The organism is Kitasatospora sp. NBC_01300, assembly GCF_041435235.1.
In the GTDB taxonomy this organism is placed as follows: domain Bacteria; phylum Actinomycetota; class Actinomycetes; order Streptomycetales; family Streptomycetaceae; genus Kitasatospora.
Window position 1 is genome coordinate 111,602 of sequence record NZ_CP108410.1, and the last position, 102,498, is coordinate 214,099.

Annotated in this window: 113 protein-coding genes (1 of these 113 running past the window's edge); 27 read left to right on the plus strand and 86 right to left on the minus strand. The window is 71.7% G+C overall.

Going from position 1 to position 102,498, the window contains the following annotated elements; translation table 11 throughout:
* Positions 1-432, plus strand: the end of a protein-coding gene (locus OG556_RS40475; protein WP_331731540.1) for an ATP-dependent RecD-like DNA helicase. It extends 1,836 nt beyond the left edge of the window; 432 of the gene's 2,268 nt are visible here — the last part of the coding sequence; the start codon falls outside the window, past its left edge; it ends in the stop codon at positions 430-432.
* A gap of 162 nt (positions 433-594) precedes the next feature.
* On the opposite strand, the gene OG556_RS40480 is transcribed toward OG556_RS40475, so the two are convergent.
* On the minus strand, positions 595-1,158 hold the full coding sequence (locus OG556_RS40480) for a hypothetical protein (RefSeq protein WP_331731543.1): 564 nt from the start codon (positions 1,156-1,158) through the stop codon (positions 595-597).
* Positions 1,159-1,475: 317 nt separating this feature from the next.
* On the opposite strand from OG556_RS40480, the gene OG556_RS40485 reads away from it, so the two are divergent.
* From OG556_RS40485 to OG556_RS40515, 7 genes are all read left to right on the plus strand, one after another.
* Positions 1,476-3,191 (plus strand): hypothetical protein, encoded by a 1,716-nt coding sequence (locus OG556_RS40485; RefSeq protein ID WP_371523289.1) that lies wholly within the window; start codon positions 1,476-1,478, stop codon positions 3,189-3,191.
* A gap of 1,218 nt (positions 3,192-4,409) precedes the next feature.
* Positions 4,410-5,630 carry a bifunctional DNA primase/polymerase gene (locus tag OG556_RS40490; RefSeq protein WP_331731549.1) on the plus strand — a complete coding sequence of 407 codons (1,221 nt, stop codon included), beginning with the start codon at positions 4,410-4,412 and terminating at the stop codon, positions 5,628-5,630.
* Entirely contained in the window at positions 5,627-7,177 is a 1,551-nt protein-coding gene (locus tag OG556_RS40495) for a phage/plasmid primase, P4 family (RefSeq protein ID WP_331731552.1), read from the plus strand. Before OG556_RS40490 ends, OG556_RS40495 begins: the two co-directional genes overlap by 4 nt.
* Before the next feature lie 150 nt (positions 7,178-7,327).
* Positions 7,328-7,696 (plus strand): DUF6009 family protein, encoded by a 369-nt coding sequence (locus OG556_RS40500; RefSeq protein WP_331731554.1) that lies wholly within the window; start codon positions 7,328-7,330, stop codon positions 7,694-7,696.
* 339 nt (positions 7,697-8,035) lie between these two features.
* Positions 8,036-8,167, plus strand: coding sequence for a hypothetical protein (locus tag OG556_RS40505; protein WP_371523292.1), 132 nt, complete (start codon positions 8,036-8,038; stop codon positions 8,165-8,167).
* A 398-nt stretch (positions 8,168-8,565) separates the two neighbouring features.
* On the plus strand, positions 8,566-9,906 hold the full coding sequence (locus OG556_RS40510) for a hypothetical protein (RefSeq protein WP_331731558.1): 1,341 nt from the start codon (positions 8,566-8,568) through the stop codon (positions 9,904-9,906).
* A 34-nt stretch (positions 9,907-9,940) separates the two neighbouring features.
* Positions 9,941-10,315 (plus strand): hypothetical protein, encoded by a 375-nt coding sequence (locus tag OG556_RS40515; RefSeq protein WP_331731560.1) that lies wholly within the window; start codon positions 9,941-9,943, stop codon positions 10,313-10,315.
* A 501-nt stretch (positions 10,316-10,816) separates the two neighbouring features.
* On the opposite strand, the gene OG556_RS40520 is transcribed toward OG556_RS40515, so the two are convergent.
* The 6 genes from OG556_RS40520 to OG556_RS40545 form a co-directional block, all read right to left on the minus strand.
* A complete protein-coding gene (locus OG556_RS40520; RefSeq protein ID WP_331731562.1) occupies positions 10,817-11,092 on the minus strand; it encodes a hypothetical protein in 276 nt (91 codons plus the stop codon).
* Positions 11,093-11,241: 149 nt separating this feature from the next.
* A complete protein-coding gene (locus tag OG556_RS40525; RefSeq protein ID WP_331731563.1) occupies positions 11,242-11,679 on the minus strand; it encodes a hypothetical protein in 438 nt (145 codons plus the stop codon).
* Between the two features lie 13 nt (positions 11,680-11,692).
* Positions 11,693-12,844: a hypothetical protein gene (locus OG556_RS40530; RefSeq protein WP_331731564.1), complete on the minus strand. Its 1,152-nt coding sequence runs from the start codon at positions 12,842-12,844 to the stop codon at positions 11,693-11,695.
* 159 nt (positions 12,845-13,003) lie between these two features.
* Complete coding sequence (locus OG556_RS40535) at positions 13,004-13,165, minus strand: hypothetical protein (RefSeq protein ID WP_371523295.1); 162 nt, start codon at positions 13,163-13,165, stop codon at positions 13,004-13,006.
* Between the two features lie 442 nt (positions 13,166-13,607).
* Positions 13,608-14,087: a hypothetical protein gene (locus OG556_RS40540; protein ID WP_331731566.1), complete on the minus strand. Its 480-nt coding sequence runs from the start codon at positions 14,085-14,087 to the stop codon at positions 13,608-13,610.
* Between the two features lie 182 nt (positions 14,088-14,269).
* On the minus strand, positions 14,270-15,073 hold the full coding sequence (locus OG556_RS40545) for a hypothetical protein (protein ID WP_331731567.1): 804 nt from the start codon (positions 15,071-15,073) through the stop codon (positions 14,270-14,272).
* Positions 15,074-15,217: 144 nt separating this feature from the next.
* On the opposite strand from OG556_RS40545, the gene OG556_RS40550 reads away from it, so the two are divergent.
* The 9 genes from OG556_RS40550 to OG556_RS40590 all read left to right on the plus strand — a co-directional run bounded on the left by OG556_RS40550 (position 15,218) and on the right by OG556_RS40590 (position 21,811).
* Entirely contained in the window at positions 15,218-15,757 is a 540-nt protein-coding gene (locus OG556_RS40550; RefSeq protein ID WP_331731569.1) for a hypothetical protein, read from the plus strand.
* Positions 15,754-16,716: a hypothetical protein gene (locus OG556_RS40555; protein ID WP_331731570.1), complete on the plus strand. Its 963-nt coding sequence runs from the start codon at positions 15,754-15,756 to the stop codon at positions 16,714-16,716. Before OG556_RS40550 ends, OG556_RS40555 begins: the two co-directional genes overlap by 4 nt.
* Entirely contained in the window at positions 16,713-17,504 is a 792-nt protein-coding gene (locus tag OG556_RS40560; protein WP_331731572.1) for a hypothetical protein, read from the plus strand. The genes OG556_RS40555 and OG556_RS40560 overlap by 4 nt, the downstream gene beginning before the upstream one ends.
* A 125-nt stretch (positions 17,505-17,629) precedes the next feature.
* On the plus strand, positions 17,630-18,400 hold the full coding sequence (locus OG556_RS40565; RefSeq protein WP_331731574.1) for a hypothetical protein: 771 nt from the start codon (positions 17,630-17,632) through the stop codon (positions 18,398-18,400).
* Between the two features lie 364 nt (positions 18,401-18,764).
* Positions 18,765-19,088, plus strand: coding sequence for a hypothetical protein (locus tag OG556_RS40570; protein ID WP_331731576.1), 324 nt, complete (start codon positions 18,765-18,767; stop codon positions 19,086-19,088).
* On the plus strand, positions 19,085-19,387 hold the full coding sequence (locus OG556_RS40575; RefSeq protein WP_331731578.1) for a hypothetical protein: 303 nt from the start codon (positions 19,085-19,087) through the stop codon (positions 19,385-19,387). The genes OG556_RS40570 and OG556_RS40575 overlap by 4 nt, the downstream gene beginning before the upstream one ends.
* A gap of 64 nt (positions 19,388-19,451) precedes the next feature.
* Positions 19,452-19,940: a hypothetical protein gene (locus tag OG556_RS40580; protein ID WP_331731580.1), complete on the plus strand. Its 489-nt coding sequence runs from the start codon at positions 19,452-19,454 to the stop codon at positions 19,938-19,940.
* A gap of 81 nt (positions 19,941-20,021) precedes the next feature.
* Entirely contained in the window at positions 20,022-20,675 is a 654-nt protein-coding gene (locus OG556_RS40585) for a plasmid partition protein (protein ID WP_331731581.1), read from the plus strand.
* Positions 20,672-21,811 carry a hypothetical protein gene (locus tag OG556_RS40590; RefSeq protein ID WP_331731583.1) on the plus strand — a complete coding sequence of 380 codons (1,140 nt, stop codon included), beginning with the start codon at positions 20,672-20,674 and terminating at the stop codon, positions 21,809-21,811. The genes OG556_RS40585 and OG556_RS40590 overlap by 4 nt, the downstream gene beginning before the upstream one ends.
* Before the next feature lie 110 nt (positions 21,812-21,921).
* Here OG556_RS40590 and OG556_RS40595 read toward each other — a convergent pair whose 3' ends face one another.
* Positions 21,922-23,391: a restriction endonuclease gene (locus OG556_RS40595; RefSeq protein WP_331731585.1), complete on the minus strand. Its 1,470-nt coding sequence runs from the start codon at positions 23,389-23,391 to the stop codon at positions 21,922-21,924.
* 271 nt (positions 23,392-23,662) lie between these two features.
* Here OG556_RS40595 and OG556_RS40600 point away from each other — a divergent pair, with 271 nt between their 5' ends.
* Positions 23,663-25,216 (plus strand): DUF2637 domain-containing protein, encoded by a 1,554-nt coding sequence (locus OG556_RS40600; RefSeq protein ID WP_331731587.1) that lies wholly within the window; start codon positions 23,663-23,665, stop codon positions 25,214-25,216.
* A 73-nt stretch (positions 25,217-25,289) separates the two neighbouring features.
* Here OG556_RS40600 and OG556_RS40605 read toward each other — a convergent pair whose 3' ends face one another.
* The 23 genes from OG556_RS40605 to OG556_RS40715 form a co-directional block, all read right to left on the minus strand.
* Positions 25,290-25,478, minus strand: coding sequence for a hypothetical protein (locus OG556_RS40605; RefSeq protein ID WP_371523301.1), 189 nt, complete (start codon positions 25,476-25,478; stop codon positions 25,290-25,292).
* A 98-nt stretch (positions 25,479-25,576) separates the two neighbouring features.
* Positions 25,577-25,747 (minus strand): hypothetical protein, encoded by a 171-nt coding sequence (locus OG556_RS40610; protein WP_331731591.1) that lies wholly within the window; start codon positions 25,745-25,747, stop codon positions 25,577-25,579.
* Between the two features lie 462 nt (positions 25,748-26,209).
* Positions 26,210-26,962, minus strand: a complete 753-nt coding sequence (locus OG556_RS40615; protein WP_331731594.1) for a hypothetical protein — start codon at positions 26,960-26,962, stop codon at positions 26,210-26,212.
* A 121-nt stretch (positions 26,963-27,083) separates the two neighbouring features.
* Positions 27,084-30,458 (minus strand): LysM peptidoglycan-binding domain-containing protein, encoded by a 3,375-nt coding sequence (locus OG556_RS40620; protein ID WP_331731597.1) that lies wholly within the window; start codon positions 30,456-30,458, stop codon positions 27,084-27,086.
* A 5-nt stretch (positions 30,459-30,463) separates the two neighbouring features.
* Positions 30,464-30,907, minus strand: coding sequence for a pilus assembly protein TadG-related protein (locus OG556_RS40625; protein ID WP_331731600.1), 444 nt, complete (start codon positions 30,905-30,907; stop codon positions 30,464-30,466).
* Positions 30,904-31,308, minus strand: coding sequence for a TadE family protein (locus tag OG556_RS40630; RefSeq protein ID WP_331731603.1), 405 nt, complete (start codon positions 31,306-31,308; stop codon positions 30,904-30,906). Before OG556_RS40630 ends, OG556_RS40625 begins: the two co-directional genes overlap by 4 nt.
* A gap of 89 nt (positions 31,309-31,397) precedes the next feature.
* On the minus strand, positions 31,398-31,817 hold the full coding sequence (locus OG556_RS40635) for a TadE family protein (RefSeq protein WP_331731606.1): 420 nt from the start codon (positions 31,815-31,817) through the stop codon (positions 31,398-31,400).
* Positions 31,818-31,859: 42 nt separating this feature from the next.
* Complete coding sequence (locus OG556_RS40640; RefSeq protein ID WP_331731609.1) at positions 31,860-32,069, minus strand: hypothetical protein; 210 nt, start codon at positions 32,067-32,069, stop codon at positions 31,860-31,862.
* A gap of 32 nt (positions 32,070-32,101) precedes the next feature.
* Positions 32,102-33,001 carry a type II secretion system F family protein gene (locus tag OG556_RS40645; protein WP_331731612.1) on the minus strand — a complete coding sequence of 300 codons (900 nt, stop codon included), beginning with the start codon at positions 32,999-33,001 and terminating at the stop codon, positions 32,102-32,104.
* On the minus strand, positions 32,998-33,891 hold the full coding sequence (locus tag OG556_RS40650; protein ID WP_331731615.1) for a type II secretion system F family protein: 894 nt from the start codon (positions 33,889-33,891) through the stop codon (positions 32,998-33,000). The genes OG556_RS40645 and OG556_RS40650 overlap by 4 nt, the downstream gene beginning before the upstream one ends.
* The gene (locus tag OG556_RS40655) at positions 33,888-35,468 is read right to left on the minus strand and encodes an ATPase, T2SS/T4P/T4SS family (protein ID WP_331731618.1); all 1,581 of its coding nucleotides are present in this window, start codon (positions 35,466-35,468) and stop codon (positions 33,888-33,890) included. Before OG556_RS40655 ends, OG556_RS40650 begins: the two co-directional genes overlap by 4 nt.
* The gene (locus OG556_RS40660; RefSeq protein WP_331731621.1) at positions 35,461-36,279 is read right to left on the minus strand and encodes a hypothetical protein; all 819 of its coding nucleotides are present in this window, start codon (positions 36,277-36,279) and stop codon (positions 35,461-35,463) included. The genes OG556_RS40655 and OG556_RS40660 overlap by 8 nt, the downstream gene beginning before the upstream one ends.
* Positions 36,279-36,971 (minus strand): SAF domain-containing protein, encoded by a 693-nt coding sequence (locus OG556_RS40665; RefSeq protein ID WP_331731624.1) that lies wholly within the window; start codon positions 36,969-36,971, stop codon positions 36,279-36,281. Before OG556_RS40665 ends, OG556_RS40660 begins: the two co-directional genes overlap by 1 nt.
* A 48-nt stretch (positions 36,972-37,019) precedes the next feature.
* Positions 37,020-37,964: a hypothetical protein gene (locus tag OG556_RS40670; protein WP_331731627.1), complete on the minus strand. Its 945-nt coding sequence runs from the start codon at positions 37,962-37,964 to the stop codon at positions 37,020-37,022.
* Positions 37,958-38,536 (minus strand): hypothetical protein, encoded by a 579-nt coding sequence (locus OG556_RS40675; RefSeq protein ID WP_371523307.1) that lies wholly within the window; start codon positions 38,534-38,536, stop codon positions 37,958-37,960. Before OG556_RS40675 ends, OG556_RS40670 begins: the two co-directional genes overlap by 7 nt.
* Before the next feature lie 592 nt (positions 38,537-39,128).
* Positions 39,129-41,969: an ATP/GTP-binding protein gene (locus tag OG556_RS40680; RefSeq protein WP_331731633.1), complete on the minus strand. Its 2,841-nt coding sequence runs from the start codon at positions 41,967-41,969 to the stop codon at positions 39,129-39,131.
* Between the two features lie 37 nt (positions 41,970-42,006).
* Entirely contained in the window at positions 42,007-42,654 is a 648-nt protein-coding gene (locus OG556_RS40685; RefSeq protein ID WP_331731637.1) for a hypothetical protein, read from the minus strand.
* Positions 42,655-43,183: 529 nt separating this feature from the next.
* On the minus strand, positions 43,184-44,314 hold the full coding sequence (locus OG556_RS40690) for a C40 family peptidase (RefSeq protein ID WP_331731639.1): 1,131 nt from the start codon (positions 44,312-44,314) through the stop codon (positions 43,184-43,186).
* Between the two features lie 130 nt (positions 44,315-44,444).
* The gene (locus tag OG556_RS40695) at positions 44,445-47,480 is read right to left on the minus strand and encodes a hypothetical protein (protein ID WP_331731641.1); all 3,036 of its coding nucleotides are present in this window, start codon (positions 47,478-47,480) and stop codon (positions 44,445-44,447) included.
* Complete coding sequence (locus tag OG556_RS40700; protein WP_331731644.1) at positions 47,477-50,068, minus strand: ATP-binding protein; 2,592 nt, start codon at positions 50,066-50,068, stop codon at positions 47,477-47,479. Before OG556_RS40700 ends, OG556_RS40695 begins: the two co-directional genes overlap by 4 nt.
* Complete coding sequence (locus tag OG556_RS40705) at positions 50,065-50,601, minus strand: hypothetical protein (protein ID WP_371523328.1); 537 nt, start codon at positions 50,599-50,601, stop codon at positions 50,065-50,067. The genes OG556_RS40700 and OG556_RS40705 overlap by 4 nt, the downstream gene beginning before the upstream one ends.
* A 62-nt stretch (positions 50,602-50,663) precedes the next feature.
* Complete coding sequence (locus OG556_RS40710) at positions 50,664-50,996, minus strand: hypothetical protein (protein ID WP_331731650.1); 333 nt, start codon at positions 50,994-50,996, stop codon at positions 50,664-50,666.
* Positions 50,993-52,096 carry a conjugal transfer protein gene (locus tag OG556_RS40715; protein WP_331731652.1) on the minus strand — a complete coding sequence of 368 codons (1,104 nt, stop codon included), beginning with the start codon at positions 52,094-52,096 and terminating at the stop codon, positions 50,993-50,995. The genes OG556_RS40710 and OG556_RS40715 overlap by 4 nt, the downstream gene beginning before the upstream one ends.
* A 903-nt stretch (positions 52,097-52,999) precedes the next feature.
* Between OG556_RS40715 and OG556_RS40720 the strand changes: the two genes are divergently transcribed.
* The 3 genes from OG556_RS40720 (at position 53,000) to OG556_RS40730 (ending at position 56,335) form a co-directional block, all read left to right on the plus strand.
* A complete protein-coding gene (locus tag OG556_RS40720; protein ID WP_331731655.1) occupies positions 53,000-53,689 on the plus strand; it encodes a hypothetical protein in 690 nt (229 codons plus the stop codon).
* Entirely contained in the window at positions 53,686-55,404 is a 1,719-nt protein-coding gene (locus OG556_RS40725) for a hypothetical protein (protein ID WP_331731657.1), read from the plus strand. The genes OG556_RS40720 and OG556_RS40725 overlap by 4 nt, the downstream gene beginning before the upstream one ends.
* A 115-nt stretch (positions 55,405-55,519) precedes the next feature.
* Positions 55,520-56,335 (plus strand): alpha/beta fold hydrolase, encoded by an 816-nt coding sequence (locus OG556_RS40730; RefSeq protein ID WP_331731659.1) that lies wholly within the window; start codon positions 55,520-55,522, stop codon positions 56,333-56,335.
* Between the two features lie 73 nt (positions 56,336-56,408).
* Here the strand turns inward: OG556_RS40730 and OG556_RS40735 are convergent, their stop codons facing one another.
* From OG556_RS40735 to OG556_RS40745, 3 genes are all read right to left on the minus strand, one after another.
* Complete coding sequence (locus OG556_RS40735; protein ID WP_331731662.1) at positions 56,409-57,629, minus strand: XRE family transcriptional regulator; 1,221 nt, start codon at positions 57,627-57,629, stop codon at positions 56,409-56,411.
* Positions 57,630-57,946: 317 nt separating this feature from the next.
* On the minus strand, positions 57,947-58,159 hold the full coding sequence (locus tag OG556_RS40740; protein WP_331731665.1) for a DUF397 domain-containing protein: 213 nt from the start codon (positions 58,157-58,159) through the stop codon (positions 57,947-57,949).
* 27 nt (positions 58,160-58,186) lie between these two features.
* Entirely contained in the window at positions 58,187-59,011 is an 825-nt protein-coding gene (locus OG556_RS40745) for a helix-turn-helix transcriptional regulator (RefSeq protein ID WP_331731668.1), read from the minus strand.
* Between the two features lie 275 nt (positions 59,012-59,286).
* Here OG556_RS40745 and OG556_RS40750 point away from each other — a divergent pair, with 275 nt between their 5' ends.
* Genes OG556_RS40750 through OG556_RS40770 form a run of 5 tightly spaced genes read left to right on the plus strand, consistent with a single transcriptional unit; the run spans position 59,287 to position 62,229 of the window.
* Positions 59,287-59,955 (plus strand): hypothetical protein, encoded by a 669-nt coding sequence (locus OG556_RS40750; protein WP_331731671.1) that lies wholly within the window; start codon positions 59,287-59,289, stop codon positions 59,953-59,955.
* Positions 59,952-60,488 (plus strand): ATP-binding protein, encoded by a 537-nt coding sequence (locus OG556_RS40755; RefSeq protein ID WP_331731675.1) that lies wholly within the window; start codon positions 59,952-59,954, stop codon positions 60,486-60,488. The genes OG556_RS40750 and OG556_RS40755 overlap by 4 nt, the downstream gene beginning before the upstream one ends.
* Positions 60,489-60,503: 15 nt before the next feature.
* Positions 60,504-61,205: a hypothetical protein gene (locus OG556_RS40760; RefSeq protein WP_331731678.1), complete on the plus strand. Its 702-nt coding sequence runs from the start codon at positions 60,504-60,506 to the stop codon at positions 61,203-61,205.
* A 44-nt stretch (positions 61,206-61,249) separates the two neighbouring features.
* Positions 61,250-61,747: a hypothetical protein gene (locus tag OG556_RS40765; RefSeq protein WP_331731681.1), complete on the plus strand. Its 498-nt coding sequence runs from the start codon at positions 61,250-61,252 to the stop codon at positions 61,745-61,747.
* A 41-nt stretch (positions 61,748-61,788) separates the two neighbouring features.
* Complete coding sequence (locus OG556_RS40770) at positions 61,789-62,229, plus strand: hypothetical protein (RefSeq protein WP_331731683.1); 441 nt, start codon at positions 61,789-61,791, stop codon at positions 62,227-62,229.
* A gap of 320 nt (positions 62,230-62,549) precedes the next feature.
* On the opposite strand, the gene OG556_RS40775 is transcribed toward OG556_RS40770, so the two are convergent.
* The 5 genes from OG556_RS40775 to OG556_RS40795 all read right to left on the minus strand — a co-directional run bounded on the left by OG556_RS40775 (position 62,550) and on the right by OG556_RS40795 (position 68,539).
* Positions 62,550-65,432, minus strand: a complete 2,883-nt coding sequence (locus tag OG556_RS40775) for an ATP/GTP-binding protein (RefSeq protein ID WP_331731686.1) — start codon at positions 65,430-65,432, stop codon at positions 62,550-62,552.
* A 325-nt stretch (positions 65,433-65,757) separates the two neighbouring features.
* The gene (locus OG556_RS40780) at positions 65,758-66,198 is read right to left on the minus strand and encodes a hypothetical protein (protein ID WP_331731689.1); all 441 of its coding nucleotides are present in this window, start codon (positions 66,196-66,198) and stop codon (positions 65,758-65,760) included.
* A complete protein-coding gene (locus OG556_RS40785; RefSeq protein ID WP_331731692.1) occupies positions 66,179-66,421 on the minus strand; it encodes a hypothetical protein in 243 nt (80 codons plus the stop codon). Before OG556_RS40785 ends, OG556_RS40780 begins: the two co-directional genes overlap by 20 nt.
* Before the next feature lie 21 nt (positions 66,422-66,442).
* Positions 66,443-67,357: a replication-relaxation family protein gene (locus tag OG556_RS40790; RefSeq protein ID WP_331731694.1), complete on the minus strand. Its 915-nt coding sequence runs from the start codon at positions 67,355-67,357 to the stop codon at positions 66,443-66,445.
* Between the two features lie 201 nt (positions 67,358-67,558).
* Positions 67,559-68,539 (minus strand): hypothetical protein, encoded by a 981-nt coding sequence (locus tag OG556_RS40795; protein WP_371523315.1) that lies wholly within the window; start codon positions 68,537-68,539, stop codon positions 67,559-67,561.
* Between the two features lie 245 nt (positions 68,540-68,784).
* Between OG556_RS40795 and OG556_RS40800 the strand changes: the two genes are divergently transcribed.
* Complete coding sequence (locus tag OG556_RS40800) at positions 68,785-69,759, plus strand: hypothetical protein (RefSeq protein ID WP_331731700.1); 975 nt, start codon at positions 68,785-68,787, stop codon at positions 69,757-69,759.
* A 51-nt stretch (positions 69,760-69,810) separates the two neighbouring features.
* On the opposite strand, the gene OG556_RS40805 is transcribed toward OG556_RS40800, so the two are convergent.
* From OG556_RS40805 to OG556_RS41035, 47 genes are all read right to left on the minus strand, one after another.
* On the minus strand, positions 69,811-71,226 hold the full coding sequence (locus OG556_RS40805) for a hypothetical protein (protein ID WP_331731702.1): 1,416 nt from the start codon (positions 71,224-71,226) through the stop codon (positions 69,811-69,813).
* Between the two features lie 222 nt (positions 71,227-71,448).
* The gene (locus OG556_RS40810) at positions 71,449-72,267 is read right to left on the minus strand and encodes a hypothetical protein (RefSeq protein ID WP_331731705.1); all 819 of its coding nucleotides are present in this window, start codon (positions 72,265-72,267) and stop codon (positions 71,449-71,451) included.
* An 86-nt stretch (positions 72,268-72,353) separates the two neighbouring features.
* Entirely contained in the window at positions 72,354-72,782 is a 429-nt protein-coding gene (locus tag OG556_RS40815) for a hypothetical protein (RefSeq protein ID WP_331731708.1), read from the minus strand.
* The gene (locus OG556_RS40820; protein WP_331731711.1) at positions 72,779-72,985 is read right to left on the minus strand and encodes a hypothetical protein; all 207 of its coding nucleotides are present in this window, start codon (positions 72,983-72,985) and stop codon (positions 72,779-72,781) included. The genes OG556_RS40815 and OG556_RS40820 overlap by 4 nt, the downstream gene beginning before the upstream one ends.
* 155 nt (positions 72,986-73,140) lie before the next feature.
* Complete coding sequence (locus tag OG556_RS40825; RefSeq protein WP_331731713.1) at positions 73,141-74,580, minus strand: DNA cytosine methyltransferase; 1,440 nt, start codon at positions 74,578-74,580, stop codon at positions 73,141-73,143.
* A 135-nt stretch (positions 74,581-74,715) separates the two neighbouring features.
* Positions 74,716-75,219 (minus strand): hypothetical protein, encoded by a 504-nt coding sequence (locus OG556_RS40830; protein ID WP_331731716.1) that lies wholly within the window; start codon positions 75,217-75,219, stop codon positions 74,716-74,718.
* Complete coding sequence (locus OG556_RS40835; RefSeq protein ID WP_331731719.1) at positions 75,216-75,749, minus strand: hypothetical protein; 534 nt, start codon at positions 75,747-75,749, stop codon at positions 75,216-75,218. Before OG556_RS40835 ends, OG556_RS40830 begins: the two co-directional genes overlap by 4 nt.
* Before the next feature lie 104 nt (positions 75,750-75,853).
* Positions 75,854-76,243: a hypothetical protein gene (locus OG556_RS40840; RefSeq protein ID WP_331731722.1), complete on the minus strand. Its 390-nt coding sequence runs from the start codon at positions 76,241-76,243 to the stop codon at positions 75,854-75,856.
* Between the two features lie 106 nt (positions 76,244-76,349).
* On the minus strand, positions 76,350-76,808 hold the full coding sequence (locus OG556_RS40845) for a hypothetical protein (protein ID WP_331731724.1): 459 nt from the start codon (positions 76,806-76,808) through the stop codon (positions 76,350-76,352).
* The gene (locus tag OG556_RS40850) at positions 76,805-76,981 is read right to left on the minus strand and encodes a hypothetical protein (RefSeq protein WP_331731727.1); all 177 of its coding nucleotides are present in this window, start codon (positions 76,979-76,981) and stop codon (positions 76,805-76,807) included. Before OG556_RS40850 ends, OG556_RS40845 begins: the two co-directional genes overlap by 4 nt.
* Before the next feature lie 349 nt (positions 76,982-77,330).
* Positions 77,331-77,498 carry a hypothetical protein gene (locus tag OG556_RS40855; protein WP_331731729.1) on the minus strand — a complete coding sequence of 56 codons (168 nt, stop codon included), beginning with the start codon at positions 77,496-77,498 and terminating at the stop codon, positions 77,331-77,333.
* Between the two features lie 191 nt (positions 77,499-77,689).
* Positions 77,690-78,745: a hypothetical protein gene (locus tag OG556_RS40860; RefSeq protein WP_331731732.1), complete on the minus strand. Its 1,056-nt coding sequence runs from the start codon at positions 78,743-78,745 to the stop codon at positions 77,690-77,692.
* A gap of 88 nt (positions 78,746-78,833) precedes the next feature.
* Positions 78,834-79,331: a hypothetical protein gene (locus tag OG556_RS40865; RefSeq protein WP_371523319.1), complete on the minus strand. Its 498-nt coding sequence runs from the start codon at positions 79,329-79,331 to the stop codon at positions 78,834-78,836.
* A gap of 57 nt (positions 79,332-79,388) precedes the next feature.
* Positions 79,389-79,523 (minus strand): hypothetical protein, encoded by a 135-nt coding sequence (locus OG556_RS40870; RefSeq protein ID WP_331731739.1) that lies wholly within the window; start codon positions 79,521-79,523, stop codon positions 79,389-79,391.
* A 162-nt stretch (positions 79,524-79,685) separates the two neighbouring features.
* Complete coding sequence (locus OG556_RS40875) at positions 79,686-80,099, minus strand: hypothetical protein (protein WP_331731742.1); 414 nt, start codon at positions 80,097-80,099, stop codon at positions 79,686-79,688.
* A gap of 127 nt (positions 80,100-80,226) precedes the next feature.
* The gene (locus tag OG556_RS40880) at positions 80,227-81,654 is read right to left on the minus strand and encodes a phosphoadenosine phosphosulfate reductase family protein (RefSeq protein ID WP_331731745.1); all 1,428 of its coding nucleotides are present in this window, start codon (positions 81,652-81,654) and stop codon (positions 80,227-80,229) included.
* Between the two features lie 158 nt (positions 81,655-81,812).
* A complete protein-coding gene (locus tag OG556_RS40885; protein WP_331731749.1) occupies positions 81,813-82,091 on the minus strand; it encodes a hypothetical protein in 279 nt (92 codons plus the stop codon).
* Positions 82,092-82,231: 140 nt separating this feature from the next.
* Positions 82,232-82,798 carry a hypothetical protein gene (locus OG556_RS40890; protein ID WP_331731752.1) on the minus strand — a complete coding sequence of 189 codons (567 nt, stop codon included), beginning with the start codon at positions 82,796-82,798 and terminating at the stop codon, positions 82,232-82,234.
* Positions 82,795-83,535 (minus strand): hypothetical protein, encoded by a 741-nt coding sequence (locus OG556_RS40895; protein ID WP_331731755.1) that lies wholly within the window; start codon positions 83,533-83,535, stop codon positions 82,795-82,797. The genes OG556_RS40890 and OG556_RS40895 overlap by 4 nt, the downstream gene beginning before the upstream one ends.
* A 204-nt stretch (positions 83,536-83,739) precedes the next feature.
* Positions 83,740-84,675, minus strand: a complete 936-nt coding sequence (locus OG556_RS40900; RefSeq protein WP_331731758.1) for a hypothetical protein — start codon at positions 84,673-84,675, stop codon at positions 83,740-83,742.
* 89 nt (positions 84,676-84,764) lie between these two features.
* Positions 84,765-85,379 (minus strand): hypothetical protein, encoded by a 615-nt coding sequence (locus OG556_RS40905; protein ID WP_331731761.1) that lies wholly within the window; start codon positions 85,377-85,379, stop codon positions 84,765-84,767.
* Between the two features lie 85 nt (positions 85,380-85,464).
* On the minus strand, positions 85,465-85,737 hold the full coding sequence (locus tag OG556_RS40910) for a hypothetical protein (RefSeq protein ID WP_331731764.1): 273 nt from the start codon (positions 85,735-85,737) through the stop codon (positions 85,465-85,467).
* 76 nt (positions 85,738-85,813) lie between these two features.
* The gene (locus OG556_RS40915) at positions 85,814-86,011 is read right to left on the minus strand and encodes a hypothetical protein (protein ID WP_331731767.1); all 198 of its coding nucleotides are present in this window, start codon (positions 86,009-86,011) and stop codon (positions 85,814-85,816) included.
* 73 nt (positions 86,012-86,084) lie between these two features.
* Positions 86,085-87,509: a hypothetical protein gene (locus tag OG556_RS40920; RefSeq protein ID WP_331731770.1), complete on the minus strand. Its 1,425-nt coding sequence runs from the start codon at positions 87,507-87,509 to the stop codon at positions 86,085-86,087.
* Entirely contained in the window at positions 87,506-87,811 is a 306-nt protein-coding gene (locus OG556_RS40925) for a hypothetical protein (RefSeq protein WP_331731773.1), read from the minus strand. The genes OG556_RS40920 and OG556_RS40925 overlap by 4 nt, the downstream gene beginning before the upstream one ends.
* Before the next feature lie 149 nt (positions 87,812-87,960).
* Positions 87,961-88,452 (minus strand): hypothetical protein, encoded by a 492-nt coding sequence (locus OG556_RS40930; RefSeq protein ID WP_331731776.1) that lies wholly within the window; start codon positions 88,450-88,452, stop codon positions 87,961-87,963.
* A 126-nt stretch (positions 88,453-88,578) separates the two neighbouring features.
* Positions 88,579-89,055 carry a hypothetical protein gene (locus tag OG556_RS40935; RefSeq protein WP_331731779.1) on the minus strand — a complete coding sequence of 159 codons (477 nt, stop codon included), beginning with the start codon at positions 89,053-89,055 and terminating at the stop codon, positions 88,579-88,581.
* Positions 89,056-89,137: 82 nt separating this feature from the next.
* Complete coding sequence (locus OG556_RS40940; protein WP_331731782.1) at positions 89,138-89,290, minus strand: hypothetical protein; 153 nt, start codon at positions 89,288-89,290, stop codon at positions 89,138-89,140.
* Between the two features lie 193 nt (positions 89,291-89,483).
* Positions 89,484-89,927, minus strand: a complete 444-nt coding sequence (locus OG556_RS40945; protein WP_331731785.1) for a hypothetical protein — start codon at positions 89,925-89,927, stop codon at positions 89,484-89,486.
* A gap of 94 nt (positions 89,928-90,021) precedes the next feature.
* Positions 90,022-90,702 carry a hypothetical protein gene (locus tag OG556_RS40950; RefSeq protein ID WP_331731788.1) on the minus strand — a complete coding sequence of 227 codons (681 nt, stop codon included), beginning with the start codon at positions 90,700-90,702 and terminating at the stop codon, positions 90,022-90,024.
* A gap of 114 nt (positions 90,703-90,816) precedes the next feature.
* The gene (locus tag OG556_RS40955) at positions 90,817-91,311 is read right to left on the minus strand and encodes a hypothetical protein (RefSeq protein WP_331731791.1); all 495 of its coding nucleotides are present in this window, start codon (positions 91,309-91,311) and stop codon (positions 90,817-90,819) included.
* A 100-nt stretch (positions 91,312-91,411) separates the two neighbouring features.
* Positions 91,412-91,636 (minus strand): hypothetical protein, encoded by a 225-nt coding sequence (locus OG556_RS40960; RefSeq protein WP_331731793.1) that lies wholly within the window; start codon positions 91,634-91,636, stop codon positions 91,412-91,414.
* 48 nt (positions 91,637-91,684) lie between these two features.
* On the minus strand, positions 91,685-92,539 hold the full coding sequence (locus OG556_RS40965; RefSeq protein WP_331731795.1) for a hypothetical protein: 855 nt from the start codon (positions 92,537-92,539) through the stop codon (positions 91,685-91,687).
* A gap of 187 nt (positions 92,540-92,726) precedes the next feature.
* A complete protein-coding gene (locus OG556_RS40970) occupies positions 92,727-92,957 on the minus strand; it encodes a hypothetical protein (protein ID WP_331731798.1) in 231 nt (76 codons plus the stop codon).
* Between the two features lie 107 nt (positions 92,958-93,064).
* On the minus strand, positions 93,065-93,250 hold the full coding sequence (locus OG556_RS40975) for a hypothetical protein (RefSeq protein ID WP_331731800.1): 186 nt from the start codon (positions 93,248-93,250) through the stop codon (positions 93,065-93,067).
* A gap of 298 nt (positions 93,251-93,548) precedes the next feature.
* A complete protein-coding gene (locus tag OG556_RS40980; protein ID WP_331731803.1) occupies positions 93,549-93,779 on the minus strand; it encodes a hypothetical protein in 231 nt (76 codons plus the stop codon).
* 67 nt (positions 93,780-93,846) lie between these two features.
* On the minus strand, positions 93,847-95,688 hold the full coding sequence (locus OG556_RS40985) for a ParB N-terminal domain-containing protein (protein WP_331731806.1): 1,842 nt from the start codon (positions 95,686-95,688) through the stop codon (positions 93,847-93,849).
* Between the two features lie 96 nt (positions 95,689-95,784).
* Entirely contained in the window at positions 95,785-96,309 is a 525-nt protein-coding gene (locus tag OG556_RS40990) for a hypothetical protein (RefSeq protein WP_331731809.1), read from the minus strand.
* Positions 96,310-96,463: 154 nt separating this feature from the next.
* Complete coding sequence (locus OG556_RS40995) at positions 96,464-96,730, minus strand: hypothetical protein (RefSeq protein WP_331731812.1); 267 nt, start codon at positions 96,728-96,730, stop codon at positions 96,464-96,466.
* A 186-nt stretch (positions 96,731-96,916) separates the two neighbouring features.
* Positions 96,917-97,174, minus strand: a complete 258-nt coding sequence (locus OG556_RS41000) for a hypothetical protein (RefSeq protein ID WP_331731815.1) — start codon at positions 97,172-97,174, stop codon at positions 96,917-96,919.
* An 83-nt stretch (positions 97,175-97,257) separates the two neighbouring features.
* A complete protein-coding gene (locus tag OG556_RS41005) occupies positions 97,258-97,722 on the minus strand; it encodes a hypothetical protein (RefSeq protein ID WP_331731817.1) in 465 nt (154 codons plus the stop codon).
* Positions 97,723-97,859: 137 nt separating this feature from the next.
* Entirely contained in the window at positions 97,860-98,192 is a 333-nt protein-coding gene (locus OG556_RS41010; protein ID WP_331731820.1) for a hypothetical protein, read from the minus strand.
* 87 nt (positions 98,193-98,279) lie between these two features.
* Positions 98,280-98,486, minus strand: a complete 207-nt coding sequence (locus OG556_RS41015; protein ID WP_331731823.1) for a hypothetical protein — start codon at positions 98,484-98,486, stop codon at positions 98,280-98,282.
* A 167-nt stretch (positions 98,487-98,653) separates the two neighbouring features.
* On the minus strand, positions 98,654-99,070 hold the full coding sequence (locus OG556_RS41020; protein ID WP_331731826.1) for a DUF6573 family protein: 417 nt from the start codon (positions 99,068-99,070) through the stop codon (positions 98,654-98,656).
* A gap of 481 nt (positions 99,071-99,551) precedes the next feature.
* Positions 99,552-99,944 (minus strand): DUF6409 family protein, encoded by a 393-nt coding sequence (locus tag OG556_RS41025; RefSeq protein WP_331731831.1) that lies wholly within the window; start codon positions 99,942-99,944, stop codon positions 99,552-99,554.
* 108 nt (positions 99,945-100,052) lie between these two features.
* Positions 100,053-100,427, minus strand: a complete 375-nt coding sequence (locus OG556_RS41030; protein ID WP_331731834.1) for a hypothetical protein — start codon at positions 100,425-100,427, stop codon at positions 100,053-100,055.
* A gap of 83 nt (positions 100,428-100,510) precedes the next feature.
* Positions 100,511-100,780 (minus strand): hypothetical protein, encoded by a 270-nt coding sequence (locus tag OG556_RS41035; RefSeq protein WP_331731837.1) that lies wholly within the window; start codon positions 100,778-100,780, stop codon positions 100,511-100,513.
* Positions 100,781-102,498: the final 1,718 nt, after the last annotated feature.

Consider the following 102,498-nt stretch of genomic DNA (forward strand, 5'->3'; position numbering starts at 1 on the left):
CCGCGCAAGGGCGTCCTCAACGGCACCACGGGCACCATCACCGCGATCGACGACAAGGAACGCCAGATCCACGTCACCATGGACGACCAGGTGGCCGCCGTCTACGGGTACGAGGAACTCGACGAGCTCCTGCACGCCTACGCCATCACCGTCCACCGCTCCCAGGGCAGCGAGTACCCGATCGTCGTCGTGCCGCTCACCATGGGCTCCGCCTACCTGCTTCTGCGCCGCAACCTGCTCTACACCGCGGTCACCCGTGCCCGCCGGATCGTCGTCGTCGTCGGCGACCCCGACGCTCTCGCCACGGCGGTCAAACGGCCGGCCGACCCCCGGAACTCCTCCCTCGCCCCAAGGCTCCACGAAGCCCTGACCGGCAACACGGTACTGCCCCGCCCCACCCGCCACCCCGACGGACAGACCACCTTGTGCTGACCCGCCGCTGCCCGGGCCGGCCCGCCGATCACTTCTCCTGGTCCTCGCCGACGCCGCCCCAGGCCAGGGGGATAAGCCCGGAGGGCAGGTCGAATCCCCAGCCGACGATCGTCTCGGGGCGCATCCCGCAGGTGCCGAGGTGGAACTCCAGGAACGCGCTGGTCAGCCATTCCGGCCGGTGGCCACATCGAGGGCCTCCCTCGTCAGGAGCGAACGGGCCCACGGCGCAATGCGCTCCACGGGCGGCAGGGAGCTCTGCAGGGCATCCAGGGCCCGCAGTCGGTCGTCGAGCAGGCCCAGCCGCCGTAGGGCGAGGGAGTTGACGGCAACCGTTCCGCCGGCCGTGCAGGCGGCCCGTAGCTCGGGAGCGGTGGTCAGGTCGGCCACCACCCGGTGGCGGACATCGACATAGGCGGCGACGGCGGCTCGGTGCTCCTGCGGCACCCCCTCCAACTCGGCCCTGTCGCCCCATGCCGACTCGAAGAGATCCGCTTCCCACCCCCTGGCGGTGGGCCGCAGCCTCGGCGCTGCCTCACCGCCCCGGACCGCATGCACATCCGGCCCCACCCGGCACCAGCTGCCGTCAGGCACGAACGTCTCGGCCAGGTCCCGCAGCAACTCGGTGACGCCGCCGTAGCCCCGGCACAACACGGCGTGCGCGGAGCCGACAGGCCGCCCATCGAACGCCAGCTGGTGCGGAAGAAGATCAATGGTCCGTTCGGTCATGAACCCCTGATCGGCATGTGTGCCCTGATCCTTGATCCTTGAAAGCGCCCCCGCTCCTGCCTCCGACCACCTGTGGCCGGCGAAGCACGGGACCACCGGCACGGGCCCGCCCGCTGCGCCGTTGCCGGCGGCACGACCTCGGCGGCCGGCCGCCCACGACGGTGGCCGCCGTGACCGCCGCCGGCCGGTCGCAGGCCACCGAAAGGCCTCAACTCCGAAGCCGGCCTCGACCGTCAGGGGCTGCCGCTACGCTCCGGACGGCACCCCTGTCCCCGCACCGCCACAGCCTGTCGGAGTTCCCCGTGTTCCGAAGCACCATGCTGTACAGAACCACCCTGACCATCGACTGCACCGACCCCGAGCAACAGCCGGACATCTTCAAGACCCTCCGCGGGAACGCCGCCGCCTGGCTGGACAGCAAGGGCTACGGCTCCGAGGCCCTCGGCTCCTCCGGCCAGCACCAGCTCGACGCCAGCACGACCCTCGACGTAGTCGGCTCCTACAGCCCCGACGGCGACGAAGTCGGCTTGCGCCTGCAGTTCATCGAGCAACAGGCGCAACGGTGGACGACCACGCTCACCGCGGTCGGCCCTGACCTCAGCGGGACCGGTCTGGTGGCAATCGATCTCGAATGCCACACCGGCGGCACCATCCCGCCGAGCGGACCGCCCCGGATCATCCGCGAACTCGTGGCCGCTCTGCCCGTCATCGACGGCCTGGCCCCCGACGCCGCCGGGGGCTGGGCACCGATCACCCGGCTGACCGTCTCCCCTCAGCACATAGCAGCAGCCGACGTCGACGACCTCCTGGAGGTCCTCACCCACCAAGACCGGCGGCGCCCGGTCATCGTGGCCGCCCGCCCCCACCAGGAGTCCCCCCTATGGACCTGGCGCACCGATAAGGCATGGGACCGTGCGGCCGGCTTCGCCTCGCTCTACCTGCTCACCGACCAGGCCGCCGTCACAGCATTCCAGCGCGAGATCGGACCGGACCACTGGGTCGCCCCCGGTGCGGTACGCACATACCTGCCCGGCGTCGATCCGGCCTGGGCCGCCGACCGGTACCGTCACCGCTTCCTGACCTACCAGCGCCTGAACGACCGGCGGGACGAGGCGTGGAGGCACATCGCCAGCAGTGTCCAGGAGCACACCCTCGACGCGCCCGTCCCGGAACGGCTCGCGGGCCTGGTCCTGCTGAACACCAGCCCGGCCCGGCTTCCCCACCAACGCCCAGAGATGCCGTCCCCGATCCACCTCAACCCCGCCGAGGCGCGCAGCGAGGTCAGCCGGCTGACCGGCATGGTGTCCACCCGGGACGAGGAGATCAGCCGCCAGCAGCGCATGCAGCTCAGCCTCCAGCACCAGCTCAACGACGCCAACGCCAAGCTCACCACCTCCGAGGCCAACAACGACAGCGAACTCGCCCAGCACCTCGACTCCCTCGACCTGCTGGACCGGGCCAACCGGGAGATCGACCGCCTCCGAGTCCTCCTGATGGCCCTGGACGCGGGCACCGAGGCCTACGCCCAACAGGAGACCGAGGACGCACCCCGGACCTTCGAGGAGGTCCTCGACCGCATCACTTCCCTCCCCGGCGTCCAGTTCACGGGCGACCGCCCCCGCACCCTGCGCCTCGATGACAGCGATACGCGCAAGGTCCCGGGCTGGGCCCGCAAGGCCTGGCTGGCCCTCCAGGCCCTCAGCAGCTACGCGGAGATCTCCACCAGCGAGGGGTTCAAGGGCAACTTCCGGGAGTTCTGCCTGCGCAGCCCACGCGGCGCCGTCGTCATCTCGGGCAACACCGTCGCCATGGTCGAGTCCGAGGAGACCCTCAACCAGTGGGCCAACGAGCGCATGCTTCCCGTGCCCAAACTGGTCCACACCGAAGGCAAGATCCTGATGGAGGCCCACATCAAACTCGACGTCCGAGGCTCCATCTCCCCCCGGATCCACTTCTACGACGACACCGCCGGTCCGACCGGCAAAGTCCTGGTCGGACTGATCGCCCGTCACCTCACGAACACCAAGACCTGACGACCGGGCCCTGGGGCAGGTGTAGGGTCTCGCGCCCCGCCAGGCCGCTGCGCAGTCGACTCCGATACGAAGCTGAAACGCCGAGTGGCCGACTTGCCTGCGACCGGGCTGACGGAACTGGCCCGGGATCCGGACACCGCCGTTCGTTGCCGTGCCCTGTTCCACCCGCTGCCGCAGACCCGGGTTCGGGAGTGACTGCGGGCCTGGGTGCCATGGGGGGAGATCCGGATCCGTCACTGTTGAGCCAGCTGGGCGTGTACACGCCGTCGCTGGCTGGAGCACCATCCCCGCCGCCGCGGTCTTCGCGCTGATGCCGCTTTGCACTAGTGATGTTAACCCTGAATTTGGGTCACTTCCGTCACTGTTTTCGGTGATGTCAAGTCGCTGGCCTGCATGTTTGTTGGTGATTGAACCGTAGTGACCGAGGAATCGGTCAGTCACTTCATCCGTCCTGGGCAGAGCCCCACGCGGGTCCGTCGTGTTCTCGGCGACGCCTCGGTGTTGGGAACGACGGGCGCAGACCTGCCCGGTCACCAGGGAGCCGACCACCCGGCCTGCGCTTCGGTCGGCCTGCGCTGTCGGCCTCACCCCCGGGTGAAATGGTGGAGGGACTGAACCGACCTGCTGTTGCTTCGCTCAGTCCTGTCCAGTGCGGACAGGGGGGAGGGACTCTGAGGGGGTGAGGGGCTGGCGGACTTCGGTCCCTGGACGGGGCAGCGTTCAGTCCCTGCCCTGTCGTCGCAGGTCAGGGGCTATGTGGGCCCTGTCTCAGGGACCAAAGGGACTCAGTTTCCCAGTTATAACCAGATCTCCTATAAGGGGGCCTCGCGCGGACATATGATCACAGTTCCCCCATAACGACTTCTGCTCATAATGGGAGAACTGAGTCCCTTTGGTCCCTGAGACAGGGCCCACATAGCCCCTGACCTGGGAAAAGACGGGAGGGACCGAGCCCAAAGGCAGAGCGGCAGTTTCCGTCCCTGGTCCTTGAGGGGCGACGGCCCGTCCCTTCTGATCGGGGACCGAAGGGTCTGGAGGGACTGAGTCTGCAATTGAGAGTTCTCCCCGGCGCGCCCCCACACCCCGAGCAGCCGAGCCGATACAGTTTCGGAGTTCGGTCCCTTGGGACCCTCTCAAACCGGACAGAACACTTGACTTGTGTGCAGTAAGGCTGATCCGACTGCCTGCTGGTACACCAGTCGTCAGCCGGGTGAGGGGATGCGCGAACCCGCAGTGCGCCACGCTAGGCTCTGGATTCCATTCCAGAATCCGGTCCCTTCGGTCCCTTCGGCCCCTGTCCACCACCCGGCGGACGCCCGCCAGGAGAGGGCCGTCCCTAGCAGAGGAAAGCGCGTGCCAGCAGCCGAGCCGAGCGGCTCCTCCCCCTCGGGGACCGCGCGCGGGCTCGAGGTGGCCCGCTGGTGCGCGACGCAAGGATGGCCGGTCCACCCCCTCTCACCTGGACGGAAAACCCCAGCTGGCAGCTGCGGCAGGTGCCAGGAGGAGAAGGACGACCCGCAGACGTGCCCCTGCCTCCCGCAGGGCCGTTATTGCCACGGCTTCCACGCGGCTACCACCGACCCGCTGTTGGTGGACACCTGGTGGCAGGAGGGACCCGCTTACGGGGTCGGGGTCGCGTGCGGGCCAGCGGACCTGGTCGTGATCGACATCGACATGCACAGCGAGACTGTGCCCGAGCGAAAGCTGCTCCTGCCCGGCATCCAGATCCCGGAGCAGGTCAACCTCGACGGGCTGGCCTCCGGCTACGACACCCTCGCCCTGCTGGCCGCCTACCGGAGGCAAGACGACCCCGCCAAGGACACCTCGACCCTGAGGGTACGTACCCCATCCGGCGGCCTCCACGTCTGGTACCGCAGCACCGTACGGTTCCGGTCCTCCACCGGTTCCAGCTCCCGCGTCGCCCTGGCCTGGCAGGTGGACATCAGGGCCCACGGCGGGTACATCATCGCCCCCGGGACCCGGACCCCCGCCGGGACCTACAAGCCCGTCGGTTCTGCTCGACTGCCCGCGCCTCTGCCCGGCTGGCTTGCCGACGAGCTGACCCGCACCGGCCACCAGGTGAGCGCGGAAGACGATGCCCCAGCTCCCACTCCAGACTTGCCTCCTCGGCCGACTCTGGCCGTTAGGCGCAGTTCTCGCGCCGCCGAACGCACCCTCGCCCCGTTGCTGGACGAGGTCGCCGGGTGCGCACGTGTTCCCGAGGGCGCCGGCTTCACGGAGAAGCTGAACAGGGCCGCCTACACTGCGGGCGGCCTGATGGCCGCCGGCCACCTTGGTGAAGGGGAAGCCGCCAACCTGGTCCGGAACGCGGCCCTGGCCGCCCGCCCTCAACAGGCACGCCGCATCGAAGACCTGATCACCACCTCCCTCGCCGCGGGCGCCCGCCGCCCGTTCCACCTCAAAGGACCCCGTTCATGAGCGCCGCCGACACCCCCCGCGTGTTCGACGCCGTTGCCGCGGCCCAGGAGATGCTTGACTTCGAGGAGCAGCTGACCCCCTCAGCGGCGCTCCCGGCTCAGAAGATCACCGAATCCGCAGCCCGGCGCGACGAAGACGGCCTGCTGCCGAACATGCTGACGGACCGCGGCAACGCGAAGCTCTTCATCCGGCTGTACCAGGACGAGTTCCGCCACGTGGAGGGACTGGGCTGGTACCAGTGGGCCGGATACCGGTGGGAGCGGGGCGGGGAGAAGGCCGTCCTGTGGGCCGCCGGCGAACTCGCCGAGCAGATGCCGGACAGCGACCCCGCCATGATCTACACCGACCGGGAGATCGCACTCCACCGTCGACGCGCCAGCTCGACCGCCGGGATCAAGGCGTTCCTGGACCAGGCCAAGGCCTCCCCCGCTTTGTCCATGGCCGCTGCCGACCTGGACAGTGACCCCTGGGCGCTCTGCACCCCGGCCGGAGTGGTCGACCTGCGCACCGGTGAACTCCACAAGCCCTCCCCCGCCGACGGCAGTCACTCCCGCGCCACCAGCGTGGCCCCCCAGGACATGCCGACCCCACGCTGGAACCGCTTCCTCGGCGAGACCTTCGGCGACGACCAGGAGGGCAGGGAGATGATCGATTTCCTGCACATCCTGCTCGGCTACTCCACCACCGGTGACGTCGGCGGCCAGGTCATGCCCTTCCTCTACGGCCAGGGCAAGAACGGCAAGTCTGTCCTGCTCGACGTCATGCTGCAGTTGCTCGGCGACTACGCGGACGCAGCCCCGCCAGGCTTCCTGATGGACCGCGGGGCCTACGCCGAACACAGCACCGAGCTCACCGAACTCCACGGCCGGCGCCTGATGGTCTGCTCGGAGCTCAAGGCGAGCGACCGCTTCGACGAGGCCCGGGTCAAGCTGCTCACCGGCGGCGACAAGATCAAGGCCCGCCGGATGCGCCAGGACTACTTCTCCTTCCCGCCGACCCACCACCTGTGGCTGCTGGGCAACCACAGGCCCGAGGTCACCACGGGCGGGTTCGCCTTCTGGCGCCGCATCCGCCTGGTGCCCTTCCTGAAGACGGTCGACGACGAGAACAAGATCGACAACCTGGCCAAGGAACTGGTCTGCGACGAGGGCCCCGGCATCCTGCACTGGGTCGTTCAGGGCGCGGCGCGGTACCACTCACTGCGTGTGAGGCGCCAAGCCGGAGCGAAGGTCCCCGACCCGCTGGAAGGGCCGGCCCGGGTACGCCTGGCTACCGACGCCTACGCCACCACCGAGGACACCATCGGGCGTTTCCTCGCCGAGTGCTGCACCCGCACCAGCGAGGAACCCGAGCTTCGCGTCGAACAGGGCCAGCTCTACGCCGCCTACGTCGCCTGGTGCAACTCCGGCGAGGGCATCCGTCCCACCAGCAACCGGTCCTTCGCCAGCCGCGTGCGCACCGACCTCGGCCTGGCCACCCCCAATGAGATGGTCAAGAGCAACGGGCGCAAGTTCTACCCGGGGATCGGCCTCCTCCTTGCCGACTGATCGCACCCCCACGCGCGCAGCGCCCACCCGGACCGCCGCCCATGCCGCCTACCCCCGGCGGGTTCGGCCGCTCTACGATGCAGACACCACCCGTCCACCCGTCCCCGGTCCCCCGCCCCGGCACGCAACCACACAGGAAGGCATCCGGTCATGAGCTCGCTACTGGACGTCAGGGCTCTCAGCCACGAGAAGGCCGTGGTGTGGCTGGAAGACCCCTCCGGCCTGGACTACGTACGCCAGACCATCGACAAGACCCCCCGTCGCCAAGGTAGGCCCCGCTGGCTGCGCGACGGCCGCATGGTCGGCTACGCCGAACTCGACGCCACGGCGGAGGCCGACCCCGACAGCGGTCTGCATCGCCGCCGAGTCCTCTTCCTCTTGCCTCACGACCGTGACCGCGACCCCGGCGGCCTCTACGCCGCCGGCGCACCGGGCGAAGCCGTCGACCCCAGCACCATCCAGCCTCGCGTCGTCGGCGAGAAGACCGTCCGCTCCCAGCGCGGCCGCACCAGCGCCTGACCCTGTCTGGCAGCAGGACCAGGACGAGGAGGGGCCCATCGGGCCCGCAGCCGGTTCGGCTGGAGCTGCCCGGCGGAATCGTGGACGCCGGTGAAGTCACCCGCGCTGCCGCCGCCCGGAACAAGGAAGAGTGGGGCTGGGCGCCCGGCCCCGCCGAGCGCGCGGTTACCGGCCTGCCCATGGTCACGGTCCCGGCGGTGAGGGCATCGCGGGGCCACGTCGCCCGGCCGAGCCGGGTCCCTGCCGAGCGGCCGTGGGCAAGGGTGGAAACTCCACTGTCCCGGCGGCCAGCAGGCGACGGCCTCAAGGCAGGCAACTGGCGTGCCGATACCGGCGAACGTGACCTGGAACGACCCCCGCAAGGACTCGGATTTCCTGGCCTGGCGCACCGAACAGAACGCCGCAGACACCGCCTGCGGTCCCGCCATGCGCATGAGCGACGTCCCCGAGTTCCTCGAAGGCCGACGATAGCTCGAACTCGCCCTACAGCTGCTGCAGAACCCCGAGAAAGCCGGCGCGCTCGCCGCAGCGCGAGCGGCGATCCGCGAAGGACTCGGCCTCGTCCCGCAGCCCCGGCCGGACTCCGAGTGCGCCGTCGAACGCTGAAGGCGGCGCCCGTGACCGAGAGAGGAACCCGCCGCGCTGTGCACCCGCAGGACCTGCGGACGGTGTGTGCCCCTCAGCGCCGCCGAGCGGGTGGCCGACGCCGACCGATCAGGTGAACCCGGCGTCCATTCGGCCCCACGAACTGGTGCCGGACCCGCGCCTTCGCCATGATCCGGCCAACCCGTAACGTCGGCACGGCCCGGGCCGCGCCCTGACCCGGAAGGCCCGGTGTGCGTCAGCCCGTCCACGCAGGCACCTGGCGAGTGACCTCGACCGATGTCCGCACCGTGCCGTGTCCGACCTGCGGAACCCGCGCCGGCCAACGGTGCGTCACGCTCCGGGACAAACCCTGCCCCGCGCTGCACCGGGCCCGCACCCACCGCTACCTCGAAGTCCGCTTCGGCCTGCGCCCCCAGACCACCACCACCTGGCAGGCCCTGCTCTCGGCCACCGAGGCCCGGCGCCGCGGCGCGCTCCTGCGCACGAGGTTCCGCGACCTGGACAACCGGCTCTGGCAGCCGACCGCCGACTCCCTCCTCGACACCATCGCCGTCGACTCCGCCGCGTACGAGGAAGCCGTCATCGCCGAGGCCTGCGGCCGCACCGGCCCGGACGCCACCGACTTCCTCTTCAGCCCCGACTGGATCGACGAGTCACTGGACGCTCTGCTGCGGGCGGCCCACGACCTGCAGATCCGGGCCGAGACCGACCAGATCGCCACAGGCACCAGCAACCGCGAGCTGATTCGGTGCCGCGACGCCGTCCGGCGCCGCCTGAAGGAGATGCGCGCACTCGCCGACCGGACGAGAAAGGCCTCCCTCCCCTCGAACCACGCCACCGCGGAGGCCACCGACCCCCACCAGGTGGCCACCGCCTGGGTGGGCCGCTTCCTGAAAGCCGAGCGGCGCCACCTCGTCACCGAGCACGCCCTGGCCGCCGGCATGGACGCCGCCCAGCTGGACAAGGGAACCTTCCACGAACGCGTCGCCCGCCTGGTCGCCACCGGCCGCATGAAGGCCCCGGTCGGCCCCCAAGTCGAGCGCCTGCTCTCCTCCCCGACAGACACCCTTCGCGAAACCGTCCTGCGCGACGCCCTCCAACCCGGCGCCCGCACCGACGCCCTCGGCCACCCCCTGGTGCTGGAGACCTGGGCCGAGCAACTGGACTTCCTGTCCACCGTCGCCGCCCCCGCCGCGTACGCCGCACCGACCGGCCGGCTCTCCGCACTGCCCCCGATGACGTCGGCCCGGATGACAACAGCAGCCGCCGACGAACTGGCCGGCCGCCGCCAGACCCTCGCCCGCCTGATCGAACGCACCCACGAATGCGAGCGGCTGCGCCTGGCCGTCAGCGACACCGTCACGGCACTGGACAGAACGGCCCCCGGACGAGAAGCCCTCGGCGGAGCGATCCGGGCCGCCGACGAGGAACTGCGCCGCCGGCACCCCGAGCTGTACGCGATCGCCCGCGCCCACCTGTACGCCTACCAGGACCCCTCGGGACGCCTCGCGGAATCCTGGCCGGACCACCATGCCGCCGTACGCAGCACAGTCCTGCTGGCCCTGGAACGCTTCTCCCAGGCCCCGACCGCACTGCTGGTGTGAACCCGCCCCCACAAGCCGACCGAGAGGCCGCCTCGTGCCCCTGGACCCCTTCGTCCGCCAGTTCGTCACCAACGCCTTCAGCCGCAGGTGGATCAGCCACCTCGCGGAACTCAAGGGCGGCCTGAGCGACCCCACGTCCACCTACACCGCGGCCGTCCGCGAAGGCCTGCGCACCCTGATCGACACGAAGGAGCTCACCCTCGCGGAGTGGGACAGGCTCACCGGCGTGCCGATGAAGTCGACCACCGCGCTCTACACCTACCTCGACAAGGTCTACAGCTACTTCTTCTCGGGCCGCCCGCTGCCGGACCCGGCCCGATGGGCCGCCCCCACCCCCGCTCCGGAACCCGGCACCGTCCGGGTCCGCGCCCCAAGATCCGAGCACACCATCAGCGCACCGCGCAGATAGCCGCGTCCAGCCCGTAACCCGCCGGCTCCCGGACCGGGCCGCTCGACCCCCAGATCACCCCCACGGTGAAGCCACAGCCCCACCGCCTCCGCCACCCGGACCGGTACACCCTGCGCAGAAGGGCCAGACCGGACGCCGACACCCTCCCGCAACCGTCACTGCGCAACCATTGCGCGCGCCTGACCAGCGGAAACACCGCCCTGATCGCCCGCTGCGCAACGGCGGCGCGGTCCTGCGCAAGGCGCCATTGCGCATGATCATCTCTGCGCATGCCGTCATTGCGCAGACGGGCGGCGCTGCGCAATCCCGCTGCCCGGGCCTGTCCGCCCCCTGCCCCCGTGAACCCCGGGACGGCGGCCCAGGACACGTCCTGCGGGGCACCCCCTGACTCCCCGAGGCACGGGATGAGCGAGGGGTGGCCGGGTTAGGCGGCCCGTTCCCTGCGGTGGGGCCGAGCCCCGGGCCGCTTCGGGGGACGGGGCCCGGCCTGTCGGAGTCGTATCAGGCGGTGGTCGCGTCAGCGCGCTTGGCGTTCACCCTGGTGATCACGTTGCGGACGTCCTCGCCCGTCATGGACGTCACGGTGCCCACGATGAAGCGGGGGCTCAGGGCAAGGATCAGATCCTCCAGATCGGCGTCGCCGTGCTTGTCCCGGACGTGCCCGGCGATCGCCATGCTGACGTCGACGCGGTCGGCGTCGGCCGGCCACGTCGGGCCGAGGTAGTCGCACAGGCGGCAGCCCGCAGTGAGGGTGTCGAGCGTCGTCTTCGTCGTCATGTCCTGTCCAACGCGGCCAGCCACCGCCGGATACGGTGCTGCCGGGCACCGGTTCCGGAGGGACTTTCAGAGCCGGTCGGCCACGTCGGCGGTGGACGTCGCCAACAGCACGCCCGGTGGACCCGCCGGCGCCGGGCCCGCCGCGACCGTCACGGTGTCTCCTGGCAGGAGCGTTCGGCCGCGATTCTGGCGACCGACCGGGCAGCGGCCGCGAGCGCGCAGCGGTCGGCGCCCGTCACCGTGATGATGGTGTCATCGCTCCAGCCCAGTGCGTGGCGCATCAGCACTACGTCCTGCTGGTCCGTGGTCAGGTGGGCCACCGGGGCCAGGGCACGGGGCCCGGCACGGCCGGCCAGGGCGGCACGGACCAGCCGCCAGGTGGCGGCCGCCGCGTCGGGGGCGGCCAGGACGCTCTGCCAGCAGGCCGCGACCTCGGTGACGGCGGTGCGGACAGCCAGCGGCACGTCCTCGGGCGGCATGAGCAGCCCGGCGTAGTCGAGGTAGTGGTGGAAGTGGGACTCCAGCAGGGTGGTGACGCCCAGCGCCGGGTCGTGCCGGCGGCGGGGCGGGGTGGAGGAGGGGGGCATGCGTTTCTTCCGGTCAGCCGAAGGCCTCGGCGGGCGGTCCGGCGTAGTCGTTGTTGTAGGTGTGGTGGTGGCGGGCCAGCTGGACGCGCTCCCACAGCGGCAGGACGAAGGCGGGGTCGGCGCGCAGGACATCCAAGACGGCCTCGACCGTCTGCCAGTCCGGCACGCGGTCACCCGAGAGCAGGTCAGCTGCGGCCTGTGGGCTGACACGTCCCTGGGAGGAATGGCTGATCGCCAGCGGGCCGGGGGCGAAGGCCGCCAGGTGGAGACCGCGAACCGCCGCGACGAAGGCCCCCACGTACTGGGCCTCGACGATCGGCGTCGCGTCGAACGGCCGCTCGGGCAGGATGCCGCGGGCGGCGTCCCACAGCGGTCGGATCTCGGCCGGACAGCCACCCGCGGCCTCGACCAGGGCGCAGGTGACCGGCCAGGAGGGGATCCGGTCGCTGACGAACATCCGGGAGATCCTGGAGGGCGACACCCCGGCAGCGGCAGCCAGTTCCAGTGAGGAGCGTCCCGACCGCCGCTGCAGGAAAGACAGTGCGCTCGCGAGCTTGGCCGCGGCGACCGCCGACAGCGATTCGGTGGGATCAGCCGGCGAAGCCGAGGGCAGCGGGACGGTCGGCACTTGTCCGCCCTCCGGGTTCCGACGGACCGCTGTCGAGGGGCCCGCAAGCGAGGCCGGGGCGGCTATCGCCCCGGTCACCGGCTGCCCGCGCCGGGCGCGGGTCTTGCGCTGGACGAGGCGCCGGGCAGCGTAGGCCTCGTCCCAGCGCCGGCGCGCCGTGTCGGCGGACCGCCCGGTCCACTGCCCGATCGCCGCCCAGGGCAGCTTGCGGGCGCGAGCCTGGAGCGCGACGTGTGCCCGCAGGTCCTCCAGGTCCTCCTCCGCCTCCGCGATGAGCCCGAGGACGGCCTGGACGTCCTCGCCAGGCTGCGCGGCGGCGACCGCGGCCGCGGCCTGGGCGAGCCGGCGGGCGAGCGCGAGGTGGTCGCGCGCCAGCGCGCTGACGAGGTCGTCGAGGGTTCGGTCGGTCGGTGCGGCCTTGCGGGCACGATCGGCCTGCTGCTGGCAGCGCGTGCGGCAGTAGGACGGGGTGCGGCCCCGGCGCTGGGGGCGGGTGAAGCGGCCCTGGCACCACAGGCAGCGCAGGATCTGGGTCACGAGAGGCTCCGTGCCGAACGGCCGGTCCCCGCAGGCGCCGGGGACCGAAAGAGGGGAGAAGGGAAGCCCCCGGCGGCCGGTCGCCGGCCCGCCGAGGGGGAAGTCCGCGCGGCGCGACAGCGCGGGGTCGAGCCCCAGCCCTGCCGCGCCGTGCCGCCGCTAGAGCCTCCGACGGGTCCGTCGCGTCTTCCCGGGGCGGTAGCCGTTGGTGAGTACCCACACCAGGACGCAGACCAGTCGGACCGCGTCACGGCCGCACTGCCCGACCGGCACCTCGGTGATCCAGATCACGAGCACCACCAGCGCCACGAAGGCGGGCACCTGCTGATCGACCGACAGGGCGAGGCCCTGCCAGGGGCCCTGCCGCGTTTGGCCAACGGGCCGGACGGGGATGGTAGCGTCGAGCGGACCGATCCGGCGCGTACAGGCACGCCGGGACCGGCCCAGGGCGGGCAGCCGCATGGCTCCTCCAGGGTTCGGTTGGGACGGTTAGCGAGTAGGGACCCCGGCGGCCTGGCGACCAACCTTCACCCCGGGGCCCTTTTCGTTTGTGTCGGACAGTAACCCGGTGCGCGCGCGGAGTGGGAGCCGAATCGGGCAGAAATGCGGCTTGTCCTCATATCTACGAAGACCAGCGCCCGTATCAGGGCTCACCACCGGTCACATACGCTCAAGCCGCTGCATGCTTCAGTCATATGCCCATCGCGCGGGCGAAGCGCACCTCCCACCCGGGCGACCGGCGCTCCCCCGGCCGGCACGGTCTTCAAGCACCCCGGGCCGCCGCCTCGGCCGTCTCCGCCACCGCCAGAGCGGTGAGCACCGCAGCCTCCGCGACCTTCGGGTCCTGCTCCACCACAGCCGCCAGGACCGCATGGCCCAGCGCAGCGCGCACACCCTCGTGCGCCTCCCGCCCCGCTGCGGACAGCTCGACCAACGCCGCCCGCAACCACCCGACGACATCGCCCTGATGGTCGTCCTCCAAGTCGTGGAACGTCAGTGGGAAGACCCACTCCCGGCTGTGCGACCGCAACACCTCCGCGAAGCCCCGGTACTCCAACAGCACCCCGCAGCGCAGCTCCCCCTCCTCCACCACCCTGCTGCCGCCCTTCCAGCTGTCGGCCAGCCAGCGGTGACGGACGCACGTGTGCAGGACGTAGTCGTACACACGGTCGCGGCGCCGGCTTCGGCGCTCAAGGACATAGGTCGCAGCTGAGGAGCAAGTGGTGAGCCGGCGCAGGGTCATGGCGGGTCCTCCCGAGTCGTGGAACCCAGATCGTGCCGCGCCCGCCTGCCGCGCGCTGCCCAGCACTGGGCAGCAGCACCGTGACGCAGACCACACAGAGCCACGGGACGGCACCCCGGCGAGACCACCCACCGACTCTCCCGGGCCGGGCCACGCGGAGACCGCCTCGTCCCCGGAGCCCGTCAGCGGCGTCCGAGCTCCTGCCCGAGGCCAGGCCACACCTCCAGCGCGCCGCGCAGGTAGTGGCTGACCCAGCGACATCCGAACTCATCGTCAACCGCGCCGCCGGTACCCGGGCGCAGCCCGGCCAGGCGATCGCCGACGGCCGCGACCAGGCCGGCCAGGGACGGCGACGTCCACACCTGCGCCTCAGGGCACTCGTCCTGGTCGTCCTCGGGCTCCGGGCAGTCGATCCCGACCCAGCCGACAGCGGAGGCGTAGAGCACCCCCTGGAAGCTCTCCTCCCCGAGGTCCTCGTCAAAGCCGGTCTGCTGGAAGAAGTGCAGCGTGACCGTCGAGGCCCGCAGCCGCTCCAGGCCGACGCCGAAGTCCGGCGCACCGAGCAGGTGCTGCTGGAGAGCAGAGGCGGCGAACTGCCCGAGTTCGTCGTCCCCGTCTCCGGGCACCGCCAGCTGCCACCGCTCCATGTTCCAGCCGCCCACTTCCGGGTGGAGGGAGTGGAAACCCTCCTCGACCACCGGATGCCCTGCACCCGGGTCGCCGGCGGGGGCGAGGTCCTGGCAGGGCGGCGCGTAGACACCCTTGTCGTGCAGCTCGCGGCGCAGCGCATCCTCGTGCTCGTGGGACAGGCCACGTACGGCGCCCAGAACGATTCCGAGGAAGCGGTCCTGGACCGCGCCGGTGAACTCCACCCCCTCGGGAAGGCGCAGCGGCCCACCCTTGACCAAGGAGTTCATGGTCTCGGCGAGCAGCAGCGCCACCTGCCGGTCGGTCCCGTCCGGCTCGGCCTGCGCGGTGGTCTCCATCAGCGGTTCTCCTCTGCTGCGCCGCCCGCGCGCCGAACGGCTGGCAGGCGGTCACTTTCCGGGATTGGCGACGAACTGTCAGTGCTCATAGATACCGTCTGTGGCGGAGCGGCAGGAGCCGTTTCGAGAGATGGAGGGGCACGGGTGGACAAGGTCTCCGCACGGTTCGCGCAACTGCAGAAGAACGTCGGGCGGTGCCACGCCACCGCGGCCGCCCTCGAACCCGGCACCGACGGCCGCCAGGCCGCCTTCGACGCCCTGCTGGCCGCCGCCGACAGCCTCCTCGCCTACGACGCGAAGGTGCCCGGTCTGCGCCAGGAACCCGCCCGCCGCACCACCCAGGCGGTCGTGCTGTGGACCTCCCGAGGCACGGCCGCCGTCGCCGCGCTCACCGCCGCCGCCGTGATCCCCGGCTGGGCGCCATGGGGCTGGCTGCTCCTGGTGCTGCCGGTCCTCGCCGTCGCCCTGAACTCGGGCCTGACGGCCAAGCCGCTGCCGAAGGGCCGCCCGCACCAGCGCTTCAGGGCCAGCGCGATACTGCTCGCCGCCTGCGCGCTCCTGCTGGGCGCCGTCGCCCTCGGCGTGCTGAGCGCCTGGTGGGTCATCGGCGTGCTCGGCTGCGCCGCTGCCTCCTTCGCCACCGGCCTCCCGGACGACCCGAACACGAACAGGAGCACCAGGTGACCACCCCCTACAACGGAGACCTGGAGCGCAAGGTCCGCGAGCTCGGCTACTCGGTGGGCAACGTGGAGTCGAGCCTGCGGAGCCTGCGCGATGAGTTCGAAGAAGACCGGTCAGGCAGCCGCAGTCGCCTGGACACCGTCCAACTCGACCTGCGCGAGCGCAAGAGCGAGGCCGAGGACCTGGACGAGCGTGCCGACGGACACGACGAGGACATCGTGTTCCTGCGTCGCGCGGTCGGTGACCTCGGCCAGCGGATCGCCTGGCTGGAACGCCGGGTGCGCACCGCGGCCGGCGGCCGCGCCGTCGACCTCGACGCCACCGACCACGAGACCAAGCTGTTGGTGAAGAAGATCGCCGCCGGGCGGGCCGCCGAAGCCCAACTGCTGCCCGCAGCCGACCGTGCCCGTCACGTCCGCAGCGTGAACGCCTACCAGGAGGCGGCCGCCCGCCAGGAGAAGACCCGCGCCGCCGTCCTGGAGGCCGCGGCCACCCTGGCCACCGCCGCCCACGGCAGCGATGCGTTCACGAAGGCGACTGACGCCTACCGCCAGTCCCGCACGAACCTGCGCGCCACGGAAACCCACCTCGGGAGCCTCAAGCGAACTGCGGACACAGCCCGCACCGCCCTCGACCGCGACGAATCCCTCGACCAAACCCTCAGCGAGGCCGCAGCCGCCGGCCAGTCCGCCCACCAACACCTCACCCGGATCGCCCGGGCCCGCATCAGCGCCGCCCTCGCCGGCACCGACCTCCTCCCGGTGTGGTTCGCCGCCGCCCTGGGCCCGATGCCGCCGCGCGAGGACACCGAGGCCTGGCTCGACACCGCGACCCGGGCCCTGACCTACCGGCTCTCCTACTCGATCCGGGACGAGGTCCTGGCCCTCGGGTCCATCCCCGCCCAGGCCACCGCCCGCCAGCGCGCCGACCACCAAACCGCCGAACAGGGCCTGCGACGGTGACCACTCCCCCGCCCGCCGCGGCCACCGCGCCGCTCCGGCTCGACCCCGTCCTCGCCGACCGCGTCATGGACGCCCTTCACCTCGCCGGCCTCCCTATCGCCCACGGTGGCCACGGCCCCGGCGTCCACCTGCGTCCCGCCGAACCCCTCACCGAGGAGGACGACTGCCACGGCCTGATCGCCCTGCACTGGCTCCCCTCCCGGCGCCTCGCGCACGCGGCCGCCACCGAGCACCACCAGCAGCCCGCCCACACCGCCCAGCAACTCGTCGTCAACGCCGTCCAGCACGCCCTGATCGCACTCCTCCCCCTCCTCGGCACCGCCGCGGGCGAAGCCTCCACCCTCTGGGAGATCCGCGTCGCCGACGCCGAACCCCTCCCCCGAGACCTCACCGGCCCGCCCGGCCCCCGCCCCAACGGGCCCGAGCCCATCGCCCCCGGCATCCGACCCGACGTCATCACCGCCGTCCACCGCAGCGCCACCCTCGCCGGCCTGCCCAGCGCCCACCACCCCGGCGACCCCGGCATCACGCTGCGCCGGTGCCCGCCGCTGGCCCCCGACGACACCACCGGGATCGCCGACCTCGGCTGGAACCCCTCCCGCCGCCTCACGGCCGCCACCAGCCCCGTCGCCGCAACCCTGCGCACCGCCATTGAAGAAGGCATCCGCCAGGCACTGCCCGTCGCCCTTGGCGCCTGCGGACTCGACGTGTGGTGGCGCCGCCCCGAAGGCCTCCCCGCGCAGCTGCGCGCCTACGGGCCCAGCGCCAACCCACCGATCCGCCGCTGAACCTGCACTCCGCGTCTTCCGCCCGTGCCCCGGTCCCATCGAATCCGCCCCGGCCTGATCCCTGCTCTGAAAGACTGTGCGTCACCGAATCGGCACGTTGAGACACCTCCAGGGGGCGACCGCAGGTGACCGAGAGCCAGCATGACCTGACGCTGACGTACGACCCCAACAAGACCTGGGCGCACTTCCTCCTCTACACGGAACCCGAGCGCGGGATCATCGGCGCGAGTCTGAACGCCACCGTCAAAATCGAGCGCACCAGTGCCTACGTCCAGGAGTGGGAGCAGCGCCTGCGCCGCTGCACCCCCAACCCGTTGCACACCACCATGGTCGACAACAAGGACATCCCCGCCCTCTTTCACCCGTGCGTGGAAGAGGACAAGGAGAGCCCCAGCGCGGTCGACGGCACCGGTTGCACCTGTTACCGGACTTCCCTCGACCCCGCGACGGGCATGCCCGTGGTCTCCTGGCACTACCGCACCAGCACCGGCGACTCCCCCGCGAGCATCCTGCCGTGGAAGACCGACAGCGACACCCCGATCGACCGCTGGACCCACCACACCTACGCCCCGCTCGGCCTGCGCGACACCGAGACCTGCACCTCGCTGATCATCGACCGGCGCAGCGGACACTTCTGGCTGCGGTCCGACCACGGCACCCTCTACCTGCTGCCCGAGCGCAACGGCCACGGCCACGGCCTCGAAGGCGCGAGCGGCCGCGGCGCGCTGGCCGACTTCATCCAGCAGCTGGTGGAATCCGAGGGCCAGGACACCTCCGTCGCGGCGCCCCGCAAGCGCACACCGACGGCACCGGGGATCGAGGCGTTCCTGCAGAGCCCGGAAGCCAGGCGTACCCAGGAACTCTCCCTCACCGACTTGAGGAACCTCGCCGTCTAGGCCGAGCCTGCCGACCCGGGCCAGCACGAACCGCGGGGGCGGCACTCCACAGCCAGCAGGCAGCGCTGGTCCGGGACCGGTTCCGAACGGCAGCGGACCAGCGTGCCCAGCCCCGGGCCCGAGTCGACCGGCCAGGGCTCGGGCAGGCGGGAGCGTTGCTCCCCCAGGGAGGCCAACTGGCGGCGGAGGGCGGACACGCCCCGCCGGTGACGTCGAGAGCGGAGGGACCGCGCCCGGTGCCCCGCCGCTGCTCGCCCAGGTACAGCGACATCGACCGGCGGCGGGCGGTTCCCCCAACAGCCCGCATACCGCTACCGTCGACCATGACCGCAGACCTGCGGCGCATAGCCCAGGAGGAGACCAGGTGACCACTCAGCCCGGCCACCAGGCCCCGGAGACGCCGAAGCCGACAACCCTGCGCGAGCTGCGCGTCGCGCTCTCGCGCTACGGCCTGCCAGGAGACCGCGAAGCCTTCGAGCAGGACCTCTCCGCGGCCCTCGACGCATCCCCGATCGGTGACTTCGCCGCCGTGACCGAGGTCATCGCGACCTACCGAGACCGGCTCACCTTGCGTACCAGCGCACACGCGATGGCCTCGCTCGCCGCCCCCATCGGCGGCCAGAAGTGGATCCCGGCCACCGAGGCCATCGCCCGGGCGCGCGAAGCAGCCACGGACCGCGACCGATGACCGAGCAGCCGGACCGCCCCCGAACCGACCCGCTGCACGTATTCCTCTCCGACGCCGCCGAGCGGACCCTGGCCACCCTGCGGCCCGACGAGCTGGACGTCGTCGAGAAGCTCGTCGAACGCCTCTCAGTTCACCCGAGGCTCGGAATCCCGGTGCCCGGAGGAGCGGACCCCGAGGTGGACGACTACACCGCCCGCACCGACCCCGCCGCCGTCACCGGAGACCGCATCAGCGTCATCTATCGCGTGCACGATCACATGGGCGCGGTGTTCATCACCTGGATCATCTCCGGCCCCTAGCGGTGCTGCCGGCCCGCGAGACCTGCAGCAGCACCTGTCGGTCCCACCCGGCATGATGCCGATCATGACCGACGAAGCACCCACGCTCGCCTCCTCCACCGACTACGCCGACGCCGTGGCCACCGCCGTACAGGCGGCAGCCGCCTACTACACCGACGGCAGCGCACCCCTCGGTGACGACGAGTACGACGCCCTGCTGCGCGCCATCGCCGCCTACGAGGACACCCACCCCGGCGAGGTGCTGCCCGACTCCCCCACCGGCAAGGTCGCCGCCGGCGCCGTGCAGGGCGACATTCCGCACAGCGTGCCCACTCGTCGCCGGCGACAAGGCAGGCTCCAAGCGCGCCAAGGCCGAGGAACTCGGCGTTCCCGTGAGCACACCGCAGGAATTCGCCGTCCTGGTCGCCGACTACCTGACCAGCCTGTAAGGGCGGGCCGGCCGCATCCCCACCTGGTTGGTGGGCATCAGAGGTGTTCTGCCGATCTCCGCTGCCTCGGCGTTCGGTGGTGTCACCCAAATTTGGGTGACACCACCGAAGATGAACCACCATAAAACGGGTGTATTGGCTGAAATGTGCAAGGAATCATGACAGGGGGTGAGAAGTTGGCGCCGAAGCGCCGCTAGGGTCGTCCCATGCTCATTGCCAATGTCAGCCCCCGGACCGGTGGCAAGACCACGGATTCCGGTCTCCTCGCCCACGCCGTCCAGGAGACGAAAACGAAGAAGGCCCCGAAAGGCCGCAAGGTCAAGGGATTCGATGCCGACCACTCGCAGCAGTTCTGGCAGTGGGCACAGAACGGTGACTTCGCCTTCCCCGTGGACAAGCTGGCAACCGCGCGCTTCCACAAGGAGTACGTCCTGCCGGAGGACGTGATCGGCATTGTCGACTGTGGACACAGCGAGAACCACCCGGACATCACCGATTCCGTTCTCCGCGTCGCAGACCTCGTGATCCTTCACATGGCCCCTACCGCAGGGGACTTCGAGCGCATCGTTGAACCGGTCGACAAGACCACCCTGGCCGACATGATCAAGCGGTCCGCATCGTTGCGAGCCGATGGCCAGGCACCCCCAGCTGTGGTTCTTCTGAATCGAACCGTCCCCAACGCCAAGTCGTCGAAGAACTACCGCGCCGAGATGGCAGCTGAGGGGTGGGACGTGCTCGCGACGACGATCCCGAGGTCTGAGGCCTTTGCCCAAGCCGTCGGCTTTCCCGTGATGGACGCCAGCAAGGGCCCCTTCGGAGCTCTCGTGCTGGAGCTGGAGTCCCGGGGGCTGCTGACGTGAGCCAGCACACCGCGAACATGCAGCGCAGGGCCGAAGAGCGCAAGCGCAAGCGCGAAGAGGAGGAACGCAAGCGCAAGGAACAAGAGGCGGCGTCGGCGGCCGGTGGCAACGGCGGTCTCCCAGACGCTCAGCCGGCCGGACAGGAACTCGCGCCCACCACCGAGACCCGACCCGCCTTCGTGCCCCCCCAGCCGAACGACAACGCGACGAGGCCCCAGCCTCTGACACCGGATCTCATCCCCGAACCGGATCTCATCGAAGCCTCCGGCGAGCTCACCGCAGATGAACGCCACGACCTCGCCCAGTGCGAACGCGCCTTCCGCCACGCCAACCAAGCCGCCTGGATGAAGGGGAAAGCCGCACACGCCGTCCGAAACCGGCGCCTCTACCGGGAGGGCGGCAGAACCTGGGCCGTCTACTGCGAGGAAGAGATCGGAGAGTCCGAGTCCGACGTCAACCGGCAGATCCAGGAGTGGCCCCTCGCAGCCGCTATCGGTACGGCCTACACCGTGAAGAAGGCCGTGCCGGCCTCTCACGTCCGGGCACTGCTCCCCTTGACCCGGACTGCGGACGTCGACGAGCTCGCCGTCTCCTACAGCCGGCTGCGCGCGCACGCGGACGAGCTGGGACTCAAGGTCACAGCAGCCGCCCTCACCTCGATGGTCGACCGCTTCTCCAAGGAAACAGACCCATTGCCGGTCGCTCAGTTCGGGGCAGCAGTCCGAGCCATCGCCCCGGCCCCCAGCCGCCGGCAAGTCAAGTCGACGGGCCCAGCCTCGGCTGAGAGTCACCCAAATTTGGGTGATGACCGTACGTCGGATGCCGAGCAGGACGTGCAGAACTCCGAGGACACGAACATCGGAGAGCAGACAGTTGACGGTCACCCAAATTTGGGTGACTCCTCTCAGGAGCAGCAGACCAGCGAGACCGCCTCCCACGGATGTCGCGAGGCGGAGACGATGGAGACCGTCGAAGCAGAGGTCATCGACGAGTCCCGAGCCCTCGCGCTTCTGGCCAGCCTCACCCATGCCGCAGGGGCGCTACCGGACGATCTGCTGGAGGCCACCCCGGCGACCCTCATGGCGATCTCCGCAGCTGCACGGCACATCGCTGAGACGGCGGAGTCCCTCCTCTGAATAGCCCGATCACCCAAAATTGGGTGACTCACACGAAGGCCCGGCACCACGCCGGGCCTTCGTCGCTAGAAGGGCACGCGGGAACCCCCTCGGCCCGTTGGGTCACGGCGTCAGCGGATTCGCGCGACAGTCGGCATCGGATGCAGATCCCACACGGCATCACCGTCGCCAGCCCAGCGCTCGATCTCCCGCCTGCCCAGCAGGGTGATGTTGTGCTCCAGCGCGAAGGCCGTGGCCTTGCGAGAGAAGCCGCCGTTGGTCACCAGCAACGCGACGTCGGCCTGGTGGACATCCCACACCGTCCCCTTGAACCGCTGCAGGTCCGGTGTGCCCACCTTGCCTTCACCCGAGGTGTGCTTGCACTGGACGACGAACCGCCTGCCCGACCGGGGTGAAACGGCGATGACGTCAGCACCCATGTCCCCCGACCCGCCGAAGCCCTGCTCGATGGTGAATCCATCACGGGCCAGGAGCCGTGCCGTCAGATGTTCAAACTCCCGGTGATGGAGAGCGCGTATGGCGTCGTTGGACATGGACAGCCCCGACCGTGACCAGTCGAACCGCCGGTTGGCGGCGAGCGCGAGGGGGTGTACAGCCTCGGCGTGTTGGCGGATCGAAAGGTCGAACCGGCCCCTGGACGCAGCCACCTCCTGCGACACCGCTGCCAGCTCGGCGAAGCGCGCCAGCCCAACCGGACGATCAGGACGTGCGGCGGTCAACAGGCCCGACTCCTCCGCCAGCTCGTCCCACAACTCGTCGGCCCGTTCCGCCAGGCGCGCCGACGCCTCCGCCTCCTTGGCCAAGCAGGCCGCCAGTGCGGAGTTCGCGGGATACCAAGCGGAAACGCCGTCGAGCGAGATCGGCGCCGGCATCACCGGCCATCGCTTGCGGGCCCGGAGCTCAGCGCGCTCGAACTGCAGCACCTCCGCCGACACGCGGAGGCGATGCTCCTTGGCGGCGGAGTGAACACTGCGGAGGAACGAACCCTCCGGAGGGATCTCGCCGGTCGCCACGTGATTGCGCCGAGCATGCTCGTTCAACGCGGCTCCGTGAACCGCCTCGTGCAGGCTCCGCATCGCCATGGAGAACTCCCGACGCCCCTGCTCCAGCTGAGCGCCTATCTCTGCCGCGTCCTCGACAGGTGACCTACGACGAGTCCCCATGCGCTGGAAGTAGGCCACCGGATCGAGCCCCGCCTCGTCGCGCATGCTCTCCCACGCAGCGACGGCCTCCCCGCGCAGGGAGGAAGCGCGCTCCATGAGCATGCCCAACCGCGACGAGGCCTGATCGAGTGCGCCCTGGACCTCCGCCCTGACACCGGACGGAGCCCAAGCGTCGCCAGCGGCCGGCCAGGCGTTGCGGCAACGATGCCTGAGAGCGAAGTACTCCCGCTGGACGGCTTCGTGAAACTCCACCGACTGGTCCGCCCAGTCCCGGCAGAACCAGACCTCCGTGACCCACAGCCAGGCCGCCAGCAGGTCATCGGAGTCCGCCGACGCGATCTCCAACCCCATCTGCTTCCTCAGATCGGCTCGCTGGTATCGCGAAGGGGTGATGGCGGCCGCACGGTCGATGATCATCGAAGGAGGGTACCCGGGTGGACCGACACCCGAGCATCCGGCGGGACCGATGCTCACCTCCAAGCCAACCAGGCTCATCCAGAAGCCACCTCCCACACCCACAGCCTGGACGAACAGACACCGACCATGGACACCCCCGGCAATGAACCACTAACGCTCAGTGCCCGAATCCTCCAAAGGACGGGTCCGAACGTCCCTCAGCCCGGCCAATCTTCGACCACCGACAGCACCTCGTGAAACAGTGACTCCCTGAATACCTGATCACCTGAGCATGGGGGAGTCCGTGGCCCGCCCGGTCCTGAAAACGATCCACTGGTGGATGATCGGCTTCGTCGCGCTCGGGGCGTTCCTCCTCGCGGCGATCGGCCTCGGAGGCTCGTACCTCGCCGTCCGCGATGTCGCCCTCGCCAAGGGGATGGGCAAGTTCTCCCAGGTCTTCCCGATCGGGGTGGACGCCGGGATCATCGTCCTGCTCACCCTCGACCTGATCCTCACCTGGCTACGCATCCCATTCCCGTTGCTGCGCCCCACGGCGTGGATGTTCACCGTTGCCACCATTGCCTTCAACGCGGCCGCCTCGTGGCCGGACCCGCTCGGTGTGGGCATGCACGCGGTAATCCCCGTGATCTTCGTGATCATCTCGGAGGCTGGCCGCCACGCCATCGCCCAGCTCGCCCGGCTCACCTCCGACAGGTCCATCGAGAAGATCCGGCCGATGCGCTGGCTCCTCGCTCCCCGTCAGACTTGGGTGATGTGGCGCCGGATGCAGCTGTGGGAGATTCGGCGTGTGGACGACGCGGTCCGGTTGGAGCAGGCCCGCCTCGCCTACCTCACCCTGTTGAAGGACTCCCCGGTCGGTCCGAAGAAGAAGCTGCCCGCTGCCGCGCGCTTGCCGCTGCACCTGCTTGCGCTGGGTGTGCCGATGGAGATCACCTACGAGGACGGCCTCGCGGCTGCCGGCGTCTCCACCCGTCCGCTGGACCGGATCTTCGAAGCGCGCGCAGCCGCTGACGGCCAGCCGAAGCAGCAGGCTCCGGCTCCGGATGATACGGCCCAGTTGCCGAGTGTCGCCGGTCCGCGCAAGGAGCTCGACCCAGCGGACGGTGAGATACCGTCCGCTCCTGAGGAGGCATGGGAGGGCTTTGCGGGCCCGACGTCCGGCCAGCCGACCGCTTTGCGGGAGCCCGACGGGCGTTCCTTTGCGGATGCGGGACCCGGCGGCAAGGCCTTTGCGGATGCGGGACACCTCGTTCCGCAAAGCCCGGCTCCTGCGCAGGAATATCGCGAGACATCGCAGGCCAGCGCCCTTGCGGGCGGCTTTGCGGAGACCGCTTCGGCGCCGGCGCACGCGATGCGGGCCGAGCCGGAGGCGGACCCGACGGCCACGTACGGGCAGTCGGACCCCCTGGACGCCCGCACTGCTCTTGCGGATGCGGGCCAGCCCGAGGCGCCAACGCGGGAGGCTTCCGCAGCGCTTGCGGAGACCACCCGCACCGAAGGGACAGCGCCCGCCAAGGGTCCGGGCGAGGACGAGCTTCCAGCCATCGACTCCGCCCTGGCCGACCAGGCGCTTGCCATGGACATCCCCTTGAAGTGGGCAATCGGGTTCGCCATCTGGGTCGCCGAGCACGGAAGCTACCCCGGGCCGGAAGAACTCCGTCGCCTCCTCTTCCAGCACCCCTACAACCTGCGGGCGCGGGGCAAGGAGGATCAGCCGGTGAGCCTGCGCAGCGTGGAGCGCTACTACAAGGACCTCAAGAAGCTGGTCCCGCTCCCTAGCCAGGAGGACCAGGAGCAGCTCCAGCTGGAGAGTGCAGGGGTCTGACCCTCCCTCCACGACGACGGTCCGGCACCCACGGGTGCCGGACCGCTTCGCTGCCGTCCGGCGCACCGGCCGGTCACCGGCCGGCTTCCGCCTCGTAGCGCCGGATCAGGTCCGGGCCTGCCGGACCGGAGCGCGCGGGTACGAGCGCGGCGTCAGCCACGACGGTGTGCCCCGCCGTCGGCACGAACCCGGCGGCGCGCAGCGAGGCCGTCGAGGACTCGCGGCCCCGGTCGCTGCGCATGAGCGACGGTGCGGTCGCCACGATCGCGGGGCCGCCGATCCGGGCCAGGAGTTCACCGACCGGCAGGACGTCGAGGCCGGTGTCGATCCAGGGCTCGTTGACCGACAGGTGGCTGAGGATCAGGAAGTCGCCGAGATCGCTCCGGGGCCCTCGCCCAAGGTCTCCCGCACGGCGGGGACGAGGCGGCTGCGGCCGACCCGAGGGGTGAACGCGGACGCGAGCACCGCCTCGGTCAGCTCCTTCTCCAGGACCTCAGCCTCCCGCACGTCGGTCAGGACATCGGTACCCACGGCCCCTCGTTCCAGGCGGATCCGGCGGATGGTGACCACACCCACCTGGTCGTGAGCTGCCGGCCACTGGTCCGCCGCCTGCCCCTCGGCCAGCTGCCGTACGTTGATCCGGTGCCGCTCCTGCCGTTCTCCTCGACCGACGGGGCGCCGATCGATCTGGTCACGGTGAGGTGAAGGCGCGCCGGGTTGCCGGGCACGGTCGTCGGCGCGGATGGATCGGTAACGGTCTCACTCACGTTGCTCCTCCTGCACACCCTCTGCCTGGCTGGGCGCAGCATCGCAGATCGCCAAGCTCCCCGATGAGGCATTCGCCCGAACGGGGCCGTCAAGGGGCGGGCTCCGGACCTGGCCGATCCGAGTCCGGAACGGCCGCTACGTACGTGCCCAGGGTGGAATCGGCGGTCCCGGCCGGGGACGGGGGGAGGTCACCGCGGCCCGCGTCGGCCTTCCCCGGGAAGCGGTCTACGACCTCGGGAAGTGGGTGTGCCGGTCGTACTCGGCGTGGCCGGGGTGGCAGATCTCCAGGATCTGCCTGTTGGGGATGTCGGCGCCGTAGTGGATGGTGACGCCGTTGCCGCTGAGCCTGAGGTGCACGCCGATGAAGTCGAAGAGAAGTTCCCGGCCCGCGGCCTTGGCCGGCGGTGTCGATGCGTCAATGCCCGCCACCACTAGGGTCGGCCGGCCCAGCCGACGGATGCGATCGAACTCGGCATTGGTCGACACCGGCCCGAACTGCCGGACCTCCCCACCCCACTTCGACAGGAGCTTGAGCGGCCAGGGCTGGGCGAGCGGCTGCCGGGAACTGGCCAGACTCACCTCACCGAGCCGGGACCTTGCGACCGAGGGGCGTTCGTGCTGGAACGCCGTGGACTGTTCCAGCGCGGGCAGGTCGCTCTCCAGGAGAAACCCTTTCTCCACGGCGAGTGCCACCCTGGACTTCAGGGAGGTCTCGGTCAGGGCCAGCAGCCCGAGCGTCCGCACATCCTCGACCTCGTAGTCCAGCAGCCGGGTCACGTGGTACGTGCGTAGGAGGCGCCCTGCAAGCATCGTGCGGACCTGCTCGTCGAAGGAGGCGTGCTCGCCGAGCACGTTGTGGAGATCGCCCGCGGAATCGAGCCCTTCGGGAGCGGAGACGGCGAGTTCACCTATCAGGTCGGCGAGGTCGGGCGGCCAGGTCGTGGTGTCGTCGAGATCGACGATGTTGGGAGTGGTCACCATCCAGGCATACCGGGTCGCAGACCGGCCGTGCACCCTGTTTTCGCGGCATGCCGGAGCCGGCAGGGCCTCGTGGAGAACCGGCCGGTGACTACCGGCCGGGCCTACGGTGGTGAGGGGATCAGCGGACCGTGGCGGCGGGCTTCGAGGTGAGCCGGACGATCAACTGCTCCGTCGTGTCCTGAAGCATTCCGTCCCACCCCATGTCGACGGTCATCTGCCGGACCTGGGCGATGGCCTCTCGCACTCCGGCAGGGTTCCCAGCCCGGTGTTCGACGCGCATCCAGCTGCGGTAGAGCACCTCGGCGGCTGGCTCGACGTCGAGCCCGACAGTGACCGCCCGGCGGGCCGCCTCGATGTCGAGAACCTCGTCCTGGATGCGCAGCGTGGCCACGGCGTGGGCGGTGTCCACGATCTGGCCGACCATCGTCTGTACGAGCGGCGCTGCCCAGGTGTGGGCGCCGGCCCCGCCGAACGGCCGTCCGCGGACGAGATCGAGCGCGGCCTCCAGGTCCAGGACTCCGGCAGCGCCGTGCGGAAGTCCGCGCTGCGCGAGGAAGCTGAAGGTGGCGTAGTCGCAGGTCACCTCGGGGGAGAGGGTGTACTGCTCGACGCCCTTCGGCTTGGGCCGCAGGTACGGCTCGCCGGTGGAGTCGACGCCCAGCCGGCGCCGGAGCCGGGACATGTGGGTGTCCATCGTCGACTGGGTCCACGGGCTGAGGGGGTCCATGTTGTTGGCGATCGCGCCGTAGCCCCGGTCGGACTTGAACAGGAGCAGTGCCGCCAGCAGTACCAGCTTCGGCTGGATCGGGGCGTCGCCGATCCCGGTGATCCGCAGCGGCCCGAGCACCTGTACCTGCGGCGCGCAGCCCTCTGTCGGAGCGGGAGCATCGCCTTCGCGGACGACGCTCACTCGCGGCGGAACCTTGGTGAGCTGGTGAGTGACGGAGGCTGTGGGGGCTTCGTCCGCAGAGGCCTCGGGGGTCTCGGCCGGGCCTTCGGTCTGGGCGGGAGTGATCTCCTCGGTCCGCTCGGTGGCGTCCGGCTCGACCGGCTCGGTGGTTTCGGCGGTCCGGGGCTCGTCGTCGGCCCGGGCCGGGGCGGTGGTGGCGGGCATCTGCTCCTCCTCGGCTTGCTCCTCGACCGTCTCTTCCTGCTGCTCGTGATCGCCTGTCGTCTTCGCGTCGGCCGGGGCGGTGAGCAGGGACAGGTGGCTGCGGGGCGCGTCGCCGCCCTTCTGGAGGGAGGAGGGGCCGAAGACCTTGCGGTCGGGGTCCGGGACCATGGTCCACGCTCCCCCGGCCGGGGTGGCCGGCTGTGCTGCGGTGGTCAGGTCGGCGGTCAGCTGCCGGTAGACCATGTCCGTGACGCGCTGGAGCACGACCTCGGCGTCCAGCGACTCAAGCGACTGAAGCTCCGTCACCAGGTTGGCGTCCAGGACCTCGGCGTCCGGGAACAGGTCACGCGTCGGGCCGGCCGCAGGCAGAATCGCTGCGACGCGCACCCCGGCGGGGACCTTGCCGATGACGTCGGCGAACTCGTACAGCTCGTCCGGCGAGGGGACGGTGGAGCACACCACCGTCCAGGGCTGCGGCGGCTCGCCGCCCTCGTGCTCGGCCTGGTGGAGCTCGACCATCACCCGAGCCAGGTCGGCGGTCGCGGTGGTCAGACGGGGGACGAACATGGTCCGGCACGCGGGGAGGAGCTGCTGCAACTCCAGGCCGAAGCCCACCGTCATAATCTCGGCGTGGTCGGCCCACAGCGCGGTGCCGGCCTCCATCGCGATGCCGCGCGCGACCTCGCGCACGTTCTGCTCGTCGCCGTCCAGGAGGAGCACCCGGGCGTGGTGAAGGTCCGCCAGCAGCAGGGTGCCGTCGGCGGCGGTTCCGATGGTGGCCAGGCCCGGGTAGGGGGCAGGGACGGCGCGGGCCTCGCCGGCGTCCAGGAGGACGGCGCGGTCGCCGCGCACGCCCCACCACCCGCCGGGCCGGTCGCTGAAGGGAGCCAGAGCCTCGGTGCCGGCGTCCTCGACCAGGATCTCCACCCGGTCCTGCTGGACCCGCGCGCCGATGATCTGCGGAAGGTCCTGCGGGTGCTGGTGGGCCAGGGTGCGCAGCGCCCGGTCGAGGAGGTCAACCAGGACGGGGGAGGAGGTGCGGTCGAGCACCATCTCGGTCTGGCTGGTCTCCTGCGGCATGGCGATCTGCTGGCCGGGTCGCCGGTCGCGCTGCTGCGCGCGGCGGCGGGCGGCGAGGACGGCCAGGGCGCCTGCGCCGAGCAGGGCGGCGATCCCGCCCACGCCCTGCTGGACGGAGACCGGTGCCGTGCTGTGGTCCTGAGCGGTGCCGGGCGGTGCCGGCGCGGGTGTTGCCTGGGTGGCTTGCTCCGGGAGGGAAGGGGCGGCGGGTGCCTGTGAGGGGGCGGCGGCCTTCGGGGCTGTCGGCTCGGGGGCGCTGTGTCCTGGCGTCGGGGCCGTGGCGGAGGGCGTGGCCTCGGGAGCCGGTGCGGATGCGGACGGGGCGCCGGCGGGCGCGGGGTTGTGCTGCGCGGGTCCGGTGGAGGGCTGGGTAGGCGCTTGGGGTGGGGCGTTCGCGGGCTGCGGCTGGCTGGGGACGTCCACGGGGCCCGGGATCACGATCACGTCGCCCGGTTCCAGCTCGTCGGGGTCGGACAGGTGGCCGCCACGTGGCTGATCGGTTGTTCGGGTCGCGTCGAACAGTTGCGGGTAGGCGTCCGCGTCGCCGAGTTCGCGTTCGGCGATCCCGGAGAGCGTCTCGCCTTGGCGGACCGTGACGGTGTGCCCTCTCTGCGCGGCTTGGGGTGTCTGGGCCGGTGCGGCCTGCGCCGGGTGGTGGGCTTCCGCATCGGCCGGCAGGCGCAGGATCATGCCGGGCTGGAGGAGGTCCGCCGTGTTGATCTGTGGGTTGAGGTCGGCGATCTCGTGCCAGCGGGTGCCGTCGGCGAGGTAGTGCTGGGCGAGGTCCCAGAGGGTGTCGCCGGACACGACATGGTGGACGGGGCCGGCCCAGGCCTCGGGCGAAGCGGGGGCTGTGTGCTGGGCCGTGCCGGTGATGGCGGGTGCCGTGGCGGTGACCGGTGCCGCTGAGGCCTCCTGAGGTGCCGCGAACGCGGCGCTGGTCGGCAGGAGCAACGCGACTCCGGCCACCAGGCCGGCTGCGAGGCGCTGCGTTGCGCCGAGGGCCCTGACCCGCGGAGCGCGGCGGCGGCGCAGGAGCGCCGCGGCTTCGACGACGGTGGAGAAGACGAAGCTGAGCCACCCGGCCCAGCCGATCAGGGTGAGTGCGCCCAGGAACAGGGAGCCGTTGTCGGGGCTGGTGAGTGCGTTGGTGACGTCGTCCCAGCTCGGCACCTGGTGAGGCAGCGCGCCGGTCTTCCACAGCAGGACCGGCACGGCGACGAGCAGGGCAAGCAGGAGGGCGAGGGAGAGCAGGCCCCGTAGGGCTGCCCCGAGTCGGGAGACGGTTCGGCGGGGCATGGGGGTCAGCCTCCCTGGACGATCAGCGTGGCGCTGCCTCGCCCGGTGACGGTCATGTCGCCGGGCCAGAAGTAGGGGTGGTAGGTCTCGGTGACGGCGACGTTGATCGATCCGTCGGCGCCCCAGCTCACTGTGCCAGTGGCGCCGACGGCGCGCAGGTAGGCGAGGGCGGCGTTCTGGGCGGCGGTGCGGTCGACGGTGATACCGCCGCCGGAGATCGCCTGGCCGGCGTTGACGGCCTGCGCGCCGGTGCGGGCGGCCTCCTGGGCGGCCGACTCGGCGTGGTTCAGCGACCTGAGCTTGCCGCCGCCGTCGATGACGAGCGCGATGAGCAGCATGATGGTCGCGGCCGCGACCGCGACGAACAGCGAGAGGCTGCCTCGGTCGCCGCGGGGCCGCTGCCGGGTTCGTCGCCGGGCCGGTCCCGGACGTCGGGCACTGGTCGTCATGATGCGGGCCGTCCCCGGTAGGCGTCGATGGTCGAGGTGAAGGAGCCGCTGACCGTGGTGCTTCCCGGCAGGCCCGGCAGGGCGAGGTCGGACAGGGCCACGGTGCAGCGGACGGTCACCGTGACACGGGAGGGCGTGCCGAGCGGGGCGTGGAAGCCTGTGGTGGGGATGTCGACCGTGAGGCTGGCGCAGGTGAGGCCCTGGTCCTGGAGGGTCTGCTGGGCGACGCGGTTGCCGGCGGTGCGGGCGGTGGCGGCGTCCCGTTCCAGGGAGGCGGCGCGGGCGGCGTTGCGGGCTGCGGCGTCGACGGTGTTGTGCGCCAGGTGGACGCGTCCGGCTGCGATCACGGTGAGCAGCATCGCGAACAGGACGGGCGCGAGGATGGCGAGTTCGAGGCTCACACTGCCCCGGTCGCCGCGGCGGCGGCGGTGGGGCGTGGCGGGGCGTTGGCGGTGGCGTGGCCGGCGGCGGGGGCGGCGGCGGGGGCGGTTCACGGGGCGGTCACCCGTTCGCGGGCGGCTGAGGCGTGCTGGCGTACGGGCAGGTTGAGCCCGGGGATCCAGGTGCTGACTGTTCCGCTGACCTCGATGCGTACGGTGGCGCCGTCGGTGCCGGTCACGCTGCGGTCGCTGATGGATGAGCCGGCCCGGTTGAGGAAGTCGGTGGTGGCGGCGGTGCCCTGGCCGATGTTCGCGCCCTGGACGCGGGCGCGTTCGACACCGCGCTGGGCCGCGGACAGGGCCACGTTGCGGGCGTGGTACCAGAGCCCGGCCTGGATGATCGCGAAGATCGTCATCATGACGATGGGGAAGACGATGGCCAGTTCGAGGCTGACCGCGCCGCGGTCCCCGCCGGGTCCGCGGCGGCGAGGCCTTCGGCGGGCCCGGGGGGCCGGGCGTGGTGTGGGCACTGACTGCTCCTGCGCGGGGGTGAGGGTGGTGGGCGGTGGCCGCTACTTGATGGCGTTTTCCTTCTCGGTGAGCTTGGTGCTCAGGAAGGTGCCCAGGCCGATGGCCAGCAGGACGAGGACGCCGACGATGATCGCGGTCTCGATGGACATCCCGCCGCGGTCGCCCTTCGTGCGCGCGGCGCGCAGACGGTAGACCTGGTGCCTCATGTGGACGAGGAACGACTGGGTGACGGGGTCCGGGAACTCGGGCATGGCGAAGTCCTTTCGGAAAGGGAGGAGGGTGGTCAGGCGGCCATGATCCGCGCGATGGCGGGGTAGCCGATGTAGAGGGACATGATCAGGACGAGCGCCGTCACGGGAATGATCATCTTCTCGCTGGCGATGTTCGCGCGGGTCTGCTCGTCGGCGAGCAGCGAGCCACGCAGACTGGCCGCCTGTGCTTGGAGAGTGGTGTAGACGGAGGCGCCCTCTTCACCGGCGACGGCCATGATGTCGGCCGGGGCGCCGAGTTCCGGCACGCCGAGCTCGTCGGACAGCTGCCGAAGGCCCTCCCACGGAGGCAGGCCGCCCAGCTCGGCTCGCGTCAGGGCGTCGCGCAGCCGGGTGAAGACCCAGCCTTCGCCGATCGCGGCGGCCTTGCGCAGGGCCTCGCTGGGGCCGGCGTCGGCAGCACGCTCAAGGCACACCAGCTCCAGGTAGGAGGCGACGGCGAACCGGAACTCGCGGCGTGCCTCGCCGGCCTCCTCACGGACGTTCAGGTCGGGGACCAGCCAGGCCAGGCCGGCCAGCCCCACAGCCACGAGCGCCGGGACCGCGAACGGCAGGTGACCGCCGGCCAGGGTGACGACGGCGGGCACCAGCGCCGGGAACAGCAGGCCCAGGATGGCGAATCCGATCTTGTGCCCGACGTGCTGGGCCGGGGTGCGGCCCAGCAGTTCGAGGTCCCGTCGCGGCAGCCGGATCACGCCCTCGCCGAGCTGACCGAGAAGCCGGCCGCCGAGCCGCTCCAGCACGGAGTCGGCGATCCGGACCGGCCTGGGGTCGAGGTTCTCCAGGCGGCGGGCGTCCACGCGGCGCAGCACATCGCCCAGGTCGGGCCGTGCCCGGGTCGCCCCGGCGATGGCGATGGCGACGCCCAGGCCGGTGAGGGCGCCCGCGGCGATGGCGGGTGCGTTGGCGATCACGGTGCCTCGACCTCCTGGGTCGGCGGGGCGAGGAAGCGCGGGGCCGGCTTGGGCAGGGCGATGCGGCGCATCCAGATCAGCACCCCGGCGAACGAGGCCGCCAGGCCGAGCAGGAACAGGTGGCCGAACGGCGAGCTGTAGGGCTCGACGTAACTGCCGGAGATGACGGACAGCGTGAAGACGCCCAGACAGATCAGCGAGACCCAGCGCGCGTTGGCACGCGGCTTCTCGCGCTCCGCCTCGACCTTGGCGCGCATCCGCACCTCCTCGGCGACCTGGTCGGCGAGTTTGCCCAGCGCCCTGCTCAGACCCGCGCCGCGGTCCTCGACGTGGCCGATCATCAACGCGGCGACGGCGTCGGCGGTCGCGTCGTCCATCTCGGCGGCGAACGCCCGGTACGCCTCCTTCGGCTGCCACCCCGCACCGAGGCGCGACGTCAGCCGCGAGATCTCGGGGACCAGCCCCGGCGGCGTGCTGCGCAGGCTCGCCGCGACGGCCGCCTCCAGGCTGGTGCCGGCGGTGTGGATGTCACTCAGACGCCGAACCCACTGTTCGAGCGCCTCCAGGCGCTTGATCTGGTCCTTGCTTCCACGGCCGGGCTGCAGGATCCAGGGCAGCCCGAGAACGGCGGCGGCGGTCAGAAGACCTCCGAGCAGCCACGAACTCAGAAGCCACACGGCCATGCCCGCGACCCCGGCGGCACCGAGCATCACCCGGCCCCGTCCTCGGACGCCGGCCGCAGCAACCCGCAGCCGCCTCTTCAGCGCCCCCTCGGGCCGGGAGACGGCCGGTGCGCTCGTCCCCACAGCACCCGCCACCGCCAGGCCGACGCCCAGCACGGCGGCGCTCGCACAGACGGCGGCGACAAGGATGTCAGGAGTGATCGTCACAGGCGGGTCACCGTCCTCAGCGGCTGCTCCCAGGCGCCCCAGGGCTGCTGGAAGATGCGCCGGTCGAGGCCGGCGCGCTCCAGGTCGCCGATGCACTGCGGGATCATGTGGGGCACCGCGCGGGGTTCGCGCAGGCCTGCGCTGTCCTCCTTCGGGCCGAAGATGGTCTGCCGGGACGGGCGTCCGCCCTCGCCGACGCCCGTGATCTCCACGATCTGCGAGACGAAGCGGTGCTTGCTGCCGCCTACCGCAGTCTCGTCGACCAGCCTCAGGTAGACGATGAAGTCGATGGACAGGGCGATCTTCCGATAGGCGGACTGCTCGGTCCTGCCCGACTCCTCCACCAGCTCGACCAGCCGTTCGACGACCATCTCCGCCGACTTGGCGTGGAGCGTGGCCATCGACCCGCCGTCGTCGGCGTTGAAGGCGCGCAGCATCGGCAGCGCCTCCGCCCCGCGGACCTCGCCCACCAGAATCCTGCGCAGCGACATACGCAGGCTCTGCTCGAACAGGTCGGTGAGGGTGACCTCGCCCGTCGGCCGGCCGTCGGGGCCGCGTTCGCCGTTGCCCTCTCGGGCTTCGAGTGCCACGACCTCGGGGCCGTCCGGGTCTTCGTGCAGCCAGAGCTCGTACTCGCCCTCCAGCGTGCCGATGCGTTCGGTGCTGGGGATCTCAAGGGCCATGGCCCGCATCAGGCTGGTCTTCCCCGCGCCCTGGCTGCCGGCGATGATCACGTTCTTGCGGGCCTTGACGACGGACCGCAGGAACTGTTCCAGTGCGGTGTCCACCGTGCCCCAGGCCCGCAGGTCCGACAGCGTCTGCGATCGCGTGCGGTGACGGCGGATCACCACGTGGGGGCGGTCGCTGACCCAGGCGGTCGCCGCGAGCCGGGCGCCGTCGGCGAGCCGCGAGTTGAGCATCGGGCTCGCGGGCGTCAGGCTGCGCTCGCTCTGGCCCTGCGTGCGGATGAGCTGGTTGACCAGGGAGATGAGCCCGGCGTCGGACTCGGCGACGGGGCCCACCTCCCGGGAGGGCCGGTCCCGGTAGTCCACCCGCACCCGGTCGCCGGCGATCAGGATGTTCTCCACTGTGTCGTCGTCCAGCAGCGGCTGGAGACGGCCGGCCTGGAACAGCTCCTGGAGAACGGACTTGCGTACGGCCTGCTCACCGGCCTGGGTGAGGGCACCCGCCGTGGCGGCGTAGTCGGTGGCCCACACGCTGACGGTGCTGTTGACCAGCGACTGGCCGAGCTGGAGCCGGTCCGCCCGGGACATGCCGGGGGCGGAGGCCGTGGCGGTGGCGAGCTGCTCGGCGACCCGTGAGCGCAGCTTCGCGATCTCCTCGTACGGCACGGGCAGTGCGCCGGTGTCCTCGACGAGGACCGGGCCGGGCCTGAGCACGGAGGCCGGCACGGCCTCGCGCGCAGGCGTCGAGACAGGGGCCTCGGCCGGTGCGGGCGGGGTGACGACGTGCCAGCCCTCCCCGCCGTGCCCGTTCAACAGGGCGTCACGGAAGCGCTCGGTACGGGAACCGGGTGTGGCGTCGGCGCCCGGGGGCGGGGTGATGACGTCAGACACGGGCTGCCTCCGGAGCTGAGCGCGGTGCGAGCTGGACGCGGCGGCGCGTCGCGGCGACGGTGAGCTGCTCGTGTGCCGACCGGCCGGCCCGGATCAGCGGGGCCAGCTCGAACCGGCCGCGCACCGAGCCGCCCGAGCTGAGCGCCGAGGCCGTCGCAACGTCGTAGGGCAGGGTGGTGACCACCGGCACGCCCAGGTTGCCCGCGATCTGATTGGCCTTGAACGGCCCGTCCTCGACCAGCAGCAACCCCAGGGCGCCGGAGCCGGTGCCCCGGCGGTCCAGGTCCTCACGAAGGACCCGCACCACGGGCACGGCCGCGGCCACCGACTGGGTGGTGGCGCGCACCACCAACAGCACCAGATCGGCACGGCGCAGCAGCGGGGCGGGCGAGTAGGTGGCGTTGACGTTGGTGGCCGATTCGACCGCCACCCGTCCGGCGTCGACCAGGACGTCGTACCCGTCCTCCTCCATCACCCGCAAGAGGCTGTGCAACGGCTCCCAGGTACCGGCCAGGGACGGTGCCTGGGTCGGGTCGGTCAGACCGGGCAGCAGCAGCCGGTGGCCGGGCTGGTCCAGGGAGACGAGGTGGCGCTCGAAGACCTCGGCGAGGGTGCCGTCGCGCTGTGCCGTCGCCAGGCGGTGCAGGCCGACGGCGGCGGTGGCGTGGCCTTGCAGGTATCCGGTGCGGATGCTGCCGCCGGCCGGGTCGCACTCCGCGAGCAGGGTCCGCTTGGGACTGGCCAGGGCCAGGGCCAGGGCGCTCGTGGTGACCCCGCAGGACTTCGCGCTGGTCAGGGCGATCACGGCCATCAGGGCCTCGCCTTCAGCACCAGGGCGATGCGGCCGGTCGCGGCCCATGACGCCACTACCGGGCTGTCCACGGGGTTGACCGCGAGGTCGACGACACGGGCACCGTTCGGGTCGGGCTCGCCGACCTGCAGCACGACGGCCCCGATCGTCGACGGGCGCGCGGCGGGGGAGGCCTTGTCCTCCTGGGCGCCCGGGGTGGAGACCACCTGGACCTCGTCGCCCGCCTGCAGCGACTGCGCCGGCAGCTGACCGACCTTGGCCAGCACACCGACGGTGTCCTTGCCCGCCCGCAGCGGCTGGCCGGCGCGCACCGAGTCATCCGTGACCAGCGTGCCCGCCGGGAGGTCGGCGGCCGCGGCCTTTCCGAGGATGTCGTGCGCGCGCCCGACCGGCACCGGGTGCAGCGCCGGGTCCATGCTGACCGAGACGCTCTTGAGATCGTCGGCCGAGATGACCTTTCCCGCGGGAATGGGCCGGGCGACCGCGATCACTTCGACCCGGTTGCCCGCCCGGTCGACCATGTAGCCGGCCGTCAGACCGGCGACCGCGGCCAGGGCCACACCCACGGCCACGAGTGCGGGCCGGCGGCTGCGGCGCGGCCCGGGATCCGCCACGGGCAGCGGGCCGCTCTTCTCGTCCTTCGCGGCGTCACCGGCCGGAGCGCGCCGCTGCCTCGTCAACGTTGGTGCCATCAGAAATCCTCAAACCTTGCGAAGTCGGCGGCCGGACGGGGCCGAAGGTCAGTGCGTGTTCAGGGCCTGGGCCTCGGCGATCGCCACCGCGGCCGCCGCCTGGCGGTCGGTGGTGATGCGGCCGATCTGGCCCGTGGTCGCCGTCCAGTCGACGATCCACTTGCTCGTCGCGTTGATCGCGTACTGGCCGGCCTTGATGTAGGTGTGCCCGCACTCGGGCTGCTGGGTGCCGTACTCCGGCAGGTACGGTTTGCCTGGGGTCCGGCAGGTCTCGGTCGCGCCGTCACCCGTGGTCCAGACGATGCGGTCCACGTGCGCGGTCGCCGTGACCGTGACGCCGCCGGCGGACACGGAGGCCGACTTGGGGCCCCATGTGGTGTCCGAGACGTTCGTCCAGAGCCACACCGGCAGGCCGACCAGGGTCGTCGAGCCCGGCTTCGGCGCGATGCCGATGTCGGCCCCCGTGAGCTTCATGCTGTTCACGGCCTGCTGGGCGAGCTGGGCCGGGTCGACCATGCCGCCCATGCCGGGCGGGGGAGCGGCGCTGTATATGGCGCCGCTCATCAGCTCGGCACCCTTGGCCAGGCAGGTCCGGTTGTACAGCGCACCCTGCCCGGGCTTCCAGTCAGCGGGCAGACCTGTGGCGAGCTTCCAGCTGTCACTGTCCGGCGGGGGTTGGGGGTCGTAGGCCTTCCAGTAGCAGCTGTCGGCCGGGTTGAACCACCCGTACTTGTCGACGAAGCACGCCACCTCGGCGCCGTCGATCAGGCACTTCGCGCCGCCCCCGCTGCTTCCGCCGCCGTCACCGCCCCCTTCGGGCTTGCCGCCGGTTCCGTTGCCGGTTGCGCCTCCTCCTCCGGCATGGAGGTCGCAGTCGAAGACCCCGGGCGGGCAGTCCACCCCGCCGTCGGCCCAGGACACCGAGGCGGGCACCAGCGCGGTGGCTGCGGAGAGGATCCCTGCGGCGACGGCGGTCCGTGAAGGTCTTAGCATGTCTGCTCCCGGTCGATCGCGGACTCGCCGATCAGCCATTTGCCGTCGACGCGCTGGGCGACGGAGTTGAAGACGTGCCGGTGGACTCCGTCTGTCTCGCTCGCTTGGCCCGTGGTCTTGTTGACCGGAAGGAAGTTCGAGGTGTCAACGCAGTCGCGAATCGTCGCCCGGGGGGGCGTAGAGGCCAGGTCGACAGCCTGGACCTGGGGTGCCAGTTGCGGCTTCCCCTTCACTACCAGGTTGTTCTTCTGGTAGTAGGCCACCGCCACTTTGATGTTCGCGAGGGCCTTGTCGCGGGTGTAGGTCTCCAGGTCGTCGACCCCGTCCAGCGAGGCGGCGTTGTACGCCTTGACCGTTACCGCCCACATTCCCTGGTAGGCGGCCAGTGCCGCCGACTTCGCGTCGGCCGTCGGATCCGCTGTCGGTGTGGGTGTGGCGGTCGGTGTGGCCGCGGGGGTCGTCGGAGAGGCGGTGGCCTCCTTGTGCGTTGACGATGAACAGGCCGTCAGCACGACCGATGCCGCGACCAGGGCAGCGCACAGCAGATTCTTGCGTCGTAGCACACGTGCCACGTGAACCCCCTTGACGTAGTTCGGCCTCAGATCTCAGGCGGCCCGCGTGTCCAGTGGCGCGGCCCCCATCCCCTAACCCTGCGGGCCCGTGCAGCGTCACCCTCGCGGGGCCGGCGATCCGGGAAAGACGGCGGACCGCGACGTCCGGCCAAAGCACAGGGCATGTGCAGCCACCGACTTCACAGTGGTATCGCCCCGTCACAGTAAGCCATTTCCAGCCAAGATCCCAGGGATAATTGCTCGCATGCTGACCGGAATTGACGGCAGCACCCCATGAGGCGAAGCCGAGTTGAACCCTTTTGTCGCCGATATCCATTTCCACCGCCTCGGGGGCCGCTGCGAAGCCGATTGCTCGCTCCGACAAGGGAACATCGTGGCCTGAAGCAGTCGCTCTGTCCTGAGTACCCGTACTCAGGACAGAGCGACTGCGAGCCCGAGGCCGCCGCCAAAGCGCCGTCGCACCACTTACGGCCCCCAACAGCCCGTTCCGCAGCCGAAATCACCTATTCAGCCCCCCGAGGCCCACGCGGGAGTACTTCCGCAGGCATCCGGCTGGCGCCCCGAAGGCTCGCGGAGTACCACCCGGCCGCCCCTACGGAAGGATCCGTGCGGTCGGCCTCCCGCGCCGGCTCTTCACCGGCCCGGCCGCTGGCTGCTCCGTGTCAGCCTCCGCCTCCGCCTCGACCTCGTCGGCGTCGCCGTCCTCCACGGCGTCCGCCCGCGCGGCGATGACCTGGCCCGTACCGCCCCGGGCGGACGGCGGCGCGGGCGTGGCGACCTGCGCCACCATCTCGTCCTGCTTCGTCGCCCGCTCAAGCAGCTCCGACAGCGGCCGGGCCCCGGCGACGGAGTCCGCCTTGGCCACCAGTTCCCCAACCTTGGCTGGCGAGTACAGCTCCCGGAACACCTCCTTCACCTGGAGACCCCTCACCAGCAACGGGCCGACCCGGTTGCCGCCGTTGGTCACCTGCACGTAGGCGTGGAACCGCGGCAGCTCCGCGATCCGCGCCGCCGACACCGCCCCGTGCCACTCCTCCGCCACCGCCCGCACCGCCGCCACCGAACCGCCCGTCGTGCTCACCACGCTTGAGTTCTGCATGATCGACTCCCGCGTCGTCGCACTGACCCGGCCGAGCAACTGCGTCATCACGTGCAGGCGACCGCCGAACTTCCGCAGCTGCTCGGCGATCGAGGCCATGCTCTCTCCGGCCACGCCGTCCAGACTGATCAGCTCGTCACCGAAGATGTGCATCGGACGCCGGTCGTCGGTGGCCAGATCGCGCCGGGACAGACCCGCGCGCAGCAGGTCCGCCAGCATCATGCTGACCAGCAGCCGGTCCGACGGCCCGGTGCCCTCCAGGCACAGCCAGATGATCTCCCCGCGGTCCATCGCGGCTCGGATGTCGTACCACCCGGTCGGTGAACCCAGGAACGCCCGGGTGGTCTCGTTGGCCGCCAGCCGGTCCAGCGGGTTCAGCACCGGCGCTAGCTCATCCGCCTTGTACTTGCGGAACGTCGTCTCCCACCAGTGCCGCTGCTCCGACGTCAAGTGCTGGAGCAGCGCAATGCGCCAGGCCCGGTTCGACAACAGCGTGCGCACCTGGTGGACCGTCGCCTGCGCCTGCGGCCGACCCGCCGCCACCGCCCGCTGGTTGTGCGCCACCAGCGCCTCCACCGCCTTCGTCAGGATCGCGATCGCCCGGGGGTGAGCCGCGTCCGTCCACGACAGCGCGTTGGCCAGCGAGTCGACGGCCGCGCTTGCCACCCGGCCCGCGCTGCGCCCGCCCTCCATCGTGAGCGGGTTCCACGTCGGCAGGAGCCCGCCCCGCTCCGCCTGCGCGAGGTCGATCCGCCGTACCCGCCCGGCCAGGCGCTTGTGCGCCAGGACCGGAGCAGCGGTGTTCCAACTGTCCCCGTGCGGGTCGATGAACAGCACCCCGGCGCCGGACAGGGCGAGCGCCAGCGCCCGCACGATCGCCTGCTCGGTCTTGCCTCCGCCCGCCTTGCCGACCGCCAGGGAGAACAGGTACTCCTCCTCGGGCGTGGCCACGATCCGGCTGCGCCCGTCGGCGCTGACCAGCAGCCCGTGCGGGACCAGCGGTGCGCCCAGCTCGTAGGTGGGCAGCTCGGAGGCGAGCACCGGGAGCACCGCGTCGGCGGTCGGCGGCTTGAGCAGCCCGGCCAGCTCGCTGACGTGCACCCAGTTCTGTTCCCGGGGGGCGACCAGGCCGGTGGTCCACCGGCGGTCGAAGGACCCCTGCCTGTGGCGGCTGTTCGCGCCCCAGCTCCACTTGAGGAACCGACCGCCGTCGACGCCGAGCCGGCTGTCCTCGCCGAACACGTCCAGCGCGGCCGACAGCTGCTCCAGCAGCTGGTAGGCGCGGCCCTCGCGCTCGGAGACGCAGCGCATCAGCAGCTGGATCCGTACCAGGTCGGTGCCGTTGCTGAGCCGCCCGAGCGCCTCCTCCCGTTCCACGGTGCGTGGCCGCACGGTCGGTGCCATGGTGGACGGGGCCTTCTGCGAGGGGTCCAGCAGGCTGAGCAGTTGGTCGCGCAGGGAGTCCTGGGCTTCGGCCGCGTCTGCGGCCGCGTCCCGGGCGGCACGGCGGGCGTTGTTGCGGCTGCGCTCCCGCGCCTCGCGCATCGTCTGCCACTGCCGCAGGCGCAGGTGCCAGCGGGGGACGGCCTGGATGTCGAGGACGACCTCGGCGAGTTCGCCCAGATCCGCCTGGATGTCGGCGACCGCGTCGATCAGCGGCTGGAGCGGGTCCGGCGTCAGTGGGACCTCGCGCAGAGCGGCGGACGGCTTGCCGCGAAGGACGAACTCGGCCCGCACCGCGTGCAGTCGCCCCTCCTCCTCGGCCGTCCCTCGGCCGGGCTTCTTCTTGAGATCGACGCTCTGCCCGGACACCTTGGCCGCCAGGGCTGCCGCCTTCTCCTTCGCCTTACGGGCCTTCGCCTCGGCCTTGAGCTGCTGCTGGAGCTCCTTGTTCTTCTTGTCCAGCCGGTCCTGCGCGGCGTACGGGTCGTCGGCCGACGGGGCCTCGGCGACGGTGACTTCCTGGAAGCGGGAGTTCTTGAGGAGCGTCACCGCCTCCGACGGGGCCTCCACCGAGTACTCCAGCGGTACGGTGCCGTCCGCCCTGAGCCACACTCGCACCCGCCGGGCTGCCGCAGGCGCCCAGCAGGGGCCCTTGCGGGATGCCCGCAGCAGCAGCGCGCTCTGGCGCCAGATGTCCTCCGTGCTCGGCGCGAAGCGCCTGGTCGGCGTCAGGGTGAAGCGGGTCCGCTGGGCCAAGGCCCGGCGGGTCAGTACCTGGTGGACCAACCCGGCGGCGACGGCCGGCGGGACGAGGAGGACCAGGAGGAGGCCCGCGTTGTCCTGGCACCAGGTCCCGGCGTCGGCGAACCAGGCCAGGACCTCGCCCGCCACGTCAAGGGCGGACTTGAGCCGGGAGGTGTCTGGCCATTCATCGGGTGGGCTCCCATCCGGTGCTGGCGCGGCTGAAGGTCACGGAGGCGGGGCGGCGGTCGCCGTAGTCGCCGGTGGGGGAGCTACCGACCCACAGCAGATCCACGCGGGCACCGCCCGGGGCGGTGCCGTCCGAGTGCGCGGCCGCGGCCTGGATCCGCACGCCAGAGTAGAAGTACGGGGCGCTCGCGCCCGGGACGGGGGAGAAGTACCGCGGCCACCGGTTCCGGCCGGCCCCCGTGGTCTCGGCGAGCCAGACGTCGCGCCCCAGCGCCACCAGGGCATCGGCGTCCGCCGGAGCCAGGTCGCTGGGATGTGCCTTCGTGAACGCGGCCTGGATCGCGGGGTCACCTGCCGGACCGTCACCGGCGGCCGCGACGCCGGACGGCACCTCGGGCGGCACGGCCGACGGGCTCGGCGTCGCGCTGCTCGGCGATGCGGACGGCCGGGCCTCGACCGTCGTCGGGACCGGTGCCGGGACGCCGGTGCCCGCAGCGCTCGCGGGATCCTGCGCCGGGGCCGACGCCGCAGGCGCACCGGCGGCGGGGTGGTGCGGTGCCGGGACGGCCGGGATCAGGAGGGCGAGGCCTCCCGCGAGCAGCGCGATCGCGCCGAGTTCGGGCAGAAAGCGGGGCATCTTCTTCACAGGGGTGTAGGTTCCTTTCCGATCTTGCGGCTGAGGGTCCGCTGACCAGCGGCGATGCCTGCTGTCTCACTGAAATTGCGCGCGGTTCGTCTCACCGAAGTTGCGCTTCCTTCGAAGTGACGCCGCGCCATGTCCCCGCCCGGCGGGTCAGCGGCGTCTCGCCAGGTCCCCGGCCTGGGGCGATGCTGGCGGCCGTTCCACCGATCTTGCGCAAGCGCACAGCGGGCGCAAGATCGGTGGGAAAGCGCAAAGTGGGATGGGAACCTACATACAATGTAGGTTCTCGGCTGACTCTGCGTCCGGCGGTCGGCTGACCAGCGGGAGCGGCAGTTGTCTCACCGAAGTTGCGCACGAGTCGTCTCACCGAAGTTGCGCTTCCTTCGGGAAAGTGCCCCGGATGTACGGACCGGGCCGGGGTGCTGCCACGTGACCTGCGGTTTTCTCGCTGACCCTTCGTCGCACGCAACGGAGACGAAAAGTCAGTGAGAAACCGAAAAGTGGCGTGAGAACCTACATACAAGGGGGCCTCTCAGGAGATCGGGCGGGCGCCGCCCGCGTAGTCGTAGCTCCAGACCGCGGCCTGCTTGACCACGTCGCCCGGCTTCGGAGCGTTGATCATCTGACCGCCCCCGATGTAGAGGCCGACGTGGTAGATCCCCTCCGAGGCGTTGCCGAAGAAGACCATGTCGCCCGGCTGGAGAGCGCCGACTCCGGCCGATGCCGGAATCCGCTGGCCGACTCCGGCCTGGTCGGCGGCCAGCCGCGGGAGGTTGATTCCGACCTTCGCGAACACATACGTCATCAGGCCGGAGCAGTCGAGGCCCTTGACGGTACGTCCGTCCTGGCCGCCGTTCGAGCAGCAGGCGCCGGTGGTCGGGCCGCTCGCGTCCCCGCCGCCCCAGGAGTAGGGCTGGCCGAACTGGCTGCGCGCCGCGGCGATGACGGTCTGCACCTTGTCCGAGCCCTGGCCGCCGCCAGTCGGCACGGTGTCGCCGAGCGCGGCGTACTGCTGGGCCCAGCGCAGCACCTCGTCCGCGTACGCGCCGCTGTTGTTGTACCGAAGGATCGACTTGCGCAGCACAGCTGAGTCCGTGAGGTCCTTGCCGCCGTCGCACAGGTACAGCGCGGCGGCCATCGTCTCGTCGTCGGAGTTGTTCGGGTTCGCGCCCGCCCCGCCGTCCTCCGGGTGCACCTTCGCCGCGTACGCGGCGAACGTGCTGGGGAGGAACTGCATTGGGCCGACGGCCGCGTCGTAGTGCGAGTTGCCGTCCCACCGGCCCTGGTCGGTGTCCATCACCGGCGTCGTGTTGCCTCCGGAACCGCTGCCGTCCAGGATCAGCCCGATGATCGGCGGGGTGATGTCACCGGTGGTGGTGTCGACGGTGTGCCCCTGCGCGTGGCCGGACTCCACCTTGCCGATGCCGGCCAGCAGCGACCAGGTCATCCCCTTGCACTGCGGGTCCAGCTGCGCCATCCCGGCCGCGGCCCGGACGTAGGCGCTCATCATCCGCGCGGGGATGTCGCTGACTGCGCCGACGGGGGCGGTGGACCCCGGGTCGCGGACGTCCAGGACGCCCAGGACGACGATCCCGCCCAGCCCGATCGCCGTGCACACCAGTGTCATCCCCAGGCAGCCGATCTTCCGGAACAGCTTGAACACCCTCACCACCCCCTGCCGTCGTCTCCCGGGCGGCGAGCGCCGCCTGCCGTTCGCCCTCCGTGCTGACCGAAACCGGCCCGCACGGAGGTATCGCTGATCTGTTGACCGGCTCGCCGGTCCGTGCTGCGCCTCACGACTCGTCACCGATCCGGCCGGTCGACGGCTCGGGCGGCGGCGTGCCGCCTGCCTGGTCCGGCGAGTGGCCGAGGTTGCGGCGCAGCCTGAGGGCTTCGACCGAGGTGCCTTCGGAGGAGCGCAGGACCTCCGGGCTGACCCGGCGCATCACGTCCGGGTCGATGCCCTCGACCGCGGGGGCGGCCGGTGCTGGGGGAGCGGGCCGGGCCGGCGGGTCCGCGAGGACCTCCCCTGTCGACGGGTCCACGACGTGGCCGTCATCGGTGACGATCGTGGGCCGGGAAGGCGGGGCGACGTCCGGACCCAGGGCCGAGCGGATGTCGGCGGGGCCGTTGTCGGAGGCGCCCCACCCGGGCTGATCCGGAGTGACGGTTCCGTGGACGGTGACGTTCGCACCCTCGACGCGGCCCTTGATATTGCCCTCGATCACGATCCCGTCCTGGACCACGGCCCCGTCGCCGGAGTGGTAGTCCGGGCCACTGCGGGGGCGACCGCTGCTGGTCACTGCGCCCGGGCCGGGGTGGAAGCCGTCCTGGTTGACGACGCCGTGGAAGTCGCCGTCCATGGAGAGCCCACCGCCGGAGGCGCTGTCACCGGTGTCCCGCGGGCCGGCCGTGGCGGAGTAGGACGGGCGGCCGGCAAAGACCTCGGAGGTGTCCGTGGGGTCCATGCCGTACCCGACGTGCGCGGCCGCGAACAGCTGCGCCCCGCCTAGGTCCGCCGAGTACACGTCGCCGAACGTCGCCGCGCGGTGGTAGAGGTGGTTGTAGCCGGATTGCACGGCGTTGTAGCCGGTCTTGACGGCGCGCCCGGTGCGGGTGACGTCCTGGCCCCAGTCCTTGAGGCCCTCCTTCTGGTCGCCCCACCAGGCCTTGCGGACGTTGGAGTAGTGCTCCCACTGCCGGTTGACGTTGTCCCACATCGCGTCGTTCCTCCGGTTGAGGCCGGTCCAGGTGGCCGGCAGGCCGACGGTCGCGTCGAAGCCGAGCTTGCCGATCTGGCCGGCGCGGATCGCGAGCCTTCCCGCGCGGGTGTTCAGCAGGGTGTTGTGCAGCGCGTGCCCGGCCGGGGTGAGTCCGCCCTCGGGCATCTGCCGGCGGCTCATCAGGCCGCTCGCTCCGCCCGGCCCGCCGGGGTGACCCGGGGCGCCGTCGGGACGGGCGCCGCCGAGCGGACCGCGCGGGCCGACCGGCTTCATCCGCCGGGCCAGCTTGTGCGGCGGCAACGGGTTGCCCACCACCAACTGGTGTGCCGCGTGGAACGGCAGGGCCAGCGCGGACATGCCGCGGCGGACCTCGCCGTAGGCCCCCATGGCCATCGCGCCGGCGTTCATCCTGCCGAGCCCGGGGTCGGCGAGCGCGGCAAGGCCCTCGGCGATCCGGGCCTTGCGCATCAACGCCCCGTGGACACCCGAGCCGCCGCCGAAGAGCCCGCCTCCGGCGAGCATCCCCATCCCGGCGCGCCCGCCGCCACCCATGCCCGCCACGCCGGACGGGTTGGACAGGGTGCCCATGGCCTGGGACATGGCCAGCGCCATCCCGGAGTTCTCACCCAGCCACAGGCTGCCGCCGATCTTGGCGTAGCGCATCCTGTTCGCGAACCGCTCGCCGAGCTGGCCGGCGGAGGCGAAGATCCTGCGGTGGAAGACGAGGATGACGAGCGCGAACCCATCCAAAATCAGCAGGCGCTGAATCATGAGCGTGCTCTCGGAGTTCGTCATGATCTCGTTCGCGCCCAGGCCGAACAATGGCAGCACGATGCTGATCGCGAACTCGGTGACGACGGACGTCATGAAGACTCCGAGCCACTTCCACAAGGCCGAGCGATTGCCACCGGGCAGCATCGCCCAGACCATCGCCGGAGCGGTGAGGGAGGCCGCGGTCACGTCCGCGAACTGCGTGCCGAGATGGACCAGGCACATGCTGAGCACGACGGTCGCGATGATCAGCACCGCCAGGAAGACCAGCAGTGTGCCGCCCACGCGGTCCCAGTTGCTGTTGACCGCGTAGTTGTAGACGTCCTTTCCCTCCTGGCCGTGCCGGTCCTTCAGCTCCTCCTTCAGCGCGTCCCAGCCCTGCGACCCGTGGTCGCAGATCGCGTCCCTGCCGGGCAGATCGATGACGTGGTCGCAGTTGCCCTTGCGGCTCAGCTGGCCGTGTATGTACTTGTCGTGCACTCCGGCGAGCCAGCTGCCGTTCTCGGGGATCTGGCCGTACTGCAGCAGCTGGAACGGCTGGACGACCAGGGTCCTCGTCAGGACCATCCGCATCGGGCAGCTGGGGTCCTTGGCGTCCGCCTCGCTCTTGCACCCCGGGTCGGGGCCGTTGATCCCGCTGGCGAGCTGGCCCACCTCGTGCGCCGCCAGCTGAGACTGCATCAGCGGCCCCTCCGGGCCGAGGATGCTCTTCGGGCTGAGGGCCGGCAGCAGCACCAGCGTCGACAGCAGGATGGTGATCAGCATCTCGCCCATGCCACGCCCGACCTTGCCGCGCATGATCAGCACGCACCCGAACGCCGTGCCGGCCGCCAGGAACAGGGCGTACAGCTCCAAGTCGTTCGCGATGGTCTGGAAGAACGCCGAGTTCAGCTTCTGCGCGGTGCTCACCAGCGTCGAGACGACGGGGAAGTTGAAGATCCACTGGATGACCCAGCACATCAGGCCGACCAGTATCCGGACCAGGGCGAACCCCGCCCCCAGGAGCAGGTTGCAGACGTGGCTCCGGATGTCCGTGGTGCCGCCGTTCTCCGACGTGAGGTCGTAGGAGTCCAGCGGCGCGCCCTCCGAGGACAGGACGTTGAGAGGCGCCAGCACACCGCCCCGCTCGCCGCCGTCGGCCGCCTCGGCAGCCGAAGCCCCGGCCATCATGAACAGCCACACCATGGCGACGGTGATCAGCACGGTCCGCCGGCCAGGCCAGTACGCGGCGGCGAACCGGCTGACCACCCGCCAGACCCGCACGGCCCGGCGCCAGGCGGCACCCGCACGCTGCGCACCGCGCGCCAGCGGCGCCGGCAGGGTCGGGAGGTTCATCGCGAGAGCGCCTTCCGGAGCGAACCGCCGGTGGAGGCGGACCTGGTGACGGGGGTCGTGAAGATCCCCCGGAGCTTGGGCAGGTTGGGCACGATGACCTGCATGCGGCCGACCCGGCCGCGGGTGTCGTGCAGGAGCATCTCCCCGGCCCGATTCGGGTTGCCGTGGGGCGACAGCCCGCCGGTGACCAGCTGCACGAGGCCTTCGTCGTCGCCCGGCAGCCCGAGGAACTCCAGGCCGCGGCGGGCCATCGACTCGTCCGTGGTGCGGGCGAGGATGCGCTGCACGATCAGGCCGGCGATCGTCTCGTCCCCGAGGTCCCGGGCGTCGTGAGCGCCGGCCAGGAATCCGGCGTTGTGCTTGCGGCCGTCGTGCGCGAGCTCCTTGATCAATGCGGAGCCCTCGGCGCTGGAAGTCAGCCAGTACACCTCGTCGAACACGCACGCGGCGAAGCGCGAGCGGTCCGTGAACGCGATGTGGCGGGAGATCGCGGCGATGAGATACAGCACCGCCCGGCCGATCAGCGCCTCCAGCGGCTGGGTGCGCAGCACCTCCGGCCGGCCCAGCGATTCCTTGGGCGGCAGGGTCAGGCCGTTGGTGGTGAAGACGATCAGGTCGGCGGACAGGTCCGACAGCGACAGCGCGGGCAGCGACGGGTCGAAGACCATCCGCGCGAGCTTCTGGTCGGACACCGTGGCGAGCAGGTCCAGCACGTCGGCCGCCGCATCGCCCCGGTTGCCGCCCTCCTCCGCGATCGCCCGCAGCTCCTCCAGCACCAGGTTCATGTGCGGGCGCCGGGCGACGGCGGCCGCCTTGACCGCACGGTTGAGCACCGCGCCGCCCGGCGACATGAGGTCGAGCTGCGTCTGGAGCAGCAGGTAGCTGAGCGCCGCCGCCTCACCCTCCGCCGGAGGCAGCACCCGCAGCGGGTCGATGGAGACCTGCGCGTCGGCCGCGTCGATCACCTGGTGCCGGCCGGGAGCGACACCCTGGGCGAACTGGGCGTACTCGCGCTGGCTGGTGCGGTCGATGACGATCGCTCGGTGCCCGCGGTCGATCAGCGTGCTGACGATCAGCTTGAGCAACACACTCTTGCCCGAACCGAGGTCACCGAGGACCGCGAGGGAGGCCGCGATGTTGCTCTGCGGCGCCGACGCCAGGTCCAGGAAGACCGGCCGGGTCGTGCCCACGTCCAGGCTCTGAGCGATCATCGGCCCCGACTCGTCGCCGATCTCCGGCACCGTGAAGGCACCCGACATCGCCCAGTCCTCCGACAGCTGGAACTGGGTGCTCTCCCGCGAGCGCAGAGCGGCCAGAGCCCCCGGCAGGCCGAACTGGAACAACCTCACCTGCCCGCCGCGCGGACGGATCACTCCGTAGTCCGCACCGGTCAGACGCGCTTTCAGGTCCCGGGCCCGCTCGTCCGCCACCTGCGCGGCCGACCCCCACACGGTCAGCACCGTGCGGGACTGCACCTCCAGCTCCACGCTGGTGCGCCCCAGCCGGGCCTCCTGCTCGCCCAGCACCTCGGCCGCGCCGTGCAGAGAGTCCGGCATGCCCGTCGGGTGCGCCGCCCACTGATCAGCCTGGTCCGCGATCTCCCGCTTCTTCTTCGCGATCTGCCGCTTCGCCTTGGCCGCCTCGACCAGGGTGAGGTCGACCACCGCGTCCACCGGGTACGGCAGCAGCTCCAGTTGGGCGAGCAGGTCCGCCGAGCCCTCGTGCACGGCCTCGGGGATCTCCTCCAGCGCCAGGTGCGCCTGGTAACCGACGGCGTCCTCGGCCTCGACCTGCAACCAGACCTTCGACAGGGCGGAGCCGGTGACCCGCGACGCGAGCCGGGCGAACCAGCCGCGCACACCGCCCTCGTGCTCGTCCTGCGCGCCGTCGTCCTGCTGCCCGCCCTCCAGGAGCCGGACCTGGCCCAGGGACGCGTAGCCAGGGCTGCGCAACTGGGTGCCGACGATCCGGCCTCCGTAGCGGTGGCTTTCCGAAGCGTCGGCGAGCAGCGGCTCGGCCATGCCGCGGTGCACGGCGTGCTGGTGTATCCAGACGATCTCGGCCGGGCGGGCCGGGCGCATCTCCAGGCCGCCGCCGAACCCCGTCTCGACCTGACGGGCCACCCCCCTATATACCTGCACCTCGCTCACGGGCACCGGCGCCGCCGGCAGACCGGCCTGCTCGCCGAACATCGCCCACATCGAGCCCCTCGCCTGGGCGAGCTGCGCACCGCGGCCGGGCGCGTGGAGCGGGACCGCCAGCCAGATGGTGCGCCGGTGCATCTCGGCGCCGTCCAGCAGGTTCCACGCCGCCGTCGCGCTCTCGGCCGTGCCCGGGTTCGCCTCCAGGTCGACGTCGGCGGCGATGCGCTCGGCGACCTCGCGCGGAGCGACCTGGGCGCACAGGCTGTAGACCCGGGCGGTGCCGGACAGCGAGCGGACCAGGCTGGTGACCCGGCGCAGCACGTCCTGGCGCTCCAGGTCACTGGAGTAGCGCGAGCCGATCGGGGTGACCCGCCAGAACGCCCAGACGGTGCCGGTGGTCGACCAGACCAAGTTGCCGGTGATGTGACGGAACGACGCCTTCACTGTGCGTCTCCCTTCTGGGACTGGGCGGCGGCGGCCGCGGCGAGCATCTGCTGGAGTGGGGTGAGGGCCGGGCCCGGAGGCGGGCCTGCGGCGGGCGCGGCCTCGGGGGCTGGGGCGGGGAAGCGGGGCTCGAAGATGCTGAGGGTCCGGTGTTCCGGCTCCCGCTCGGCCGGCTCCCGCACGGCCGGTTCCGGGAGGCCTTGGTCGTCGGGCGCGTCCTCGAAGGTGAAGGCGCTGGCGGCCATCAGGACCGGGCGCATCGGGCGCACCGCTCGGCCGCCGATGCGGCCGTGGCGCGGGGAGACGAGCAGCCCGAGGGCGTCCGCCGCGACAAGGAACGGGGACCGGCCGGCGATCCGTGAGTGCCGCGCGGCCCAGATGGAGACTGCCCAGATCACGATCGGCAGGGGGCCGGTGACCGGCCACCACCAGCTGACCGTCTTGATCAGGAGGAAGCTCCCGACGGCGGCCACCGCGATCTGCGGCACTGTGTAGGGCCCGAGTGGGATCCTCCAGTCGCCGATCTTGCCCATCACCCACGGATGCCTTCGGGCCTTGGTGTAGGAGCGACCGATCCTGGGACGCGCGGCGTTGTTCACGACCGGCCCGGCTGGCCAGTGAGCGCGACGGGCAGCTCACGCTGCAACTCGCCTGCGCCCTGGATAGGGGCAGTGGTCACGGGCCGATTCTCGCTGTACTCGTTCTCGAACAGCATTGAGATCGAGTACCGACCCGTGAACAGCGACCAGCAGATCACCAGACCGATCGCACCGCCGATCGCGGCCTTGATCGACATCTTCCTGATGGCATGCACGATCACGATCGCGGTCAGAGCGATCATCAGACCGCTGGCTACCCAGTCGAGCAGCGTCCGCGCCCAGGAGTTGCCGAAGTTCTGCACGGCTCCGGCGAGCATGACGTTGTTCATCGGCTGGCCCCGGTCGGGTTGAAGGAGGGCGCAGCAGCGCCGGAGGAAGAAGGAGAAGAGAGGGAAGATGCCGGAGCGGCGCCGGCCGGGGCGAGCACCGAGATCTCCCAGCGGCCCGCGCGAGCGGTCAGCCGCAGCGGGTACTCCAGCGGCCAGTCCCCGGCGCTGTCGCTCGCCTGGACGTCGGCCTGGATGTCCAGCACCGCCCCGTCCTGGGGCGAGGTGGGCACCGTGCTGGTCGCCATCAGGTTCGTCAGGGCGACCTTCGAGTAGGCCGCGGTGCCCGGCACCGGGATCCGCGCACTCGGGGAGAGGTAGCGGGTGCTGTCACCCACACCGCTCAGGTAGGCCGTCAGGAAGCCGGACACCGTGTCGCGCAGCGGGCCGTCGGTGACCTGCGACCCGTACGTCTTGGTCGAGGGGTCCTTGTCGGCCAGCGCGGCCGGGGCCGACACCTGGGCCGGAGCGCCGGTGATCACCAGCGAGTCCGGCGCCCCGCCGGAGCCGCCCGAGCGGACCATCGACACCTGGACCGCGAAGTACCGCACGACCCGCGCGGGGTCGTCCGGCCCTTGCGGGGAAACCCCCGCACGCGGTGCGGGCGTTTGCGAAGAGGACTGCGGAGCGGCTTGCGGGGAGGAATCGCCTTGCGGGGCGGCGGGCGGCAGCACGAGCGTGGCCGCAACGGTCACCTGCCAAGTGCGGCCGCCCATCGGCGTGCTCCGCACCGCAACGGTCTTCTCCACCTTGGCGGTCTTTGCGGCCGTCACCTTCGGCAGGTCGACCCCGGGGGCCATGGCGCGCAGAGCCGGAGAGTCGGTGACACCGGCTGAGCGCAGCCACAGGTCGACGAAGTTTTCCGCATAGCCGGTCGGCGGGGCGATCACGAGCGGGGCGGCGACCGGAGCAGCCGGCGTGCTGCTCGCCATTTGCGGGACGGCGACGGCCACCGCGAGGGCCAGCGGCCCGGCGGCCAGGGCCGCCCAGACGCCTCCGTACATGAGCATGGTGCGCACGCGGGAGCGGCGCAGGTCGGTGCCGGAAGCGATCGGGGAAGGGGTGTCCGGCGCGCGGTCGCGCCGGGAGGAGGTGGGCTTCACCAGGGTCTCCTAGGTCGTCAGCGGTTGCTGTCGAGGGAGGAAACCCCGCACCCCTTGATGGACTCCTTGATGATCGACACCCGCCCGATAACGACCTCGCAACGGGCAGCATCAAACCTCTGACCTGCGCTTTTGATGCGGCATCAAGGTATCGGGCATCCACCTTGATGGCCCATCAAGGTGTTCTGCGGCCGCCTGGGGAGGACATCAAGGTGTGCAGCTGGCTTGGGCGGCGGCGGGGTGATTCCTTGATGGCCGGCCCCGACCGCCGCCTGCCGACACCTTGATGGCCGGGCTCCGCCCTCCGGATTCCTTGATGCCGGTCCCCTGAGGCTGGCGGGATTCCTTGATGGTCAGTCCGAGGGGCGGGGGATTCCTTGATGGCCTTCGCCGCAGGAGGAGATCCGCCCCGGCCGATCCCCGGGCAGCGGCCGAAGGGCCGGCTCGGACGGAGCGGCCAACTCCGGCCTGGAGGCGGCCGCGCGTCTCGATCCCGTCTTCGGTTCAGGGCGCCGAGACGTCCACCGCGGTTGCGGGTGGAAGCGGTGCGGGGCGCTGTGGTGCGGCACCGGGCCCGGCTTGATGCCCCGCACCGCGATCGGTCCGGCCCCGCGCGGCAGCGCTCCGGCCGCTCCGGTCCGGCACCGCAAAGCCCCGTCCCGCATCGCAAGAGCGCCTTGCGGCCCGCACTCCGCAAGCGCCGCTTGCGGGCCCGCACCGCAAGCGGGCCCGCTCCCGCAAAGGAGTCAGGGGCTTTGCGGTGCGGGCCATCCAGGTACGCCCCCCACCCCTTGATGGTGGGGGTATGCGGAGTCGTTATCTGCCGGACCTCGATCGTCAAGAGGTCCGTCCAGGTGTGCGGGGTTACCTCGGTCGCTGATCACCACTGCCCGAGGAGCCACGATGGACCTGCCGCCGACCCTGCTGCCCAGCCTCAGCTTCGGCTGCCCCGCGGTGCTCGCGGTGGCCGCCACCGCCTACCTCCCGGCCGGCGCCTGCTACCTCGCGCTGACCGGAACGGACACGGCCTGGCTCCGCCGACTGCACCTGCCCGCCCCCGCCGTCCTCCTCGCGGCCGCAGCCTCCTGGCTTGCGCTCGCGCTCCTGTGGCCACTGCTCCTCACCGTCCGGGCCGCCACCGCCCTGCGCCGCCGTCGCCGGGAGGCGGATCTCCCGCTGCGCATCCAGCCGCTCGCCGTCGTCCCCGCCACCCGGACTCCGGACGCGCTCCCCGCCGCGGTGATCCCGCCCAAGCCGACGGCCCCGCCGGTGCCGCCGCGCTGGTACACCGAGTCGTACGCCGCCATCCATGCCGCGCTCGCCGACGGCCGCACCGCGATCGCCCGGACCTGGGCCGGCTACCTGGCGGACGACGCCACGATCGAGTTCGGCCCCGCCCACCCCTACACACAGGAAGCGTGGCTGCTCGTCGCCCGCACCGTCCGCACCGCGCTCGCCGACATCGGATCCGCGCCCGCAACGATCGACGCCCAGCCGATCGGTGACCCCTACTACTTCCTCTCCCCCCAGGCCCACCAGGTGCAGGCCTGGAACCCGGACCGCGACGGCGTGTACGTCGAGGTGGCCCGGTGACCGACTTCCTCACCAGCCTTTCGCTCGACGGTAACGGCGCCTTCGCCCCCGGCGGGCTGGACTACATCGAGTTCGACGCCCGGCTCGCCCGCGACGGCTCGTGCCCCACCACCACCAAGGCCGCTTACATGGCCTTCGCTACCTTCTGCGACATCGAGCAGCACATCACCCTCACCGCGGAGGAGGTGGCCGCCTGGTCGAGCGACGTCCGGCAGACACTCCTGCCCTACCGGCGGACCGTCGCCGCCTGCCTCGGCCGCTCCGTCGACACCCTCGACCGCGCCACCGCCGATCTGGTCGACCGCCAGTTCCTCCTCGTGCAGCCGCAGACCGCCCCCGGCAACCCCGCCGTGCCCGACGCCAACATCTACCGCCTCATCGACAAGGAGCGGTGGGCCCGTCAGCTCCTGGAGCGCGCCGCCGCCCCGGGCCCCGCACCCGTCCTCGGCCCCGACGGCCACCCGATCCCCCGCGTCCACCGGGCACCCGGCATCGACTACGTCCGCCTCGACGCCCGCATCGCCCGCACCGGCCTGCGCTCCCCGCTCTACAAGGCCGTCTACGCCGCCGTCGCCAGCTTCTGCCACATCCACAGCCGCTCCATCACCGAGCGCCCGCCCACCATCAAGGAACTGATGGCCTGCACCGGACTGGGGCGCACCGCCGTCACCGGCAACCTCGCCCAGCTCCGGGCCGACGGCGTCCTCGCCACCCAGGACAACTACACCCGGCAGAACGGACGCGGCCGCCTCGCCTCCTCCTACTTCCTCCTCGACGCCCGCCTCTGGCGGGCCCGCACCGCCGCCCGCGAGGACCGCGAACTCGCCGCCTTCACCGGGGGGTGGCCGCACCACACGGACGGGGGTAGCCGCACCAGCCGGACCGGGGTGGCCGCACCAGGCGGACTAGGGTGGCCGCACCACACGGACACCATTAAGAGCAGTAACAAGACAAGTGACAGCGAGCCCCTTCCGGACGCCCGAAGGGCACCTACAGGTGGTAAGGCCCCTGCGGCTCGCCGCCAAGGCGCGCGTACCCAGTCCAACCCGGACAGCGGCTCCGCCGCGACGAAGACCACCAAGCCCCGCACGAAGACGATCCGCACCACCCCCTCCCGGCCGGTGCCCGGGGAGGACGAGGTCTTCGCCATGGTCGACGCCCTCGGCGTCAGCAAGCACCCGGCCATCAAGGTCCCCCCGCTGCGCCGTGCGGTGCGCGACCTGCTGTCGGCCGGCCGGAAGCCGGAGCACGCCCTGGCCCGGATCAACGCCGGATGGTGGCGGGCCGGAGTCCCGGAGAAGATCGCCCGCCGCGAGATCCGTGGCCCCGCCGGATACCTCGCCTCGATCCTGTCCGCGCAGGACTGCGAGCGGCCCGACTGCGAGCGCGGAGTGGTCCTCGGCAGCGGCGAAGAGTGCAGGGCCTGCGGCCTGGCCCTGGCAGAGCGGCAGGCCGATCGCGCACGCGAGCACCTGGAGCAGAGCACGGCCGAGCTCGACCAGGCCGCCCACCGCCGGAGTACGAGCGAGCGGGCCCGGACGGCGCCACCCGCACCGTCCTCGCCAGCGGTGGCGACCTGGCGGTGCCAGGCTCCCGGCCCGGACGGCCTCGGCGGTCCGCAGTGCGGGCGGCCGGGCACCGGAGTCCCGCCGGCGCTGCCGATGTGCCCGGACTGCCTGGACGCTCTCCAGAAGGCGATTGGGCGTCCGATGTGATGGCCGGTTCGCAGCCGAAGCGAGAGGCCCGGTGACCTGCCGGGGCCTCTCGGCATTCCCAACGCGGAGGGTGGACAGCCGCTCGGCTGCCCGCCCCGATCGCTACGATTGGTATATGGCTGATCGCGCAACGGAGTTCACCTCTCTCGACGGCACCCTCCTGTCCGGCACCATCGCATCCACCGACCACCCGCAGGGCCTGGCCGTGCTCGTCCACGGCGCCGGCGTCACCCGCGAGGAAGGCGGCTTCTTCACCCGGCTCGCCTCCGCGCTTGCCGCATCCCGCATCGCGAACCTCCGCTTCGACCTGCGTGGGCATGGTGCGAGCGGCGGCAGCGAGCACGAGATCACGATCGCCGGCGTCGCCAACGACATCCGGGCTGCCACGGACCACCTGCGCGCTGAGCCGTCCTCAGCGGACGGTCCTGTGCACTTGATCGCGGCCTCGTTCTCCGGCGGCGCCGCCGCCCTGGTGGCCGCCGCCTACCCGGTTGTCCTGGACAAGCTGGTCCTGCTCAACCCGCGGCTCGACTACCGGGCCCGCTACATCACGTCCCGGCCGTACAACCGGGACGACTGCCTGAGCGAGGAAGCCGCCCGCGACCTGGATCGGCAGGGCTTCACCGAGCGCAGCCCGTTCGCGCTCGGCCGGGCCCTGCTGAACGAGGTGCACTACCTCGACCCCTCCGCCCTGCTGCCCCGGATCACGGCGGACACCCTCGTGGTGCACGGCACGAAGGACACCTTCGTGCCCGTCGATGACTCCCGCCGCCTCACCTTCGAGTTCGGCGGGGAAGCCGAGCTCGTCGAGCTGGAAGGGGCGCAGCACGGCTTCGCGGTGCACGACGATCCGCAGTACCTCGACCCTCAGACCCAGGCGTGGCAAGCCGAGGTCATCACGAGGATTACCAGCTTCCTCACCGTCCGCTGAGCCGCAGCAGTCTCGTTCCCACCGGCACCGCCCGCGTCCCTGCGGGCGGTGCCGTCCGTCCTTTGCCCCGCTGCTATGGCGTTGCGGTGCGGGGAGCCGGAAGCCGGGCCGCACGCAGGGCCTGGCGCAGTTGGCGAACCGCAGGACGACGGGAGTGGCTGGCTAGCAGGTCCGAGGTTCGGTCCAACTCGGCGAGAGCCCTGCCGAAGCCTGCCCCGGCGGCGATCGCGAGGGCGTCCAGCCCGGCCAGCGCGGCCTCATCGGGTTCATTGGCGCCGGCGAGCGCGCCGGACAGTGCCGCAGTGAAGAACGCCCGGTCCCGGGGGCCGAACGTTGCCGAGGCCAGGCAGGAACGGAACTCCTCGACCGATCGGGCCGCCTGGCCGGACTCCCGATGGCACAACGCGCTCTGCGCCATCAGCCGCTCCAGGGTGTAGGCGTCACCCAGCGGACCGGTACAGGTCGCCGGACCGGCCGGCGGGGAAGCGGCGACGATCGCTTCGTGCGCCTGGTCGAGCAGCCGGTCGATCGGGTCGCCCCGAACACCGGTCAGGGCCAGGGCCCGGGCTTCCTGCTGGAGAGCCTCTGCCTTCGGGCGCAGCGGCAGTGACCAGGGCCCGGCGTGCGCGGCGTGGGCGAGGTCGCGCATCCGGGCGGGATCGTCGTCGGCGGCCTGCGCCTTGCGGAGCAGCACGTAGCCGTGGAGTGCGCCGTCGCCGCCCATCGTTGCGAACTCGACGGCCCGGTCGTGCCAATAAGCGGTGTGCTCGGCCGGCGCGTCGGAGTCCCGGTACAGCCAGGCCGCGAACTCCGCGGCGCGGGCACCGAGAAGCAGCAGCTCGCGACGTAGGGGCTGGTCGGCATGCCGTGCTGCGGTGGCCAGGTCGGTCAGGATGCCGAGCACCCGGGGGAGCGATTCCCGCGGGCCCAGAAGGGAGTCGGCGCGGGCCGCGTCGTCCAGCGTGTCCCGGAGCACGGTGAGCTGTGAGCTGGCGGGATCCCCGTCGGAGGCGGGGAGCGGTCGACGCCCTGTCGGCCGCGTGGGGCGCACGAATCCGAGGTCTTCCAGCGTGGCGCCGAGGAGTTCCACCAGCACGGTGCGCGCGGCCCGGTTCGGCCAGCCTGGACGGACGGATTCCCACCGCTGGACCTGGCGCACCGAGATGCCCAGCGACAACCCGAGCGTCCGTGCCCGGGCCTCGAAGGCTTCGGCGAACTCCTCCTGGGTGTGGAGGCCCACCCGGACCCGGGCGGTAACGAACAGCGGGTTGCCGACACCGGCGGCTTCGTCCATCCGCCACCTCCCTCCTCACCCCGCCCGGCACCTGCGGGACGGCACCCCAGTATTCCGGGACCGGCGCCGATGTGTCGGGTGATCTGACGTGGACTCACCCCTGGCCGGGCGCTGGACTGGGGGCAGACCGTCAGGCGAGAGGATCGGCAGTGGAGCACCAGCGCGCGAGAACGTCGGCGCGCGAGTGGGCCGGCCGCGGCCGTCAGCGCCCGCCGGCCTTCGAGGCCGACCGGACACCGACAGCACGGGGACAGCGGAGGGGGCGGGGACCACGGCATCGCGCCGCTGCTCCCCGCCCCCTCCGCAGTGGAACGCCGCTATACCTCGAACGTCCTGGCGAAGTCTACGAACGCCGTCCACACCGGTGCGGTGACGCTCAGTGTCGGGCCGTCAGGGTCCTTCGAGTCGCCGATTTCGATGTGGTCCGTCGCGGTGCAGTCGCGGCGCCAGCGTACGCAGCTGCCCTGCTGGCCGCTGTAGGAGCTGGTGGTCCACTCGTCCGGCGCGAGACGAGGGGGGTGCTGCGGCATGTGGGTCCTTCCGGGGTGGAGCTCGGATCAGAGAACGCGGGCGCGCTCTTCGAGGTAGGCCCGAGATGCGCTCCGGTCGAGCGCAAGTTCGGTGAGCTGGCCGGCGGCGCGCTCGTAGAGCGTCAGGGAGTCGGCGTCGTCGTAGTAGGAGGTGGTGACCAGGCTCTCGACGCAGGCGAGCTCGCCACCGTCGGGGAAGCGCAGCTTGGTGAAAGCGCCGTCCAGGCCGACGTGGGGCCGCCCGGCCAGCAGGATCCGCAGGTCGACCTCGGAGCGGGTGAGCAGGTGGGCGATCTGCTCGCGCATCACGTCCGGGCCGCCGACCTCGGTGTCGAGCGCGGCCGAGTTGAGGACGACCGTGAGGGAGCTGGTGACGACCTCCTGGCGGTGCATGCGGACGGCGACCATGTTCTCGACGCGCTCCCGGCCGCCGGGAATCACGCTCTCTCCCGCGGACAGCAGGGCCTCGGCGTAGCGCTTGGTCTGCATGCGGCCGTGGACCAGCAGTGGTTCCCAGGCCCAGGCCGCCAACGCGTCCTTCTCCAGGCCGAGGTAGTCCTGCAAGGCCAGGTGCAGCGAGTAGCTGGCCCACCAGTCCGGCTTGGCGAGGTTGACGACCATGTCTTCCATCGCGTCGCGGCGGACCTGGTCCTGCACGCCGTAGGTGTCGAGGAGTGTGCGCAGCAGGGGCACTTCGAGCTTCACCCGGCCCGACTCGACGCGATTGATCTTATCGACGCCGACGCCCACCTGGGCGGCAACGGCGGACTGGGTCAGCTTGCGCTGCTCGCGGAGCCGGCGCAGGACGCTGCCGAAGCGCGCACGCCGGTAGGTCTGGGGGCTGGTTGCCACGGGCGAGGTCCCTCCTACGGGTGTGGGTCACAGTCTGCCTGGTCGGGCTGATGGGGCGGGACGGTCCGGTCGATACCGGCCATGACGGACCGTAACCGCGCGGGGCTGCGGCGGCATCCATTCCAGCATAGGTCGCGAATTCGCGAGATCACGGTTGACTACTCGCGAATTCGCGAGGACAGTGGGTTGTGCTTGCTAAGAGTGATCGCACGATCGCCAAGGGCGATCCGCGATTCCGGTCGCCCTGCCCACGCCCGTGACGGGCTGGAGGAACCATGCACCCCACCACGCAGCTGACCCAGAGGCCCGCTTACCTCACGGCCGTGGGCGGCACCGGGGTTTCCCTCTCCGCTGGCGCACAGTGGCTTCTCCACGGCCAGCCGGACCTCGTCTCCCGGGTGGCCGCCTGGCGCGAGCTACACGGGCTGGCCCCGATCCGGATCATGCCCGGCCCCGGCTGGGAGGCCATCGCCGTTCACCGCGTGCTGGGGGAACCCGCACTGCGGCGACTGGGCCGACCCGGCCCAGTGCTCTTCACCGGCGGCTCGATCGTCTACTTCGTCCCGGCCCTCACCCACCCCTGGGGCGCCGTGCTCAACGGCATAGCCAGGAAGACCCCCGAGCTCTGGGACTGGGGGAAGAGCCTGACCGTCCACCTGCCGGCAGACGGAACGCACGAGATCCACTGCCCCAGGCCCGGCATCCCCCACCGCAAAGTCCCGTACTGGCTGGCCGAACCCGACGGCACAGACCGGCTGACCTTCGCCGGTGAGCTCGCCACCGCACTCGACGCCGTCTCCGAGACGGCGCTCGCACCCCTCCTCGCAGAGAAGGCGCACAAGAGGGAGACGGCCCCCAGCGCCCCGCAGACCCCCACCGAACGTTCGCGCAACAACGTCGCCGCCTTCTTCGGCCGGCGGCCGCACAGCACGGAGGCGACATGACCCCGCCCGTCCAGCCCAGCACCGAGGACGCGATGCAGACCTCCTACAAGCTGAGGGAGGCCCACCTCGCCGCCGAGCACATCCCACTGATCCGGGCCCTCGCCGTCGCCCGGTGCCGTCGCTGGCTGGCCGACCGCGGCATCGTTCTGGGCGGCCCCGGCCAAGACGCCGTCGATGCCGCCGTGCAGGACGCGATGTTGGTGCTCACCGAACTGCTCACCAACGTCATCAAGCACGTGATCCATCGGGGCACCTGCTGGCCTCCCAGCGACGAGCCCGTGACGTACCGCGATGCCCCGGAATGGGTCGAGCTCGACCTGGTGCTGGAGGAGACCAGCGTCCTCACCCTACTCATCGTCGTCCGCGACGGAGACCCGGGCGGTCCCATGCTCGACACTACCGAGCCCGGCGACTTCGAAGGCGGCCTCGGTCTCGGCTTGGTGCGCGCCGTCAGCAACGACCAATGGGGCTGGGAGCCCACCGGTGGCGGCAAGGCCGTCTGGGCCCGATGCCCCCTCGCCGCGCTGAACTGAACGATCGGAGCCCCCATGACCACCCGAGCCCCGAGACCGCGAGAACCCCGCGAAGCCCCGGCACGAATCGGCCCCGACCGGTTCAGCCTCCCCGACGGCAGCATCCTCACCACCCCCGTGCCCGCCGGTGGCCACGAGATCCGCACCGGCTCCTGGATCAAAGTCGGCGACACGGCGCGCCAGATCACCAACATGCTCTGGCGCTACGACGGCGGACGCACCCTCCACCTCGACGGGGACGCCCTCGTCCTGCCGCTCGGCCGCCTCGAAACCATCCCAAAGTTCACCGTCCTCACCACCGGCCATCCGCCCAGGCCGTCCACCCCGTCCCGAACCGGCGCCGCGCCCCGGCGGCGGACACCGCGCCCTTCCGCTCGAACGGAACCCCCCATGCGACCCACACCCTCCCGGTCTGCCCCGCAGGTCCGGCCGCTCGACACCCGAGTGCACGTCACCGCGCAGGACCGCGCCGGTATCTACCACCTCTCCGACGGCCGGGCCCTGCTCAACCCCCTGCCCGCCGGGGCCAGCGACATCCGCATCGGCAGCTGGGTCCAGCTCGACGGCAGGCCGTACGAGGTCGCGGACATGACTGGCCCGATCACCCGCCGGGTCCTGCGCCTGCACGGCACCACGCAGGTCATCGCCCTCGGTCTGAGCGACACCGTGGAGCGCTACAACGTCCTCGAACGCCGCCGGGACGGACGGTCGATGTGAACCCCCTGCCCAGACACCAGCCCACGCCCGCCCATGCCGCAGCCATGCCGCCTGGCATCTGGCTGCTCGGAGTCCTCGGGAGCGTGCCCCGGGACCGGAGCTTCATCCGCTGGCAAGCCGAGCCCGGCCTCCTGATCTCCGTCCCCACCGGGAGCCGCTGGGACACGATCTCCCTCCCGGCCGCGATCGGGCTGCCGCTGCTCGCCGCCGCCCTCGCCGGCCCCTGCGCCCACCGCCTCGGACCGGTGCTGCACGACGCGGCCACCGACCTCACCTACTGGCTGATATCCCCGGACCCGGAACAGCCGTGGCTCGGACACCACCCGCTGGCCAACCTCCTGCCCGCCGGTGAACGCCTCAAGGTCCCCAACCCCGCGCCTGACCCCGACTACATCGACGAGCCGACCATCCCCGGACCCGCGGTCGTCCGCTGGGCCTACTGGCCACCCGTCACCGGCACCCTCACCTCGGGGCGGTGGCTGGGCCACACCCTCCTCGACCCCGGCACGCCGGTGAGCGCGAGCCACCCCAGCGAGGACTAAGCCGACCAGGCCACCACCGCCCCGACACCCCGAGGACCTCCGTGCCCGCCGCCCGCTTCACGGCCACCTACACCAGCACCGACCTCGCCGGTGCCCGCCGCACCCCGCTGCACCACGTCAACCACCACTCCACCCCAGGCCAAGCCCTGCGCTGGTTGGCCCGCCTGCTGCGCGCCGGGGGCACCCCGCTCGACCGCCCCTGGCAGGACCACTGCCTGGACCCCTTCACCGACAACGACGCCTTCCACCGCGCCTGCTTCCAGCTCAACAACGGCACTCCCCTGCGCATCCGGCACCGTGCCGGCCGCCGCCTCATCACGGTGGCCGTGACCAACAACGCCTGCTGGCCGACCCCGCCCGGCCGCCCCAAGCAGCCCCGAGCACTCCGCCGGGCGATCCTCGTCCGGAGCTGCGCCGCGGCCGCCCGGCGCCGGCGCCTCCGGCGGGCCGAGGCACATGAACGGCCGACGCACCAGCAGTGACCACCACGACGGAGCAGTCCGCCGAAACGCGGAAGGGGCGCCCACCATGGGCGCCCCTTCCGCGTGCCGGGTGGGTCAGGCCGGTGCCGCAATGCACGCTGGCCGAGGACCGGGAAGGTCAGCGGGAGCTCCCCAATTGGGGAGCTCCCGGGCCCAGCGCGCGTACGGCGCAGCTACTCCGCGCTGCTTCCCGGCCTACCGCCTGGAAGCCCTTCGGTGGCCCTGGGTTGTCGCGGAGAACCGTGCCTCCGGCGTGCGCGCCGAGCTACTCACCGCAGGGGAGGACTGTTGAAGTCACCTGTTCAGTCCACCCGCGACAGCTACCGCTTCTTCGGACGGCCAGGCCCCCGCCTCCCGTGCCTAACCACCGCCTGGTGATGGACATCCGTCGCCGTCGGCCGTCCGTTGTCCAGCTGCTGCTGTGCCGCCGTCCCGCCGCCTCCTGGGGAGGAGTCCGATTGCTTGTCGGTCCCGCCCGACGGGTCCGGCTCGGGGCCGTTGAACTCCAGCACGACGGCGTCCTGCGCGTCCGCGATGGCCAGCAGCTCCGGGAGCGTCCTCGACCCCATCTGTTCGTCTGCCTTCTCCACCATCTGCTCCACCAGCTTCGGCCGGTGGTACATCCCGAACAGCTCGGACACCTGCACACCCCGTACCCGCAGCGGCCCCACCCGATTCCCAGCAGCAGTGACCTGCACGTAGTGCGAGAACCGCGGCAGGTCCGCGATCTGCCCGGCGGACACCGCTCCGTGCCACTCCTCCGCCATCGTCCTGGCCGCGGTCATCGACCCGGACGTCGTGCTCACCACGGAGGAGTTCTGCATCAGCGCTTCCTTCGTGGCCGGGCTGATCCGGCCGAGCGACTGCGTCATCACGTGCAGACGGCCGCCGAACTTCCTCAACTGCTCGCTGATCGCCGCGAACGATGGGCCGCCCGCCGGGTCCAAGGCGATCAACTCGTCAGCGAAGGTGTGGAACGACTTCCGCGCCTCCGACGCCAGGTCCCTGCGGGAGAGACCGGCCTGCAGCAGGTTCTGCAGAACCGTGCTAAACAGCAGCCGATCCGACGGCCCCGTACCCTCCAGGCACAGCCACACGATGTGGCCCTCGTCCATCGCCTCCCTGATGTCGTACGTCCCTGCCGGCGAACCCAGGAACGCGCGCGTCACCTCGTTCGACGCGAGGCGGTCGATCGGGTTCAGCACCGGGCCCAGCACTTCGGCCACCTGGTACGCCGCGAACGTCGTGGTCCACCACCGCCGCTGTTCCGGGCTCAGGTGCTTGATCAGGGCGCCCCGCCACGGCTTGTCCGTCAGCAGGGTACGGATCTGCAGCAGGGTCGCCTGCGCGTCCGGCCGGTCGGCGGCCACCGCCCGGGCGTTGTGCATCACCAGCGCCTCGATGGACTTCGCGAAGATTGTCAAAGCGCGCGGCGCCGCCGCGTCCGTCCAGTTCAGCCCCGTCGCGAGGGCGTCGACCGCTGCCGTGGCCAGCCGGTTGGCCTTGCGCCCGGGCTTCATCTCCAGCATGTTCCAGCTCGGCAGCTTCGCCCCCGGCTGGTCCGCACGGGCCAGGTCGACCCGGCGTACCCGGGAAGCGAAGACGGGGTGGGCCAGGTACGGCGAGGCCGTGGTCCAGGAGTCACCGTGCGGATCGACGAACATCGCCCCAGACCCGGCCGCAGCGACCGCAATGGCCCTGGTGAGCGCGGTCTCGGTCTTGCCGTAGTTCGACTTGCCCAGGTTGACGCTGAAGAGGAACTCCTCCTCCTTCGTCGCGATGACCCGGCTGGTGCCGTCGGCGTGGACGAGCCGTCCGTGCGGGACCAGAGCCTCGCCGGCGACGTAGTCGGGCAGCTCCGAGGCGAGGACCGGCAGGGCCGCGTGCATAGTCGGCGGCTTCAACAGCCCGGCGAGCTCGCCGACATGCAGCCAGTTCTGCTCGCGGGGGCCGACCTGCCCGCTGCTCCACCGCCGGTCGAAGGAGTCCCGGCGGTGCCAACTGTTCGCGCCCCACGACCACTTCAGGAACCGGCCGCCGTCCACACCGAGCCGGCTGTCCTGCCCGAAGACGTCGAGACCGGCACTCACCCGCTCCAGCAGCTGCCGGGCACGCCCCTCGCTCTGGGAGGCGCAGCGCACCAGCAACTGGATCCGCACGAGCCCGGTGTTGCCGTGCAGGCGTCCCAGCGCCTCCTCCGGCTCGACCGCCCGCGGCCGGGGCGCCGGCATCCGGGAACCCGCAGAGGACCTCGACGACGGGTCGAGCAGGCTGAGCAGCTGGTAGCGCAGCGAGTCCTCCGCGTCCGCCGCCACGATCGCCGCGTTGCGGGCGTTCCTCCGGGCGGCCTTGCGGCTGTCCTCCTGGGCTTCGTGCATCAGCTTCCACCGGCGAAGCCTCAGCTGCCACAACGGGATCGACTGGACGTCGAGGACGACCTCGGCCAGATCCCCCTGCTCGGCCCGGATATCGCTGACGGCGTCGATCAGCGGCTGGAGCGGATCAGGGGCCATCGGCACCTCGCGCAGCGCGGCGGAGGGGCTCCCCTTGAGGATGAACTCGGCGCGCACCGCGACTAGGCGGCCGTCCTCCTCGTCCTTCTTCTTCTGCTGCTTCTCCAGGGCCACCTTGCCGTTCTTGCCGGCGGCCTTCGCCCTAGCCCGGGCCTCCTTCGCTTCGGCCTTCAGACGCTGCTGCAGCTCCTTGTCCTTCTTGTCCAGCCGGTCCTGCACGGCCTGGGCGGCCACCGGATCGGCGGCCTCCTCGGCCTCGGCGACGGTGACCTCCTGGAAGCGGCTGTCGGTGAGCAGGGTGGCGGCGGCCTTCGGTCCCTCGATCGAGTACTCCAACGGCACGCTGCCGTCCGCCCGCAGCCGTACCCGCACCCGGCGGGCTCCTTGAGGTGCCCACCACGGGCCCTTGCCGGCTGCCCGCATCAGCAGGGCGGTCTGGCGCCAGATGTCCTCGGTGCTCGGGTCGAACCGGCGGCTGGGAGTCAGGATGTAGCGGGTGCGCAGCGCGAGGGCGCGGCGGGTCAGGAACTGGTGGAGCACGCCGGCGGCCACGGCCACGGGGGTGATGAGGAGCAGGAGCGTCCCGGCGTTGTCACCGCACCAGGCGGCCGCGTCGGCCAGCCAGCTCATGGCGCCCCAGGCCGCGCCCAGTACACCCTTCAGCATGCTGCTGTCGATCTGGTCGTTCATCGCATGGGCTCCCCTAGGTCGTCAGCGGTTGCAGTCGACGAAGGAAACCCTGGACTCCTTGACGGACTCCTTGATGATCGAAGCCCGCCCGGTAACGACTGCGCATCGGGTCCGATCAAAGCTCTGACCTGCGAATTTTGCGGGGCATCAAGGAATGGCAGCGATTCCTTGATGCCCCATCAAGGGGGCCTGCGCGGTCCTTCTCGCCTGCGACCACTTCGGACGCCCGACCGCAGGGCCGGCCGCGTCGCCCCGCAGAGACCGCCAGCCCAGGCATCTACCGCTGTCCGTCTCTACAGGGCGCTGGCGCCCGCCTGGACCGCCGTCAGAGCGGCCGGGGCGCCAGGACGGCCCGGACGATCTCCTCCCAGGCCGCCTCGTTGGACGCCGGGGGCGCGGTCCTCCAGGCCAGCGTACGGTCGGCAACCACCTGGCCCACCTCCCGGGCCTGGCCGGCCAGCTTCTCCTCCAGGTGGTCGGCGTCGCCGTCCGCGGCGCCGGTGACGATGACCCGGCCGTGGAGGAAGTAGCTCGCACCGATGTCCATCCCGCGCCAGGCGCTGGCCAGCGCGGTGGCCACCACGTTCGGTGGCAGGCCCTCATTGGCCGCGTTGCCGTGCAGCCACATCAGCGCCCGCCGGTGGTAATAGCCCGGGTCCGGGCTCCCACCGAGACGGGTGGTCAGGACCCGCCGAAGCAGAGCCGGATCGTCGGGCAGCTCGATCTCGTCAACCGGACCGGCCGGGTCAATCTGCAGTGCGAGCATGGCGGTGGCCTCCTGGAGTCGGTCCGGCTTCGCCCGGACGAACGGTAATGGTGGTGAACTCGGCCCGGCGGACCGGCCACGGGAAACCGAAGAGCTGCACGCTGTCAGCCTCGCCCGGGGTCACGTAAACGACGTCGCCGCACTCCCCATGGACGAGGTAGTGCCGGATGCGGCCGTCGGACATCGTCGCGGTGGCGTGGCCGATACTGGTGAACCGCGGCATACAAGCCTCCTTCGGTAGTCGCTACAGGTCGGCCCAGCCGCACCGAGGACGCCCGGCGTCGGCCAGCGGGCTCCAGATCGGCGCCGACGGACCGTGCTCCTCGATGTCCCGGAGCGTCGCCGCCCCGGCCGGGACGTTGCGCAGCAGGTTGACCACCCGGGCGTTGTCCCCGGCGGCCAGCTGCAGGTCCTCGATCCGGTTGCGCATCGTGGTCTCCGAGCCGTTGGTCAGGACGAACAGCAGCCGGGGGAAGAGGGGATAGAAGTCCTGCCAGGCCGGCGGGGCGCCCTGGGCCTCGGTGGTGCCGCGCAGGCGCAGCGGGATCGGGGTGAGCTCGTAGAAGCGGGCGTAGGCGGTGAGCTTCGAGGTCAGCTGCTCGCTCACCTCCGTGCACCGGTCCAGCTCGATGAACGCGCGCAGGTGCACCCGGCCGTCGAACGTGGTGGCGGTGTAGCGCATCACGGCGTCCGGCATCAGGGCGTCCCGCCGGGCCTCGGAGAGCCGGTGGTAGACCTCCGGCACCCAGTCGCGCGGTCCGTACTCGTCGCCGCGGCGCCGGGCGTCCCGGACGAACTCCACGTGGGTCCTGACGACGTCCAGGGTGTGGTCGGCATTGAGGAGGGCCCGGTCCGCGTCGAGCTTCGGCGGCGGACTGCTCATGTTCCTCAGCTCCTTGAACTCGCTCGCGACCTCCCGGCCGGCATCGGTCAGGAACCAGGTCCGCGGTCGGCCGCCTCCGAAGACCGGCTTGGTGACGTAGGCGGTCAGACCCTTGCTGTGCAGGCCGGCCAGGCGCTTGTTGGCCCAGTTCGGGTTGTCGAACGGGCCGAGCAGCTCCCGCAGCTGCTCCGATGTGACCAGGCGGTGCTGGAAGAGCAGGGCCAAGGCCTGCCGGTCGAAGTTGTGTCCGTTGTGGCTGTCGGTGGTGGCGATCACGCCGGGCCCCTTCTCGAATCTCAGGCGGGTGTGCGGTCGGCACAGACAACCCCGGACTCCTTGACGCACCCCTTGATGGCGGGCACGGTCGTGGGGCTCGATTCGATAACGTCGCACGTCAAGGCGTGGGCGGCGATATCTTGATGCCCTGTCGGCGACGGCGGATTCCTTGATGCCCGGCCTTGACGGGGCATCAAGGAATCACTTGTCCGATCCGGCCTTGGCCTCGTGGAGCAGCTGGCGGCCCCGCTCGGCGCTGACGCCGAGAGCGGCGCCGGCCTCGGCCGGGGTGAGCGCGGGGTTCTCGGCGAGCAGCTCCCTCAGCTTGGCCCGGCGCTCGTCGGCCTGGGCGAGCAGCGGCTGGGTGCGGCGCCGCGGGGCGCGGTCCGCCGATCCGGCCGGACGCCCGCCGGCCTTGGCCTCGCCCTGGAGGAAACGGTCGTTCTGGTCCCAGTTCGTGATGGTCGAGCGCTTCCAGTGCTTCACGCCGTGGACCACCTTGTCGGCCTCCGGGATGGAGGTGAGCCGTGCGCTCTTCCGGTTGGTGGAGGTGGCGTAGGTCCTCCAGGTCGAGATGGTGGGCCGGCGGTCCTCCGGAATCAGGAGGTAGGCCTCCTCCAGGTCGAACAGGTCGTCCTCGTCCTCGCGCGCCAGGGCGGCGACGACCCAGCGGCCGCCGGTGAACTCCAGGCGCAGCTGGGCGTTCAACGGCCAGGAGCCCTTCTCGTTGTGCCCTGCCAGCTTCACGTTCACGTCGACGACCGCGTCTTCCGCGGCCTCGGGCATCTCGTCGGCGGCGTACACGCTGAACACCTCGACCCGGTCGAAGGCCGTGTCCGCGGCCGGCGCGATCCGGGCGCCGTCGGCCACCGGGGCCGAGCTGCTCGTGCCGGTGAAGTAGCCAGCGAGGAAGTCGCGCAGCAGCTCCAGCACCGACGCGTCCTCGACCGCGAGGTTGAACACCTCGTCCGGGTTCGCCGGCGTGATCAGCGGGGTCCTCCGCTCGTCGACTGCCGCGATCAGCTGCTCGTCATCCCAGAAGCGGGTCTTGGCGCCGGGCCGGCTGATCGGCTGGGCGCGGAGCTTCTCCCAGCGGCGGGTGTTGGTGAAGGTGCCCGGGCTGATGCCCAGGAGGCCGGCGGCCCGGGCGGTGTCGGCTGTGGTGCGGTTGGCGGGGATCATGTCGGAGTCCTTGGTGAAGTAGCGGGTGGGCCGGCCCGATCGGGTGGCAACAAGACAACGGTATCGCACTAAAAACATGATCGGTACCTGTTGTGCGGCCAATCACCGGATCCCGGACGCCGCCCGAGAGTGAACCGGCCTCTCCCAGATGCCGTCAGCAGGCCGCTGACCAGCGAAAACCACATGTCCGCGCAACCTGCCATGCTCGTCCCGACATTGCCCTCGAAAGGGACGGACGAACCATCATGCGCAAGCAGGACCTCCACGACGGCCTCGTCCGGCGGTACAACGCGATCGCGGCGGCCCGGAGCCAGAATATCGACAGCGAGATGCGCTACGCCGCCGACTGGATCCGCAAGCAGCCGGCCCTGATGGGCCTGCTCCAGGAAGCCCGCCGGACCGAGGAGCCGCCGCAGGTCGAGGACTGGCTCACCGAGTGCCGCAAGGAGTTCGGGATCGTCTGGCGGACCAGCACGGAGGAGGGCCGGGCCGCCCTCGTCTGGGACTTCCTCACCACTGCCCCCCCAGGCCAGGCGGAGAGCGTGGCCCTGAACGTCTTCATGAGGTCTGGCGAGAAGCGCATCGACACGATGGTCAATCAGCTGGCCACCGAGGTCTTCACCCCGCTCTTCGAGTGGCTCCTCGAACGGGTCCAGCGAACCTGCAGCGTGATCCACACCCTGCGCCGGTACGTGCACCGCGTCGAGACCTACGACCGCGACGCCCTCCACGCGCTCTTCCTGGAGCGGACCGCCACCGGAGAGGAGCTCTACAACGACGACCTGCAAAAACGCCTGTTCGACGACGGCGACTACGTCACCTACGCCAAGGTCAGGTCCGCCTCCGGGGAGCCCGACCTGATCGGTGACCTCGACTCCTGGGACCCGATCATCCTCGACGGCAAGCTGTACAAGGCGGGGAAGCTCAAGTACGTCGCCAACGGGGTGCGCCAGGTCTACGAGTACGCCGTCGACCACGGCCAGCACACCGGCTACCTGGTGGTCTTCAACCTCACCGACCACATCGTGAAGATCGACGGCGACGGGCCTGCCGGGACGTGGCCGCCCTACTTCGAGATCGCCGGCGTGTGGGTCTACGTCGTGGTGGTGCGCGCCCTCCCGCCGGAGACGACGGCCAGCAAGAGGGGAATCGCGAAGGTGGTGACCCTGACCCGCGACCTGGTGGAGCAGGCGGTGGCCGGAGACCTGGACGAGAGCTGACGAACGGTGTCGGGCCGGACGGCTGCTCCAGCCATCCGGCCCGACACCGGTTCAGGCGACCGGGAGCAGTGCCGCATTCGGTGCCGGTGCCGGTGCCGCGGTGGCCCGTGCCGACCGCCATGCTGTCTCGAAGCCGTCGCGCGCCTTCGTGGGCACGTTGGCCGGGGCGATGACGAACTGCTGCTCGATCGCGGGGAAGTGCTCACCCCGCGGAATGGTGACCACCCGGTCGAAGCCGAAGGCGTAGCCGTCGACGACGCTCGCGGTGTGCGCCAGCTCCCGGCCTGGGGCGGAGGCGAAGCGGTCGAGCGAGGCCTTCACCAGACGGCGGGGAAGCACCCCGACCCGGCGGACCGAGCGCGACGCCGCGCCCTTGCGCTGCGGGTCGTAGCAGTCGGGAACCCGCTGGGTGCACGACTGCTTGGGCAGGCCCCGGCACGCCTTGCACCGTGGGCGCGGCCCGTCGTGCTGCTGCTCGTAGGCGAGGCAGGCCGCGCAGCGAGGCCCGTGCCAACTCCGGCACCAGGCGGAGCGGCCCGGGGCGAGCACGCGCCGCACCTCGTAGACGCTCCACGGGTCGGCGTCCAGGCGGGCGGCCAGGAGGTCGAGCGCCCGGGTGTTGCCGGCCAAGTAGAGCTGGTGGCGCAGCGAGGAGTTGGCGTAGAGCGTGAACAGCGGGTTCAGGGCCTGGGCGGTGTACTCCAGCACCGCGGCTTCCACGATTTGCTCGGGGAAGCGTGCGGCGCGGGCCATGTGGTCGGGCAGCGATCCGGAAGATGTTGGGTATGGACAGGCCCAGCAGTAGCTCTTTGGCCATGTCACGCCGAAGCGTTCCCGCAGGTAGGACAGCAGTTTTGGCCGGTCCCAGCCCCAGTTGATCAACGGGTACCAGGGGTTGCGGCCGGTCTTGCCGTACGACGTGTCGACGCGGGCCCGGCCGGTCTCGCCGGCCTCGAAGCCGATGATGTGGCGGTAGCTGCCGGTGAGGTACAGCTCGAACCACAGGTCCAGCGGCTCTCCCTTGCTGTGCACGGAGCAGAGCCTGGCGCCCCCGTACATCGGGATGGTGCCGGCCAGCTGCAGGTCGAGCAGCAGGCTCCACTCCCCGCTGGTGCGGATCGTGGTCGGGGTCCGGGTGTCGGTCAGGATCTCGATGCCGTCCTTGGCGATCGAGTGGCCGCCGCGGGCGATCTGGACCAGCCGGACGCGCTTGGCGCGCAGCCGCGGGAGGATGTGCCGCTCGGCCAGCTCGACGCTGTCGGGCCACTCCATTCCCGTGACGGCGTTGATCACGATCAGGTCCGAGAGGTCGGGTCGGAGTCCGAAGGCCGCCGGGTCCTCCAGCATGCGGACCAGGATCGCGGTGGAATCCGCGCCGAGCCCCCAGCACAGGACGGTCTGGTCGCAGGGGGCGGGTTCCGGGAAGGTGTTCTCGGGGGCGAACAGCGTGAGCTGACTGGTGGGCATCGGGGCTCCGCATGGTGAGAGGACTCCTGGCGGCGGTTGCCGCCGAGGTGTCCGGCCGGTTCGAAGGGTGAGGCCCGGGGCCAACCGGACCAACTAGAGAAATATATCAGAACAAAAGCATGATTGGTATGGGATTTGCTCCCTGACCTGCATTGATTCCCCATGCTCCGCCCATGTGGCGGGTACAGTTCGGCGACACCGGCCGGCTGCCGCTTCGGGTGTTCACCGCAGGGCGGCCAGCGCGAGCAGGGCGAGGTCGGTGCCGCAGCGCAGGCGCAGGTCGACCCGTGCGCAGTCGCCGCCACCCAGGCCGGGGGTGAGCGTGATCTCCACGTGCGGCGCGTCCGGCAGGCCGGTGCGGGAGGTGAGCCGGGTCGTGCCCGCGGCCCGGCTGTTGGTCGGGAGCAACGGCCACGCCGCAGCCAGACGCCGGGCGGCTGCCCCGCAGACTCCGGCGGCCGGGTTGCCGGCGGCCCGGCCGTCCAGGGCCAGGCGCAGCAGGCGCTCGGCGAAGGGCAGCCGGAGGCGCTCGGCCCGGACGACGACGGCGTGGTCGCCGGAGGGGGCCGCGGTGATCCGGGTGCCGTCCAGGTCCCAGCTGACCTTGAAGCCGCCGGTCTCGGTGTCGGCGACGGTGCGTCGCTCGGGGGCGAGGGGGCTGGAGCACAGCTCGTACCGGAGCTCGCCCCGGCGGGCGAAGCCGTCGGCGCCCGGTCCAGCAGCGAGGGCTGCCCGGTCGGCGGCGGGCAGGTGGTGACGGGCTGCGGCTGCGGCGAGATGGCGCGGGTGGACGCGGCGGCCGGGGACGGCGGCGGCTTCGAGTGGGGCGCGGCCGGCGGGCCAGGCCGCCATCTTGACCGTGCCGCAGGGGCTGGTGGTGAGCAGCAGGGTGCGGGTGCCGTCGGTCAGCCCGGCCGCGGCCAGGCCGTCCAGCTCGGCGCCCGGCGCCCGGTGCCAGGACCTGCCCGGTCGGGCAGGCAGGTGGGCGGCGGTGGCGGCGGCGAGCTCCTCTGCGGCGCGGAACGTAGTTGTCATGCGCATGACTTATGTCTCCTCGGTGGATTCTCGGTTCGAAGGGGGCCGTGCCGACGGGGCCAGCCGTCGGCACGGCGTGGGTGCGGTGCTGCTCAGAACAGGGTGTCAGGGCCGGCGGGCGGCTCGGGGAGCAACAGCGCGGCCAGGGGGGCGAGCCGCTCCCGGGCCAGTGCCTCGCGTTCGCTCGTCTCGCCGGCGGTGGCGGGCCGGATGCGGACGCTGTCGACGTCCGGGGCGTCCTGGGCGGTGTAGCCGGACTCCTCCAGCACCCCGGTCATCGCGGCCAGGGTGCTGACGTAGTTGTCGGTGAGGCACCACAGCACGACGCTGTCGTGCGGGAGCTCCTCGGTGGCGGGCTCTTCGCGCAGTGCGAAGTCGCCTTCGTCGTCCGGGCCGCAGTCCTCGGGCGCCGGTGCCGGCCTCCACCCCTTGGAGGCCAGGACAGCGGCGACCGCCCGCTCTGTGGCCGGGGGTGGGCCAGGCGCCGCCCTTCGCCGGGTGGAGGCCCGGCGCCGCGTCACCGGTCCTCCGGCACGTCGTCGGTCTCGTCGTCCTCGGGGACGTCGGCCAGGGGAATCCCGATCTCGGGGGACCGCTTGCCGACGATGCCGACGGCGGCACCGTTGTTGGGGTGCACCTCAGCGGCCTGCATTCCGGAGGGGTGGGGGTGGGGCCGGGCGACGGCGACGGTCGGGCCGGCCGCCGCGGGGGCTTCCATGGGCATGACGGAGCTCCGTTCTGTGGGGCTGGGGCGAGGGCGGCGGTGCGTGCCGCCCCGGTGGGGCTGGGTGTCGGTCGGAGGGGTCGGCACCGCAGGCCGGGCGGGCCCGGGGGCGAAGGGCTGGTTGCAGCCTTCACCCCCGGCCGGGGCGGTGCGGGTCAGGCCGCGAGCGCGAGGTCGCGATGGAGCGTCTCGCCGGTGATGGCTTCGACCAGGGCCGAGATGATGAGCTCGGCGACGGGCGGGGTGACCGCGTTGCCGTACTGGCGGACCTGATCCTTGGCGGTGCCCAGCACGATGTAGTCGTGGCCGAACGCCATGGCGCGGCCGATCTCGCGGGGTGTCAGCATCCGGAACAGGACCTCGTCGAGGTCGATCTCGCGGCCGTCCAGGAGCTGGTGGGTGATCAGCGACCACCGGTCCTTGGTGGTGATGGTGCCCACCGGGTCGGTGACGGGCCGGGCCCGGCCGTTGGTGTAGTACGGCACCAGCAGGCGCTGGATCTGAGCGTTCGGTGCGGTGACCAGGCCGTGGTGGTTGCCGCTCGCGGTCACCGTGGTCAGCGGTACCGTCACCGGCCGGAAGCGCCCCTTGTCGCCACCGCCGCGCAGCGGGACGATGAACGGCTCCCAGGCCTGGGCCTGCCCGCCGGAGACGGAGCGGGCCGCGGTCAGCAGGTCCTCCGGTTCCGCCTCCTGGATCCGGGGGCGGTACTTCTCCAGGCCGGCGAGGATTCGCGCGACGGTGTTGGCGGCCAGCGGCTCGTCCCGGTCGGCCAGGGGCGTGCCGAGAATGCTCCAGTCGATGATGCTGTCGGCGCCCGGAACCTCGGGCTCCACGATCCGGTGGCGGCACGTGCTGCTCGGGCAGCGGTAGTAGTACTGGCCGTTGCGGCCGTAGACGCCCATGTCGTCGCCGGGCCTCTTGAACACCTGCAGCGCGTCCACGGTGCGCTCGCAGGTCGGGCAGTACGCCCGCGGGCGCAGCCACTTGTCCCAGTCGGGGGTGCGGCCCAGGGACTTGTGCCAGTAGGCCAGGTAGGCGCGGTTGCGGGACTGCGGTGCGGCCTCGCAGCGCACCGGGCGGGCGTGCGCGGAGTTGTAGGCGATCAGCTTGGTCCAGCAGTTCTCGGCCTCGATCTCCTTGCGCCAGCGGTTCCACTCGTCCCACTTGCGGACCTGGGGCACGTTCTCGACCAAGCCGGCCAGGACCGGGGTGCCGCGCAGGTTCATGGCGCGCAGGTAGCGGGGGACCTCTTCCATCAGCATCCGGGCCCGCTGGGTCTTGGGGTCGGGCTTGTTCGAGCCGAACAGCACGCCCTGGGTGCTCTTGTCGAAGTCTCGGCGCTTGCCGCGGGCGTCGGTCCACGGGGGGCAGACCGGGGCGGCGCAGAAGATGTCGGCGGAGGGGAACTTGGTGATGTCGGCTTCGGCGATGTCCTCGGTGTAGTGCTCCACGTGCGGGAAGTTCGCGGAGTGGGTGGCGACCGCCTGCGGGTCGTGGTTGGCGGCGAAGATCAGCTCGGTTCCGGGGACGGCGTCGGCGCCCTGGCTCATTCCTCCGGCGCCGGCGAACTCGTCGAGCACGGTCAGTGTCATGGGTGACTCCTTGTCGGACGGTTCGAAGGGGCGTCGGCCGGACGGTGGGGTGCCACCCCCACCGCCTGCCAACAAGAGAACTCTATCATGCTCCATGCCCGAATGGAAGCGGGTTTGCCACCTCGGGGCCGCCGATCAGCGGCCCCACGCCGCCCGCCGGCGCGCTTCGTACGAGAGGTGCAGGTCGATGCCTTCCCGCTCCGTCCGGCCGAACGCGCGGTACTCCACGTCGGCCTCCCGTAGCTTCCGGGCCGCCTCGGCGCTCCCCTGCCTGGCCTGCATCACCCGCCCGTAGGCGTGGCCGGCCTGGACGGCCAGTGCCGCCTCCCGCAGACGCGTCAGGTCGTCCTCCAGCTCGGGGTCGGCGAGCGCCGCCGCGACCAGCGGCGGCAGCACCTGGAGCGCCTTGCGGGCCGAGGCGCTGTCCGCCCGGGCGGCATCGCGACTCCGGGCCCACGCCAGGGACCAGGCGTAGTCCGTCGGCCATCGCTCGTGCGAGAACTCCAGCACCAGCGGGATGCGGTACTCCACGTGGACCGTCGACCAAGCGGTGATCCGGTCCAACTGCTCGGCAGCCGGCGGCACCGAGATGACCGCCTGTGCGCCGCGCCAGGGCAGTTCCCTGGAGAGGGTGTTCACGACGTGCCCCCGGGTGTCCGGCCGGACACCCGGGGGCGCTGCGGCGGCGGGGGGAGCGTCACGGTGTACCGGCCCGGGTGGCCGGCGGCCGCGGCGATGTTCCACGGCCTGTCGGCGGCGGCCGTTGCCGTACTGGCGGCGGCGAAACTGGCTGCCCACGACTCCGGCCCGCCTCCGTCGCGGCCGGCCAGCTCGACGGCGGCGTACAGCGCCTGGAGGGCGTCCGCGAGCGCCCTCCCGTCCTCCGGCCACAGGTAGCGGAGCTGGGTCGGGGCGACCAGCACCGTGCTGCGGGAGCGGAGCTCGGCGAAGTCGGGCCTCGGCCCGAACCGGCCGCCGTCCCGCAGGACGACGTCGACCTGGCGGGCGTCGCGCCAGGCGGAGCGCACCACGTACGCGGCGTCGAACGCCAGGGCGTCGGCGAGGTCGGCCCGGGTGGCGGGGCCGGGGTGCAGTTCATGGAGTCGGCGCCGGGCGTCGAGGTGGCGGGCCGGCTCGTCGTACGGGTCGGGCAGTGATGCGGTGGTCATGGCGCAGTACTTCCTCTCGGCGGGGTTGGCGGGGCGCGGGGCGGCGGCGTGGGTCGCCGCCCCGTGAGGGGGCCCGGGCGATCCGCCCGGGCCCCGGCGGGCCGTCAGAGGATGTCGTACGAGGTCTCGTGAACACCGTGGATCATGAACGAGGTCGCCCCGGCCGGGACCTCGTAGCGCGTCTGCTTCGTAGCGGCCAGCTTCCGGGTGGACTCGGCGTCGTGCTCGACGTCCACGCGGCTCACGCGGACGTTGACCACCATGCCGGTCAGGCCCTTGAGGTAGAGCGGGCGGATCCGGTCGAACTTCACCCGGTCCCCGGGGCGGGTGATCTTCACCAGGTACGACGTGGCCGTGGCGGAGGCCACCGCGTCGGCGGGGGCGGGGCGCAGCGCGAGGCGCCGGGAGCGGAGCGCCGCCGCGATGAGCTCCACCTGCTCGGCGGGGGCGGTGGTGATGAAGGCGCGGGTGGCCTCGAAGGTCTGCTCGGACATGGTCAGTGCTCCTGTGGAGGTTGTAGCGGTTCGAAGGGTTCGGGCGGTGCCATCCACCCAACAGGAGAATTATATCAGCTCTCGATCACGCATGCAAGCGTGTTGATCAGGTGAAGCGCACCTTGCCGGTGGCCTCGTCCAGCTCCAGGGCGCCGAACTGCTCCGGGTGTCGGCGGGCGTGGTCGTTCATGCGGTCCCGCAGGTCCGGGGGGATGGCCTTGAAGGTCCGGAAGTCGAGACCGGGCATGCCGTCGGGCCCGCGGTGGGCCATCCACCAGGCGCTGCCGACGTCCACGGGGTCGAGGTCGAAGGCGGCGAGCTCGGGGTGGGCGTCGACGAACCGGGCGGCGGCGGCGAGCAGCCGGCGCCCCTGCTCGGCTGGGAGGCTCTCCAGGGCGAGGTCGAGGACTTCGACCTCCTCCCACTCCCGGCCCTCGGTGGTGTCCAGGTCGCCGGGGGTGGGTCGTGCCTCCCACCACACGGCCTCCCTCAGGGTGCCGGAGCAGAAGGCGGCAAGGTACTCGGTGTCGCGGCTGGCGGGGCCGATGGCGTCGGTGGTGTTCACGGTGCTCCCGTTTCGGGTCGGTGGGTGTTGCGGGTGGTCTTGGCCGCTTCCGGTGCGGCCTCGATCCCCTGGCCGATCTTGCTCTCGGTCACGCCGGTGTGGCGCAGGTAGGCGAACAGGGTGTCCGCCAAGTCCTCGTACACGCCGTCGGCGTGGCGGTCGCACAGGCGCATCCTCTGGGTGCGGCGTTCCTCGAACGTGACGGTGGGCAGCCTGACCGCGAGCGCGCCGCGAGCGCCCCGCCAGCGGTGTAGGCGTAGGAGTCGCAGGTGATCGGTTTCGCTTCCATGGTGCCCTTCGGGGTGGGTTGGTCCGGCGGGGTGGGGTGGCCGGGTGGTGCCGCTTCCCTGGCCAACAAGAGAACTATATCATGTCATGAGCATGCATGGGGGCGTTTTCCGCCCCCTTGCGTCATTCGGCCAGGGTGAGCTGCTTGGGAGTGTGCAGCGCTGGCCCGATGGCCGGTCGGAGTGCGGGGGCCGGTGCGGGCGGTACCGCACCGGCCGGGAGGAGCGATCGTGGTCAGTCCTGCTCGGGCGCGTGTCGCTTCGTCTGGCGGAGGCGGGCGCTGGTGAACGGCGCCTCGGGGAGCGGCACCCGGTTGCCGGTCAGCCGGTCCACGGTCGTCCAGGTGCCGTCTGCACTGCGGTCGGCGTAGGAGTTGGTGAGGTTGCTGCGGGCCGTCCACACCGCGACGGACCCTGGGGCGCCGAGGTCGTCCAGGAACTGCTTGGCCTCGCGGAAGGTGGTGGACTTCTACTCTCGGCCAGCGAATCGCCCGCCGTCTCGGAACACGCTCTCGGTGGCGTAGTAGACCTTCGTGGCGTTGCGCGGGATACGGGTGCCCATCGCTCCTGATTCTCCATTCTCCTGATTAGGCGTCAGGCCGCCACGGCCGGGCGGCTCGGAGGGAGGTCCACACCGATGTGGAGCACCTCGAAGGTGTCGGCCCGTCGCCGGATGTCCCCCTCGTGCTGGTAGGTGGCCGTGCCGGCTCGGCCGACCACGACCACGGCAATCCCCGGCCTGAGCACGAGCGCCCCCCGGGCCGCCGCTCCCCGGGCGGTGCAGATCACCACGGAGGGCCGGTCCGCGCGCCAGGACGCCGTGCCGCACGCCCCGGCCAACCGGACGTGCAGCCGGGCGGTGCCGTCCGCCAGCGCCTCCGGGGCTCGCTCAAGGTGCCCGGTGACGGTCTGCACCGGAGAAGCCGAGGCCTCATCCTCGGGTAGCGGCGCGTCCCGCCCGCAGAACTCCTCCAGCTCCACCATCAGCCGCTCCCGCTCCTCCCCTTCGGCGCGCAGGCCCTCACGGACGGCCCCGCCGAGCAGCGGGGCCGCGCTCTCCAGCGCACGCTGGTGGATCGTGCCGGCCTGCTGGTAGAGCTTGTCCGCCAGCTCGAACAGTTCCGGCTGCTCCTTCTTCTTCCCGGCCAGTCGCGAGCACTCGTCGTCGAGCTCCTCCCAGACGGCCTTCGTCGTGGCCCGCAGGGTGCGGAAGCGTCGGACGCGGGTCCAGCCGAGGGGCTTGACCTCCTGCTCGATCACGACCAGGGAGGTCTTGGGCCAGCCGCTGGCGTCCAGCGGGTCGAGCTCCAGGTCGAGGATCAGCGTCGGGCGGGAGTCGTGCAGCAGCCCGTACGGGAACCTCATCGTCGGCGTGGGGAACGGCATCACGCCGGACGTCAGGTGGGCGCGCAGGGTCGCCGCGCTGGGCTGCACCTGGTGGCGGTGCAGGCGGGCGAGGTACAGGCCGACGGTCCACATCTGCCAGGCGGCGGTGCCGAACGGCTCCGACGGCATGGCGAGGCGCAGCACCTCCTCGCCGCCCTTGCCGTCGGTGATCACCGCGTTCAGCACCGCGTACGTGGGCCGGGGAGGCTCGGCCGCCTTCTCGGTGGGGGTGGGCTGGGGGTCGGCGGCGGTGCTGTGCGGCATGGTCAGCTCCTCGGATCGGACTGGTTCGAAGGGGTGTGGTGCCGGGGTGGCGGTGCCGCCGCCACCCCGGCCCAATAGGAGAACTGTATCATGCCTGAGGCACGGTGTCGAGCGTGGCCAGGTCCACCGGGGCGGGCGTGTCGAACGCCGAGGCGATCCGCTCGGCCCGCCGTCGCTCGAACAGTGCCCACAGGGCTTCGAGATCCCTCGGGTCGACGTTGCGCAGCTGGACGTCGACCACCTCGCCGGCCTGCCTGACCTCCAGGTCGGCGCTCGCCCCCGGGTGCGGTTCCAGGTCGACGCACACCCGGTGCACCCCCGGGCGCATCTCCCCCTCCCAGCCCCGTTGCGGGAAGCGGTCCAGCAGGGCCCTGGCCACAGCCGTGCGCTTGTCGGCGGCGGAGGTGCGGGCGTGGAACTCGTCCACGGCCCGGGAGTAGGCCGCCTCGAACTGCGGCAGGAACCGCCGCCGCATGTCCTTGGCCAAGGTGGCCAGCGGGCGCGACAGGTCGAACCCGACCTTCGGGCGGCCCTCGTCGGTGAAGAAGTGGCCCGGGATCTGCGGGTAACGGCCCCAGACGTTCACCCGGTAACCGTGAGGCCTCGTCGGCTCCCGGTCCAGCTGTCTGCGGTCGATGCTCATTCAGAAGCCCCGGCCGCGGCCGTCCGTCACGAACTGGCGCTCGTCGTCCATGTTGTACGGGCAGTTGTCCAATCGCCACGGTGCGCCCAGAAGGGCGACGAGTTCCGCGATCCGGGCGCGCGGGAATTCGGACACGAGTACTCCTCTCCGGGGCCGCTCGGCCGCCGGCTGGTTCGAAGGGAGAGGGTGTTGGGGCGGTGGTGTCCCGGTCGGTTTCGTCGACGAAAGTCCGTGGCTGGTGCTTCCGGCCCCCGGTCGCATCCCCGGGGCGGGGTGGGACCGGGGGCCGTGGCGGTCTCACGGCAGGTAGCAGCGGCACTGCCCGTCCGGCGGGCAGGTGTGGAAGAGCTCCCGCTTCGCCCGCCAGTCCATCGGCTGCTCGCCCGGCACCTGGCGCTCGCCGCAGCGGCAGTACGACATGTCGAGCTGCGGGTGATAGGTGATCAGCGCGTGCGCGCGCTGCTGGCACCAGGCCAGAGTCTCGGCCTCCGTCGGCGTCGTGGCCGGGGCGTCCTTCTCCGCCAGCGCGGTGGCGCCCTCGATGGTCTTGCGGGTTCCGATCCGGAAGCCTCGGTACACCATGAACCCCAGCGGGTGCTCGATGATGCTGGCTCCGGAGACCACGGCGATGACCTCGCAGCCGTTGATCATCCTCGGAGGGAAGACGCCCGGGCGGGGCGCGGTGGCTTCGGCGGGGGCGGGCTGGTTCACGGGGGCTCCGTTCTGCGGCCGGGGCCGCTGCTGGCTCGAAGGGGCGTCGGCCCGGCGGCGGGGGAGCCGCCCCCACCGCCTGCCAACAAGAGAACTATATCATGCCTTGCCCACTTTGTGGCGTGATTTACGCGGCCAGCGCCAGGTACGCGGCGGCCGCCTCCTCCCCGACGTGGCGGCGCAGCGCGTCCCCCCGCTCCCAGCGCAGCTCACCCTCGGCGGCGTTCAGCCGGTCGGCCTCGGCCAGGACCTCGGCCATCGACCGCTTGTCCTGGAAGCGGTGCCCGATCTCGCTCTCCGCCCCGGCATACTCGACCGCCAGCGGCCGGCGCAGCCGCGCCGCGCACACCAGGTCCTTCCCGCTCGACAGCACACACAGCGAGCAGGACAGCCGCTCCATGCCCGCATCGTAGGCCGAGTGGTACCGGACCCCGGTCTCGGCGATCCGCTCCCACACCTGCCGCTCGCTCCAGTCGTGGATCGGGTGCCACCGCACCACGGTCCGCTGCCCGTTGGAGGCGGAGCGGTCGACCGCGATCGGCGCCTTCCTGGCCCGGCCCGCCGACTCCTGCGCCCGCAGCCCCAGGCAGTACAGGATGCGCACCGGCCGGCCCCGCACCCCTGCCCGCCGCGACTCCTTCACCAGCGCGGTCAGCAGCTTCAAGGCCTGCGCCGACTTCTGATCACTCGTGCACCACCTGGCCGAACTCGACGGCCACATGCGCCGCTGGAACAGTTGCCGCCACAGCCCGCCCTGCGGCCGGCGCAGCGTCACGAACCGCAGCCCGTAGTGCTCGGCCTGCTCCCTGGCCAGCTCCATCGTGCCCGGCCACTCGACGCTCTCCCCGGAGTCGGTCACGTCCAGGTCGTTGTGCACCACCACGATGCGCTCGCGCGGCACCCCGGCCGCGTCGGTGCTGCGCACCACCTCGTCCAGCATCGCCTGGGAGTCCTTGCCCCCGCTCGACGCCACCACGATCCAGTCGTAGCCCTCCGGCCCGTGGCGCTTCGGGTTGAACTCGACGTACCCGATGGGCACCTTCGGCAACGGCCGGGCCTTGTGGGCGGCCCGCGTCAGCTCGGCCAGCACCTCCTGCAGCCCGGTCCCCGGCTGCGCCACCCACCCGGCGATCCGCTCGACCGCCCCGCGGCCCAGCGCCGGGTCAAGGCGGTCGGCCAGGTAGCGCAGCGCCTCGTCGCAGCGCGCCCAGACCCGGTCCGCCGCAGCGCCCGCCCGCACCGGGTCCTCCACCGGCTTGCGGGGCGTCTCGGCCGCGTGCGCGGCCAGGAAGATCGCCCCCACCGGGTGCAGGGCCCCGTGCTCCGGCTGCCGGGAGCGGGCCCCGGTCCCGGTGGGTGCGGGCGGCGGCTCGGCGCAGCTGTCCGGCGAGAGCCCGTGCTCGGCGATCAGCCGGGCCGCTCGGTCCAGGTCCTCCCCGATCCGGGCCAGGCGGGTCCGGGGCGCCCGCTTGGCCGGCGGGAGCGCCGCGCCCATGCACGGGCGCCCGGCCGCCACCGGCGCCGGCGCCTCGAACAGGGCGAGTTGGTTCGTCATGCGGATGGTCCTCCCGTGCGGGCGGCACCGTGGGCTCGACAGGCCGCGGTGCCGCCGGATGGTTCGAAGGGATCGGCGGGGCCGCGCTGCCAGGCGCGACCTCGCCGCAGTTGCCCGTCCGGGGCGGCCGACGGCGATGCCGCCGACGGCCCCGAGCATCAGGACGCCGTCGGCTCGGGCAGCGCCAGGCAGCAGCGCTCGGCCTCCTCCGCGGTGGCGTGCTGGCAGAAGGGCAGGTTGTCCCAGGCGTCGGGAAGGCACTCGATGCCGCCCGCCGTGAGGATGTCGTTCAAGCGCTGCCACACCCGGGCGACCAGGTGGTCCTCGGGCAGGGTCCGTACGGCTTCCACCATGACGGCGTGCAGTTGCGTGGTGCCGAGTTCGTCCAGGTCGGTGTCCGGCTCGAAGGCGGCGTCCAGGTCCGCGGGGTTGTCCATGGCGTCCTCGTTTCGGTTCGGGGGTGCCGGGCCGCCCCGGCTTCCAATAAGAGAACTATATCAGGCCAAAGACACGTTCGTCTAGTGCCTTCGCTCTCCCCCTTCGCCCGCCGGCCTGGCGCCGCGCGGCGGCGTCCTGGTCAGTACTCCGGCGTCAGAGCGTGGAAGGCGTGGTCCAGGCACTCCGGGCGCAGCGTCCGCCACCCCTCGGCGGCCTCCACGGTCCGCACCATCGCGTCCGTCAGCTCCCGCCGGTGGCGGGCGTTGGCGTGCGACCCGCTACCGGGCCCGTGGACTGTGACGTAGGCGCTGCCCTCCGTCGGGTCGCCGAACAGGTGGTCCCAGTGGTACCCCCACACCGGCGTGCCGTAGCGGTACCGGTCGAATCCCGCGCGCCACAGCAGGGCGTCCACCCGGCCGCCCGGGGTGTCGGCGAACTCGACGGCCGCGGCGCGGGCGTCCAGCCGCAGCACCCGGCCGCCGTGCTCCCCGCCGGCCTCCTGTCGGAACGCCCAGCCCGAGCGGCGCAGCGCGGCCAGCGCCCGCCGGATCGTCGCGTCGTCCACGAGGGCCGGGGGGTCCCAGCGCATCGCGACGAGATCGCCGGCGGCGTCGAACTCCTGCCGTCCCCCGAGTCCGGCCGGGATGTGCTCGGCGGCCAGGGTGAGGAAGAAGCTGCGCGGGCTCGGCAGTGCGGAGGCGTTCACCAGGCCCCCTCGATGGCGGAGCCGGGGAGGTAGGGGCCGCCGCCGGTGGCGTCGCCATCCTCGGACGGGGTTCCGGGGACGGGGCGGCAGGAGTCGTCGCACCGGTGGAAGCGCGGGCGCGGTGCCTGCGGGGCCCCGCCGGGGGTCTGTTCGTCGGTCACGGGGTGTCCTCTGCTCGTGCGCAGGGCGGTGTCCAGCGCCGCCGACAAGGCGTCGAGCGACAGTCCGCCGACCTCGGTCTGCACCCGCTGCGGCCCGTCGACCCGGACGCTGAACCCGCGGCCCCGGTGCTTCCAATCGACGGTGAACCAGCGGTCGGTGCGCGAGACGGCCACCTCGGCGGCTCCGGCCGGGATGCGCGCGGTGACGGCGTCGACCGCGCGGAGCTCCTGCCGCTCGCGCTGCGCCTCGTTGAGCGGGGCGGGGTGCTGCGGGCCCAGGTGGTTGCGGGCGATCGCCAAGGCGACGGTGCGCCCGGTCGCGTCCCTGCGGCCGATCGCGGTCGCGGCCGGTGCGGTGGTGCCGTTGACCGGCCAGGCCCGGACGGCCAGGCCCTGGCCGTCGGCGGTGAGCAGCACACGGCGGGACTCGTCCTCGACCACCACCGCGGCGACGTCGGGCCGGTCGGGGGCGTCGGTCATTCGCCAGGGGCCGTGGCTGACGGGCAGGTGCGAGACGGTGTGCGTGGCCAGGGTGCGCAGGTCCTCGGCGGACAGCGGCGGGTGGGTGATGGGCATGGTCGTCCTATCGGTGACGGTCCGCCGACGGTGCGCGGCGGGGCCTGCTGGCTGTTCGTCGTGGAGGGAGCGGGCCGGGTCCGAAGGGTGCTCCGGACTCGACCTGGGGGCCGCCACTCCCGACCAATGAGAGAACTGTATCATGCTTTAGACATGTTCGGTTGTCTCTGCGCGGCCGGGATCGGAGAGCGTTTGGTGGCCGCGTCACTCCCGCCCGGCTCCTGCGAAGAGCGCTGCCCGGCGGGCGGCCCGTACGGCGGGGGGAACGTACTCGGAGTGGAGAACGCTGATTGGCGGCTCCCCTGCCCGCGGCGGAACCAGCCGGGCGAACTTCACCAGCTCTGGCACCCGGGCCTCACGGCGCGAGACGCGCAGCGCCACCGCCGCACCCTCGTTCGAGCAGAAGGGCTGCATCTCCAGGTCGGGCCAGCGGGTGAGGAGTTCCCTGCCTGCGGCCATCAACTCCCGGGAGAACTTCCGGCCGAGCGGATCGTCCGGCCCGGGGGAGTGCCGGGGCAGCGCGACGGCCGCAGCGGGATGCCACTGGTCGTGCAGCACCCGGTTCCAGCGCGCCGGGAGCAACGCGGAGACCTCGGCCGCCAAGGCCTGTGCGTCGGTGAGTTCCAGCAGCGCGCAGTCCACCATCGCGGCCACGGCCACGGCGTCCCATGGCCCTGAGAAGGTGATGCTGCCGCCCGACGTCGCGCTGCCCAGCGTGACGCCCAGTCGGCCCTCGCACAGCCACGCGGTAGCATGGCCGTACTCGACGAACAGGCCGGGCTCGTCGGGGCGCTGCTCCGGCGCGCCGACCGTCAGGTGCCGAGCCACGTCCGCCAGGGCGGGGCGGACGGTCGGGGCGCAGGGCGCGGCGGGCGCTTCGCGGACGGCTCGGGCCAGTAGCCGCGTGGCGGCGGGCAGCGCTGTGCCGGGGGAGAAGCGGGCGTTGCAGATCCGGGTCGGGCCCTGCTGCGAGGGCGCGAACACGGCGGCCTGGAGGTCGCCGGCGGGGCCGTGGGGGCCGAAGCCGGCGGCGACCGCGTATCCGTTCGGCAGGTCGGTCCGGGTGCGGCGGGCGCCGGTGGTCACGTGGAGGGCCAAGGCGTCGGCGAGGGCGGGGAAGAGGGTGTTGGGCTGCGGCATGGCGAGACTCCGGGCGGAAGGACGGTCGGGGGCGGGCTGTCGGGGGCCGGGCCCGGATGGTGCTCCGGGCCCGGCGGCGGGTGCGGCGTCTACTGCTGCCGGTAGGCGGGGATCAGCTCGCGGATCTCGTCCTCGCCGACGCAGCCGCCCAGGTGGCGGGCGATGCTGGGCGGGTTGCCGTTGCGGCCGCGAAGGTGGGACCAGTACTTCGGGCCGGTCCAGCCGCACAGCTCGCACCGGACGAACCAGGGGTTGTCGGAGCCGGGGAAGCCGCCGTAGGCCCGCCAGTGGTGCTCGGCCAGTCCGGCGAACGCCTTCAAGGCGCTCGCGATGTTGCGGTCGTTGCGCTCCTTGACCGCCATCCGGGGGTGCAGCAGCGGGACCGGGCCGATCGGCAGCGGGGCCTGGCCCTGGGCCTCGGCCAGCGGGATGGCCATGATGGCTCCGGCGGCGTACCGCTCGGCGAGGAAGGCGGCCGCCATGTGCACGCCCTTGTCGCCCTTGGCGGGGCGCTTCAGGTTGTGCTCGATCTCGCTGCCGTCGGCGCCGGTCATCGTGACCAGCCAGTTGCGGTGCCACCGGGAGGCCCGGCCGATCACCAGGGGGTTCTCGGTGTCGTCGCCGATGATCACGGGGTGTCGGCACTCAGCGTCCGCGTCGCCGATGCGGTAGGCCAGGGTGGTGGTGGTCGTGGTGGTGCTCACGAAGGGCTCCTAGGTCGAGGTGGTTCGGTGCCGGTGGGTCGGGGGCTGGGGCGGGCGGCCCGCCGCAGCGGGCCGCCCGGGGCGGTCAGTCGGTCGGGTCGCCCAGCTCCCGCTGCACCACGCCGATCGCCGCGCACTTGAGGTTCTGGTTCGCGAACCAGGCCCCCGACTTGTGGAACCTGCGCTGCTCGGGCGTGAGGATGAGGGCCCACTTCCGGTGCGACTCGTACATCTCGATCGCGGGCTCGATCCGGCCGTAGAACCAGGTCTCCGCCTCGGACCGGATGGACTCCTGGATGGCGGTCGGGTAGGCGGCCAGCTGCTCGTTCTCGGCCTGCGGGGTCTGGGTGCGGGACACGTTCTCTCCTGGGTGGGTGGCGGTTCGGAGGGGGCGCGGCCTTGCGGGCCGCGCCCCCGGGTGGGCTGACTTCGGGTCAGTCCAGGTCCGGGACCGGCACCCAGCCCCCGTTGCCGGACTCGTCGGTGATCTCGACCTCGTCGCCGAGCCCGTTCTGCGCCACCCACCGCGCCGCCTGCTGCGCCGCGTCCTCCGGCGACGTCGCGGTGAAGTCGCGGCTCCACTGCACGCCGTAGGTCCGGAGCTCGGGGGTGGGGGTCGTCTTGCTGTCCACGGTTCCTCCTGGGAATCGGAGCGGTTCGAAGGGAGCGGATCGGCCTCCCGGCCTCACCAACAAGACAACTATATCAACTCTCAGCAACGTTTGCAATCGTGATGGCCCACCTCCGGTCCACGTCGTGCGTCTCGAACACCTCGACCTCGCCCGGCCCGTGCGCCACCAGGGGCTCGACGGCCAGCCGTGCGGCCTCCTCTGGCGACCGGGCCGGGAAGTCCAGGTTCACCTGCACCGCGTAGGTCCGGATCTCCCCCTCCGCCGTCGGGACCGCCGTCACCACCAGGGCCCCGTACTCCGCCCGCTCCACCCGCCAGTCGCCCGTGCCCACCAGGGCCTCGGTCAGCGCCTCGATCAGCTCCTCGCCCTCCGGACTCCCCGCACCGGGCCCGTACGTGCCGACGTAGACGCCGTGGTCCCCGTGGTACCCGAGTTCGTACCCGTCCACCTGGCTGCCGTAGCGCACCCGGTCGAACCCGGCCGTCCACAGCGCCTGGTCGACCTTGCCCAGGTTGCTGAACGGTGCACCCGGACCGACGGGGTCACCGAAGCGAAGCACCGGCCGCCCGTCGGCGTCCGCCGGCTGCTGGTGCACGCGCCAGCCGGCCGAGCGCAGCGCGGCCAGCGCCGAGCGCACCGCCCACTGGCGGCAGTCGGCGGGCAGGGCGACGTCGTGGTGCAGCCGGTGGCCGGCGGGCGGGTGCGCCGTGACGGTGAAGTCCTCGACGCCTTCGGCCACTGCGTCGTTCTCCAGCGCCTCCCGGACCAGTTCGGTCAACACCACCTTGGTCAGGTGGTGGGCGTCGGTCCGGTCGCTCGCCTGGTGGGGGCCGACCAGCAGGGGGGTCACCCGGGAGTCGTACAGCTCCCGCTGTTCGAAGCCCTGCGCGCAGACCAGCACGGCACGCAGGCCGCCGGACTCCCCGCCGCCGCCCTCCGGCTCGGCCACGACGTCGACCCGGACCCCGTGCGGCCCCTTGATCATGAGCCAGGCATCTTCCGGTCCTTCCACCTCCAGCTCGGGGCGCAGGCCTGCCCGGTGCAGGACGGCCCGGGCGGCGAGCAGGGCGGGGTGCGCCTCGGGGGCGGCTGTTCCCAGGCCGGGAGCGGCCGGTCCGGGAAGGGGCTCGGGGTGCCCGACCGCTGCGCCGCGCCGCGCGATCGCCCGGCGCAGCCGCGCCAGGTTCTTCTGTGCGGCCGCCGCCAGGGTGCGTGCGGGCGGCCAGCTTCCGCAGGAGCTGAATCCGTCCGGGTCGTCGATCTGCCACAGGGCGCCGCCGCGGCCGGACAGCCGCAGGTACAGGTCGTGCGGCTGGCCGTCGATGGTCAGGTCGACGCCGACCGACCAGTCGTCGCCCAGGTGGACAGCGCGGGCGGGGACGCCCGAGCGGGTCAGCAGGGCGGCGAAGCCACTGTGCGCCGCCGCGCTGGTCCGCGCCTCGGGCGGCGTCCCGCGTGCTCCGGTGCGACGGCCGCGCCCGGTGCGGTCGCCGCTCACGCGCGAGCCCCGGCGCGGCGCAGCAGCCGGCGCAGGCGCCCGTGCCGGACGGGCGCCTGCGGGGCGAAGCGGTCGACCACCAGCGCGTAGAGGGCGTCGTGGACGGGGTCCTTCTCGTCGAGCCACCCGCCGCAGGTACCGCAGGTGACCAGGAGCTCCAGGGCGGGCGGCGCGGGCACGGCGACCGCGATGGCTCCAGCGGCCGCACTGCGCGTGGTGACGGTGACGTGCAGCGTCCAGCGGCTGTGGCCGCAGTTGTCGCACGCGGTGGTCGGGGTGGTGGTCATGGCGGGGACGGACATGGTGATCCTCCGGTTTGGTGAGTCGGGTGGGGACGGCGCGCGGTCGTCGGGGGCGGGGCGGCGCTGGCGCGCGCCGCCCCGCGGAGGGGCCGCGCGCCCGGCCGGGTCGGCCGTGCGCGCGGGGTTCGGGCCAGGCGCGACCCGTGCGCCTACGGGGCGGAGAAGAGCGCCACCCGGCGCTGCGCCGGGTGGAACAGCTTGATCTCCTGCTGCATGGGCAGGTCTTCGAGGTAGAAGCCCTTGCCCGGGGTGTAGGCGAACACCTCCGGGTACATGGCGATCTCGTAGCTCGCGCCGACACCCCAGATGTCGGCGCACGCGCCGGGTGCCCGCGCGGCGAAGTCGTCGAGGCACTGGAGGAGCTGCCAGTGCTGCATCGCGGGCTCGCCGGAGTCTTCGAGATTCCAGGCGAAGCCCGACACCGTGTCCGGAGCCTCGCTCGGCAGGAGCAGCAGAAGCAGGCCGAGCCCCCGGTCCCAACCGGTCCACGCCTGATCCCACGCTGCGGTCATGGCCTCCCCCGGTACCAGAAGGGCGGTCTGCTCCGGGGTGGCGGTCTGCCACGGACCGTCGGTGAACCGATCCGCCGGAACGGGCTCGCCCAGCCAGACGACGCCCTGAGATTCCCAGTAGCCGCCCATGCGGCCACCTCCTTCGTGTGTCGGTTGCGGGGCCCGCCGCGCGATTGCGGCCGGGCCGTCGTGCGGGATGGCCGGTTGCCTTGGGGTCGAGGCAACCGCATTCCAATCTGAGAACTGCATCAGATTTCAATCACGATGGCGATCGTGCTTCAAGGGCTCCCGATCGTGGGCGGCGGGGTGGCCGGCCGTGCGCCACGCGGCGGCCTGGCGGTCGTGGCCCGCCGCGTCCAGCGCGCGGCCCACCGGGTCGGCTCCGTCGGCGGCCAGTGCGGCCGTGAGGGTGAGCGGACCGATCCCGGGTCCGCCGTGCCTGGTCAGGTGTAGCGGGTGGATCAGGTGGGCCGACCGGGCGCTGTAGCTGGAGCCCCAGTCCGCTGCCTCGAACTCCCCGCCGATGATGGTCAGGGCGGCGAGCCGCTCCGGGATGGTCAGATCCTGTGCGAACACGGCCTGTACGCCGTCGTGGTGGAAGGCGAACGCGACCATGGTTCCGCGGTGGGTCGGCAGTTGCGCCGTGGCCGCGGCGATGAGCGGGGCGGCGTCCAGTGCGATCCGCAGGAGCTCGGCCGTCCGCTGGCTCCGGAGCGGGGTGGTTGTGGGCATGGCTGCTGTTCCTGCCCCTGGTGGGCCGGTGGGGTGGGGGCGGGGCAGCGGTGTCGGCCGCCGCCCCGGGCTGGCTCGTCGGTCAGCTCTCGCGGCTGTCCGGGCCGCGCTGGCCCGGGATGCGCCTCGGCGTGGCCGGCGGCTTCGCCGCGCCGCCGGGGCGGGTGTTCTCGCCGTCGTGCCGGGGGCGGGGGATCGCCGGGATGGCGCGCTCGTTGTCGTCGCGGTGCTGCATGGCGGTGCCTCCTGGTGCTGGTGGTTCGAAGGGGTGTCGGCGCGGCGGCGGGGTGCCACCCCCACCGCCTGCCAACAAGAGAATTATATCAGACTTCAAGCATGATTGGGCGGGAATTCCGCTCCTCTCTTCACCCCCACCCGATCGGCCCAACCGGACGCCGTACGGCCGGTCCCGGCCGCACGGGAGGCCGCTACTCCGGCCGGGCCTCCTCGGCCAGCACGGCAGCGTGGTGCTGCGCCCCGAACTCCGCCGTCGGCAGACGCCAGTCGGCGGCCTCGGCCAGGTGGACCGCCGCGCAGCGGGCCGCGTGCGCCGTCGGGAACCCCCGCCTCAGCAGACGCCCCCGGCCACCGGTCAGGGCCACGCTGAACCGGGTCGCGGGGTCCGCCTCCGGCCAGGCGTTTCCCTCGACACGCAGCCCGGGGTGGATCGAGTGCCCGGACACGGCGGAATCCACCTCCCGCTCCAGCAGGACCGCGCGCAGGCACGCCAGCAGATAGGCGTCATAGGCGCTGCGCTCCGGCAGGCCGGCCAACCGGTCCACAAAGCCGCGCAGCTGGCGCAGCGTACGAGGGACCCGCGCCCGCTGCTGCGCCAGGGTCTTCTGCTCGTCGGTCAGCTCCGGCTCGGGCATGGTGTCCGGCTCCTTCCACTGGGGGCGATCGGTCTTGTCGCGGTATCGGCGGCCCGGCGAGGCGGCGGGACGGGGCCCGCCGCCCATGGGCGGGTCAGCGCCGGAACTCGTCGCAGCACAGGGGCTTGTAGAGGTCGCCGTGCTCGCGGCGGGTGCAGCCGCATGCCGTGCACAGGCCGCCGGTCCAGGAGGCGGGGACGGCGTTGACGTACACGCGGTACGGGTCGCCCCGGAAGCCGTGGGCGTCGACCGTGATCACGCCCTGGGCGTCGGCGGCCACCGTGCGCCCCTTCCTCAGGTCCCGCCGGAGCATGTCCAGGGTCGTCACCCGGGAGTTGCCCACCGGGACGACGGTGCGCCCGGTCGCGGTGTCCGCCCACACCTCGAACGCCTCGCCGGTGAGCGCCGTCTCCAGCTCCTCGGCGGCCAGGGCGGTCAGCGGCCCGAGCGTGGTCATCGGCCCGGCCCACCCCGTGGTACCGGGGCGCACCACCAGGGAGCCCTCGGGGCCGTCCTCGAACCGCCATGCGGCGTCGGCCGCCACCGCTCCGGCGTAGAGGGCGCGGTGGTAGGTGTCGCGGGCCTGGCGGTCCAGCGGCAGCGGGTGCCGGCTGACCGTCAGGGCCTTCTCGTCGCCCCGCACCAGGAACCCGGTGGTGCGGCCCCGCCAGGGCTCATCCGGGTGGAGGGAGGTCGGGAGCAGCCCGGCCCCCAGCAGGGCGGCGGTGACCATCTTGCGGGCCTGGTCGGCGGCGGTGGGCTGGTGGGTGCGCACGGTGGTGTCTCCTCGGTTCGGTGTCCGGTTCGAAGGGGGGCCCGTGACGGCGGGGCCAGCCGCCGTCACGGGCAGAGGTTGGTGCGGGCCGTGCCCGGTGCGGGCAACGGCCTGTCAGGTCAGCCGGTCGGCCAGGAACACTGCGGGCGTGCGCGGGTGCTCGAAGCTGTCCAGCCAGCCGTATCCGTTGCGATCCACGTGGACGACCGACGGGTGGTCGACGGGCAGCGCGCACCAGGGGCCGGGTGCGCCGTCCGGGCGGGCCTGGCAGAAGTCGGCGGCCATCGCCTGCACTTCCTCCCAGACGTCCTCCGCGTCGTCGGGTCCGTGCTCGGCCCTCAGACGGGTGTACAGCTGGGGGAAGGGTTCCGCGGGGTGGTCCAGCGTCAGCATGACCAGCGCCCGGGCGTCCTGGGGCAGGGAGGCGGTCAGGTGCGGCTCACGGGGGTCGAACGGGGCGATGGTCATGTCCAGGCCCTCGGGGTGGGGCGTGGTGTGGAGCTGGCCGCCCAGACCGCAGCGGAACTGGTCCGCGGCGACCCTGGTGTCGAAGGGGCCGATCCGGACCGTCGGGCGCCCGGGGCTGGCGAGAAGAAGGGAGAGCTGCATCGTGTCTCCAGGTCGGTGCGTGGTTCGAAGGGGATCCGGGGGCGGCGGGTGCCGGCCGCCACCCCCGGGAGGCGTGGGTGAAGCTCCGAGTGCTGCGGGGTCAGGCGTTCGGGACGACCTCGACGATGCGGTGCACGTAGCCGTCGCCGCTCACACCCCCGTGCCAGAACCGCTCCACCAGCGCCAGGGTGTCCACGCGGGGGTGGTCCGGACGGACGGCCCCCTGCGGCGCATCGGCCAGTGCCGGCCGCTCCCAGGCCGAGCCGGGGATCAGCAGGTACTCGTCGCCGCCGATCCCCCAGGCGTATCCGCGCTTCACGTTCATGTGGTTCCTCCAGTGGAAGGCGCCTCCGTTGCCAGCAAGAGAACTATATCAGCTCTCAATCACGTTGGCAGGCGCGACCGTCCCGCCCCCGGCCACGGGAGCCACCGGCCGCTGCTCCCCGCCGCCCGTCGGCCCCCCGGTGACCACCTCGCCCGGGATGACGCGCGGTGCCCAGCCCAGTTCGCGCAGAGCGGTCTCCAGCTCGCGCGGCATCACCGTTCCGGTCAGTGCCTGCGATCCGGCGTTGAGCCGCGCCAGGAACTCCACCAGCAACTCCAGCGGCACCTCGTCCGCCCTGATGGAACCGGTCGACCCGTCGAACGACAGCCGCACCGACCCGGAGGCGTGGGCGCTGTGCTCGCTCCTCCGTGTGCCCCCGCGACCGTCGGACACCCGGGCGTGCCCCCGGTAGAACAGCCCGTATCCGCTTTCGATGCTGCTCGCTCCGGTGGTCAGCGCGGGCAGCGCCTCGCGCAGCCGGGCGAATGCCGCCACCCGGGCCCGGGTGGCGGCCTGCTCCTGGTCGCGGTGCTCGAACCCCTTCGTCGCCGTGTCCCGGTACCCCGGGAGCAGGCGCCGCGCGATGTCGCGCGCGATGTCCCCGGGCCGGCGGTCGCCAGCGACGGTGATCCGGTGCTGCGCCCGGCCCCGGTACTCACTCGGCACGATGCCCTTGACCGTCAGCCGCTGGCCGGATGCGCCCTTGCAGTGCGCCTTCTCCCGCCAGATGTGCAACTGCCAGCCGGCCGGATGCGCGAGCGCCACCGAGCCGTACGCGTTGTTCTCGCGGCGGTGGGTCCAGCCGCGCCGCTCGGGTTCGAGAGCGTTCAGCGCGGCAGCCACCTGCTGACCGAGCGCGGCGAACTCGTCGCCGAGCTTCTCCCAGCGCGGTGAAATCTCCATGTCGGTCCCTTCTTCGGTCCGGGTGAGCGCCCCGGCGGTCGGCCGGGGCGCAGCGGGGTCGTCGGGCCGGGGCGCAGCGCCCCGGCCCGACGGGCGGGTGGAGCTCGCCACCCGTGAGTGCAGACGCCACCGGGTTGGTGCGACTCGGCGGGCCGGGTCACGGGCCCTCGGGGCGGGGCGGTGGTGGTCAGTTCCGGTGCCACGCGTCGGCGGCGGAGAGGGCGCGTTCGCTGGTTGGGTAGGTGCGGGCCTCGGTGACGGGGCCGTCCCACCCCTCGACCATCCGCTCCACCACCAGGGTTGCGCCGGTGACGGTGGTGGTGACGGTCAGGTCCTCGGTGGTGGTGGTACGGGCGAGGGGCGGGGCAAGGATCGACGCCTCGTTGTACGGCGTCTCGCTGTTGATCGGGTGGGCCATGGTCGTGATCTCCTCTCCGCCCGGCCGCACCGCCGGAGCGGTAGGGCCGGGCGGATGGTGCTCGCGAAGGGGGTGCGGTCGCTGGTGGGCAGTCCGGCCGCGGGCGGTCAGAACAGCGGTTGGGCGTCGTCGAGCAGCGACGGGGTGCCGAACCGGTCGTCCCCGATGGCGAACAGGGAGACCTGTGTGGCGCGCGGCGCAGCGGTGTAGGCGTGCGGGGGAAGGGCCTTCCAAGCGGGCCTGCCAGCCTCGGCGGTGGGGCCGTCGGTGGTCGTCGCTGCCGGATCGTTCATCGGATCTCCCTGGGGTGTGGCTCGAAGGGGGGCCGGGGCGCCGCCCCGTGCCAATAAGAGAACTATATCAGGCTTAAGCCACGCATTCAAGCGTGATCCACCCGTCACGGACCGAACCCCCGCCGCGCTATCCTGAAGCCTCGCGCCAGCGCTCCTTGTGAGACTGGTTCGAAGGGATGCGGCAGCGTCGAAACCTGCCGCCGATGGCGGTCCGCGCCAGCCTGCTGTCATCTCGACAGGGGGTCTCGCCTTATGGCGGGGCGGACCGCCGTTCGTCTTCCCGGCCCGGGCCAGACGCTCAGCCCGTAGTGCCGTAGACGTGCGGCGCCAGGAAGCGCAGCGCGGCGGCGGCGGGCCCGGCCAGTTGGCCGGGCAGACAGTTCGACTCCTCCATGGCCGTGAGCGCCACGGCGGGCGGCATCTCCCGAAGCCGCTCCACCCACCCCTGCTCGTCGTCGTCGGCCCACTGACCGGTCTCGTTCAGCAGCGCGGTGAAGAGTTCGCCGGCTACCTCCTCGGCCTGCTCCACGTACCTCTCCTCTCAGGTCGGGCCGGGGTCGGGGCCGCACCTGCGGCCCCGACCCCCACCCTCGTTGTCAGCCCTGGGCCGGGGCGTCCCCGGTCGGCTGCTGTTCCACCTCGGCCCGCTCCGGGCCCTCGGCCACCTCGCCCGCCGCAACCTCCGGGCCTGACTGCGCGTCGGCCTCGGTGCTGGCCGCCCCGGCGTCTCCGCCGTCGGCCACATCGGGCTGCGCCTCGACCGGGCCAGCCTCCTCGACCTCGGCGGCCTCGGTGCCGTCGCCGGTGCCGTCCGCCCCGGCCTCTCCGCCGTCGGCCTGGCCGCTGGCCACGTCGGGCCGCGCCTCGGCCTCCTGGGCCTCGGTCGGCTCGCTCCCGGCGTCGTCCGCATCCTCGGGCTTCGTGCTGCTCTCGTACTCGGCGATGGCCTGACGCTCGGACTCGGACAGCACGTAGCTGAACTCCTTCTCCAGGAGCCGCAGGTAGGTGACCATGTCCTCGGTCGGCTTCGGCCACTCCTTGTCCGCCATGACGTGGGTCTCGATCGCGGCGGCCACCCGAGCGAACATGCGGTGCTTGCGCCGCGACTTCGGGCCCTTGTTGATCAGCTCCTCGAACGGGTCCTCCAGCCGCTCCCACTGGCTGCGCCCCTCGTTCGGGTCGGGCACGCCCAGCAGGGCGGCGGTCACCTCGGTCCGGGCGGACGCCACCGACTTGAACCACCACGTCTTGCGGCCCATGACGGTGCGCTCGGTCAGCTCGTCGGCGGCCTCCGGCAGGTTCTTGTCGGCGATCGCCGCGCGCAGCATCTCCTGCCGGACGGTCCGGGCGGAGCGCCACGCGGTGTTGCCCTCCCGCGTGGCCTTCGCCTTGGCCTTCTCGGCCTCGGGGTCGACAGGGACCTTGCCCGCCTTCTCCAGCTCCTCGGCGTACTGCTCGGTGAGCTGGTGGCCTTCGGCACGCCAGTTGGTGCACACGTACACCGGCGTCAGCGTGTCGGGGTCGACGGTCGCGCCGTGGCTCGGGCAGACCTGCGTGTGGATCTCGGCCGTCATGGGCTTGCCCAGCGACGTGAGCAGGTGCGACAGCGGCCGGGCCTCCGTGTCCCACCACCGCCACGGCTGCTCGATCACGGCCACCCCGGCCGCGCGCAGCTCGTCCACCACAGCCTGCCGCTTCTGCGCCTCGGCCTGCTCGTCCTTGATCGCCTGGACCGCCTGCCGCCACGCTCCGTTGGTCGGCTTGTCCGACCGACCGTCCTGCTCCTTGGCGCGGGTGAGCCGCCGGAACGTCTCCTGCCCGCCGCCGAGCCGGTGCCACTGGTCCATCTCGACCCAGTCGAAATCGCTGACCTTCGCCCGGCGCTTGTCCTCCTCGCTCAGCTGCGCCGCCCCCTTGGCGGCCTTCAGCTGGGTGAGCGAGACGCCCAGGGTCTTGGCGTGGCGGCGGCGGCGCTCCTCCGGCACGTCCATGAAGGCCAGCTGCTCGGCCACCTTCAGTTCGTCGTCCTTGGTGGCGTTCTCGCGGAACTGGTTCTCCAGCAGGGAGAGCAGAAGCGTCTCGTCGTCGGCCTCGGTCAGGTCGTGGTGGATCAGCGCGGGGACCTTCGGCAGGGTCTTCTCGTCGATGCCCTTGGCCTTGGCCTTCTCGGCGGCCTCCTGGGCGGCGAGAAGTCGCCGGCGTCCCTTGAACACCCCCCACGTCCCGTCGGCCTGCCTGCGTACGCCCACAACCTCCTGGACGCCGACCAGCGCGACGCTGGCCTTCAGCTCCTTGGACGGGGGCGCCACGTTGCCCTGGCGGTGGTTGAACGGGTCCACCATGAGTCCGGAGGCGAGGAACTCGAAGTACTCGATACCGCTGGTCTTGACCGGCTGCTCGGCGGGCTCGGCAACGGCCTTGGTCCTGGTCCTGGTCACTGTGTGGTCCTTCCTCGGGAATCGCTGGTTCGAAGGGGCGCAGCGCGGGCGCTGCGGGCCGGGGCGGCGGTGCCTGCCGCCGCCCCGGCGGGTGGTTCAGTCGCGGGGGACCCAGAGTCCGCGCTCCTCGCGCTGGATCTCCCAGTCACGGCGGCCGGGCTCCTTGCCGGGGCGGAAGTCCTCGCAGCCCAGGAAGCTGTCCGGGTGGCCGTGCTCCTGCATGGCGTCGCCGCAGTTCAGGCAGCGGGTGATGGCCTGGCGGAACTCGGCGCACACCGCCCGGTGCTCGTCCATGCCCTCGGACAGAGCGTGATGCGGGGTGCGGTGGCCGTCCCGGTTGGCGGGGTTGGTCCAGTCGCCGGGGTTACGGCACCCCTCCGCGGTGGCCACGTCGAACACACCGGAGTATGACCACGGGCCGACCGGGGTGAACTCGGCCGGGGCGTCGGGCTCGTTGAACATGTTCTCCGGCCAGACGATCACCAGGCAGGCGCAGCCGGGCACGGTGCGCTGCCAGCCGGCCAGGTATCCGCCGTCCTCCCACACCTTGACGGTGAACTCCCCGAACGCGAGCGGAGCGAGAGCGGCGGCGGCTTCCTGGTGGACGGTGATCGTGCGCATCGTGGGCCTTCCTGCGGGTCTGATTCGAAGGGGTGCCGGGCCGGAGCGCCTCCCCGGTCCAACAAGAGAACTCTATCATGCTTTGACCATGATCGGAAGGGGGTTTCAGTCCCCTCCGGGCCCGGGCGGGTCCGGCGCCCGCCCGGGCCCCGGCTCACCCGCGTTCAGGTCCGCCCACCGGGCCGACCGTCCCGGCCCGCTGCGCCGCCCGCAGCGCCCCCTCAAGGTCGTCCACGGCGCTGCGCAGCGCGGCCACGTTGGCCGGCCGCCCCGCCTCCAGGTCGTCGGCGACCTGGCGCAGGTACTCGGCGAAGGGGCGCAGCGCCCCACCGGCGCCGCTGCTGTCGACGGGCCTCCCGTGCGGGACGGGTGCGACGGAGGGGCTGCGGAGGCTGATCCTCGCGCGGGGCGATGTGCTCACCTGGCGTCTCCTGGTGTTGCTCGGCGGCTGACTCCGGGGCGGGTGTCCGCCCCTTCGTCCCAACAAGAGAACTCTATCAGACTTGCACCATGATTGGAAGGGGGGATTCCCGGCCCTTCGGCCGGTGTCCGTGCCGCCCCGGGTCGGTGCGCAGCGCCCCGGGCCGGCCAGGCACTCCGCCCGCGCTCAGTCCCCCAGCGAGTAGCGGTTGTAGTTGCCGCACGGGCGGCAACCCGAGTTGTCCGCCCAAGCGTCCTGCCAGAAGGTGACCGGCTTGCCGCACAGCTCGCAGAACTGCTGAGGAGCCGCCGTCGTGCAGCCACCCGGGACCGCCTCCGTGGCGGCCTGGGCGGCGTGCTGCCACCCGGGCGAACGCGTCCTGTCGTAGGTGACGGGCTGCGCGCAGTTCTTGCAGTCGGTCCCGGTTCTGATCTTGGCGTTCACGATGGCTCCTGCGGGTCGGTTCGAAGGGTGGGACGGGCACGGCGCCGGGGCGGCGCTTGCGCGCGCCGCCCCGGCGGCTTCGGTCAGCCGTTCCAGGCGGCCGGGGTGTTCTCGGAGACGAACAGCCACGGCTCGCCCATGTACATCAGGCCGATGACGTGCTCACTGATGGCGACGGGGCTTCCCTCGGCCGCGAGCAGGGTCACCGTCTGGCCCATGTCGTAGGCGGTGGAGCTCTCCTGGTTCAGCGGGTGGCCGCCCGGAACGGTGCTCCACCACGTCCCGGTGATCTTCGCGGCCTGCTCGGCGGCCTCCTCCCGGGTGAGGTCGCGCCACTCCAGCTCGATCGGGGTCGCCGTGATGACCGGCCGCCCGCCCAGGAGGTGGGCCGGGTAGCGGTTCTGCACCTGCCCGGTCGGCACCTCCTCCAGTCCGAACATGTTCATCACGAACTCGGGGCCCTCGATGCTCACGGTGGGAGTCGTGCGTCCCTCGGCGTCGTTCCACTTCACGGCGAACAGGGCGTCAGGGGCGGGGGTGCGGTTCATTCGGGCTCCTCGGTTCGAAGGGGGCGCCGGCCCGGCGGTGGGGTGCCACCCCCACCGCCTGCCAACAAGAGAACTATATCAGACTCAAGCCACGATGTCGAGCGGGAATCGACCCCTCGACGCTGCGCCTGGGGCCGTCAGTCCTCGACCACGTGCGACAACAGCGCCTTGACGTAGGCGGGGCGCTCGGTGAAGCCGCTCACCTCGATGTCGCCTTCCGTGTAGGTGGCGACCCCGTACAGACCCTGCTCCTTGTCGCGGTAGATCACTACGATGACGTACGGCCACTCACCGAGCAACCGACCGTCCTTCAGCCCGGACACGACCCGCCAACCGCTGTTCGCCTCGTCGACCAACTCCATCCAGTCGTACCCGTCCCCGCCGGTCGGGTCGGGGAGCCCGGGGAGCAGCGCGGCCGGGTCGGCGGCGGTCTGGTCGGTGATGGCCTGGTCGGTGGTGGCGTTCGACATCGGTTCTCCTTGAGCGTGATTCGAGAGGTGAGGGGGCCGTGACCCGGTCCCGCTGCGCGCTGGCGGCGGGACCGGGCAGGGGGCGGGCTAGTGGACGTCCCAGTCCACGCGCCGACGCTGGGGCAGCGGCGGCTCCGCCTGCTGCCGCAGGGCCAGCCGCAGCGCGCGGCGGTCCTGCTTGTGGGCCGCCCGCTGGGCCGGCTTGCGGCGGTCGCCGGACATCGCGCCCACCGGCAGCCAGGGGCGGTCCTGGCGCGTCAGGGCCTTGGGGCGGGTGTTGTCGGTTCGGGCCATCGGGTGACTCCTGGGTTGCTGGTTCGAAGGGTGTCGGCCCGGCGGTGGGGGTGCCGCCCCACCGCCTGCCAACAAGAGAACTCTATCAGACTCAAGCCATGAAGTGAAGCGGGATTGCCCACCGGACCCGCCGCCTGGTCGTGCGGGCGGCGGACTCCCGGAGTCGGTCAGTCCTCGTCCGGCTGCATGATCGTGATCACGGGCTCGCCCGCGTCCCCCGGGCCGCAGTGGATCGCCAGCTTCGCCCGGGTCGCCCGACTGGGGCCGTCGGCCGGAATCCGCAGAACCTCGAACGGAACCCCCTGGACGCCCGGGTTCGCGCTGCGCACCGCGTGGAACGCCATGCGGAGCACGTCCCACAGTCGGCCGGTCTCCGACTGGCCGTGTCCGGGGTGGCGCTCGTTGTCCTCGTCGCTCCATGCGACGCAGTCGCCCCATGCGGCGGCGGTCAGCGCCACGGGCCACCGCCAGCCGGCCTCCTGGGCGAGTTCCTGGGGCACCGCCAGTAGGGCGCCGTCCCTGAGAGCGTCGGCCCGGGTGTACTGGTGGATGGGCTCGCCGTACAGGTCCGCAAAACTCGTCATCGTGTGTGACCTTCCGTGCATCTGGTCCGAAGGGTGCCGGGTGGGCTGTACCTCTTGCCTGGCCCAACAAGAGAACAATATCATGCTTGAGTCACGCTGTGAAGCGTGGCGCAGCGTCACACTTTCGCGATCGGGTACGGGATGCCTGCCTCCAAAGCCCCCTGGAGATTGAAAGTGGCATCCCGGAAACTCCGCAAGGATTCCAATTCTCCCATGGGATCGTGACCAGCTCCCATGTAGTCGTCAATCGCGTTGGACATTTCGCGAAGCGATTCGGCGGGGTCGATAACGAATCCGAGAATTCCACTCCTGTCTACCGTCCAAATCTCCCAGGGTTCTAGGTGGAGATCTTCGGAAGTTACTTCGTGGCAGCATTTGAGGCATTCGAAGAACGCGCCGGGATTTGCGCGATATGAGGCAATGGAAGCGCATTCAGAACAAGCAATTCCGAACATTCTCGCAACCTCTCGAATATAGGATTTCAGTTCTGCTCGGACTTTCGGGCGATCTTGAGCCTGCGCCAGAACTGTTCGGCCTTCACCGCGAGCGCGTGCGTGTGGTCGTGGGTCCGCGCCGCGCGCGTGATCTCGCTGATCTGGCGCTCGGACATGCCGTAGATGTCCCCAACCCTGCTGATCTCGCGCAGGAAGACTCCGGCCAAGGTGTTGGGGCCGTCCGGCTCCAACCTCGGCTTACCGATCGTGTAGAACCACACCCGGTAGCCGGCCCCCGGCCCGGTGCTGTCCGCGTACAGCCCGATCACGAGTGCGCGCCGGTGGCCGGTGATCTGGCCGCGCTGCCAGTAGGGGGCCTGGACGATGTCGCCGACCTGGTAGGCGGTGGCGGTGGTGCTCGGCGCGGTGCTCGTGGACATGGCGGGCTGACCTCTCGGGCTGGGCTTACGGGGGGAGGGAGCCGGGGTGGACGGGCCACCCCGGCAACAAGAAAACAGTATTGGACTCAGATCACGCTAGAGGGGTGCTTAGTTCACCCCGGCCCAGCCGAGCGACCACGCGCGCTGAACGGAACGCGCGGCCTTCTCCATCTCGTTCACACCGGCGGACTCAACCGCCGAAACCAGAGCGGCGAAAGCCTCGCGAGCCTTGGCCAGCTGCTGCGCCTTGCGCTTGCCCCGACGCTTGATCTTGTCGTCCCGGAGCTCCTGGCCGATAACCTCCCAGAATTCCACGACCTCGCCGTATCCGTCGGTCTGCGTGGCGACCGAGAGCATCCATTCGGTTGCGCCCGGGATGACCGCCTCGACCTTCGCGCCGACGCCGCGAACCGCGCTGATGTAAATGAACTCGAACTCGCCCCGGTGGTTCTTCTTGTTGCCCGTGGTGATCTCGGCGGCCATTTCTTCTCCTTGGTTGTTCTGCGATTTGGTTCGAAGGGGGGTTCTGCCCGGGCTGTAGTGCCACCTACTGCCCGGGTGTTCGGTCACACCTGGGAGAGTTCGAACAATTCCAGAAGCTCGAAGTCCTGCGGCGGGGCCATCTTCAGGACGGCGGCCTCGACGGTTTCCTTCTTGACCGTGGTCGGAAGGCTCGCCGCGATGATGCTGGGGTTCTTGTAGTGCCGCCACAGCTTGTACAGGGCGTTCGCCCGTCGGTTGCGCAGATTGGTCAGGACTTCCCGCGCGCCCTGGTAATCGGCCTCGATGATCATCATCTCGACCAGCAGCTCGGACGGAAGAACAGGAACCTTCATCGGCGTCTCCGTTGTCTCGGGATTGGTTCGAAGGGGTGCCGGGCCGGGGCGCCTGCCCCGGTCCAACAAGACAACAGTATCAGACTTGAGCCATGCTTGGGAAGTGGCGCGGCCTCTGATCTGGGCGTGTCCCCGTGAGGGTGCGGCCTTGCAGGCCGCACCCCAGGGTGCGGGTCTGGCGGCCCCTTTCGTCCTGCACCTTGTGAGTTGCCTTGTGAGTTGCCTTATGGGGTGCCTTGTGAGTTGCCTTATGAGTTGCCTTGTGGACACCTCGTCGCATATGCCATTCCTGCATTCGTGCAGGTCAGGGGACCTCTCTGGGGCGTCGGAAATTCCGACAACCCCTTTCCTTTCTCTTTTAAGTAGTTGGTCGTTTGTCGGTTGGGGTTTGCGCCTGCGGCGTGCTGTTGGGTTTTTGGTGTGCGTCCGGCTGTTGCCGGTCGCGGTTGGTTGGGGTGGTGGTGGGGGGTGGCCGGTGTCGGTGGGCTGTCGTCCGGCGGGTGGCCGGTGGCCGGTGCTGCGCGCTGTCGTCGGGCCGGTGTTGGTGCCGGTGGTGGGGTGTTCTCAACTGGGTTGGTTTGTCTGGGTGTTGGAGCCGGGTGTGTGGGTGGGTGTGTGAACTGCCGTGTGTGGGTGGGTTGTTGGTGGTGGTGCCGGTGTCGGTGCTGCGCCCGGTCGTCAGGCGGTGCCGGTGGGCTCGGTGCTGTGCCCGGTGCCCGGGGTGGCTGTGCTGGTGTCTCGTCTCGGTGGTGGGTGGGAGTCCGGTCTCCGGCCAGCGGTGCGCCCGGGCTGGCCGGTGGCCGTGGTGGTGTCGGGTGGTGCCCGGGCGGTGGCCGGTCGGCCCCGGGTGGCGGGTGGTGGCGTCTGCTGCTCCGTGGTCCGGGGCGGAGCCCGGTTGGTGCCTGCCGTGCCGGTGGCCGGTCGGTGCTCGCCCGTGGTGCCCTGTCCGTGGGGGTGGCCGGTGCTGCGCCCGGGCGGTCGGTGGCTGGCCCGGTCGTCCTGGTGGCCGGTGGCGGTCGTCCCGGTGGGGTGCGCGCCGTGCGGGGCGGAGCCCTGCCGTGCCCGGGGGCCTGGTGGCCCTCTGGCGTCCCGGGGAGGGCTCTCTGCGGGCCTGCGGCCGGAGGGGGCGCCGTGGGGCCGCTGGGGCCCGTCCGGGGCGTTTCCGGGCCTGCCTGGGCCTGGCCCGTTCCCCGGGGTGCGCGTCCGGTCCGGCCGGTGCGGAGCCCGGCCTCCCCACCCCGGGGGCGAGGACGGCCCGTCACGGGCCCGTGGAGGGTTCACCCCGGCCCGTGGTGCCCGCGCCCGCCCCCGGGCCTCCCGTGCCCCGTCCAGGCCCGTCACGGCCCCGGCGCCGGCCCCCGGCGCCGGCCTCCGGCCCTCCCGCGCTGCGCCCCGGCCTCCGGCCTCTCACCCGAATTCACGGCAAAGGGCCGGTCCAAGGAATTCCGGTGAATCGTCAACGCGCATTCCAGTCGAGGGCGGAGCCCCGACCGGCAACCCCCAGGGAAGGGCCCCAACCAAGGAAACGCGGTGAAACGTCAACGCCACCCCCACCACCACACCCGCACCCCCCAACGAATGCGGCGGAGCCGCATTCCAACCACCCCCACCCCCCGGGCGGAGCCCGGGGGCCCCCGGGCACCACGCACGGTGACGGCGGAGCCGTCACCCCCGCACCACGGAGCCGGAGGCTCCGCCCCGGCCGGAGGCCGGGGGTA

Excerpts from the sequence above, each read along its gene's own strand:
- OG556_RS40480 (WP_331731543.1), bottom strand. The coding sequence starts at position 1,158 with ATGACCGAACGGACCATTGATCTTCTTCCGCACCAGCTGGCGTTCGAT.
- OG556_RS40485 (WP_371523289.1), top strand. The coding sequence starts at position 1,476 with ATGCTGTACAGAACCACCCTGACCATCGACTGCACCGACCCCGAGCAA.
- OG556_RS40490 (WP_331731549.1), top strand. The coding sequence starts at position 4,410 with ATGCGCGAACCCGCAGTGCGCCACGCTAGGCTCTGGATTCCATTCCAG.
- OG556_RS40495 (WP_331731552.1), top strand. The coding sequence starts at position 5,627 with ATGAGCGCCGCCGACACCCCCCGCGTGTTCGACGCCGTTGCCGCGGCC.
- OG556_RS40500 (WP_331731554.1), top strand. The coding sequence starts at position 7,328 with ATGAGCTCGCTACTGGACGTCAGGGCTCTCAGCCACGAGAAGGCCGTG.
- OG556_RS40520 (WP_331731562.1), bottom strand. The coding sequence starts at position 11,092 with ATGACGACGAAGACGACGCTCGACACCCTCACTGCGGGCTGCCGCCTG.
- OG556_RS40525 (WP_331731563.1), bottom strand. The coding sequence starts at position 11,679 with ATGCCCCCCTCCTCCACCCCGCCCCGCCGCCGGCACGACCCGGCGCTG.
- OG556_RS40540 (WP_331731566.1), bottom strand. The coding sequence starts at position 14,087 with ATGACCCTGCGCCGGCTCACCACTTGCTCCTCAGCTGCGACCTATGTC.
- OG556_RS40545 (WP_331731567.1), bottom strand. The coding sequence starts at position 15,073 with ATGGAGACCACCGCGCAGGCCGAGCCGGACGGGACCGACCGGCAGGTG.
- OG556_RS40575 (WP_331731578.1), top strand. The coding sequence starts at position 19,085 with ATGACCGAGCAGCCGGACCGCCCCCGAACCGACCCGCTGCACGTATTC.
- OG556_RS40580 (WP_331731580.1), top strand. The coding sequence starts at position 19,452 with ATGACCGACGAAGCACCCACGCTCGCCTCCTCCACCGACTACGCCGAC.
- OG556_RS40585 (WP_331731581.1), top strand. The coding sequence starts at position 20,022 with ATGCTCATTGCCAATGTCAGCCCCCGGACCGGTGGCAAGACCACGGAT.
- OG556_RS40595 (WP_331731585.1), bottom strand. The coding sequence starts at position 23,391 with ATGATCATCGACCGTGCGGCCGCCATCACCCCTTCGCGATACCAGCGA.
- OG556_RS40600 (WP_331731587.1), top strand. The coding sequence starts at position 23,663 with ATGGGGGAGTCCGTGGCCCGCCCGGTCCTGAAAACGATCCACTGGTGG.
- OG556_RS40620 (WP_331731597.1), bottom strand. The coding sequence starts at position 30,458 with ATGCCCCGCCGAACCGTCTCCCGACTCGGGGCAGCCCTACGGGGCCTG.
- OG556_RS40625 (WP_331731600.1), bottom strand. The coding sequence starts at position 30,907 with ATGACGACCAGTGCCCGACGTCCGGGACCGGCCCGGCGACGAACCCGG.
- OG556_RS40640 (WP_331731609.1), bottom strand. The coding sequence starts at position 32,069 with ATGCCCGAGTTCCCGGACCCCGTCACCCAGTCGTTCCTCGTCCACATG.
- OG556_RS40660 (WP_331731621.1), bottom strand. The coding sequence starts at position 36,279 with ATGGCCGTGATCGCCCTGACCAGCGCGAAGTCCTGCGGGGTCACCACG.
- OG556_RS40665 (WP_331731624.1), bottom strand. The coding sequence starts at position 36,971 with ATGGCACCAACGTTGACGAGGCAGCGGCGCGCTCCGGCCGGTGACGCC.
- OG556_RS40670 (WP_331731627.1), bottom strand. The coding sequence starts at position 37,964 with ATGCTAAGACCTTCACGGACCGCCGTCGCCGCAGGGATCCTCTCCGCA.
- OG556_RS40695 (WP_331731641.1), bottom strand. The coding sequence starts at position 47,480 with ATGAACCTCCCGACCCTGCCGGCGCCGCTGGCGCGCGGTGCGCAGCGT.
- OG556_RS40705 (WP_371523328.1), bottom strand. The coding sequence starts at position 50,601 with ATGGGCAAGATCGGCGACTGGAGGATCCCACTCGGGCCCTACACAGTG.
- OG556_RS40710 (WP_331731650.1), bottom strand. The coding sequence starts at position 50,996 with ATGAACAACGTCATGCTCGCCGGAGCCGTGCAGAACTTCGGCAACTCC.
- OG556_RS40720 (WP_331731655.1), top strand. The coding sequence starts at position 53,000 with ATGGACCTGCCGCCGACCCTGCTGCCCAGCCTCAGCTTCGGCTGCCCC.
- OG556_RS40730 (WP_331731659.1), top strand. The coding sequence starts at position 55,520 with ATGGCTGATCGCGCAACGGAGTTCACCTCTCTCGACGGCACCCTCCTG.
- OG556_RS40735 (WP_331731662.1), bottom strand. The coding sequence starts at position 57,629 with ATGGACGAAGCCGCCGGTGTCGGCAACCCGCTGTTCGTTACCGCCCGG.
- OG556_RS40740 (WP_331731665.1), bottom strand. The coding sequence starts at position 58,159 with ATGCCGCAGCACCCCCCTCGTCTCGCGCCGGACGAGTGGACCACCAGC.
- OG556_RS40750 (WP_331731671.1), top strand. The coding sequence starts at position 59,287 with ATGCACCCCACCACGCAGCTGACCCAGAGGCCCGCTTACCTCACGGCC.
- OG556_RS40755 (WP_331731675.1), top strand. The coding sequence starts at position 59,952 with ATGACCCCGCCCGTCCAGCCCAGCACCGAGGACGCGATGCAGACCTCC.
- OG556_RS40760 (WP_331731678.1), top strand. The coding sequence starts at position 60,504 with ATGACCACCCGAGCCCCGAGACCGCGAGAACCCCGCGAAGCCCCGGCA.
- OG556_RS40765 (WP_331731681.1), top strand. The coding sequence starts at position 61,250 with ATGCCGCCTGGCATCTGGCTGCTCGGAGTCCTCGGGAGCGTGCCCCGG.
- OG556_RS40775 (WP_331731686.1), bottom strand. The coding sequence starts at position 65,432 with ATGAACGACCAGATCGACAGCAGCATGCTGAAGGGTGTACTGGGCGCG.
- OG556_RS40780 (WP_331731689.1), bottom strand. The coding sequence starts at position 66,198 with ATGCTCGCACTGCAGATTGACCCGGCCGGTCCGGTTGACGAGATCGAG.
- OG556_RS40785 (WP_331731692.1), bottom strand. The coding sequence starts at position 66,421 with ATGCCGCGGTTCACCAGTATCGGCCACGCCACCGCGACGATGTCCGAC.
- OG556_RS40795 (WP_371523315.1), bottom strand. The coding sequence starts at position 68,539 with ATGATCCCCGCCAACCGCACCACAGCCGACACCGCCCGGGCCGCCGGC.
- OG556_RS40800 (WP_331731700.1), top strand. The coding sequence starts at position 68,785 with ATGCGCAAGCAGGACCTCCACGACGGCCTCGTCCGGCGGTACAACGCG.
- OG556_RS40805 (WP_331731702.1), bottom strand. The coding sequence starts at position 71,226 with ATGCCCACCAGTCAGCTCACGCTGTTCGCCCCCGAGAACACCTTCCCG.
- OG556_RS40810 (WP_331731705.1), bottom strand. The coding sequence starts at position 72,267 with ATGCGCATGACAACTACGTTCCGCGCCGCAGAGGAGCTCGCCGCCGCC.
- OG556_RS40820 (WP_331731711.1), bottom strand. The coding sequence starts at position 72,985 with ATGCCCATGGAAGCCCCCGCGGCGGCCGGCCCGACCGTCGCCGTCGCC.
- OG556_RS40825 (WP_331731713.1), bottom strand. The coding sequence starts at position 74,580 with ATGACACTGACCGTGCTCGACGAGTTCGCCGGCGCCGGAGGAATGAGC.
- OG556_RS40835 (WP_331731719.1), bottom strand. The coding sequence starts at position 75,749 with ATGACCACCGCATCACTGCCCGACCCGTACGACGAGCCGGCCCGCCAC.
- OG556_RS40840 (WP_331731722.1), bottom strand. The coding sequence starts at position 76,243 with ATGTCCGAGCAGACCTTCGAGGCCACCCGCGCCTTCATCACCACCGCC.
- OG556_RS40850 (WP_331731727.1), bottom strand. The coding sequence starts at position 76,981 with ATGCGCCTGTGCGACCGCCACGCCGACGGCGTGTACGAGGACTTGGCG.
- OG556_RS40860 (WP_331731732.1), bottom strand. The coding sequence starts at position 78,745 with ATGCCGCACAGCACCGCCGCCGACCCCCAGCCCACCCCCACCGAGAAG.
- OG556_RS40880 (WP_331731745.1), bottom strand. The coding sequence starts at position 81,654 with ATGACGAACCAACTCGCCCTGTTCGAGGCGCCGGCGCCGGTGGCGGCC.
- OG556_RS40885 (WP_331731749.1), bottom strand. The coding sequence starts at position 82,091 with ATGGACAACCCCGCGGACCTGGACGCCGCCTTCGAGCCGGACACCGAC.
- OG556_RS40895 (WP_331731755.1), bottom strand. The coding sequence starts at position 83,535 with ATGCCCATCACCCACCCGCCGCTGTCCGCCGAGGACCTGCGCACCCTG.
- OG556_RS40900 (WP_331731758.1), bottom strand. The coding sequence starts at position 84,675 with ATGCCGCAGCCCAACACCCTCTTCCCCGCCCTCGCCGACGCCTTGGCC.
- OG556_RS40925 (WP_331731773.1), bottom strand. The coding sequence starts at position 87,811 with ATGTCCGTCCCCGCCATGACCACCACCCCGACCACCGCGTGCGACAAC.
- OG556_RS40930 (WP_331731776.1), bottom strand. The coding sequence starts at position 88,452 with ATGGGCGGCTACTGGGAATCTCAGGGCGTCGTCTGGCTGGGCGAGCCC.
- OG556_RS40935 (WP_331731779.1), bottom strand. The coding sequence starts at position 89,055 with ATGCCCACAACCACCCCGCTCCGGAGCCAGCGGACGGCCGAGCTCCTG.
- OG556_RS40940 (WP_331731782.1), bottom strand. The coding sequence starts at position 89,290 with ATGCAGCACCGCGACGACAACGAGCGCGCCATCCCGGCGATCCCCCGC.
- OG556_RS40945 (WP_331731785.1), bottom strand. The coding sequence starts at position 89,927 with ATGCCCGAGCCGGAGCTGACCGACGAGCAGAAGACCCTGGCGCAGCAG.
- OG556_RS40955 (WP_331731791.1), bottom strand. The coding sequence starts at position 91,311 with ATGCAGCTCTCCCTTCTTCTCGCCAGCCCCGGGCGCCCGACGGTCCGG.
- OG556_RS40960 (WP_331731793.1), bottom strand. The coding sequence starts at position 91,636 with ATGAACGTGAAGCGCGGATACGCCTGGGGGATCGGCGGCGACGAGTAC.
- OG556_RS40965 (WP_331731795.1), bottom strand. The coding sequence starts at position 92,539 with ATGGAGATTTCACCGCGCTGGGAGAAGCTCGGCGACGAGTTCGCCGCG.
- OG556_RS40970 (WP_331731798.1), bottom strand. The coding sequence starts at position 92,957 with ATGGCCCACCCGATCAACAGCGAGACGCCGTACAACGAGGCGTCGATC.
- OG556_RS40975 (WP_331731800.1), bottom strand. The coding sequence starts at position 93,250 with ATGAACGATCCGGCAGCGACGACCACCGACGGCCCCACCGCCGAGGCT.
- OG556_RS40990 (WP_331731809.1), bottom strand. The coding sequence starts at position 96,309 with ATGCGCACGATCACCGTCCACCAGGAAGCCGCCGCCGCTCTCGCTCCG.
- OG556_RS41005 (WP_331731817.1), bottom strand. The coding sequence starts at position 97,722 with ATGAACCGCACCCCCGCCCCTGACGCCCTGTTCGCCGTGAAGTGGAAC.
- OG556_RS41010 (WP_331731820.1), bottom strand. The coding sequence starts at position 98,192 with ATGTCGAACGCCACCACCGACCAGGCCATCACCGACCAGACCGCCGCC.
- OG556_RS41015 (WP_331731823.1), bottom strand. The coding sequence starts at position 98,486 with ATGGCCCGAACCGACAACACCCGCCCCAAGGCCCTGACGCGCCAGGAC.
- OG556_RS41020 (WP_331731826.1), bottom strand. The coding sequence starts at position 99,070 with ATGACGAGTTTTGCGGACCTGTACGGCGAGCCCATCCACCAGTACACC.
- OG556_RS41025 (WP_331731831.1), bottom strand. The coding sequence starts at position 99,944 with ATGTCCACGAGCACCGCGCCGAGCACCACCGCCACCGCCTACCAGGTC.
- OG556_RS41030 (WP_331731834.1), bottom strand. The coding sequence starts at position 100,427 with ATGGCCGCCGAGATCACCACGGGCAACAAGAAGAACCACCGGGGCGAG.
- OG556_RS41035 (WP_331731837.1), bottom strand. The coding sequence starts at position 100,780 with ATGAAGGTTCCTGTTCTTCCGTCCGAGCTGCTGGTCGAGATGATGATC.